Source organism: Streptomyces sp. NBC_00341 (assembly GCF_041435055.1).
Classification (GTDB): Bacteria; Actinomycetota; Actinomycetes; order Streptomycetales; family Streptomycetaceae; genus Streptomyces.
Map to the genome: position 1 here is coordinate 1655233 of NZ_CP108002.1, position 115343 is coordinate 1770575.

Annotated in this window: 101 protein-coding genes, 3 rRNA genes and 2 pseudogenes (2 of these 106 only partly in view); 29 read left to right on the forward strand and 77 right to left on the reverse strand. The window is 70.5% G+C overall.

Going from position 1 to position 115343, the window contains the following annotated elements:
* A protein-coding gene (locus OG892_RS07330) for an oxaloacetate decarboxylase (protein WP_073739322.1) crosses the window boundary here: on the reverse strand, window positions 1-731 show its 5' portion. It extends 136 nt beyond the left edge of the window; 731 of the gene's 867 nt are visible here — the first part of the coding sequence; the start codon lies at window positions 729-731; the stop codon falls past the left edge of the window.
* 592 nt (window positions 732-1323) lie between these two features.
* Window positions 1324-2316: an Lrp/AsnC family transcriptional regulator gene (locus OG892_RS07335; RefSeq protein ID WP_371628730.1), complete on the reverse strand. Its 993-nt coding sequence runs from the start codon at window positions 2314-2316 to the stop codon at window positions 1324-1326.
* Between the two features lie 165 nt (window positions 2317-2481).
* Here OG892_RS07335 and OG892_RS07340 point away from each other — a divergent pair, with 165 nt between their 5' ends.
* Together OG892_RS07340 and OG892_RS07345 are read left to right on the forward strand one after the other, a co-directional pair.
* On the forward strand, window positions 2482-3918 hold the full coding sequence (locus OG892_RS07340) for an MFS transporter (RefSeq protein ID WP_158072270.1): 1437 nt from the start codon (window positions 2482-2484) through the stop codon (window positions 3916-3918).
* Between the two features lie 40 nt (window positions 3919-3958).
* Entirely contained in the window at window positions 3959-5134 is a 1176-nt protein-coding gene (locus OG892_RS07345) for a M20 family metallopeptidase (RefSeq protein WP_328867584.1), read from the forward strand.
* Window positions 5135-5190: 56 nt separating this feature from the next.
* Here OG892_RS07345 and OG892_RS07350 read toward each other — a convergent pair whose 3' ends face one another.
* Window positions 5191-6276 (reverse strand): S1 family peptidase, encoded by a 1086-nt coding sequence (locus OG892_RS07350; RefSeq protein ID WP_328867583.1) that lies wholly within the window; start codon window positions 6274-6276, stop codon window positions 5191-5193.
* A 358-nt stretch (window positions 6277-6634) separates the two neighbouring features.
* Here OG892_RS07350 and OG892_RS07355 point away from each other — a divergent pair, with 358 nt between their 5' ends.
* Window positions 6635-7510: an alpha/beta fold hydrolase gene (locus tag OG892_RS07355; protein WP_073739317.1), complete on the forward strand. Its 876-nt coding sequence runs from the start codon at window positions 6635-6637 to the stop codon at window positions 7508-7510.
* 51 nt (window positions 7511-7561) lie between these two features.
* On the opposite strand, the gene fxsT is transcribed toward OG892_RS07355, so the two are convergent.
* The 4 genes from fxsT to fxsA all read right to left on the reverse strand — a co-directional run bounded on the left by fxsT (window position 7562) and on the right by fxsA (window position 15573).
* Window positions 7562-11497, reverse strand: coding sequence for an FxSxx-COOH system tetratricopeptide repeat protein (gene fxsT / locus OG892_RS07360; RefSeq protein ID WP_371628731.1), 3936 nt, complete (start codon window positions 11495-11497; stop codon window positions 7562-7564).
* Window positions 11481-12839 carry an FxsC protein gene (fsxC, locus tag OG892_RS07365; RefSeq protein WP_242436909.1) on the reverse strand — a complete coding sequence of 453 codons (1359 nt, stop codon included), beginning with the start codon at window positions 12837-12839 and terminating at the stop codon, window positions 11481-11483. The genes fxsT and fsxC overlap by 17 nt, the downstream gene beginning before the upstream one ends.
* Window positions 12840-13050: 211 nt before the next feature.
* Window positions 13051-15318 (reverse strand): radical SAM/SPASM protein FxsB, inactivated metallohydrolase extension form, encoded by a 2268-nt coding sequence (gene fxsB, locus OG892_RS07370; protein WP_371628732.1) that lies wholly within the window; start codon window positions 15316-15318, stop codon window positions 13051-13053.
* Window positions 15319-15405: 87 nt separating this feature from the next.
* The gene (gene fxsA, locus OG892_RS07375; protein WP_073739314.1) at window positions 15406-15573 is read right to left on the reverse strand and encodes an FxSxx-COOH cyclophane-containing RiPP peptide; all 168 of its coding nucleotides are present in this window, start codon (window positions 15571-15573) and stop codon (window positions 15406-15408) included.
* A gap of 256 nt (window positions 15574-15829) precedes the next feature.
* Between fxsA and OG892_RS07380 the strand changes: the two genes are divergently transcribed.
* Window positions 15830-16726: a DUF4231 domain-containing protein gene (locus tag OG892_RS07380; protein ID WP_073739376.1), complete on the forward strand. Its 897-nt coding sequence runs from the start codon at window positions 15830-15832 to the stop codon at window positions 16724-16726.
* 25 nt (window positions 16727-16751) lie between these two features.
* Here OG892_RS07380 and OG892_RS07385 read toward each other — a convergent pair whose 3' ends face one another.
* The 8 genes from OG892_RS07385 to OG892_RS07420 all read right to left on the reverse strand — a co-directional run bounded on the left by OG892_RS07385 (window position 16752) and on the right by OG892_RS07420 (window position 25635).
* Window positions 16752-17231 (reverse strand): hypothetical protein, encoded by a 480-nt coding sequence (locus OG892_RS07385; RefSeq protein ID WP_371628733.1) that lies wholly within the window; start codon window positions 17229-17231, stop codon window positions 16752-16754.
* 403 nt (window positions 17232-17634) lie between these two features.
* A complete protein-coding gene (locus tag OG892_RS07390; RefSeq protein ID WP_371628734.1) occupies window positions 17635-18534 on the reverse strand; it encodes a S1 family peptidase in 900 nt (299 codons plus the stop codon).
* 268 nt (window positions 18535-18802) lie between these two features.
* Entirely contained in the window at window positions 18803-19603 is an 801-nt protein-coding gene (locus OG892_RS07395; protein WP_371628735.1) for a DUF1684 domain-containing protein, read from the reverse strand.
* A gap of 4 nt (window positions 19604-19607) precedes the next feature.
* On the reverse strand, window positions 19608-20909 hold the full coding sequence (locus OG892_RS07400) for an NtaA/DmoA family FMN-dependent monooxygenase (protein ID WP_371628736.1): 1302 nt from the start codon (window positions 20907-20909) through the stop codon (window positions 19608-19610).
* Window positions 20906-21985 carry an LLM class flavin-dependent oxidoreductase gene (locus OG892_RS07405; RefSeq protein ID WP_073739309.1) on the reverse strand — a complete coding sequence of 360 codons (1080 nt, stop codon included), beginning with the start codon at window positions 21983-21985 and terminating at the stop codon, window positions 20906-20908. The genes OG892_RS07400 and OG892_RS07405 overlap by 4 nt, the downstream gene beginning before the upstream one ends.
* 71 nt (window positions 21986-22056) lie before the next feature.
* Window positions 22057-22809 carry an amino acid ABC transporter ATP-binding protein gene (locus tag OG892_RS07410; protein WP_073739375.1) on the reverse strand — a complete coding sequence of 251 codons (753 nt, stop codon included), beginning with the start codon at window positions 22807-22809 and terminating at the stop codon, window positions 22057-22059.
* A 121-nt stretch (window positions 22810-22930) separates the two neighbouring features.
* Window positions 22931-24772: an FAD/NAD(P)-binding protein gene (locus tag OG892_RS07415; RefSeq protein WP_371628737.1), complete on the reverse strand. Its 1842-nt coding sequence runs from the start codon at window positions 24770-24772 to the stop codon at window positions 22931-22933.
* The gene (locus OG892_RS07420; protein ID WP_073739307.1) at window positions 24769-25635 is read right to left on the reverse strand and encodes an amino acid ABC transporter permease; all 867 of its coding nucleotides are present in this window, start codon (window positions 25633-25635) and stop codon (window positions 24769-24771) included. The genes OG892_RS07415 and OG892_RS07420 overlap by 4 nt, the downstream gene beginning before the upstream one ends.
* A gap of 565 nt (window positions 25636-26200) precedes the next feature.
* Between OG892_RS07420 and OG892_RS07425 the strand changes: the two genes are divergently transcribed.
* Window positions 26201-27142: an ABC transporter substrate-binding protein gene (locus OG892_RS07425; protein ID WP_073739306.1), complete on the forward strand. Its 942-nt coding sequence runs from the start codon at window positions 26201-26203 to the stop codon at window positions 27140-27142.
* Window positions 27143-27202: 60 nt separating this feature from the next.
* Here the strand turns inward: OG892_RS07425 and OG892_RS07430 are convergent, their stop codons facing one another.
* A complete protein-coding gene (locus tag OG892_RS07430; RefSeq protein ID WP_371631592.1) occupies window positions 27203-28540 on the reverse strand; it encodes a DUF5685 family protein in 1338 nt (445 codons plus the stop codon).
* Window positions 28541-28787: 247 nt separating this feature from the next.
* Between OG892_RS07430 and OG892_RS07435 the strand changes: the two genes are divergently transcribed.
* Window positions 28788-29231 carry a cell division protein SepF gene (locus OG892_RS07435; RefSeq protein ID WP_073739305.1) on the forward strand — a complete coding sequence of 148 codons (444 nt, stop codon included), beginning with the start codon at window positions 28788-28790 and terminating at the stop codon, window positions 29229-29231.
* A 38-nt stretch (window positions 29232-29269) separates the two neighbouring features.
* Here the strand turns inward: OG892_RS07435 and OG892_RS07440 are convergent, their stop codons facing one another.
* Both OG892_RS07440 and OG892_RS07445 read right to left on the reverse strand, forming a co-directional pair.
* Window positions 29270-30481, reverse strand: a complete 1212-nt coding sequence (locus OG892_RS07440) for an acyl-CoA dehydrogenase family protein (RefSeq protein WP_328867577.1) — start codon at window positions 30479-30481, stop codon at window positions 29270-29272.
* 151 nt (window positions 30482-30632) lie between these two features.
* The gene (locus tag OG892_RS07445) at window positions 30633-32360 is read right to left on the reverse strand and encodes an MFS transporter (RefSeq protein ID WP_371628738.1); all 1728 of its coding nucleotides are present in this window, start codon (window positions 32358-32360) and stop codon (window positions 30633-30635) included.
* 556 nt (window positions 32361-32916) lie between these two features.
* Between OG892_RS07445 and OG892_RS07450 the strand changes: the two genes are divergently transcribed.
* On the forward strand, window positions 32917-33969 hold the full coding sequence (locus OG892_RS07450) for a phosphatase PAP2 family protein (protein ID WP_371628739.1): 1053 nt from the start codon (window positions 32917-32919) through the stop codon (window positions 33967-33969).
* A gap of 133 nt (window positions 33970-34102) precedes the next feature.
* On the opposite strand, the gene OG892_RS07455 is transcribed toward OG892_RS07450, so the two are convergent.
* Complete coding sequence (locus OG892_RS07455) at window positions 34103-34318, reverse strand: I78 family peptidase inhibitor (RefSeq protein WP_073739301.1); 216 nt, start codon at window positions 34316-34318, stop codon at window positions 34103-34105.
* 658 nt (window positions 34319-34976) lie between these two features.
* Here OG892_RS07455 and OG892_RS07460 point away from each other — a divergent pair.
* A complete protein-coding gene (locus tag OG892_RS07460; protein WP_371628740.1) occupies window positions 34977-35759 on the forward strand; it encodes a hypothetical protein in 783 nt (260 codons plus the stop codon).
* A gap of 137 nt (window positions 35760-35896) precedes the next feature.
* Window positions 35897-36244, forward strand: coding sequence for a hypothetical protein (locus OG892_RS07465; RefSeq protein ID WP_073739299.1), 348 nt, complete (start codon window positions 35897-35899; stop codon window positions 36242-36244).
* 119 nt (window positions 36245-36363) lie between these two features.
* Here OG892_RS07465 and der read toward each other — a convergent pair whose 3' ends face one another.
* From der to aroH, 5 genes are all read right to left on the reverse strand, one after another.
* Window positions 36364-37833: a ribosome biogenesis GTPase Der gene (gene der, locus OG892_RS07470; RefSeq protein WP_073739298.1), complete on the reverse strand. Its 1470-nt coding sequence runs from the start codon at window positions 37831-37833 to the stop codon at window positions 36364-36366.
* Window positions 37834-37897: 64 nt separating this feature from the next.
* Window positions 37898-38605 (reverse strand): 1-acyl-sn-glycerol-3-phosphate acyltransferase, encoded by a 708-nt coding sequence (locus OG892_RS07475; protein WP_073739297.1) that lies wholly within the window; start codon window positions 38603-38605, stop codon window positions 37898-37900.
* Complete coding sequence (cmk, locus tag OG892_RS07480; RefSeq protein WP_073739296.1) at window positions 38602-39318, reverse strand: (d)CMP kinase; 717 nt, start codon at window positions 39316-39318, stop codon at window positions 38602-38604. Before cmk ends, OG892_RS07475 begins: the two co-directional genes overlap by 4 nt.
* Before the next feature lie 115 nt (window positions 39319-39433).
* Entirely contained in the window at window positions 39434-40519 is a 1086-nt protein-coding gene (locus OG892_RS07485) for a prephenate dehydrogenase (RefSeq protein ID WP_073739295.1), read from the reverse strand.
* Window positions 40516-40878, reverse strand: a complete 363-nt coding sequence (gene aroH / locus OG892_RS07490) for a chorismate mutase (RefSeq protein WP_073739294.1) — start codon at window positions 40876-40878, stop codon at window positions 40516-40518. Before aroH ends, OG892_RS07485 begins: the two co-directional genes overlap by 4 nt.
* Window positions 40879-41111: 233 nt before the next feature.
* Between aroH and OG892_RS07495 the strand changes: the two are divergent.
* Window positions 41112-41657, forward strand: a pseudogene (locus tag OG892_RS07495) (DNA polymerase beta superfamily protein); the annotation flags it as partial.
* Here OG892_RS07495 and OG892_RS07500 read toward each other — a convergent pair.
* The 14 genes from OG892_RS07500 to OG892_RS07565 all read right to left on the reverse strand — a co-directional run bounded on the left by OG892_RS07500 (window position 41584) and on the right by OG892_RS07565 (window position 56447).
* Complete coding sequence (locus OG892_RS07500; RefSeq protein WP_371628741.1) at window positions 41584-42342, reverse strand: DNA polymerase beta superfamily protein; 759 nt, start codon at window positions 42340-42342, stop codon at window positions 41584-41586. The pseudogene OG892_RS07495 and the gene OG892_RS07500 sit on opposite strands and share 74 nt — an antisense overlap.
* A gap of 3 nt (window positions 42343-42345) precedes the next feature.
* Window positions 42346-43368: an ADP-ribosylglycohydrolase family protein gene (locus tag OG892_RS07505; RefSeq protein ID WP_327336198.1), complete on the reverse strand. Its 1023-nt coding sequence runs from the start codon at window positions 43366-43368 to the stop codon at window positions 42346-42348.
* Window positions 43365-44099, reverse strand: coding sequence for an NUDIX domain-containing protein (locus tag OG892_RS07510; protein WP_371628742.1), 735 nt, complete (start codon window positions 44097-44099; stop codon window positions 43365-43367). The genes OG892_RS07505 and OG892_RS07510 overlap by 4 nt, the downstream gene beginning before the upstream one ends.
* Window positions 44096-45175 (reverse strand): AAA family ATPase, encoded by a 1080-nt coding sequence (locus OG892_RS07515; RefSeq protein ID WP_073739291.1) that lies wholly within the window; start codon window positions 45173-45175, stop codon window positions 44096-44098. Before OG892_RS07515 ends, OG892_RS07510 begins: the two co-directional genes overlap by 4 nt.
* Window positions 45172-45303 carry a hypothetical protein gene (locus tag OG892_RS07520; protein WP_371628743.1) on the reverse strand — a complete coding sequence of 44 codons (132 nt, stop codon included), beginning with the start codon at window positions 45301-45303 and terminating at the stop codon, window positions 45172-45174. Before OG892_RS07520 ends, OG892_RS07515 begins: the two co-directional genes overlap by 4 nt.
* A 127-nt stretch (window positions 45304-45430) precedes the next feature.
* Window positions 45431-46693, reverse strand: a complete 1263-nt coding sequence (locus tag OG892_RS07525) for a pseudouridine synthase (protein WP_073739290.1) — start codon at window positions 46691-46693, stop codon at window positions 45431-45433.
* Window positions 46693-47340 (reverse strand): SMC-Scp complex subunit ScpB, encoded by a 648-nt coding sequence (gene scpB, locus OG892_RS07530; protein WP_073739289.1) that lies wholly within the window; start codon window positions 47338-47340, stop codon window positions 46693-46695. The genes OG892_RS07525 and scpB overlap by 1 nt, the downstream gene beginning before the upstream one ends.
* A complete protein-coding gene (locus tag OG892_RS07535; protein ID WP_371628744.1) occupies window positions 47337-48410 on the reverse strand; it encodes a ScpA family protein in 1074 nt (357 codons plus the stop codon). Before OG892_RS07535 ends, scpB begins: the two co-directional genes overlap by 4 nt.
* 78 nt (window positions 48411-48488) lie before the next feature.
* Window positions 48489-49085, reverse strand: coding sequence for a hypothetical protein (locus tag OG892_RS07540; RefSeq protein ID WP_073739287.1), 597 nt, complete (start codon window positions 49083-49085; stop codon window positions 48489-48491).
* On the reverse strand, window positions 49082-50200 hold the full coding sequence (locus OG892_RS07545; RefSeq protein WP_073739286.1) for a ParA family protein: 1119 nt from the start codon (window positions 50198-50200) through the stop codon (window positions 49082-49084). The genes OG892_RS07540 and OG892_RS07545 overlap by 4 nt, the downstream gene beginning before the upstream one ends.
* 367 nt (window positions 50201-50567) lie before the next feature.
* Window positions 50568-51683, reverse strand: a complete 1116-nt coding sequence (gene ald, locus OG892_RS07550) for an alanine dehydrogenase (RefSeq protein WP_073739372.1) — start codon at window positions 51681-51683, stop codon at window positions 50568-50570.
* Between the two features lie 144 nt (window positions 51684-51827).
* Entirely contained in the window at window positions 51828-53891 is a 2064-nt protein-coding gene (locus OG892_RS07555) for a tetratricopeptide repeat protein (RefSeq protein WP_371628745.1), read from the reverse strand.
* A gap of 167 nt (window positions 53892-54058) precedes the next feature.
* A complete protein-coding gene (locus tag OG892_RS07560; RefSeq protein WP_073739284.1) occupies window positions 54059-54685 on the reverse strand; it encodes an NUDIX hydrolase in 627 nt (208 codons plus the stop codon).
* A gap of 88 nt (window positions 54686-54773) precedes the next feature.
* The gene (locus tag OG892_RS07565) at window positions 54774-56447 is read right to left on the reverse strand and encodes a CTP synthase (RefSeq protein ID WP_073739283.1); all 1674 of its coding nucleotides are present in this window, start codon (window positions 56445-56447) and stop codon (window positions 54774-54776) included.
* A 407-nt stretch (window positions 56448-56854) separates the two neighbouring features.
* Between OG892_RS07565 and OG892_RS07570 the strand changes: the two genes are divergently transcribed.
* Window positions 56855-58654, forward strand: coding sequence for a glycoside hydrolase family 15 protein (locus tag OG892_RS07570; RefSeq protein ID WP_073739371.1), 1800 nt, complete (start codon window positions 56855-56857; stop codon window positions 58652-58654).
* A gap of 461 nt (window positions 58655-59115) precedes the next feature.
* On the forward strand, window positions 59116-59403 hold the full coding sequence (locus OG892_RS07575; RefSeq protein ID WP_371628746.1) for a hypothetical protein: 288 nt from the start codon (window positions 59116-59118) through the stop codon (window positions 59401-59403).
* A gap of 286 nt (window positions 59404-59689) precedes the next feature.
* Here the strand turns inward: OG892_RS07575 and OG892_RS07580 are convergent, their stop codons facing one another.
* Genes OG892_RS07580 through OG892_RS07590 form a run of 3 tightly spaced genes read right to left on the reverse strand, consistent with a single transcriptional unit; the run spans window position 59690 to window position 62030 of the window.
* On the reverse strand, window positions 59690-60604 hold the full coding sequence (locus OG892_RS07580; protein WP_242436906.1) for an NADP-dependent oxidoreductase: 915 nt from the start codon (window positions 60602-60604) through the stop codon (window positions 59690-59692).
* On the reverse strand, window positions 60601-61062 hold the full coding sequence (locus OG892_RS07585) for a cupin domain-containing protein (RefSeq protein ID WP_024494953.1): 462 nt from the start codon (window positions 61060-61062) through the stop codon (window positions 60601-60603). Before OG892_RS07585 ends, OG892_RS07580 begins: the two co-directional genes overlap by 4 nt.
* A 14-nt stretch (window positions 61063-61076) precedes the next feature.
* A complete protein-coding gene (locus tag OG892_RS07590) occupies window positions 61077-62030 on the reverse strand; it encodes a helix-turn-helix domain-containing protein (RefSeq protein ID WP_371628747.1) in 954 nt (317 codons plus the stop codon).
* Window positions 62031-62122: 92 nt separating this feature from the next.
* On the opposite strand from OG892_RS07590, the gene OG892_RS07595 reads away from it, so the two are divergent.
* On the forward strand, window positions 62123-62299 hold the full coding sequence (locus tag OG892_RS07595) for a hypothetical protein (protein ID WP_371628748.1): 177 nt from the start codon (window positions 62123-62125) through the stop codon (window positions 62297-62299).
* A 271-nt stretch (window positions 62300-62570) separates the two neighbouring features.
* Here OG892_RS07595 and OG892_RS07600 read toward each other — a convergent pair whose 3' ends face one another.
* Entirely contained in the window at window positions 62571-63428 is an 858-nt protein-coding gene (locus OG892_RS07600) for a sulfurtransferase (RefSeq protein ID WP_371628749.1), read from the reverse strand.
* Window positions 63429-63601: 173 nt separating this feature from the next.
* Between OG892_RS07600 and OG892_RS07605 the strand changes: the two genes are divergently transcribed.
* Entirely contained in the window at window positions 63602-65227 is a 1626-nt protein-coding gene (locus tag OG892_RS07605; protein WP_073739927.1) for a PucR family transcriptional regulator, read from the forward strand.
* Between the two features lie 88 nt (window positions 65228-65315).
* Here the strand turns inward: OG892_RS07605 and OG892_RS07610 are convergent, their stop codons facing one another.
* From OG892_RS07610 to OG892_RS07630, 5 genes are all read right to left on the reverse strand, one after another.
* Window positions 65316-66413 carry a glycosyltransferase family 4 protein gene (locus OG892_RS07610; RefSeq protein ID WP_328867561.1) on the reverse strand — a complete coding sequence of 366 codons (1098 nt, stop codon included), beginning with the start codon at window positions 66411-66413 and terminating at the stop codon, window positions 65316-65318.
* A gap of 196 nt (window positions 66414-66609) precedes the next feature.
* On the reverse strand, window positions 66610-68355 hold the full coding sequence (gene recN / locus OG892_RS07615; RefSeq protein WP_371628750.1) for a DNA repair protein RecN: 1746 nt from the start codon (window positions 68353-68355) through the stop codon (window positions 66610-66612).
* Between the two features lie 96 nt (window positions 68356-68451).
* On the reverse strand, window positions 68452-69357 hold the full coding sequence (locus OG892_RS07620) for an NAD kinase (RefSeq protein ID WP_073739934.1): 906 nt from the start codon (window positions 69355-69357) through the stop codon (window positions 68452-68454).
* Window positions 69354-70169 carry a TlyA family RNA methyltransferase gene (locus OG892_RS07625; protein ID WP_328867559.1) on the reverse strand — a complete coding sequence of 272 codons (816 nt, stop codon included), beginning with the start codon at window positions 70167-70169 and terminating at the stop codon, window positions 69354-69356. The genes OG892_RS07620 and OG892_RS07625 overlap by 4 nt, the downstream gene beginning before the upstream one ends.
* A 34-nt stretch (window positions 70170-70203) precedes the next feature.
* Window positions 70204-70530 carry a hypothetical protein gene (locus OG892_RS07630; protein ID WP_371628751.1) on the reverse strand — a complete coding sequence of 109 codons (327 nt, stop codon included), beginning with the start codon at window positions 70528-70530 and terminating at the stop codon, window positions 70204-70206.
* Between the two features lie 43 nt (window positions 70531-70573).
* On the opposite strand from OG892_RS07630, the gene OG892_RS07635 reads away from it, so the two are divergent.
* Window positions 70574-70921: an SCP2 sterol-binding domain-containing protein gene (locus tag OG892_RS07635; protein ID WP_024494660.1), complete on the forward strand. Its 348-nt coding sequence runs from the start codon at window positions 70574-70576 to the stop codon at window positions 70919-70921.
* Window positions 70922-71068: 147 nt separating this feature from the next.
* On the opposite strand, the gene OG892_RS07640 is transcribed toward OG892_RS07635, so the two are convergent.
* The 4 genes from OG892_RS07640 to OG892_RS07655 form a co-directional block, all read right to left on the reverse strand.
* A complete protein-coding gene (locus OG892_RS07640; RefSeq protein ID WP_073739938.1) occupies window positions 71069-71875 on the reverse strand; it encodes an ABC transporter ATP-binding protein in 807 nt (268 codons plus the stop codon).
* A gap of 92 nt (window positions 71876-71967) precedes the next feature.
* Window positions 71968-72957 carry a FecCD family ABC transporter permease gene (locus OG892_RS07645; protein ID WP_371631593.1) on the reverse strand — a complete coding sequence of 330 codons (990 nt, stop codon included), beginning with the start codon at window positions 72955-72957 and terminating at the stop codon, window positions 71968-71970.
* Between the two features lie 119 nt (window positions 72958-73076).
* A complete protein-coding gene (locus OG892_RS07650) occupies window positions 73077-74036 on the reverse strand; it encodes an iron ABC transporter permease (RefSeq protein WP_073739940.1) in 960 nt (319 codons plus the stop codon).
* Between the two features lie 117 nt (window positions 74037-74153).
* Window positions 74154-74945, reverse strand: coding sequence for an FMN-dependent NADH-azoreductase (locus tag OG892_RS07655; RefSeq protein WP_371628752.1), 792 nt, complete (start codon window positions 74943-74945; stop codon window positions 74154-74156).
* 76 nt (window positions 74946-75021) lie between these two features.
* On the opposite strand from OG892_RS07655, the gene OG892_RS07660 reads away from it, so the two are divergent.
* Window positions 75022-75903, forward strand: coding sequence for a sigma-70 family RNA polymerase sigma factor (locus tag OG892_RS07660; protein ID WP_328867556.1), 882 nt, complete (start codon window positions 75022-75024; stop codon window positions 75901-75903).
* Window positions 75904-76038: 135 nt separating this feature from the next.
* Here OG892_RS07660 and OG892_RS07665 read toward each other — a convergent pair whose 3' ends face one another.
* Complete coding sequence (locus tag OG892_RS07665; RefSeq protein ID WP_073739944.1) at window positions 76039-77067, reverse strand: HAD-IIA family hydrolase; 1029 nt, start codon at window positions 77065-77067, stop codon at window positions 76039-76041.
* A gap of 170 nt (window positions 77068-77237) precedes the next feature.
* Window positions 77238-77435 (reverse strand): annotated as a pseudogene (locus OG892_RS07670) (helix-turn-helix domain-containing protein); the annotation flags it as partial.
* A 148-nt stretch (window positions 77436-77583) separates the two neighbouring features.
* On the opposite strand from OG892_RS07670, the gene OG892_RS07675 reads away from it, so the two are divergent.
* Complete coding sequence (locus OG892_RS07675) at window positions 77584-78861, forward strand: DUF1015 family protein (protein ID WP_371628753.1); 1278 nt, start codon at window positions 77584-77586, stop codon at window positions 78859-78861.
* Between the two features lie 69 nt (window positions 78862-78930).
* Here the strand turns inward: OG892_RS07675 and OG892_RS07680 are convergent, their stop codons facing one another.
* The 6 genes from OG892_RS07680 to OG892_RS07705 form a co-directional block, all read right to left on the reverse strand.
* Window positions 78931-79674: a tetratricopeptide repeat protein gene (locus tag OG892_RS07680; protein ID WP_371628754.1), complete on the reverse strand. Its 744-nt coding sequence runs from the start codon at window positions 79672-79674 to the stop codon at window positions 78931-78933.
* Window positions 79674-80912 (reverse strand): hypothetical protein, encoded by a 1239-nt coding sequence (locus tag OG892_RS07685; protein WP_371628755.1) that lies wholly within the window; start codon window positions 80910-80912, stop codon window positions 79674-79676. Before OG892_RS07685 ends, OG892_RS07680 begins: the two co-directional genes overlap by 1 nt.
* Window positions 80913-81278: 366 nt before the next feature.
* Window positions 81279-81395, reverse strand: a 5S ribosomal RNA gene (gene rrf / locus OG892_RS07690).
* 111 nt (window positions 81396-81506) lie between these two features.
* Window positions 81507-84631 (reverse strand): 23S ribosomal RNA (locus OG892_RS07695).
* Between the two features lie 307 nt (window positions 84632-84938).
* Window positions 84939-86464, reverse strand: a 16S ribosomal RNA gene (locus OG892_RS07700).
* Together the 16S, 23S and 5S rRNA genes form the textbook arrangement of a ribosomal RNA operon.
* Before the next feature lie 585 nt (window positions 86465-87049).
* A complete protein-coding gene (locus OG892_RS07705; RefSeq protein WP_371628756.1) occupies window positions 87050-87691 on the reverse strand; it encodes a DNA-3-methyladenine glycosylase in 642 nt (213 codons plus the stop codon).
* 73 nt (window positions 87692-87764) lie between these two features.
* Here OG892_RS07705 and OG892_RS07710 point away from each other — a divergent pair, with 73 nt between their 5' ends.
* The 3 genes from OG892_RS07710 (at window position 87765) to OG892_RS07720 (ending at window position 89798) form a co-directional block, all read left to right on the forward strand.
* Window positions 87765-88547 (forward strand): sporulation protein, encoded by a 783-nt coding sequence (locus tag OG892_RS07710; protein ID WP_073739917.1) that lies wholly within the window; start codon window positions 87765-87767, stop codon window positions 88545-88547.
* Between the two features lie 58 nt (window positions 88548-88605).
* Window positions 88606-89136 (forward strand): YbhB/YbcL family Raf kinase inhibitor-like protein, encoded by a 531-nt coding sequence (locus OG892_RS07715; RefSeq protein ID WP_328867553.1) that lies wholly within the window; start codon window positions 88606-88608, stop codon window positions 89134-89136.
* A 155-nt stretch (window positions 89137-89291) separates the two neighbouring features.
* Window positions 89292-89798 (forward strand): HNH endonuclease, encoded by a 507-nt coding sequence (locus OG892_RS07720; RefSeq protein WP_024490345.1) that lies wholly within the window; start codon window positions 89292-89294, stop codon window positions 89796-89798.
* Window positions 89799-89859: 61 nt separating this feature from the next.
* Here the strand turns inward: OG892_RS07720 and OG892_RS07725 are convergent, their stop codons facing one another.
* The 4 genes from OG892_RS07725 to OG892_RS07740 form a co-directional block, all read right to left on the reverse strand.
* Window positions 89860-90627 carry a sulfite exporter TauE/SafE family protein gene (locus OG892_RS07725; RefSeq protein ID WP_073739913.1) on the reverse strand — a complete coding sequence of 256 codons (768 nt, stop codon included), beginning with the start codon at window positions 90625-90627 and terminating at the stop codon, window positions 89860-89862.
* 62 nt (window positions 90628-90689) lie between these two features.
* The gene (locus OG892_RS07730; RefSeq protein WP_073739911.1) at window positions 90690-91628 is read right to left on the reverse strand and encodes an SPFH domain-containing protein; all 939 of its coding nucleotides are present in this window, start codon (window positions 91626-91628) and stop codon (window positions 90690-90692) included.
* Window positions 91629-91784: 156 nt separating this feature from the next.
* On the reverse strand, window positions 91785-92216 hold the full coding sequence (locus tag OG892_RS07735; RefSeq protein WP_073739909.1) for an NfeD family protein: 432 nt from the start codon (window positions 92214-92216) through the stop codon (window positions 91785-91787).
* 98 nt (window positions 92217-92314) lie between these two features.
* A complete protein-coding gene (locus tag OG892_RS07740; RefSeq protein ID WP_073739907.1) occupies window positions 92315-93112 on the reverse strand; it encodes an ABC transporter ATP-binding protein in 798 nt (265 codons plus the stop codon).
* Between the two features lie 198 nt (window positions 93113-93310).
* Here OG892_RS07740 and OG892_RS07745 point away from each other — a divergent pair, with 198 nt between their 5' ends.
* On the forward strand, window positions 93311-94090 hold the full coding sequence (locus OG892_RS07745) for a hypothetical protein (RefSeq protein WP_073739905.1): 780 nt from the start codon (window positions 93311-93313) through the stop codon (window positions 94088-94090).
* Between the two features lie 93 nt (window positions 94091-94183).
* On the opposite strand, the gene OG892_RS07750 is transcribed toward OG892_RS07745, so the two are convergent.
* The 3 genes from OG892_RS07750 to OG892_RS07760 form a co-directional block, all read right to left on the reverse strand.
* Window positions 94184-94435 (reverse strand): chaplin, encoded by a 252-nt coding sequence (locus tag OG892_RS07750; protein WP_073739903.1) that lies wholly within the window; start codon window positions 94433-94435, stop codon window positions 94184-94186.
* Between the two features lie 149 nt (window positions 94436-94584).
* Window positions 94585-95229 (reverse strand): response regulator transcription factor, encoded by a 645-nt coding sequence (locus OG892_RS07755; RefSeq protein WP_123469011.1) that lies wholly within the window; start codon window positions 95227-95229, stop codon window positions 94585-94587.
* A complete protein-coding gene (locus OG892_RS07760; RefSeq protein ID WP_371628757.1) occupies window positions 95222-96373 on the reverse strand; it encodes a GAF domain-containing sensor histidine kinase in 1152 nt (383 codons plus the stop codon). The genes OG892_RS07755 and OG892_RS07760 overlap by 8 nt, the downstream gene beginning before the upstream one ends.
* Window positions 96374-96802: 429 nt before the next feature.
* Here OG892_RS07760 and OG892_RS07765 point away from each other — a divergent pair, with 429 nt between their 5' ends.
* A complete protein-coding gene (locus OG892_RS07765; RefSeq protein WP_073739898.1) occupies window positions 96803-97543 on the forward strand; it encodes a transglycosylase SLT domain-containing protein in 741 nt (246 codons plus the stop codon).
* Between the two features lie 96 nt (window positions 97544-97639).
* Here the strand turns inward: OG892_RS07765 and OG892_RS07770 are convergent, their stop codons facing one another.
* Complete coding sequence (locus OG892_RS07770) at window positions 97640-100300, reverse strand: FHA domain-containing protein (RefSeq protein ID WP_371628758.1); 2661 nt, start codon at window positions 100298-100300, stop codon at window positions 97640-97642.
* A 287-nt stretch (window positions 100301-100587) separates the two neighbouring features.
* On the opposite strand from OG892_RS07770, the gene serB reads away from it, so the two are divergent.
* Entirely contained in the window at window positions 100588-101844 is a 1257-nt protein-coding gene (serB, locus tag OG892_RS07775) for a phosphoserine phosphatase SerB (protein ID WP_073739894.1), read from the forward strand.
* A gap of 132 nt (window positions 101845-101976) precedes the next feature.
* Here the strand turns inward: serB and OG892_RS07780 are convergent, their stop codons facing one another.
* From OG892_RS07780 to OG892_RS07795, 4 genes are all read right to left on the reverse strand, one after another.
* Complete coding sequence (locus tag OG892_RS07780) at window positions 101977-102495, reverse strand: histidine phosphatase family protein (protein ID WP_073739893.1); 519 nt, start codon at window positions 102493-102495, stop codon at window positions 101977-101979.
* Between the two features lie 74 nt (window positions 102496-102569).
* Window positions 102570-102776, reverse strand: coding sequence for a hypothetical protein (locus OG892_RS07785; RefSeq protein WP_073739891.1), 207 nt, complete (start codon window positions 102774-102776; stop codon window positions 102570-102572).
* A 162-nt stretch (window positions 102777-102938) separates the two neighbouring features.
* The gene (locus tag OG892_RS07790; protein WP_260147507.1) at window positions 102939-103049 is read right to left on the reverse strand and encodes an SGM_5486 family transporter-associated protein; all 111 of its coding nucleotides are present in this window, start codon (window positions 103047-103049) and stop codon (window positions 102939-102941) included.
* 26 nt (window positions 103050-103075) lie between these two features.
* Complete coding sequence (locus OG892_RS07795; protein ID WP_328867550.1) at window positions 103076-104362, reverse strand: MFS transporter; 1287 nt, start codon at window positions 104360-104362, stop codon at window positions 103076-103078.
* 132 nt (window positions 104363-104494) lie between these two features.
* Between OG892_RS07795 and OG892_RS07800 the strand changes: the two genes are divergently transcribed.
* Window positions 104495-105169 carry an FCD domain-containing protein gene (locus OG892_RS07800; RefSeq protein ID WP_327336237.1) on the forward strand — a complete coding sequence of 225 codons (675 nt, stop codon included), beginning with the start codon at window positions 104495-104497 and terminating at the stop codon, window positions 105167-105169.
* 85 nt (window positions 105170-105254) lie between these two features.
* Here OG892_RS07800 and OG892_RS07805 read toward each other — a convergent pair whose 3' ends face one another.
* The 3 genes from OG892_RS07805 to fabG all read right to left on the reverse strand — a co-directional run bounded on the left by OG892_RS07805 (window position 105255) and on the right by fabG (window position 107297).
* On the reverse strand, window positions 105255-105641 hold the full coding sequence (locus OG892_RS07805) for a hypothetical protein (RefSeq protein WP_371628759.1): 387 nt from the start codon (window positions 105639-105641) through the stop codon (window positions 105255-105257).
* A gap of 163 nt (window positions 105642-105804) precedes the next feature.
* A complete protein-coding gene (fabI, locus tag OG892_RS07810; protein ID WP_371628760.1) occupies window positions 105805-106572 on the reverse strand; it encodes an enoyl-ACP reductase FabI in 768 nt (255 codons plus the stop codon).
* Window positions 106573-106577: 5 nt separating this feature from the next.
* Complete coding sequence (gene fabG / locus OG892_RS07815; protein WP_311306481.1) at window positions 106578-107297, reverse strand: 3-oxoacyl-[acyl-carrier-protein] reductase; 720 nt, start codon at window positions 107295-107297, stop codon at window positions 106578-106580.
* A gap of 246 nt (window positions 107298-107543) precedes the next feature.
* Here fabG and OG892_RS07820 point away from each other — a divergent pair, with 246 nt between their 5' ends.
* The 3 genes from OG892_RS07820 to tyrS all read left to right on the forward strand — a co-directional run bounded on the left by OG892_RS07820 (window position 107544) and on the right by tyrS (window position 111904).
* A complete protein-coding gene (locus OG892_RS07820) occupies window positions 107544-109067 on the forward strand; it encodes a TldD/PmbA family protein (protein WP_327336240.1) in 1524 nt (507 codons plus the stop codon).
* Window positions 109068-109149: 82 nt separating this feature from the next.
* On the forward strand, window positions 109150-110544 hold the full coding sequence (locus OG892_RS07825) for a metallopeptidase TldD-related protein (RefSeq protein ID WP_371628761.1): 1395 nt from the start codon (window positions 109150-109152) through the stop codon (window positions 110542-110544).
* Window positions 110545-110635: 91 nt separating this feature from the next.
* The gene (gene tyrS / locus OG892_RS07830) at window positions 110636-111904 is read left to right on the forward strand and encodes a tyrosine--tRNA ligase (RefSeq protein ID WP_371628762.1); all 1269 of its coding nucleotides are present in this window, start codon (window positions 110636-110638) and stop codon (window positions 111902-111904) included.
* 120 nt (window positions 111905-112024) lie between these two features.
* Here the strand turns inward: tyrS and OG892_RS07835 are convergent, their stop codons facing one another.
* Window positions 112025-112303 (reverse strand): GlsB/YeaQ/YmgE family stress response membrane protein, encoded by a 279-nt coding sequence (locus OG892_RS07835; protein WP_024490366.1) that lies wholly within the window; start codon window positions 112301-112303, stop codon window positions 112025-112027.
* 255 nt (window positions 112304-112558) lie between these two features.
* Between OG892_RS07835 and OG892_RS07840 the strand changes: the two genes are divergently transcribed.
* Together OG892_RS07840 and OG892_RS07845 are read left to right on the forward strand one after the other, a co-directional pair.
* A complete protein-coding gene (locus OG892_RS07840; RefSeq protein WP_371628763.1) occupies window positions 112559-112933 on the forward strand; it encodes a DUF3099 domain-containing protein in 375 nt (124 codons plus the stop codon).
* Window positions 112934-113199: 266 nt separating this feature from the next.
* The gene (locus tag OG892_RS07845; RefSeq protein WP_327336244.1) at window positions 113200-113439 is read left to right on the forward strand and encodes a hypothetical protein; all 240 of its coding nucleotides are present in this window, start codon (window positions 113200-113202) and stop codon (window positions 113437-113439) included.
* A 56-nt stretch (window positions 113440-113495) separates the two neighbouring features.
* Here the strand turns inward: OG892_RS07845 and moaA are convergent, their stop codons facing one another.
* Both moaA and OG892_RS07855 read right to left on the reverse strand, forming a co-directional pair.
* A complete protein-coding gene (gene moaA / locus OG892_RS07850) occupies window positions 113496-114485 on the reverse strand; it encodes a GTP 3',8-cyclase MoaA (RefSeq protein ID WP_371628764.1) in 990 nt (329 codons plus the stop codon).
* 186 nt (window positions 114486-114671) lie between these two features.
* Window positions 114672-115343, reverse strand: partial view of a cation acetate symporter gene (locus OG892_RS07855; protein WP_371628765.1) — the 3' end only. Its footprint extends 966 nt past the window's final position; the window shows 672 of its 1638 coding nt (coding positions 967-1638); its start codon lies off the right edge, out of view — the gene reads right to left on this strand; it ends in the stop codon at window positions 114672-114674.

Sequence of the window (115343 nt, forward strand, 5' to 3'; positions counted from 1 at the left end):
CTGAGCGCGGTGTCGATGGCGGTGTGCGCGGCGAACAGACACGGCGTGCTGTAGATGGCCACCTGGCATTCCAGGTCGGTGAGTTCGGAGAGCGAGAGCCTCGGCGACTTGCCGCCCGCGATCTGGTTGAAGAGCAGCGGCTTGTCGTTGATGACCTTCCGGATCCGGCGGATCCACTCGACGTCCCGCACCCCGTCGACCAGCACCACATCGGCGTCGGTCTCCGCGAGCGCCTGGGCGCGGCGCAGGATGTCCTCCTCCTCCGTGGCGTCCGTGCGGGCCACAACCACGAGGTCCCCCCGGTTCTCCAGGACGAGGTTCAGTTTCTCCAGGTACTCCTCCAGGGGCAGCACCGTCTTGCCGTCCGCGTGGCCGCATCGGCGCGGACGCTTCTGGTCCTCCAGAATCACTCCGGACGCACCGCTGCGCTCCAGTTGCCGCACCACATGGCACGCCACTTCCGGGTCCACGTATCCGTCGTCGATGTCGACCAGCAGGTGGTGGGACGGGAAGGCGTGCCGGAGCCGTTCGACGAACGCGACCATGTCCGGCCACGCGATGAAGCCGATGTCCGGCAGCCCGTAGTAGGAGGCTGCGAAGCCGAACCCTGACACGAAGAAGCCGTCGTAGTGGCGGGCGGCCACCGATGCCGAGTACATGTCGTAGATGCCGACGAGCGGAGTGGTTCCGGGCGTGTGGATCTGCTGGCGCAGCGCGCTTCCGTAGCGCATGTCTCTCTCCTTGCGTGCGGCCGTGAACCGGCCGATGACGGGGTGATCCCGCGCCCGACACGGAGTCGGGTCCGACGGGTCTGCCACAGAAACCAGTGACAGGAATCAGTGACAGGAATCAGTGGCGGGGATCGATGGCGGGGATCGGTGGCGGGGATCCGTAAGGCCTCGCACTCGGCCGACAGGAGCGGCGCACGGCGACGGCATGCACACACAGGACGTTCTCGACCGTTCTCGATCGCCTTTGCGCGTACCTGCATAGATGTACCGGGCTTTACCGACTCTTTTCCTTCCGACACGCTGCCCTATACCTGAGCGCTGAAGGGCCACCCGATTGGGAGAAGGCGATGGGATCATCCGGCACGCGGGTGGCCAATAACCCACGCCACAACAGCCGTTAAACACTGAACGAAGTGATCTCCACCCCGGACCGGGCACTCCGGAACCCATGAACCGGAAGCGCGGGACAGGCTCGGGCGCGGGTCCCCCGTCGACCCCGGCGGGCGAATCGTTCCCGCAAAACTATGCGCCCCGGACGGCCGCTCACCCGCCCGGGCCGCGTCCCGTCACCGTCTCCCCCGCACGTCCGTCCTCACATCCGTGCGGTGGCCCCGGCCCGCTTGTACGTGTGCAGGAGCAGGGACGTCTCCGCGGAGAGGACGCCGGAGAGCCCGGCGAGGACGCGCGGTTCGAAGGCCCTGAACCGGTCCATGGAGGCATGGCTCGTGTAGCCGAGGATGTTGTCGCGCCCGGTGGTCCGCACCAGGTGCCGCACCGAGGGCTCCCGCGCGAGGCTGCGCACGGCCTCGCCGATCGCCCCGGGCCGCACGGCGAGCCGGAAGCGGGCCTCGACCGGGTAGCCGAGCACCGCGGGCTCGGCGAGCAGGCGCAGGTGCAGGGCGTGGGACGCCATCAGCCGGGCCAGCCGCCGGCGGGCCGTGGTCTCCCCGACACTCAGCTCGCGGGCCAGCCGGGTCAGCGGCATACGCGCGTCCCGCTCCAACAGGGCGACGAGCGTGCGGTCCAGCGCGTCGAGCGCGGGCGCGGACGGCAGGGGATGGCCCTCGCTGACCGCGCGCCGTACCAAGGTGGGTTCGGGATCGTGCGGGGCCCAGTCGTTGGCGGTGAGGAACAGGTCGAGGACCACGGAGATGTGGACGCCGCGCACCCCGTCGAGGGCGCCGATCCCCTCGTCGACCGCGGCGAGCAGCCCGCCCTGGTCCTGGGCCTGGATCTCCGCGAAGACCTGCGGTTCCCCGGTGGCGACCTCGACGGCCCGGATGTCGGGGCGCCTCGCCAGCGCCGTGGCGAGGCTGCCCAGATGGCCGGGCGCGCAGCCGATGGCGAGTTCGGCCGTGATGCCTTCGCCCAGGTACTCCGGAACCAGGGCTGCGATGAACCGGACGAGGCCCGTGCCGGTCATCCGGTCGAGCCGGCGGGCGACCGTGCGCTCATGCACTCCGACGCGTTCGCCCACGTCGGACAGGGCCGCGCGGGGCTCGCGGCCCAGGACGCGCAGGATCGCCCGGTCCACGTCGTCGAAGGAGTACCGGGACCTGTGAGGGGTCCCTGCCGTATCCGCCATGTCGCCTCCGTCCGTGGCCGGATTTCGCCGTTCATGAGTCTGCCATGCCCGTATCAGCCGAGTGTTCGGCACCTTGTTGCCCCGAATTCGGGTCGTGGACGACATTGCAGTGCGCATTCCGCCGCTTCCGTCTGCTCCGCCGGTCATCAGAACGGATCACCACGTATGACTGATACTCGCGCCGCCGCGCCGTCCACGCCGGCCGCCGCGCTCCGCCCCACACCACCGGTGGCGGTGATCGCCTCGGTCGCCCTGGTCGAACTGTCCAGCGGCGTCACGCAGGGGTTCCTGTCGCCCCTGCTCCAGAGGCTGACGGGCACCCTGCATGTGACGGCGGCCGACCTCAACTGGCTCAGCATCTGCAATCTGCTGGCCAGCGTCGCCTTCACCCCGGTGCTCTCGCGCATGGGCGACCTCTACGGCCACCGGCGCATCCTGCGCTGGACCCTGGCGATCGTGCTGACCGGTTCGCTGATCGTCGGGATGAGCACCTCGTTCAGGATGCTGCTGGTCGGCCAGGTGCTCCAGGGCGCGTTCGCCGGCTTCTTCCCCCTCCTCGTCGGAATCCTGCGCAACCGCACCAGCGACGGTGAGAGCAGGCGGGGCATCAGCCTCATGGTCGCCGCCCTGGTCGGCGGCCTCGCGGTCGGTCTGCTGGCCAGTGGACTCATCGCCCAGTACGTGGCACAGCCGACCGCGGCCCTGTGGGTACCGGCCGTGGGCGTGGGTGTCGCGCTGATCGTGACCTGGCCGCTGCTGCCCGAGAGCGACCACCGCCCCGGCGGCTCGGTGGACTGGCTCGGCGGCGTCGTACTGTCCGCGGGACTGGTCGCGATCATGCTGGGACTCGGCAAGGGCGGCACGCCGGGATGGGCCTGGAACTCCGCCGCGACACTGGGCTGCCTGGCCGGCGGAGTCGTGCTCACAGCCCTGTTCGCCCGGATCGAGCTGCGGTCCGACGAGCCCATGATCGACGTGCGGCTCTTCGCGCACGGGGACGTCGTCGTGATCTCCCTGATCGCCCTCACGTTCTCCTTCTGCATGATCGGCCTTCAGGTGGCGAACCCCGTCTTCCTGAGCACCCCGGAATCGGCCCTCGGCTACGGCCTGGGGCTGACACCGCTGCGCACCGCCTTCGCGATGCTCCCGTACATGGGGGCGGTGGCGGCCGGTTCGCTCACCGCTCCGGCGCTGGCGGGCCGGTTCGGAGACCGGCTCACGCTGGTGGCGGGATCACTCCTGATGGCCGCCGGCTACGCCGGGGCGCTCCTCACCCACCAGTCGCTCTGGCCCTTCCTCGTGACGACGCTGGTCTCCGGGGCGGGCTGCGGATTCCTCCAGCAGTCGACCCGCACGCTCGCCGTCGAACTGGTCCCGCACGACCAGACATCGGTGGGATCCGGAATCAACGAGCTGCTGATCAACGTGGGCGGATCGCTGGGCGCGGCCGCCGTCCTGGCCATCTCCGCGAAGGCCACGCCCGCAGGCAGCCCGCTGCCGCGCCTCGGCGCGTACACCACCAGCTGGACCGTGTGCATCGGCGTCTCCCTGCTGGGCGCGGTGATCGCCCTCTTCCTGCGCCGGTCGCCCGCCAAGCACTGACCCGTACCCGTACCCGCCACGCCCCCTACTGGAGAACCGCATGAACACGTCCGCTCTGCGTGAGCGCAGCCGCACCGCCCTGTCCTCCTCCCGGGACCGGATGACCGCGCTGAGCCACAGCCTGCACGCCGAACCCGAACTCGCCTACGAGGAGCACAAGTCCGCCCGCAAGATCGCCGACGAACTGGAGCGAGGCGGCTTCGACGTGACCCGCGGCGTCGCGGACCTGCCGACGGCGTTCACGGCGACCGCCGGTTCCGGGGAGCTCGTGATCGGCATCTGCGCCGAGTACGACGCCCTGCCCGGCATCGGCCACGCCTGCGGCCACAACGTCAACGGCGCCTCCGCCACCGCCGCCGCGCTGGCCCTCGCGCCCCTCGCGGACGAGCTCGGCGTGACCGTGAAGCTCCTCGGCACCCCCGCGGAGGAGTACGGCGGCGGCAAGGCCGACATGCTGCGCGCCGGCCTGTTCGACGATGTCGCCGCCGCGATGATGGTCCACGCCGCGCCGCAGGACGCCGTGGGCATGGCGTCCCTGGCCATCAGCAGCTGGAAGGTCGCCTACACCGGGCGCACCGCACACGCCGCGGCCATGCCGCACCGCGGCGTCAACGCCGCCGACGCGATGATGATCGCCCAGGTCGCCATCAGCGCCTACCGCCAGCAGATGGCGCCCGGCGGCATCGTCCACGGCATCGTGACCTCGGGCGGCGAGGCCCCCAACGTCATTCCGGGCCGCACCACGGCCGACTACGACTGCCGGGCCGAGACGATCGAGGACCTCACCGCGCTCCAGGCCCGCATCCGGGCCTGCTTCGAGGCCGGGGCACTAGCCACCGGAGCCGAGCTGAGCCTTGAGTCGGTCGGCAACGACTACGCCGACCTGCGACAGGACCTGGCGATGGCGGGCATCTACCGGGACGTCGCCCGCGACCTCGGCCGCACCATCCAGGACAAGCCGGGGATGCGGTCCGGCTCGACCGACATGGGCAACGTCTCCCACCTGGTGCCGACCATCCACCCCATGATCGGGTACGACTGCGGCGACGCCATCATGCACAACCCCGACTTCACCGCGTACGGGACCGGCCCCGGCGCCGACCGGGCGGTCCTGGACGGCGGACTGGCCATGGCCTGGACCGCGATCGGTCTGGCCGCCGACGACAGTCACCGCGCGACGCTCCTCGAACGCCTGGCGGCACGGCGCGTGAAGTAGCGGAAACGGCCCCCGGCATCGCCGGGGGCCGTTCACCACTGTCGCGTGCGGGAGGGTCAGCCGATCTCCGCCCCGGTGGCCGCCAGCGCCTCCGGCACCGGCTGGAAGAACGTCTCGCCGCCCGAGGAGCAGTCGCCGCTGCCGCCCGAGGTCAGGCCGATCGCCGTGTCACCGGCGAAGAGCGAGCCGCCGCTGTCGCCGGGCTCGGCGCAGACCGTCGTCTGGATCAGCCCGTTGACGATGTCACCGTTGCCGTAGTTGACGGTGGCGTCCAGCCCCGTCACCTCGCCGTCGTGCACCTGGGTGGTGGAACCGCTGCGCGACACCGTCATCCCGACGGTCGCCTCGCCCGCCTTGGTGATCGGCTGGGTGGAGCCGTTGTACAGGTCGACCTCGCTCGGGTGCGCGGTGTCCGAGGTGTACTTCACCAGGCCGAAGTCGTTGTCCGGGAACTCCGACGCCGCGTTGGTGCCGATCTCCCCGCCGCCCTGCGAGTCCGACCAGCTGGAGATCGCCTCCGTGCAGTGCCCGGCGGTCAGGAAGTACGGTTCGCCGTCCTTGACCACGTTGAAGCCGAGCGAGCAGCGGGCGCCGTCGCCCCAGATCGCGTCGCCGCCCGCGATGAGGGGCTTGAACTCCCCGGCGGACTTCTTGAGCTGGGCCTTGCCGCCCAGCGACTCGACCACCGAGCTGAGCTTGTCCAGGGCCGCGCCCTTGACCGTACGGTCGGCTGTGACGACGACCTTGTTGCTGACCGGGTCGACGGCCCACGAGGTGCCGCGGATCGCCGCCTTGCCGGCCAGGGTCTGCCGGGCCGACTTCAGCTCCGCGAGCGAGTTCGGTACGACTCTGGCCCGGCCGCCCGCCTGCTCGACCTGGTCCGCGGCCGCCCGGTCGACCACGTTCATCACGAGGTTCTTCGACTTGGCGTCGTAGTACGAGCCGGCCGCGTCGCCGCCCAGATCCTTGCCAAGACCGGTCGCCAGCTTGCCTGCCGCGTCGGCCGTCAGCGTCCGTGCGGTGACCTCCGGCGTCCCTTCACTGGCGTTCGCGCTCTGGAACGTCGCTCCCGCTGCGACCAGGGCGACCACCGCCGAACCCGCCAGCACTGCCCGCTTCCTGGATATGCGTCGATGCTTCAACTTCGACCTCCTGTGGGGGCCGCGCACGGGTGATGTGGGGTCGCCCGTACGCGGAGGATGAGGCGCCCACTATTCCGACGGAGCGGATAGCACACAAGGCCGACCTCAGGACGCACACACGACAACACCCCTTCGGTCTCATCGTGTTCACGTACCGGCGGTCACCCCCTACTGTCCGGTACTCACCCCCGCGCGTCCGGATCTCGACGCGTCCGGCGGTCGCCCGGCCCGCGCGCCCCCTCCGCGCGCCCTGTATTCGTTCAACGCGCAGTCCCCATATGCGCCTTGATGGTCCATCATCGAATCAAAGCGGGGCAGTCGGGCACGTCGTGCCCGCACGGACACAAGGAGGCGCGGAGTGCGCAGTCGCGTGCGCGCAACCGACGGACGGCAACTGGTGGTGGAGCGTCTGGGGGATCCCCGTGGCAGACCGGTCTTCCTGCTGCACGGAATGCCCGGCAGCAGGCTCGGTCCGGCTCCGCGCGGCATGGTGCTGTACCAGCGCAAGACCCAGCTGATCACCTACGACCGGCCGGGGTACGGCGACTCCGACCGGCAGGCGGGCCGCTGCGTCGCCGACGCGGTGGAGGATGTCCGGGCCATCGCGGACCACATCGGGCTCGACCGGTTCGCCGTCGTCGGCCGGTCCGGCGGGGCCTCGCACGCCCTGGCCTGCGCCGCGCTGATGCCCGAGCGGGTCACGCGTACCGCGGCCCTGGTGGGCCTGGCCCCCTGGGACGCCGCCGGCCTCGACTGGTTCGAGGGGATGGCCGCCTCCAACGTGGCGGCGTACACCACGGCGGCCGACGATCCGGACGGGCTCGCGGAGTCCTTCATCTCACGGTCCGCGGTGATCAGACGCGACCCGGTCCGGCTCATCGACGATCTGCGCCGGGAGCTGACCGACTCCGACCGGATGGTGGTCAACGACGTCGGTGTGCGCACCATGCTGCTGCGCAACTACCGCGAGGGGCTGCGCACTTCGGCGTACGGCTGGATCGACGACGCGCTCGCGTTCAGCCGTCCCTGGGGGTTCGATCCGGCCGACATCACCGGTCCGGTGCTGCTGTGGCACGGCGAGAAGGACGTCTTCTCACCGGTCGGGCACACCCGCTGGCTGGCGAGCCGCATCCCGGGCGCCACCGTCGTGGTGGAACCGGCGGCAGCGCATTTCGACGCGCTGCACGCGCTCCCCCGGATCCTCACCTGGCTGCTGGACACGGCCGAGCGGTGAGCCGAGCGGCGGGGCGGGAGCGTCCGGCGACGGCCGGACGCTCCCGCTCCGTCATACCGCGAGCGGTTCCAGTTCGCGCTGGAACCGGCGCTCGTCCCGGGCGATCCGGGTGAGCGGATGTTCGTCGCCGAGCTGCCGGGACAGCTCCTCGACCGTCTCCGCCCTGACCTGGAGCGCTTCCTCATGGCGCCCCATGGCGTCCAGCGTCACCGCCATGTTCGACTTCATGCTCAGCGTCTCCGGGTGATGCGCCCCCAGAGCCAGCCGGAACTGCCCGGCCAGCCGCCGCTCGGTCGTCAGCACCAGGTCCAGATCACCCCGCTCCGCGGTGGTGTTGGCCAGGTTCATCACGCTGAACAGCGTGTTGGGGTGCTCGGGCCCGTACACCTCGCGCATCGAGGCGACCACCCGGGTCAGCACCTGCTCCGACTCCTCCGCGGCGCCGGACCCCAGCAGGTAGACGCCCAGGTTGTTCAGGGCGGCCAGGGTGTACGGATGCTTCTCGCCCGGCACCTTCATGTACTGGTCGACGACCTCCCGGGCGGTGTTCCTGGCCTCGTCCGCCTCTCCGGCCGCGTACAGGTCGGCCGCCATATTGAGGTCGCAGGCCAGCCACTCCGGGTTGGCGGAGGTGTACTTGGCCCGGTACCGGGCCCTGGTCGCCACCGTGAGCCGCCGGGCGTCGTCCAGCCGCCCGGCCCGCCGCAGCGACACGGCCAGTGCCTTCGCCGCGCTGAGCGTTCCGGGGAAGGACCGGCCGAGCGTCGCCTTGTAGCTGTCGTACGTACGGCTCAGCAGACCCACCGAGTCCTCGTACCGGCCGACGTCACGCAGGTCACGGGCCAGGCTCATGGCGGAGGAGAGGCTGTACGGGTGCTCCTCGCCGAGCACCTCGCGACGCCGGTCGAAGACGTCCTGGTCGATCTCGCGGGCCTTGGCGTACTGGCCGATGGACCGCAGGGTGAACGCCAGGTTGTTGGCCGCGGCCAGGGCCCTGGGGTGCGAGTCGTGGAAGATCTGGTTGAACCCCTCGGTCGCCTCGGTCGCCAGCTCGATCGCCCGGGTGTACTCCCCGAGCGTCCCGAGGTCGGTCGCCAGGCTGCTGGTGCTCATGTAGGTGTGCGGATGCTCCGGACCCAGCACCTCCCGCTGGGTCGCCAGGGTGATCTCGTCGAGCTCCCTGGCCTCCACGTAGCGGCCCCGCGAGCGGTAGATGTTGGACAGGTGGAAGCAGAGGTACAGGTACTGGATGTCCCGCTCCCCCAGCGTCTCGCGCCAGATGTCGCGCAGCTCCTCGCAGAGCGTGGTGGCCGTCCTGAAGTCACCGCGCTTCCAGAGGTAGCGCACCCGGTCGATCAGCAGCCTGCGGGCCTCGGGCTCCTGGCAGTTGCGCGCGTCGGACGGGCCGAGGTGCGGCCATATCGTCGAGAACTGGGGCCAGTTGGCCGGGTTGTCGATCGGCTCGTCGTCATCGGGCCGGGCGCCCGCCAGGATGCGGTGGACGGCGTGCCGGGCGTCCCGCTGCTCCTCCTCTGTGAGCTGCGCCCGGATGACGGCCTGGACAAGCCGGTGCACCTGGATGGAGTTGGAGACCTGGTCGACCTTGGCGAGGGCGAACCGGCCGATCTCCCGGATCACCCGGCCCAGCACCAGCTTCTCCTGGAGCGAGGCGTCGTACGGCTTCAGCGCCTCGATCATCTCCTTGCTGTACAGCAGGTTCCCCGAGATCGGCTCCGGGGCGAAGAAGGCGCAGAGCTGGAGCAGCCGCACCGCTGCGGGCGAGCGCTCCTTGAGCCGCTGGATGGAGATGTTCCAGGTCGCGGCGACCGGCTCGGGGTATCCGGCCGGCTGGTTGAGCGCCAGGACCTCCGGGGCCTGCTGGGCGAGCTGTTCAAGATAGGCGTCGATCGGGGTGGCGGTCTCCGCGATCCACGCCGCCGCCTGTTCGACGGCCAGCGGCAGGTCGCCCACGGCGGTGGCCACCTGGGCGGCGTCCTCGTCGCTCAGCCCCGGTGCCCGGCGCTGGAGGTGTTCGATGGACTCCTCGCGCAGGAAGACGTCGACGGGCAGTGCGTCACCGTGCTGGGACCAGGCCTGGTTGCGGGAGGTGACCAGGATGTGCCCGGAGCCGCCCTGCGGGAAGTAGCGCCGCAGCCGCTCGGGGTCGTCGGCGTTGTCGAAGACCAGCAGCCAGCGGTCCGAGGGCACCCCGCGCCGCAGCAGGTCGACCGCTTCCTGGGAGGCGGCCGCCATGTCGTCGCCGCCCTGGGCACCGAGCCGGACGGCGAGTTCGGCCAGACCGGCGACCACGTCGTCGGTCTGCTCCGACGATATCCACCAGACCAGGTCGTAGTCGGCCATGAACCGGTGGACGTACTCCAGGGCGACCTGGGTCTTGCCGACGCCGCCGAGACCGTACAGCGTCTGCGGCTGCGGCAGCACGACGGCCATCCCGCCGCCGAGCTGGTCGCGCATCCGCTCCAGGACCAGCGAGCGGCCGGTGAAGCCGGGGTTGCGCGGCGGTGCGTTCCAGATCCGCGGGACGGTGCCGGGGAAGCGCGGTCCGGGCGAGACCCCGTCGGTGATCTGCACGGGCCGGTCCAGGGCCCGTAACAGGGCGGCGGTGGCGTGCACCTCGTCGAGCCGGAAGAGGTCGACGGGGTTGCGGTCGATGTAGGGCGCGGACAGCCGTACGTCACCGACCCTGAGCGGCACCAGATGGCGCCGCCCGCCGCCCGGGTCCTCGGCGACGGCCCGGTCCCAGATGCCCACCGCGCGGCTCGACTTGAGGTAGGCGCTGGAGAGCAGCACCACAGTACGGGCCGCGGTCTCCGCGGTGACGGCCGCCGGTTCCTCCGGCCCCCGCTCCGCGGACACGTCGCGCGGCACGACCCGGAAGCCGGCCCGGGTGAGCGCGGACTCGATCCAGTCGGCCCACATCCGGTTCTCCGCCACGTAGCAGAGGAAGAGGTCGGCGGGCAGGGCCGGACGGCGCCGGGTGAACGCGTCGCGGATGCGCAGCCGCACCTCCTCGCCGACCGGGGGCATCGCGGTGACCTGCTGGTCGGTGATGACCGAGGTGAGCCGTTCGAAGGCGGAGAGCAGGGAGTTGCTGAGCCCCGACTCGTCCCCGAAGGTCGCCAGGGTCTCCTCGTACGCGTAGTAGGGGCGGTACGGAATCTCCACCGCGCCCCAGTAGGCGGTGAGTTCGTCGCCGGACAGATCGCGCGGCAGCCGGTCGAACTTCAGCCGGGCCAGGGCCCGTCCGGCGTCCGCCTTCTCCTTCTCGCCCTCGTCGATGCGCATCGGGACGGGAAAGATGGAGATGGGGCGGCCGGTGTACCGCTCGGAGATCTGCCGGGCGACGGAGGCCGCGCCGTCGATGGACTGGTCGCTGAGGGTGAAGCAGTCGACGAGCGCGTCGGGCAGGTGGACGGTGCAGATGTCCGCGATGTCACTGAGCCCGGTGCGGCTGTCGATGAGGACGTAGTCGTAGTTGGCCTTCATGTCGTCGCGCAGGGCGTCGAAGAAGTGCCCGCCGCCGAGGCGGTCGTAGAAGTTGTCCCAGTCGAAGGTGGAGACGGTCGCGGAGTACTCGCGGTTCTGCCGTCCGGCGGAGACGAAGTCGAGCGTTCCGCCCTGCGGGAACTCCCAGCCGAGCGCCTCCGGAGTGAGCGAGACGGCGTGCGGCTGGATCCGGGCGTAGTCCCGGTGCCAGTCGTCGGCGCGCGGCACCGGGCTGGTGGCGGCCCAGGCGTACTCGGTGATCAGGTCGATGACGCCGGTGGTGGCACCGAGGGTCGAGGGGTCGAGGAACGGGTGGAAGAACCGGTGGAGGCCAGGTGCCTCCAGGTCCCAGTCGACGGCCAGTACCCGTTTGCCGTTGGCGGCGAGAATCCAGGCGGTGTTGGCCAGGGCCATGGTGCGCCCGGTGCCGCCCTTGTACGAGTAGAAGGTGACGATGCGCCCGTCACGACTGGCCGTCATCCGTGTCCTCCGCATCCGTCGCAGCGTCATGTGTCTCGGGGATGTACTGGGTCTGCGCCATGGGTCCCATCAGCCGCGTGCGTTCGCTGTGCCCTCCGCCGCCGGTGGCGGGCAGGTAGACGGCCGCGTGTCTCAGGTACTGCTGGGCGGCCACCTCGACCACCTGCGGCAGGATCTGGCCGAAGGCCTCCATGCTCGGTACGCCCTTGGCCGCGGCGCGGCAGTAGGCCCGGCCCTGGCGCATCTTGGTCGGCATGGTCCGCTCCAGCTTCGCGGTCAGTTCGGCCTCCGCGGCCCTGCTCTGGTGGTCGTCGCGGTTCCACGGCACGACCATCGTCACCCAGGGGCGGTTCTCCGCGTCGAAGGCGGCGAGCCTGCGGCACCGGTCCTCGTCCTGGAGCGCCCAGCGGTCGACGAGCAGGATCTCGGGTGTGGTCGGGGGCTGTTTGCCGCCGGGGTGGCTGGGTTCCTCGTCGAAGGACGTGATGGTGGCCTGGTAGTTGAGGGAGCGCACCAGGTCCTCCGCCACATAGGCCAGCGGGCGGGCGGCGTCCGGGTGGTAGGGGTTCCAGTCCTGCGGGTTGTCGCCGTAGTAGTCGGCGTCGCGCCCCTCTGGCAGGTCGTGGCGGGTGGCGGCGGCGATGGTGACCTGCATCGGGCGGGGGCCGCCGGCTCCGCCGCCCGGCGCGCCGAAGGCGCTGGGGGCCAGCCGGTAGTCCACGGGGCGGCCGGTACCGATCCGTACCGTGTCGGCGACGCTGACGATGCGCTTGGCGAGTTCGTACACCGCGCGCTCGTACTCCTCGGCGAAGAGCCTGAGCTTGATCAGCCCGTACAGCCCGTCACTGACGTAACGGTCCCCGAAATCACGGTGGTTGAACTGTAATCGCTCGGCCGGCCCGGGGAGCTGGCTGGGCGGTACCGGGACCCAGAGCGCCGGGACGATCGCCTCCGCCGACTGGTTGGAGCGGGCCCGGTAGTGAATGGCGCGCTGGGCGAAGGCGTACCACTCCTTGCCGCACATCTCGCTGGCGAAGTAGCGCGGAGAGAACAGCGGGACGAAGACCCGGCAGCTGGCGAGCACCTCACCGAGCCGTTCCGACCAGCCCTCGCCGGAACGTATCTCACGGTCGATGAACCCGGCCGGCGCGCCGGCCGGCAGATCGGTCATGGCCATCACATGGCCGCAGAGATCCTGGAAAAGCCGTTCGACCCACATATCGGGGTCCGTTCCACCGCCGTACCCCGGTGTGTGGGCGTAGCTCAAGAAGAAGTACGGCCGATGGTCCGCCGCTCGCTGCTGCGTCGTCGCGTGCACACGACCCCCGTCCTGTGTGAGCACCCGCACCCGAGGAGTGAAGAGAATGCGAGCGAATTCATCATTCCGGAGCGGACCTTGCTCCACCCCCATGGCGTTCGGTCATTCAACGCCGCTTTTCAGTCATCTATGCCCAGGTCCTATCGATCACACTCTTGATCGAATTCGGTCTGCGGCCGTTCCTCCCAGTTGTCCGGACTCCGCGCATGATCCTCGTCGAACCGGAATTCGAGATTCAGAATTCTTTTCGCATCAGAGCGAGCAGTCGTTTCCCGCCGATGGTGAGTTCGGCCGCTCCCTCCAGCGTGTCGAGTGCCTGCGGTACGCCGTCCCGGTACCTGGGGTCGAATGCCGCGAGCGCCAGCCGTTCGTACGTGCCTGCCAGCAGCCGGGAAAACGGAACCAATTCTTCCCGCCAGGGCATTCGATGTTCCCAGGAGCCGTCCGCCGCGTAAAGATCCGTGACGTCCACAAGTGCCCGGAATCCGGCTCGCCTTACTCCGCGCACCAGCGCGAGCGCGAGCGTCCGCGCCCCGTCGTCCGCCCCGATGCCCAGCGCGCCGTACCCGTGCCGCCCGACGGACGGCTCGCCCGGCTCCGGGCCGGTCAGCGGCGTGAGCGTCAGCACGGCGGCGGCGGACCGCGCCCCGTACCCGGGGGCCCGCTCCTCGATCAGCGCCCAGGCCTCGGTGAGCGCGGCGGCCAGCCGGTCCGCCGCGGGGGCGTCGAGCGTGGCCGCGGCGGGCGCGTCGAAGCAGTCGCGGTACGGGTCGAGGTCGTCGATCAGGAAGCCCGGTCCGCCTCCGGGCAGGGCGTACCCGCGCACCGGAAGCCAGCCGGGGACCGCCGGTGCGGGCCAGCCGATCCGCCGCTCGCCCGATCCGTCGTCACGGGCGACCAGGAAGCCGTCCTCGATGCCGCGCACCCGGACCGTGCCGTGCTCCCCCGGGCCACCGAGGGCCAGCCGGCCCAGGGTCGGCAGGACCAGCCCGCCGTCCCGGAAGGGCACCGGCACCCAGGTGTCGAGCCCCGCCCGCACGACGGCGGCCGCGAGGCGGGCCGGCAGGCCGTCCGCCGCGTCCCGGACCGCTCCCGGCCGCTCCCCGTGCAGGGCGTCCAGCGCGTCGAGCAGCCAGGTGCGGGTGTACGGGTGGGCGAGCACGTGGTCCAGGCCGCCCGCGCCCCGCTCGGAGCCGTCCAGCGCGGCCGCCAGCTCCCAGGCCCCGGCCCACCGCTCGCCGCCCCGGCCGTCCAGGTCCCCGTGGAGGCGGGCCAGCAGGGTCCGGGTCAGGTCCTCCTGGGCCGCGAGCAGTTCGGCGGGGTCCGACACCGCGGGCGCCGCCGAGTCCGCGGGCGTACGGGCCTCGATGCCGTGCACCAGGGCGGCGAGATCCCGGCAGTACACGGACGGGTTGTCGAACCCCTCCGCCCGCGCCCCCACGCCCGGCTCCCCCTGGCCCGGCCCGGCGGAGCTGTAGCGGTGGGTGTACAGGCCGCCACCGCACGAACGTACGACGGGGCAACGGCGGCACGTCTCGCTGACGCCCTCCAGGCCGAGCTGTCTGGCCCGCACCCCGGGATGCGCCGCGACCTCGTCGAAGGCGTGCGTGAAGACGTCGAACCCGGTGGCCGCCGCGCCTTCGTAGGCGCTCTTGAGCGAGTCGACCTGTTCCAGGCTTCCGTCGGTCTCCACGACGACGAGATCCGTGGGGGCCAGGCCGAGGGACTCGGTGAGGCTGGGCCCGCCGTTCAGCGTGGACAGGACGGAGGAGAAGATCCGCACCGGCACCGGCCGCCCGAGCTCCTGCCAGCGGTCGAAGACCGCGAGGAGCCAGTCGGCGTAGGCGGTGGGCGATCCGTCCGGACGCGGCGGCGGGTCGTCCCAGGTGGCGTGGGGAAGCAGGAAGTCGATGTGCGGCGGTTCCAGCTCGGTGAGGGCGTCGAGGACCGCGCGCGGGTCGTTCTCGATGTCGATCGTGCACAGGAGACCGAGGTTGAGGTGGCGGTAGCGCTCCTCGCGGAGCAGCTCGACGGCCTTGAGCACCAGAGGGTGGCTGCTGCGGCCGTCGGCGAAGCGGCGGTGCCGGTCGTTGGCCGCGCGGTCGCCGTCGAGGGAGATGCCCACCTTGACGTCGTACTCGCTGAAGAGGTCGAGATAGCGCGGGCTGAGCTGGAGACCGTTGGTGTGGATCCGGAGATCGAGCGCGGCGATGCCGTCGAAGGCGGACGTCAGCTCTTCGCAGATGCGGCGCAGCCGTGCGGGGCCGGCGAGCAGAGGCTCCCCTCCGTGCAGGATTACTGACACGGAGGGCAGTGCGTGTGTCTTGGCATGCTCAGCCAGGCGCTGAGCAGTCCGGAAAATGACTTCATCAGAGATTGTCTTCGGACGGGTTCGCCAGCTCTGATCGGCATGTTCGTAGACATAGCAATGGTCACAGGCGAGATCACACCTGCTGTGAACCTTGAGGACTACTTCGCGGAAAGGGACCAGGGGTCCTGTCATTCCACCAGTCTAGCCAGCCCGGAAGGGTGATCCGGCAGTCCGGCCGCGCTTGTGGAGCGTTCCGTGTCAGCGGGTCGGAGGGATTGGTCAGAGGGAGGAGTTGAAGGTGGCTGCCTGGACGGTGCGACCGGCGGACGCGACATGCACCCGGCCGAGCTTCCTGGCAGCTTCGCCACCACGCGCGTCGATCGCGGTGAGCGGCACACGGCTCTTCTTCGCAACGGCGAAGGAGAGGGAGGATTCAGAGGTCTTCACGGCCGTCCTTGAGGGGATTCGTTCCAATGGAATGGTTCCGGACAGGAAACCAGCGTTGGTACCTGCACCATTGCAGTGTCCGGCGGCACGACTTTACTCTCATGGCCTCGGTTGGCAACCGAGGCAGGCTACTTGGCGGCAGACGGTCGCACGGGACCTGCCCCGATCGAGTGGAACTACAGATTCCGCCATCAGGGTGACAACATAACCGCAGACGGGAGTGAACATGACGGCGATTCCCGGACCACTGCAGAGCATGGTCTTCAGGAACGCTGATCTGCCCGAACTCTTTCACCACACGGACGCCATTGCGGTCGCGCGCCAGCGGGAGGCCGTGAATACCACCCGATGGCAGCTGATACTGCTGGTGGGGGGCACCGTACCGGCCGCACTGCCCTGGCACGCCGAGGTCGCCGGCACCCTCCAACTCTCGGACTGCGCGGCGGCGTTGGCGTACCTGGGTGTCCTGATCGCGACCTACCTCACCTCCCGGCGCAAAGCAAAGTCGCATTGGCAACTCAATCGCTCCGCGGCAGAGTTCATCAAGTCAATGTGCTGGCGTTACTCCGTGCACGGCTCACCTTTCGACACCGGTACCCAGCACCCGGAGGCGGTGTTCGCCAATCGGCTCGAAGAGGGGCTGCAGGAGCTCCGCAAGGTCGGCTGGTCGGATCCCCGGGACCGGACCGCCGATTCCGGCGGACTCATCACCGATTCCATGCACGCGTTACGGGACAAGGCATTCACCGTACGCAAGGAGACATATGTACGGGACCGGCTGATCGAACAGCGCAGTTGGTACCGCAGGCGTCAGGAGGTGTCGCGCCGGGCCACCGTGGTCTGGTCGACCACCATTGCCACGCTGACGGCGTTCGCTCTGGCCCTCGCCCTGTTCAGGGCGTTCTCCGTGGGCCAGTCCTTCGCGCTGACCGGGGTGCTGTCCGCCGCCGCGGCGGCCTGTCTGGCCTGGGCGGAGATGCGCCGCCATCACCCGCTGATCTCGGCCCACTCCCTGGTGGAGAAGGACCTCGAGTCGATGCAGATAGCGATGGAGACCACGCTGAACGAGCGGCAGTGGCCGAGGGCGGTGTTCGAGACCGAACGCATCGTCTCCCCGCAGCACACCGACTGGCTGGCCCGGCACCAGATGTGACGGTCCGGACGGCCGCCCGGCGCGGTCAGGCGCGTACGACCCCGTCGCGCCAGATCACCGTGACCGGGCGGCCGAGCCGGCGGGCGTAGGTGACGATGTCGCCCGTGCCGCCGAGCCCGCGGGCGGGCAGCCCGTCCCAGACGGCGAGCAGCCGGTCGCAGTGGTCCGCGATGTAGGCGCCGGCCGCGTAGTAGGCCTCGTCGGTGGAGTGCGGGTAGTCCAGCCGGACCTCCCGCGCGGCACGGGCCTTGAGGTGCCGGTAGCGGGCCAGTTCGGCACCGTCCGCGAAGCAGGCCTCGTAGTCGCCGCTGGGGATGACCGCGGTCAGTTCCGCGCCATGGGCGAGCGCGAGGTCGGCGAAGAGCTGGTCCGCCCCCACGGCCAGGCTGGACAGCGCCTCCACCGAGCCGTCGAACGCGCTGAGCGCCGCACCCATCGCGGCCAGCACGTGGGCGTGCACCTCCTGCGGAATGCTGCGGTGGCCGGTCACTCCGATGCGATTCACGGACCTGGATCCCCCTGAGGTCTGAGCCGGGGGTTCCCGGAGGGCATCCCTCCGGGAAGGCACAGCGTCCGCCCCCGTTGTTCCTGCGCGACCGTCCTGTGCCACATCCTCTCAAAAGCCGCGGGGTCAGCGGGAGCCCCCGCCCGGAATTCGGGCGGGGGCAGGGCGTGTCGTCGAACTGCCGTCTGCCGCGCGACGCCATGCACGCACTCTCGCCGTACCGGCCCCAGACCCCGGTACGTCCAGTACAGGGGCCTGGGGCCGGCACACCGAGAGCACCCACCTGACGCCGCCCGGCCGCCCTTCGGGCAACGACGGCAGTTCGACAACACGCCCTGGCGTGTTCGAGTTGCCCTTTCGAGGCGGCGGCCGGTTCCGGCGTACGGAACCGGCCGCCCGGCCGTCAGTAGACGCTGACGCCGTACGCGCTGAGCGCTTCGGTGACCGGCTGGAAGAAGGTCGTCCCGCCCGAGGAGCAGTTGCCGCTGCCGCCCGAGGTGAGGCCGATCGCCTTGGAGCCGGAGTAGAGCGGACCGCCCGAGTCGCCGGGCTCCGCGCACACGTTGGTCTGGATCATGCCGTACACGACGTCGCCGTTGCCGTAGTTGACCGTGGCGTTGAGCGCGGAGACGGTGCCGCTGTGGATGCCGGTGGTGGAGCCCCGACGGGTGACGGACATGCCGACCGTGGCATTGGCCGCGCTGGTGATGTCGACGCTGCCCACGGTGCCCTCGTGGGAGATCGAGGCGTTGTCGTAGCGCACCAGGCCGTAGTCGTTGTTCGGGAAGCTGGTTCCGACCGTGGGTCCGATGCTCGTCGAGTTCGACGAGTTGCTGTAGAACGGCGGGCTGCCTTCGGTGCAGTGGCCGGCCGTCAGGAAGTAGTAGGTGCTGCCGCTGCGGACGTTGAAGCCCAGGGAGCAGCGGAAGCCGGGCCCGTAGACGGCGTCACCGCCGGAGATCAGCTTGCGGATCTGTCCGGAGGTGCGTTCGATCTTGAGGGCGCCCGCGTTGCTGCCGGCAGAGTCCTTGATCTGCTGGATCTGCGCGGCGGAGACCGTGCTGTCCGCCGTGACCACGACCTTCTTGGTCGCGGGGTCGACGGTCCAGGCGGTGCCTGCCACGTCGGCGCCGAGGACGGCGTCGCTCGCGGCGGAGAGCTGGTTCGCGCTGTACGTTCCGGTGGAGCTGGCCTGTGCGCTGGGGGCGGCGAGCGCGGCGACCGCTACGAGTCCTGCGGCAATGGCGACGGCCCTGCTGCGTCTCGCGGTACCGCTGAGGGGGGTGGTGCGCTTGATCCTCACGTGTCATTCCTCCCGAGGGGGGTTGAGGGTCCGCCCGTGGGGTGGCCGGACCCGTGAGGCGCAGTCAGCCGCACGGCAGAGATGTCCGCATTCCGAACCTGCCGTGCTCCTGACAAGCGCTGCTCGGGAGTATTCAAGGCGTCAACTTCCGGCGCAAGAGGGCCTCTTGGCCTGAGCTTCGCGCCGGGGCCACCCGCCGCGCCCATGCGTCCGGCCCCGGCGGATGACGGATGCCGGGGCCGGACGCGGAGAAATCGGAGGCGGTGGTTCAGCCGTCGATCCGGTTGCGCTCCCCCGCCTCGACGGCGAACGGGAGGGTGTTGCCGGGCGGCGGGAAGGGGCAGATGAAGTGGTCCGCGAAGGCACAGGGCGGCAGCAGCGCACGGTTCAGGTCGACCGTCACGCTGCCGTCGGCGGCCGGGGCGGCGGGCCGCAGGAACCGGAAGCGGTAGCTGCTGTGCCCGCTGGTGGCGTCGGCGAAGACCGCCCAGAGCGAGCCGTCCTGCTCCACGGCGACCTGGAGCGTGTGCTCGGCACCGTCCAGCTCGAAGGCGATCTCCCCGCCGAGGCCGAGCCCGCGCTCGACCCCGTCGGCGTTCTCGACCCGGACGGTGCGGGAGGTGTCGTAGGGGCGGAAGGTGCCGGGCAGCGACCAGCGCGGGTCGTACGGCGTGGCCTCGATGGCGCGGAAGGCCCGCCGCGCCGCCGAGCCCGGGTCGAAGTCGCGCACGGCCCAGAGCCCTTCGCGGCTCAGCACGAACAGCCGCCGCTCCCCGTGCGCGACCCGTGACCCGTCGATCGGACCCCGGTCGGCGCCGAGCCCGACCTGTCCGGTGAACGGCTTGCCGTCCACGGTCAGCCCGTCCGCGGCCCCGGCGGTGAGCTCCAGCTCGTCACCGTCCTCCCGCCAGTGCCCGGGAATGGCCGGAATTCGGCCTTCCGGGTAGTCGGAGAGCCAGTGCGTGCCGGTGAGGGAGAGCGGTCCGTACGGTGCCGAGACCGTGCCGGTGCGCTCCTCGTGCCAGCGGTCCCAGTCCTGCGCTGCCTGCTGCTGTGCGTCCGTGCTCATGGGCTCAACCTTTCCATACGGGCTCCGCGAGCCCGAGGTGCGACCGGAGTGTGGAACCGGTGTACGCCGAGCGGAAGACCCCGCGTTCCTGGAGGAGCGGGACGACCCGGTCGACGAAGTCGTCGAGTCCGCCCGGGGTGAGATTCGGTACGAGGATGAAGCCGTCGGCCGCTCCGGCGGCGACGAATTCGGCCAGCTCCGCCGCGACGGTCCCGGGGCTGCCGACGAACGACTGCCGGGTGGTCGCCTCGATGACCGTCTGCCGGATGGAGAGCCCCTTCTGCCGGGACAGGGCGCGCCAGCGGGCCGCGACGGCGAGCGGGTCACCGAGGCGCACCCGGCCCTGGACCAGCTCCGAATCGGGGACCGGATCGGCCTCGGGGAGCGGCCCGTCCGGGTCGTAGGAGGAGAGGTCCCGGCCCCAGACCTGCTCCAGGGCGAGCATCGCGTTCTGCGGCGAGACCTGCTGGAGACGGAGTGCGGCGGCCTTCTCCCGCGCTTCGGCGTCGGTGTCCCCGAGCACGAAGCCGACGCCGGGCATGATCTTCAGCTCGTCGGGCTCCCGGCCGTACTTCGCCAGCCGTCCCTTGACGTCCACGTAGAAGGCGCGGCCCGCCTCCAGGGTGCCGTGCCGGGTGAAGATGACGTCGGCGGCGGAGGCGGCGAACTCGCGGCCCTCGGCGGAGTCACCGGCCTGGATGACCACAGGATGGCCCTGCGGGCAGCGCGGCAGGGTGAACTCGCCCTCGACGGAGAAGTGCTCGCCGTGGTGGGCGAAGGGGCGCGGGGTGCCGTCCGGGGTCCAGGAGTCCCACAGCTCGCGGGCGGTGGCGACGAACTCGGCGGCCCGGGTGTATCTCGCGGCCCGGTCCAGGTAGCCGCCCCGGCGGAAGTTCTCCCCGGTGAAGGCGTCGGACGAGGTGACGACGTTCCACCCGGCCCGGCCTTCGCTGAGGTGGTCGAGGGTGGCGAGCCTGCGGGCCAGCTCGAAGGGCTCGTTGAAGGTGGCGTTGACGGTGGCGGCGAGGCCGAGCCGGTCCGTGACGGCGGCCAGCGCGTTCAGCACGGTGAGGGACTCGGGGCGGCCGACCACGTCCAGGTCGTGGATCAGCCCGTTGTGCTCGCGCAGCCGCAGGCCCTCGGCGAGGAAGAAGAAGTCGAACAGGCCGCGTTCCGCCGTGCGCGCCAGATGTTCGAAGGAGGAGAAGTCGATCTGGCTGCCGGAGCGGGGGTCCGCCCAGACGGTGGTGTTGTTCACCCCCGGGAAGTGTGCGGCGAGGTGCAGCTGTTTCGGTGCGGTCGTCATGCCCGTTCTCCTCGAAGGACGTGGTCCCGGGCGTACCGGTTGGCCGGGCGGGCCAGGCCCAGGTGCTCGCGGAGGGTTCCGCCGGGGTGGAAGGTGCGGAAGAGGCTGCGGTGCTGGAGCAGGGCAACCGTGCCGTTGACGATCCGTTCGAGATCGCGGCCGGGCGTGATCGGGGTGAGGTGGAAGCCGTCCACCGCCCCGGCGCGGTGCCACCGGCCGATCAGATCGGCGAGGTCCACCGGGCCGCCCCGGTAGTACGTACCGTGCGCGGCGAGCGGCGGACCGCTCGCCAGCCCGGGTTCCGGGGCGGATTCGGCGTCCCCGAGGTCCACGGTGAGCGCGGCGAGCACCCGGAGGGTGTCGGGGTGGCGGCCGTGGGCCTCGGCGCGGCGGCGCACGTCGTCGCGGATCCTGGCGGTCCGCTCGGGCGTGGTGGCCCGGACGAGGACGACGTCGGCGTGGCGCGCCGCGGTCTGTCTGGCCGGTTCCGCCGTGCCGTCGATGACGACGACCGGGCGGCCCTGCGGGGGCCTCGGCACGATGGCCGGTCCGCGGACACGGAACGTGGCGCCCTCGAAGTCGACGTAGTGCAGCTTGTCCCGGTCGACGAACCGCCCGGTGGCGGTGTCCCTGATCTCGGCGTCGTCCTCCCAGCTGTCCCAGAGCCGCGCGCCCACGTCCGCCACCTCGCCGGCCTCGCGCCAGAGTTCGGCGGCGGGTGCGGCCGGGCGGCGGCCGAACAGCCGGGCCTCCGCGCCGGTCGTCGACACGTCCGCCTGCCAGCCCGCCCGGCCCCGGCTCACCCAGTCCAGGGTGGCCACGGCGGACGACACGTGGAACGGCTCGGTGTGGGTGGTGGTGACCGTCGGCACGAGCCCGATCCGGCGGGTGGCCGGCGCCACCCGGGACAGCACGGCGAGGGCGTCGGGTCCCGGCCGGGCGAACGAGTCGCCGAGGGTGACGAAGTCGAGGGCGCCCTGCTCCGCGAGCCGGGCCAGGGCGGTGTAGTGCTCCGGCTCGTAACGGGGTGGACCACCGATTTCGGCGGCGAGGTGGAGGGGGCGGATCGGAGGCATGTACGGGCCCTTTCGGCACGGTTCGGGTCAGGTTCCGGAGCCGGCCGACGCTCCACCGGCCGGATCCCGGGTCACAGGACCTTGGAGAGGAAGGCGCGGGTGCGCTCGTGCCGGGGGCGGTCGAGCACCTCGGCGGGCGGGCCCTGTTCGACGATGCGTCCCTCGTCCATGAAGACCACGGTGTCGGCGGCCTCGCGCGCGAACCCGATCTCGTGGGTGACGACGATCATCGTGGTGCCCCGGTCCGCCAGGTCCTTGATGACGTCGAGGACCTCACCGACCAGTTCGGGGTCGAGCGCGGAGGTGGGTTCGTCGAAGAGCAGCAGCTTCGGTTCCAGGGCGAGCGCGCGGGCGATGGCGACGCGCTGCTGCTGGCCGCCGGAGAGCTGCCGGGGGTAGGCGTGCGCCTTGTCGGCCAGGCCGACCCGGTCCAGGAGTTCGTGCGCGGTGGCGGCGGCCCGCTCCTTGGGGCGGCCGAGCGCGGCGACCGGGGCCTCCGTGATGTTCTCCAGGACCGTGAGGTGCGGGAAGAGGTGGAAGTTCTGGAAGACGAAGCCGATCCGGGTGCGGCGGCGCAGCACCTCGCGCTCGGGGAGTTCGTACAGCTTGTCGCCCTTGCGGCGGTAGCCGACGTAGTCGCCGTCCACGGTGATCGAGCCGCGGTCCGCCTTCTCCAGGTGGTTGACGGTGCGCAGCAGGGTGGACTTCCCGGAGCCGGAGGGGCCGAGGATCACGGTCACCTCGCCGGGGCGCACGGACAGGTCGATTCCGCGGAGCACGTGCAGGGCGCCGAAGCTCTTGTGTACGCCCCGGATCTCCACCATGGCCTCGGCCTGTCCCCGGTCGCGGTCGGCGGCCGGTTCGGTCTTCGGTGGGCGGCTGGTCGTCGTCATGGGTTCCTCTGGCGGTTCGTGGCGGAGGTGCGCGGGCCGGTCGGTCAACGGTTCAGCCGTCGCTGCCGGTGAGTTCGCGCAGGAGGGTGAGGGCGGCGCGCGCGGTGGCGTCGTTCTGCCGGAAGGCCGGGCCGCCGGTGCGCGGCCGGGTGAACGCGCCGCTGGTGCGGGCGGCGGTGTGCGGGCCGAGTGCGAAGCGGCGCGGGTGCGGGAGGCCTTCGCGGTCCAGGATCCGGCCGTCGTCGGGGTCGACGGCGAGCAGTCCGGTGGCGGTGGCGGCGGCCCCGTCCCGGTGCAGGGTGCGCAGCAGGGTGGAGCGGGTGCGTTCCGGCGCGGGGTCGGGCAGCCGGGCCTCGACGAGCGCGCGGGCCTCGATCCGTTCGCCGGGCACGGTGGCGCTGCCGGCCCGGAAGACGCCGTGCCGTTCGTCGGTCTCGACGGTGATCCCGGCGCCGAGGAAGCGGACGACGCCGGCCCGGGAGAGCGCCAGCAGCTGCCGCAGCCGGGGGCCGGGCGGACCGGAGGCGAGGTAGCTGAAGAAGCCGTGCCACCAGTCCCCGATGTCGCCGAACCGGATCAGCTGGCCGTAGGCGGAGAGCAGTCCGAGGAAGACCGCGAGGTCCTCGCTGTGCCCGGGGTCGTGCCGGCGGTCGAGGTCGGCGGCGATGTGGTCGCGGGTCGCCTCCTGGAGGGCGTCGTACGAGGGGTGCCGTACGCCGTCCAGCGGGCGGTCGAGTGCCTGGATGTCGAGCCGGTCGGCCGGGTCGGGGACGGCGGCGGCGATCAGGGCCCGCAGGTCGTCGCTGCCCGGCTCCGCGACCGCGTACTTCTCCTCGAAGGCGGTCCGGTCCGAGGTGGTGCGTTCGGCGTGGGCGGTGAAGAGCCGGTGGTAGTGGGCGAACCCGAGCTCTTTGTCGATATGTGGCCAGATATCGCGGTGGAAGTCGGGCGGCTCCGTCCGGCCGAGCAGCTCCTCGGTGCGCTCGGGGCCGAGGAACCGGGGCAGCGGTGGCCGTTCGCCCTGCCAGCCGTATCCGATCTTGGAGCGGTACGGGACGCCGCGCCGCGATCCGACGTACAGGACGGGCTCCCGGCCCGACGGCAGGTAGGCGCCGTTCTCGTACCGTCCGCCGCGGCCCTCCGTGAGCAGCACCATGAGGTCGATGAAGGCGAGTCCGAAGCCCCGGACGATGACGGGTTCGCCCGCGGGCAGAGCGGTGAGGTCGCTGTCGGCGGTGAAGTCGGGCGGCAGATGGACGAGGCCGTGCCGGCCGGCGAAGGCGGAGAGGGCCTGCTGTCCGGCGTCCGGTTCGGCGTCCAGGTGGCCGATGGTCAGGACCACCAGGTCCGCGAGCAGCGGTTCGGCGCGGCCCTCCAGCCGGACGCGCTGGGGTCCGTCGGGCGGACCGGTGACGTCCAGCGCCCGGTCCCGGTGTTCGTGGACGGTGACCGAGGGCGGGAGGGCCGCCACGGACTGCTCGTACACCCAGCGCAGATAGGCGCCCTGGAGCCGCCGGCTCGGGAAGTCCTGCCCCCGCAGCGCCTCGATCTCGGCGCGGAGTCCGGGCTCGGCCGCGTCGTCGGATGGCTGGATCCGGCCCTCGCGCACGTCCACCGCCCAGGCGTCCAGCGCCGGCCCCGGTCTTATGGGCCCGTCCTGGCGGACGGTCTCGTCGGTGAACATGGTGACGTCCTCGGCCATGGAGTTCATCCACAGCAGCGGCGACTGGTCGTGGCGCCAGATCCGCCCGGCGCCGGGCGGGTACGGGTCGACGAGGTGCAGGTCCAGCGGCCGGTGCCCGTACAGCTCCGGGGCGTTGGCTGCGAGGCGCTCGATCAGGCCGGTGCCGCGCGGTCCGGCGCCTATGACGACCAGCGAGGGGCGGCCGTTCACCGGGGGTCCGCCGAGCCGCGGGCGTAGTGCCGTTCGACGTAGTGCTGGCCGACGCTGAGCACCGAGGTCACCACGACGTACCAGAGGGTGGCGACCAGCAGCAGCGGGATGACCTGGTAGGTGCGGTGGTAGACGAGCTGGACGGAGTACAGCAGGTCCTGCACGGCGATGATGCTGACGATCGAGGTGCCCTTGAGCGTGCCGATCAGCATGTTCCCGGCGGGCGGCACGATGGAGCGCATCGCCTGGGGCAGCACGATCCGGCGCAGCCGCCGCCACGGACCGAGGCCCAGCGACTGGGCGGCCTCCAGCTGTCCGCGTTCCACCGAGAGGATGCCGCCGCGTACGACCTCCGCCGCGTAGGCGGCCTCGTGGAGCGTCAGTCCGATGACGGCGACGGTGACGGGGCCGAGGAGGTTCACCGTGCGGACGCCGAGGATCTCCGGGTAGAGGGCGCCGATGTTGAACCAGAACAGCAGCTGGACCAGGATCGGGGTGGACCTGAAGAGCCAGACGTATCCCCAGCCGACGGCCTGGAGAACGCGGTTGGCGGAGAGCCTCAGGACGGCGAGCAGGGTGCCGAGCGCGAAGCCGAGCACCATGACGAGCGCGGTGAGCCAGAGGGTGAGCCAGAGACCGCGCAGCACGGCGGTGGTCAGGAAGTAGTCGCCCACGACGTCCCACTGGAAGGCGTCGTTGCGGATGACCGAGTTCAGCGCGAGGGCCAGCAGGACGAGTACGGCGACGGCGGCGGTCCACTGACCGGTCCGGCGGGCCGGGACGATGCGCAGCCGGTCGGCGGCGTCGTCCTTGAGCGGTGGGGCCGGGCGGGCCGGCGGGAGGGTGTCTGTCTGTGCGGACATGCGAGGGCTCCGTGGATGCGGTGATCGAACACGGGGCGTGCCCTCGGCACGGAAACACGACAGCTGGAAACACAGCAGCCGGGAACGCGACAGCTCGCGCAACGATACGGACCGGGCCCCTCAGCGCGATCCGCCTCCGAGGTAAGCGCTGTTCACAACGGGATGTCAAGCCTGTCCACACTGTGAGCCGTACACACAGGGCCAGTTGACGGACTACCGGATGCCTGTTCCACTTGGGCCATGCATTCGCAGAAATGGCTGGTCAAGCGCTCCCACATCGACTTCGGTCGCGTGTGGTCCTGTTCCTGTTGAGCTGACCCCGCTGCGTTCCCGCCCTTCTCGCGCCGTGAGCGGCGCCTGAGCCTTTCCCTCTGTGTGCCCTCGTGCACGCGACAGCGCTCCACCCTCCCCTCGTCACCACACCGTGCCCCGCGACGCCGCGGCACGTCTTCCTCCGTCCCGGCCGCGGACTGCCTCGTGCTGCCCCGGTGCGGTGACCGGCAGAGCCTGCCGGTCACGACACCCGCATCCGTCCTCGGCCGCCGAAAACTGGAGACCTTCCCTGATGCCCCGTACCCGGCACACCGCTGCCTTCGCGCTGATCACCGCGGCCATGCTGGCTCTCACCGCGTGCGGTTCCGGCGATCCGGCGACCGCCCCCGCCGGCGCGGCCGGTCCGGCCGCGGAGCACGCGATCCCCACGGCCGACGTCGTGTCGGGGGTGAAGCGGAACAAGGCCGCGGCCGACCTGCTGCCGGCCGCCGTCCGCTCCTCCGGGACCCTGAACGTCGCCTCCAGCGTCGGAACCCCGCCCGGAGCCACCTATCTGGCCGACGGCAAGACCCTGGCCGGCACCGACATCGACTTCGCGGACGCCGTCGCCAGGGTGCTCGGCCTGAAGCCGAAGCGGGAGGTCGCCGCGTTCGAGGCGATCCTGCCCGCGCTCGGCAGCGGGAAGTACGACGTGGGCACCGGAAACTTCGGGGTCACCGACGAGCGCCGGAAGACGATCGACTTCGTCACCTACCTCAACGACGGCCAGGGCTTCGCGGTCCGCGACGACAGCAAGCTGGCCAAGGTCACCGATCTGACCCAGCTCTGCGGTCTGACGGTGGGCACCGCCGCGGGCACCACGTTCGAGGTGACGCTGGAGGAGAACAAGCACCGGTGCGCCGACGCCGGCAAGAAGCCGTACGACGTGAAGACGTACTCGGACCTGGCCGCGGTCTGGAGCTCGCTCCAGCAGGGGCGGACCGACATCGTGATGTCGACCATCAACGGGCTTCGGTACGCGGTGAAGCAGCAGGAGGGTGTCCGCTTCCTCAACGAGTTCGCGCGTCTCGACGTCGGCTTCGCGTTCAAGAAGGGCACTCCGCTGGCGCCCGCGTTCCAGGCCGCGGTCAGCGCCCTCAAGGCGGACGGCACCTACGACCGGATCCTGAAGAAGTGGGGCATCGACGAGTCGGCGATCGAGACCTCGCAGATCTCGCCGCCCGAGATCAGCTGACGCCGGGACTCCGCGTGACGCGGCGTCACGGACGTGACACAGATGGCGGGTGACGCCGCATCAGCAGCTGCAGTCACACCCGCAGTCGCAGCAGTCGCACCCGTCACAGCAGTCGCCGCAGTTGCTGCAGCAGTCGCAGCCGTCGCAGCAGTCACCGCAATCGCAGTCGTTGCACAGCCCCTCGCGGCGCTGCCGGGTCCACGGATCGTCGAAGGTGCCGCAGCACATCTGGCAGGTGCAGGCGAGCCCGGCCCACACCAGGCACCCCACGACGAGCCCACGGCGGTCGCGCGGCGGCTCCGGCGGCGGCTGCGGCGGGCCGAAGGGTGCGCCGGGGCCGGAGGGCGCGTACGGGTTGCCCGGCGGCGGTCCGAACGACGCCGTGTGAAGGGTTCCTGACGGGTGATCGGCTGACGGGCGGCCGGCTCCGTCCGGGCCGGCGGGTCCCGCGGTCAGCAGGCCGCCCGACCGATGGGAACAGACGTCCGTGGCGAAGGCCCGGTCCACCGAGCGCCGCAGTTCGTGCGCCAGCAGCACGTGGGCCAGCTTGCCGTCGGTGAACTCCGCGTCGCGCAGCGCCAGCCGTACGCCGCGCAGCGCGTCGTCGCACAGCCGGCGGGCCTCGGCGCGCGAGGTGCCGGTCGCGGTGAGCGGGTTCCAGGCACCCGACGCGGCGTCAGCTTCCTGGTCCTCCACGGCATCCAGCAGATGTGCGAGGCGCCCGAAGAGGCGCCCGGCCTCGGCCAGCGGCTCGGCGTTCCCCGGCTTGCCCGCGAGTACGGCGGTGTGCGCGAAGGCCGCCGCGGTGGCCGTCTCGGTGGGCTCCGTGACCGTCAGCAGCGGGGTGCCGGGGCCCGCGAGCAGCTCGATGCCGGTCTGCCGGTCGACGGCGTCGACGAGCAACGCCGTGTCGAAGCCGAGCTGTGCGCCGGTCCGCGCGCCGGCGCGGTCCCAGCCCGCCGCCACCCTGCGCGCCGCCGCCGCCACCGGGCGCCGCTTCAACAGCCCGTCCCGGTCCGCGACGTGGTCGCGCACCTTGGCCGACGCCAGCACCAGCGAGACGGCGGCCGCCAGCCTGGCCCCCTCGCCCCGCGCGACCGGGGCGGTCCGCATGGCGCGCAGCGGGCAGGGGCCCGCCGTGCGGCGCTGTGCGGGGGTGCGTTCGGTCTGAGCCTCCGTCAGGACCGAGACGATCAGGCCGTCATAGTTCGTGACGATCCGAGCGAACTGTCCGTGATCGGACCGAAGTGCCAGACAGAGCCCGCAGAGATGGGCCATCCACTCGGCCCTGAGCCCGTCCGACAGTCGGTGGACGCAGGGCCTGACTATTCCGAACACGACGATCCCCCGGGTGTCGTTCAGCTGTGCGCCGCGCTCGGGCGAGGGCGCGCCGTGCATCGTACCGAGCGCCCCGTTCACCCGTACGTCCCCCATGTCACCCGTACGGCCCGGAGCATCATATTTTCTTTCTTCAGGGCCCTTAAGCAGGAGGAACCTTGACGAATCGCCACATCCTCTGCACCAGTACCGTCACGAATGGCCTGCGCGCCGCCTATCCCCTTGGCGCACGATCCGCATCATGGACGACCATAGGGATACGAAAGAGATGCGGAACGCCAAGGAACCGCGGTGAGAGGAGGCGTCCATGGGATCGGTGCGCAAGGCGAGTGCCTGGCTGGGCCTCGTAGAGGACAACGACGAGCGGTACTACGACGACGACGAGTACTCCGAGGGTGCACGGACCGGGACCGGACAGGCCTGGGTGACCGATCCGCGGGTGCGGGTGGTGTCCGAGGCGGCCGAGGAGACGGGCCGCCGGATCGCCACCGTGACCCCGGACAGCTTCCGGGACGCCCGGAGCATCGGTGAGCTCTTCCGGGACGGCGTCCCGGTGATCATGAACCTCACCTCCATGGACTCCGCCGACGCCAAGCGCGTGGTGGATTTCGCCGCAGGGCTGATCTTCGGGCTGCGCGGGTCCATCGACCGCGTCGCCACCCGGGTCTTCCTGCTGACCCCCGCCGACACCCAGGTCGTCAACGGCGAAGCCGCCGGCCGGCCGGCCGACGGCTTCTTCAACCAGAGCTGACGAGGCGCTCACCGAATCGGCCGGGCCGTTGTTCCGGACTACCGGAACGCGTCCAGGCCGGTGAGCGCCTTGCCCAGCACCAGCTGGTGCATCTCCACGGTTCCCTCGTAGGTGAGCACCGATTCCAGATTGGTCGCGTGCCGCATCACCGGGTACTCCAGCGAGATCCCGTTGGCGCCGAGGATCGTGCGTGAGGTGCGGCAGATCTCGATGGCCTCCCGCACGTTGTTCAGCTTGCCGAAGCTGACCTGTTCCGGGCGGAGCCTGCCCGCGTCCATCCGGCGGCCCAGGTGGTGGGCGAGCAGGATGCCCTTGTGGAGCTCGACGGCCATGTCCGCGAGCTTGGCCTGGGTGAGCTGGAAGCCGCCGATCGGCTTGCCGAACTGCTCCCGGGTCCGGGCGTAGTCGACGGCCGCCTCGAAGCTGGCCCGTGCGGCACCCATGGCTCCCCAGACGATTCCGTAGCGGGCGTGGCTGAGGCAGCTGAGCGGCCCGCGCAGGCCGGTGGCTCCGGGCAGCACCGCGTCGGCGGGCAGCCGTACCTCGTCGAGGATCAGCTCGCTGGTGACCGAGGCGCGCAGGGACCACTTGTGCCTGATCTCGGGTGCGGAGAAGCCGGGCGCGTCGGTGGGCACGACGAATCCGCGGATGCCGGTGCCGGCGGAGCCGTCGTCGGTCTGCGCCCAGACGACGGCGACCCCGGCGACCGAGCCGTTGGTGATCCACATCTTGCGGCCGCTGAGCACCCAGTCCTCGCCGTCGCGCTTGGCGTACGTGCGCATGCCGGCCGGGTCCGAGCCGTGGTCCGGCTCGGTCAGGCCGAAGCAGCCGATGATCTCGCCTGCCGCCATGCCCGGCAGCCACCGCTGCTTCTGCTCCTCGGAGCCGAAGCGGTGGATCGCGTACATGGCGAGGGAGCCCTGTACGGAGACGAGTGAGCGGATGCCGGAGTCGGCCGCTTCGAGCTCCAGGCAGGCCAGCCCGTACTGCACGGCGGTGGCGCCCGCGCAGCCGTAGCCCTGCAGGGACATGCCGAGGGCGCCGAGCGAGCCGAGTTCGCGGGCCAGCTCGCGGATGCCGGGCAGTTCGCCGTCCTCGTACCACTGCGCGATGTGCGGCAGGACGCGGTCGGCGGCCCAGGCCCGGACGGTGTCGCGGATCGCGAGGTCCTCGGGGCTCAGGAGGTCGTCGATGCCGATGGGGTCGCGGGGGTCGAAGGGCGGGAGCTTCGAGGACGGAGCGGTGGACATGAGGATGCGCCTCCGGCGGCTCGCAACGGTACGGAGAGGTCGGTACGGGACGCCGGAAACCAGCAGAGTGGGATACGGCGTCGTGCCGACGTTACGGCCCGGCACCGGAAACTAGCAGTGTTAGTTACGGGCGTCGTGCCGACGTTACGGCTCAGCGTGCCGTGCGTCCAGAGCCGGTCGCCTCCGCTGCCCGCCGCGCGCCCGGCAGCGGGAGCAGGGCCCCCGGCCGGTCCGCCGCCGGCGCTTCGTGGCCCCGGTGACCGCGGGAATCCCCGGCCTCCGGCACCTCGGCGGCCCGGCGGCCGTCCGGGGAATCATCCGGCTCGCACAGCGGCGGCGGGCACTCCATCACCCGGGGCAGCCGGAGCGCGGCGAGCGCCCCGAGCAGCAGCAGGGCGGCGCTGACCAGGAGCGTGACGTGCAGCCCGTGGATGAAGGCGTGCCGGGCCGTGGACCGCAGCACCCCGCCGAGCGGTCCTCCCAGTCGCGCGGCCACCTGATAGGCCTCACCGAGCGAGTGGGAGGCGGCGGCACCGGCGGAGGCGGGGACGCCCGCTTCGGGGAGCCGCGCGAGGCCCGGGGTGTACGCGGCGTTCATGACGCTGCCGAGCAGCGCGATCCCCATGCCCGCGCCCAGCTGGTACGAGGTCTCACCGATCGCGGCCGCCCCGCCGGCGCGGTCCGCGGGGGCCTCGCTGAGCATCGACTCGTACGCGCCGAAGAGCGTGGACTGGAGGCCGAAGCCGAGCACGACGAAGGACACCGTGAGCAGGCCGGGCCGGTCGTGCTGCCCCATCACGGTCAGCATCAGCACCGCGACGGCGGTCAGTACGAAGCCAAGGCCGACCATCCGGCGGGGCCCGACCCGGCGCAGGGTGTACGAACCGGTGGCGCCCGCCGCCATCGCGGCGAAGGTGAGCGGCAGCAGCCGCAGGCCGGTCTCCAGCGGGCTGAGCCCCAGGACGAGCTGGAGGTACTGGACGGCGATCAGCTCCAGGCCGACCAGGGCCAGCATGGCGAGGACGATGCAGCCCACCGCGGTGGAGAAGGCCGGCCTGGCGAACATGCCCATGTCGATCAGCGGGTGCGTGCGCCGCTTCTGACGGCGGACGAACGCGACGAGCAGCGCGGCCCCGATCAGCAGGGGCGCCAGCGTCGCCGGTCCGAGGACACCCTCGCCGGTACCCGCCCGCTTGACGCCCAGCACCACTCCGAGCACGCCGGCCGCGGCCATCAGCGCGCCGAGTACGTCCCAGGGGCCGTCGTCGCTGCCCCTGGACTCCGGGAGCAGCAGTCGGCCGACCGGGAGGAGCAGCGCCATCAGCGGGATGTTGATCAGGAAGACCGATCCCCACCAGAAGTGCTCGACGAGGAAGCCGCCGATGACCGGTCCGGTGGCGGCGCCGACCGCGGCGACCGCGGACCACACTCCGATCGCCACGGCCCGTTCGCGCCGGTCGGGAAAGACCTGCCGGAGGATCGACAGGGTGGCCGGCATGATCATCGCGCCGCCGACGCCGAGCAGGGCCCGCGCCGCGATCAGCACACCCGCGCTGTCGGCCATCGCGGCGACGGCGGAGGCGACCCCGAAGAGGGCGTAGCCGAGCAGGAGGACGCGCCGCCGCCCGACCCGGTCACCGAGGGTGCCGAAGAGGATCAGCAGCGAGGCGCAGACCAGCGGATACGCGTCCACGATCCAGAGCAGGCCGACGGCGCTGGGCCGCAGGTCCTCGGTGACGGCCGGGACGGCGACATGCAGCACCGTCGCGTCGAGCGCCACGAGCAGCAGACTGAGGCAGAGGACGACCAGGACGACCCATCGGTTGGCACCGTCGGCGGCTGCGCGCAGGCGGGCTCGGGCTGTGGTCGTCCCGGACATGCATCTACCTCCCAGAAGGTCCCTCGCGCTCGGCAGGCCCCCTGGGGATTCAGCGTCCGCTGTCCCTCCGGGCCCGGCATCGACGGGCGAGTGATGCGTCAGCGTACGCGAGTTCGGGAGGGCTACACGTGGCCCATCTCATACCGCCAACGGCCTCCGACTGTGGTGTACGCCATTGCCCGCGGCCTCGTCGACCTGCCTGGAGACCCCTCCCGACCTGCGCGGACCGGCTGTCCGGCGGTGCGCGGGACGGGCCCCGGGAGCGGTGCGGAGCGCTTGCCGAACGGCGGATGAAGGCGTCGAGTAACCGGATCGATACCGTCCGTTCCACCCCTCCGGGGCTCCCGGTACATGCACTTCGATATCCCGTGCGCTTTTACGTCAATATCCAAAAACCTCTCCGGCGCGAGTACCGAAGTAATAGAACGGAAGGAATCCAGGATTCTCCGGAGGGTCAGAAAAAACGACCGCACTGAGACATAGTCCACATCACATCGTCATCACAAAGCAGCCGGATCGACCAGGTCACCCACTCACTCGCTGTAACGTCGATTGGGTGCGTACCGACATCTTTGCCCGCCTGGACCGGGAGCCGGAACCGCCGAAGATAGAGACACCGCGGATGAGCCGTCACCGCATCGCTCTCTTCGGCGGGACGTTGGCGTTCTATCTCGCCATCGTCATTGCCGTGCTCATGTCGTCCTGGCTGGTGACCCTGGACTGGAAGGTCATGCTCTTCCGGCCCTACCAGCAGTGGCCCCAGATCCATGCCTTCCTCGACTACTACGTCGTACTCGGTCAGCGTGGCCCCACCGCCGTCATGGTCGCCTGCTGGCTCGGGTGGCGCTCCTGGCGGCAGCACACCCTGCGCCCCCTGCTGACGCTGGGCGCCTCACTGCTGCTGCTCAACGTGACGGTGGGAGCGGTCAAGTACGGCCTCGGCCGGCTCGGCCCGCACTACGCGACCCAGATCGGATCGGCCGAGCTCTTCGCCGGCGGCGATATATTTCCGTCCGGGCACACCGCCAACGCGGTCGTGACCTGGGGCATCCTCGCCTATCTGGCCGCCACCCCGCGGGCCAGGCGCTATCTCTCCGCGATGTCCGCGGTCGTGTCGCTCGGGGTCGGCCTGACGACCGTCTACCTCGGTACGCACTGGCTCAGCGACGTGGTGCTCGGCTGGGCGGCGGGGCTGCTGATCCTGCTCGGCCTGCCGTGGTGCGAGCCGATGATCACCCGGGCGGAGGACTGGATCTTCGCGGCCCGGGAGCGGCTCAGCGCCCGCAGCAGGCTCGTACCGGCCCCGCCCGTCGCGGCGGGCGACCGCCAGCCGGTTCCGGCCGGACAGCCGGCGGCTGCGGCGGTGGAGGCGACACAGGGCCAGGTCCGCCCGCCCGTCGCCACGGGCAGCCATCCGGCGGCGGTGGCGGTGGTCACGACGGCCACCGGCAGCCGCCCGCGCGCCCACACCACGCCCCCCGCGCACCAGGGCCACCCGGCCCGCTCGGAACGCACCCCGGTCACCCCGGCGGGCAGCCGCCGCCCCCCGCACGCGGACCGCACACCGCGCGGCGGCACGGCCCCGGCCCGGCCGGTGGCGGGCGGCTGACCGGGACGCGCAGACGCACTCCCCGCATGGGTGAAGGCCCCGACTCCGGTCGGGGCCTTCACCCATGTGTGCGGCGGGTACGGCCCCGCACCGGGCCGCAGGGGGCTGTACGGGGAGCTCGATTACGGGGAGCTCAGCCCACCCAGCAGCGCTTCACGACGCCGCCGTCGACCTCGAAGTTGATGCGGCCGCCCAGGAACTCCATGGTGATGACGGTGCCCGGCGGCAGAGCTCTGACCGTGGTCCAGCCTCGCTCCCGGGCCCTGCGCTCCGCGGTCTCGGCGCCGAGACCGACATATGCGCCGGGTGTGTCGTCGGGCTGGGCGGAAGGGGTCGGTATGGGTGCCATACCTCCCACCGTAGGCGGCCCGGGACGGCGGCGGAAGCCGGGGCGCCACCGGTCGCACGGCATCCTCACGTCCCTCACCGGTCACGCTTGTGTCACAGGATCACCACACCCGTTCCCGCCTTGCTCCGTCACCCGATCGCGCGATTCGGAACCGGACGCACAGTAATCACACAGGCCGGAAAACGATCGGCGAAGAGGCCTGCGAAACGGGCTGGATTTCCTTCGCCGGACGCCGTTGATTTCCCTCCCGAATATCCTCCCGTAAGCGAGAGACCCATCAGGAATTCATCCTTCCTTATCGCACCCTTATCTCATGCTCACAATATCCACACCATCGCACCGGGTCCGGCCGCGTGGTTCCGGCCGTATAGCCGACGGCCCGAATCACCCCGCTTTCCGACGCCGGAGCACCCGCTCCGGGCACCGGTACGACGGGGCGGCACGGGCGGGGTTCCCGTGGGCGCCCGGCGCCGTCCGGTCCGGGGCAGGGCCACGATCGAGCGCCACGATTTCCCGACTTGTCGGCGTATCACCGACCGGTCGGCTCCCCGGTTCGATTCCGTTCGCATTCTCGCGTGACCCCGGCAGCGGCTCACCCGTTGTCTTCTTCATGAGCCGGGAACCGCCCGGCGCACGTACCGAGTTCGAGGAGCCACCCGTGCCGCGCATGCTCGACGTCAGCGAGGACGTACGCGCCGAGATCGGCGACGCCGAAGCCGACCGGCTGCTCGTCGGCGACAACGCCCCCGGCAGTTACGACTGCACCTCCTGCCGCACCCCCGGCGACTCCGAGCAGGAACGCACCAGCACGGTGCTGTTCGTCGGTGACGAGACCGCGGTCCTCGCCTTCGCCCACGCGACCTGCATCCCCTCCCAGGTCGTCCAGGTGGCCGAGGAACAGCTGCAGGGCGCCGTGCGCAGCATCACCGGGAGCGAGCAGGACGTCCAGGGCGGGCCGAACCCCGAGCAGGCCGTGCTGGGGATCACCAGCGGCCTCGTCCTGATCGACGACGAACTCCACCCGGCCCTGGTCGTCGAACCGACCGGGGCGATCGCCCGGCCCGGCACGGACGGCAGCGGCGGCGACGAGTTCCTGCAACTGCTGCTGGAGCAGGGATTCCACCCGGTCCAGCGGATGGATCAGGTCCCCGAGGTACTGCACGGCTGGTCGATCCTGCTCGCCATGGGTCAGCTGCACGCGGTGCTCCAGCCGGGCACCGGCGGTGGCTCACCGGTGGCCTGGTGGCAGGCGCACGCGCCGCTCCAGGTGACCGAGGGCTGGCGGACCGCGGCCAACAAGTCGCAGACCGTGCTCGTCTACGCGGCCCCGGCCGGCTCGATCGGCCAGCAGCCCCGCGAGGACCTGCTGCGCGACGCCCTGGAGAAGGCCTCGGCGGGCGGCGTCCTGGTCGCCGCGGCGATGCCGCTGGCCGGTACCTGACCGTGTCCGGGCACTCCGGGGCCCCCGGGCGAACAGCTATTTCTCCGGCGCGCCCGCATCTCACGGGCGGCGGGGTCGTTGGCACATACGTGCACTCATACGACCCCTCCCACCAGCGTCCGAGCCCGATCCCTGCCATGCGTCCCGCGCAGGACCCATCGGGTGGCCCGTCCCGCACCCCGATCTACGACGCGCTGTACTCCGAGTACCGCCGGTCGTTCAGGGCGTTGCCGGGTGACCGGACCGGGGAGGAGAGCATGGGGCTCCCGAGTTTCGGCAGCGGGTTCTTCGGCTCCCGCGCCCCGCTGAGCGGCCACTCGGGCCATGGCGGCGCGGGCGGCGCGTCCGGTGGCACGGGCTCGGCCGCCGGGCACGGCAGCGGCAGCCCCGGTACGCACACCGGGAGCCTGGGCTCCTGGCAGCGCGTGGGACGGCACGCGGGGCGGGTACAGGCCGCGCTGCCACCGGGCTCCCGGGGAGCCTGAGCGTACGACTGAGCCCCGTACCACTCGTTCTGCGAGTGGTACGGGGCTCAGTCGTGTCCGGGGGCTCAGCGGCGCGGCCGGGGCGCTCCCGCGCCGGGGCCGTGCCGCCCGTCCGTCGGCTACTTGTTGCGGCCGCGCTTCTCGCGGACCCGCACCGAGATGTGGATCGGGGTGCCCTCGAAGCCGAACTCCTCGCGCAGCCGGCGCTCGACGAAGCGCCGGTAGCCGTGCTCCAGGAAGCCCGAGGCGAAGAGCACGAAGCGCGGCGGCTTGGTGCCCGCCTGGGTGCCGAAGAGGATACGGGGCTGCTTGCCGCCGCGGATCGGGTGCGGGTGCGAGGCGACGATCTCGCCGAGGAACGCGTTCAGCCGGCCCGTCGGAACGCGGGTCTCCCAGCCGTCCAGCGCGGTCTCGATCGCCGGGACCAGCTTCTCCATGTGGCGGCCGGTGAGCGCCGAGACGTTGACCCGCGGGGCCCACGCGACCTGCGCGAGCTCCGTCTCGATCTCGCGCTCCAGGTAGTAGCGGCGCTCCTCGTCGAGGGTGTCCCACTTGTTGAAGGCCACGACGATCGCACGCCCGGCCTCGACGGCCATGGTCACGATGCGCTGGTCCTGGACGCTGATCGACTCGCTGGAGTCGATCAGGATCACTGCGACCTCGGCCTTCTCCACGGCGGCGGCGGTACGCAGCGAGGCGTAGTAGTCCGCGCCCTCCTGGAGGTGGACCCGGCGCCGGATACCGGCCGTGTCGATGAACTTCCAGGTGATGCCGCCGAGCGTGATCAGCTCGTCGACCGGGTCACGGGTGGTGCCGGCCAGCTCGTTGACGACGACCCGGTCCTCGTTGGCCACCTTGTTCAGCAGCGAGGACTTGCCGACGTTCGGGCGGCCGATCAGCGCGATGCGGCGCGGTCCGCCGACCGCGGTGCCGAACGACTGGGCCGGGGCCTCGGGGAGCGCGTCCAGGACGGCGTCCAGCATGTCGCCGGTGCCCCGGCCGTGCAGCGAGGAGACCGGGTGCGGCTGCCCGAGCCCGAGCGACCAGAGCGCGGTGGCGTCCGCTTCGCCGCTCTGCCCGTCGACCTTGTTGGCGCAGAGCACGACGGGCTTCTTGGCCCGGCGCAGCAGCTTGACGACGGCCTCGTCGGTGTCGGTGGCGCCGACGGTGGAGTCGACCACGAAGACGACCGCGTCGGCCGTCTCGATGGCGTACTCGGCCTGGGCGGCGACGGAGGCGTCGAGCCCCAGCACGTCCTGCTCCCAGCCGCCGGTGTCGACGACCTTGAAGCGGCGGCCCGCCCATTCGGCCTCGTAGCTGACGCGGTCACGGGTGACGCCGGGCTTGTCCTGGACGACGGCCTCACGGCGGCCGATGATCCGGTTCACCAGCGTCGACTTGCCGACGTTGGGGCGGCCGACGACGGCGAGCACGGGAAGCGGTCCGTGACCGGCCTCACCGATCGCGCCCTCGACGTCCTCCGGGTCGAACCCCTCCTGCGCGGCGAGCTCCATGAACTCCGCGTACTCGGCATCGCCAAGCGCTCCGTGCTCGTGGTCCGAGCCGCCGGAGTGAATCTGGTCGTTCATGAAGTCCGTTCCTCTTTGCATCATCATCGATGGACCACGCAGCACGCGGTCCACTACTCAAGTCTTACCCAGTGCGCCCGGTGAGGCGTCTGGCCTGCTCCAGGTGGCCGGTCAGCCGGCCCTGGATCCGCACGGTCGCCTCGTCGAGCGCCTTGCGCGTGCGCCGCCCGCTGCCGCCCACCCGTCGCCCACCGCCACCCGTATACGAGCTTCGCACGCCCTCTTGCGCGTCAAACGCCTCGCCGAAGACGACATCGACGCGGCTGCGCAGCGGCGGCAGTGCTGATATCAACCGTCCGCGGCGCTCCGTGCTTCCCAGTACGGCCACGGGCACGATCGGCGCCCCGCTGCGTACCGCGAAGTACGCGAGCCCGGCGCGCAGCGAGGCGAAGTCTCCCTCGCCCCGGGTGCCCTCGGGGAAGATCCCGAGCACCCCGCCGTCCCCCAGCACGCCGAGGGCGTGGGTGATGGCGGTGCGGTCGGCGGTCGTACGGTCCACCTTCAGCTGACCGATTCCGCGCAGGAACGGGTCCAGGGGGCCGACGAACGCCTCTTTCTTGATCAGGAAGTGGACGGGCCTGGGCGCGGTGCCCATCAGCATCGGACCGTCGACGTTGTGCGAATGGTTCACCGCGAGTATGACGGGTCCCGAGGCTGGCACCCGCCACGCGCCGAGCACACGGGGCCTGAACAGCCCGTACATCAGCCCGATCCCGATGGAGCGCCCGACCGCCGCTCCGCGCAGCGTGGGCGCGCCCGCGGCTGGGCTCACTTCGCCGCCTGCTTCTCCCCGACGAGGGTGACGACGCACTCGATGACCTGCTTGAGGGTCAGCTCGGTGGTGTCCACCTCCACGGCGTCGGCCGCCTTGGCGAGCGGAGACGTCTTGCGGCCGGAGTCGGCGGCGTCCCGCTTGATCAGCGCCTCCTTCGTGGCGGCCAGATCGGAGCCCTGCACCTCTCCACTGCGGCGGGCGGCGCGCGCCTCTGGCGAAGCGGTCAGGAAGATCTTGATGTCGGCGTCGGGCAGCACGGTCGTGCCGATGTCCCGGCCCTCGACCACGATGCCCTTCTCCGCGTCCCTGGCGATGGTGCGCTGCAGCTCGGTGATCAGGGTGCGCACCTCGGGGACGGCGCTGACGGCGCTGACCTTGGAGGTGACCTCCTGGGTGCGGATCGGGCCGGAGGCGTCCTCGCCGTCGACGGTGATCGTGGGGCCGGCGGGGTCGGTGCCGGAGACGATGACGGGCTTGGCGGCCGCGGTGGCCACCTCCAGCGCGTCGTGCACGTCGATGCCGTTGTTCAGCATCCACCAGGTGATCGCCCGGTACTGGGCACCGGTGTCCAGATAGCTCAGGCCGAGCTGGGCGGCGACGGCCTTGGACGTGCTGGACTTGCCGGTGCCGGAGGGCCCGTCGATGGCGACGATCACTGCGGCCGGGGCGGTCCGGGCGGCGGCGCTTACGGTTTCCACGGTGGTGGACACCTTCCTGGTACACGGGGTGGGCGGGACGGGACGCGCGAACCCGCCCCGCACAAGGTTACCGAGTGTCGGCGCGGGCCCGACCACCCCTGTGGACAACCGCCTCCCGGCCCTTGGGCTACTGGCGGATCGACCAGCCGCGCTCGCGCAGTGCCGCGCTGAGGCCGGGGGCGGCGCTCGGCTCGACCATGAGCTGCACGAGGCCCGCCTGCTGGCCGGTGGCGTGCTCGATGCGCACGTCCTCGACGTTGACCCCGGCCCGGCCCGCGTCCGCGAAGATCCCGGCCAGCTCGCCCGGCCGGTCGCTGATCAGGACGGCCACGACCTCGTACGAGGCGGGGGCCGCCCCGTGCTTGCCGGGCACCCTGACCCGGCCGGCGTTGCCCCGGCGCAGCACGTCCTGGATGCCCTCGGTGCCCGCGCGGCGTTTGTCCTCGTCGGCGGACTGCAGCCCGCGCAGTGCGGTGACGGTCTCGTCCAGGTCGGCGGCGACCCCGGCGAGGACGTCGGCGACCGGTCCGGGGTTGGCGGAGAGGATGTCCACCCACATCCGGGGATCGGACGCGGCGATCCTGGTGACGTCCCTGATGCCCTGCCCGCAGAGGCGTACCGCGGTCTCGTCGGCCTCCTCCAGCCGGGCGGCGACCATCGAGGAGATCAGCTGCGGGGTGTGGGAGACGAGCGCGACGGCCCGGTCGTGGGCGTCGGCGTCCATGACGACCGGCACGGCCCGGCAGAGCGCGACCAGCTCCAGGGCGAGGTTGAGGACCTCGGTGTCGGTGTCTCGGGTCGGTGTGAGGACCCAGGGGCGGCCCTCGAAGAGGTCCGCGGTGCCGGCGAGCGGACCGGAGCGCTCCTTGCCGGCCATCGGGTGCGTGCCGATGTACGGGGCGAGGTCGACGCCGAGTGCCTCCAGCTCGCGGCGCGGGCCGCCCTTGACGCTGGCCACGTCGAGGTAGCCGCGGGCGACGCCCTCGCGCATGGCGGTGGCGAGCACGGACGCGGTGTGGGCTGGCGGCACGGCGACGATCGCCAGGTCGACCGGGCCCTCGGGGGCCTCGTCGATGCCCGCGCCGAGCGCGGCCGCCGTCCGGGCCGACTCCGGGTCGTGGTCGACGAGGTACACCGTGATGCCCCGTCCGGCGAGGGCGAGGGCCGCGGAGGTGCCGACGAGGCCTGTTCCGATGACAACGGCGTTTCTCACTGGGCGATGTCCTTGCGCAGGGCGGCGGTGGCGCCGAGGTAGACGTGAGCGATCTCGGACTTGGGGAGATAGGTCTCGATGTGGGCGAGGATCCGGACCACCCGGGGCATCGACCCCTCGATGTCCAGCTCCTGGGCGCAGATCAGCGGTACGTCGACGATACCGATCCCGCGCGCGGCGGCGGCCGGAAAGTCGCTGTGCAGGTCGGTGGTGGCCGTGAACCAGATGCTGATCAGGTCGTCCGGGACGAGGCTGTTGCGCTCCAGGACGGCTGTCAGGAGAGCGCCGACCTGCTCGCCCATGTGCCCGGCCTCGTCCCGCTCCAGCTGGACGGCTCCCCGGACCGCTCGTACCGCCACGTCGTGCTCCTCGCTTGTCCGTACCGCTTCGTGCTCTGCGTGCGCCGCCTGTGTGTTCCGGCTGTTTCAGCGTAGAGGGCCGGTGGGGTCCCGCGCCGGGCCGCCCTGTCCGTGAGACGCGTCGGTGGCGCCGGGTCCCGGAGCGGCCGTCCCGGGCTCTCGCGTACCCTCCCCGCATGATCAGTCCGTCCGACGAGGCGCTGGTGCGCGACCACACCGTCTACTCCTGTGTGATGGGCTCACGCGCCTTCGGACTGGCCACGGACGGCAGCGACACCGACCTGCGGGGGGTCTTCCTCGCACCGACCCCGTTGTTCTGGCGGTTCGAGAAGCCGCCGGCCCATGTCGAGGGGCCGGCCGACGAACAGTTCTCCTGGGAGCTGGAACGCTTCTGCGAACTGGCGCTGCGGGCCAACCCCAACGTGCTGGAGTGCCTGCACTCACCGCTGGTCGAACACGCCGACGCGACCGGCCGGGAGCTCCTCTCGCTGCGCGGCGCGTTTCTCTCCCGGCGGGCGCACGGAACCTTCGTCCGATACGCGATGGGCCAGCGCAGGAAGCTGGAAGCGGACGTACGCCAGCACGGGGAGCCGCGCTGGAAGCACGCCATGCACCTGCTGCGGCTGCTGACGAGCGGCCGGGACCTGCTGCGTACGGGCGAACTCACGATCGACGTGGGCGCGGCCCGCGACGGACTGCTCGCGGTCAGGCGGGGCGAGGTGCCGTGGCCGGAGGTGGAGCGGCGCATGAACAGGCTGGCCGAGGAGAACGACGCGGCGGCCGCCGACTCCCCGCTGCCGGCCGAGCCGGACCGGGCGCGGATCGAGGACTTCCTGATCCGCACCCGGCGGGCGTCGGCACTGGCCGGGGACGGTTCAGCCGGCTGACGCCGCGTCGAACCGCGCCCGCACCACCAGTCAGATGGGCCAGCACCTCGGCGCTGCGCATCAGATGGATGCCGGTGAGCAGCGCCCGGAAGGTGTAGAGCAGCGGTTTGAGCTCACCGGTCTTCTCGAAGAGCCGCCACTGGGTGTTGGCGAATCCGCGGTAGTGGTGCGCGTGGTTACGGGTGAGGACGGCCGGGGCGAGAGCCACCAGCTCCGCGTGCGCCGCGCTGGTGTGCGCGACCAGCGGGGAGAGCAGCTGCTCCAGTACGTAGCCGTTCGGCTTCAGCATCAGCCGGACGAACTTCCGCAGGTCGTGGGTGACCAGATCCATCTCCACGCCGTCCTGGTCCCACATCCTCGATCGGGTCTCCTCGGGCTCGCGCAGGCCGAGGAGATCGGCCGCGGGCAGGAGGTGGACCCCCCGCAGGTCCACATCCGAGTCCTTGGAGGGGAACCCGTACAGATGCGCCCCGGAGACCGTCGCGAACAGCAGCGGGTGGCGTTCCCCTGCGACGACCGGGCCGAGGTCTGTGACCGGCAGCCCGGCTTCCTTGAGACGCGTCATGTCCGTAGCCATGGCTCAGGAGTCCCAGAGCGCCCCCAGGGACAGCAGGTCGCTCCGGTACTCGATCCGCTCCGACCACTCCTTGGGCCAGGCTCCCGAGCCCAGGTGCGCCCCGGCGAGCGCGCCGGTCAGGCAGCCGAGCGAGTCCGAGTCGCCCCGGGTGCAGGCGGCGCGGCGCAGGGCGGTGACCGGTTCGCCGGGGAAGAGCAGGAAGCAGTGCAGGGCCGTGGCCAGGGCTTCCTCGGCGATCCAGCCGTCGCCGGTCGCCTCACAGGGATCGGTCTCCGGGGACGGGTCGCGCAGGGCGTCCTGGACGCGCTCCAGTGCGGTGAGGCACTCCTCCCAGCCCCGCTGGATGTAGAGCTCGGGCGAGGAGTCCCCGGCGTAGCGCCAGAGGTCCCCGAGCCAGCGGGTGAGGTAGGTCCCGCTGTTCTCGTACGCGTAGCTGCGCAGCTGCCCGATCAGTCCGACCGGCTCCGCGCCCTGCGCCAGCAGGTACACCGCGCGGGCCATCAGGTCGGAGGCGGCGAGTGCGGTGGGGTGTCCGTGGGTGAGGGCCGCCTGCAGCTGGGCGGCTCCGGCGCGCTGTTCGTCGCTGAGTCCGGGGACGAGTCCGATGGGGGCGACCCGCATGTTGGCACCGCAGCCCTTGGAGCCGGTCTGGCTGGCCTCCTGCCAGACGCGGTCGCTGTCGAGCATCCGGCAGGCGGTCATGCAGGTGCGGCCGGGGGCGCGGTTGTTGTCGGGCGAGTGGTACCAGTCGACGAACTCCTCGCGCACCGGGCGCACCAGCCGCATCGGGGTGAGCAGTCCCCGGTCCATGGCGGACCGGATGCCGCGCCCCAGGGCGAGGGTCATCTGGGTGTCGTCGCTGACGACCGCGGGCTTCGGCAGCCGCATCTGGCGCCACGGCCCGCACTTGGCGAGGATCGAGGGAACGTTGTTGAACTCGGTCGGGAAGCCCAGCGCGTCGCCGAGCGCGAGCCCGGTCAGCGCGCCGGTGGCGGCCTGTTTGGTGATGGTCCTGGTCACGATCACGTGCTTCTTCCTTCCGGTCGCAGCAGTGGGGGGTGCAGGGCGGTCGCGGCACCCGCCCGGTAGAGGGCGGCCGGTTTTCCCCGTCCGCCGGTACGGCGCGGTGACCCCTGTGCCGCCTGGACGAAGCCGGGCGTGGTGAGGACCTTGCGCCTGAAGTTGGGCCGGTCCAGCTCGACGCCCCAGACCGTCTCGTACACCTGCTGGAGCTCTCCCAGGGTGAATTCGGGCGGGCAGAACGCGGTGGCCAGGCAGGTGTATTCGAGTTTGGCGCCGATCCTGATCTGTGCGTCGGCGAGGATGCGGTCGTGGTCGAAGGCGAGCGCGCCGAGCTCTCCGGCGTCCCACCATCCGGCGCTGGCCGCGTCGCCGCCGCCGTGCGGTTCCGGCAGATCCGGTACGAGCGCGGCGTAGGCGACGGAGACCACGCGCATCCTCGGATCGCGGTCCGGGTCGCTGTACGTCGCGAGCTGTTCCAGGTGGAGGGCCGAGACGGTGTCCTCGCTCAGCCCGGTCTCCTCGGCCAGCTCCCGGCGGGCCGCGTCCTCGGCGGACTCGCGGGGCAGGACGAAGCCGCCGGGCAGCGCCCACCGGCCCTTGTACGGGTCCTCGCCCCGCTCGACGAGCAGGACGTGCAGCTGGGTGTCGCGGACCGTGAAGACGGCCAGGTCCACGGTGACGGCGAACGGTTCGAAGGCGTGCGGGTCGTAGCCCTCTGGCGCGGCGCCGCTCATCGCCGCTCCGGAAGGGGGTCGGCGAAGTGCCAGCCCCTGGCCAGCAGGGCGTCGACCGCCTCGACAGCCGTGGCCAGGCGCTGTTGGCGGCTTCCGGTGACTTCGATGAAGTTCCTTCCTGTTCGGGTGAGTTCGGCTCGGAGACGGTCGGTCATCAAGGGCCGCGGCTCCTCGCTGTGGCGCAGTCCGTCGTCCTCGAAGGCGACGCCCTCGTGGTCGGTCAGCAGCCACAGGTGAGGGGCCGGCCGGTCGGCCGCGCGCTCGACGAGCGGGTTGCGGCCACCGGCGTACCGCTCGTGCCGGACGGTGGCGGCGAAGGAGTCGGTGTCGCAGACGAGCACCGGGGATCCGGTGCGGGCGGCCGCCTCCTCCCGGGCGTTCCGGGCCTCTGCCATCAGCGGTAAGTCGTCGGTGGTGAAGGCGACGTCCTCCCGCTGGGCGCGGGGCCACCGGGCGCGCGGCGCGGCCGGCTTCTGTTCGCGGAACTCGCGCCCGTACCCGGCGACGTACCCGGTGAGCGCCCAGACACCACCGCGCCTGCGGTACTGGGCGGCCAGCGCGCGGGCCAGGGTGGTGGTGCCGGTGGACTCGGCGCCCAGGACGACGACCCGGCGGGCCAGCGCGGCCCGGACCGGCGGTTCGAGGAAGTCCCAGTAGCCCGCCGGGTCCGCGCGCACCGCGGTGCCGGAGACCGGGAAGACCGTGCGGTCCGGGTCGACGGCGACGGGTTCGGCGCCCAAGCGGCGGGCCAGCTCGTCCCCGTACGGCTCCGAGGTGAAGACGGCGTCCACGGGCTCGGGCACGGCCGCGGTGAAGAGCGCCGTGCGGGCGTCCCGGACCGCCGGGTCGCGGAGATCCGTCCGGGTGTCGTCGACGGCGCCGGCCACCGTCACGTCCGGGTGCACCTCGCGCATCCAGGCGACCCGGTCGGCGAGCGGGACGGATTCCGCCGAGGCGGCGCGGACCAGCACGGTCAGCCGCTCGCAGCGGTCCTGCGCGGTGCGGACGAGATGGTGGTGACCGGCGTGCGGCGGGTAGAACCTGCCGAGCACCAGGCCGTGCGCGAAGCGTTTCATGCCGCGTCCTCCGTGGACTCCCCCGGCCGGACGGCGCGACCGTGCCGCCGCTCGCGCAGGCCGGCCGGGGTTCCCGGGACCGTCACCAGGGGCTGCCGCAGGGGATCGAGGACGTTCGCGAGACTCACACCGCCTCCTTAATAGTCATTCTGACTATAAAGGTCGAACGCAGGTAGCAAAAGGCCCGCGGCCGGTTCCTGTCCGAAATTCGGAATCCAGGAACCGGCCGCGGGCCGTGAGCGGTGGAACGGAGGTCTACAGACCGACCTCGCGCATCAGCATGCCCACTTCGGTGTTGGTGAGCCGGCGCAGCCAGCCCGACTTCTGGTCGCCCAGCGGGATCGGGCCGAACGACGTCCGCACGAGCCGCTCGACCGGGAAGCCGGCCTCGGCCAGCATCCGGCGGACGATGTGCTTGCGGCCCTCGTGGAGGGTCACCTCGACCAGGTAGTTCTTGCCGGTGTTCTCGACGACTCGGAAGTGGTCGGCGCGGGCGTACCCGTCCTCCAGCTGGATGCCGTCCTTGAGCCGCTTGCCCAGGTCGCGCGGGAGCGGGCCCTGGATGGCGGCCAGGTAGGTCTTCTTCACGCCGTACTTGGGGTGGGTGAGACGGTGGGCCAGCTCACCGTGGTTGGTGAGCATGATGATGCCCTCGGTCTCGGTGTCCAGCCGGCCGACGTGGAAGAGCCGCGTCTCACGGTTGGTGACGTAGTCGCCGAGGCACTGGCGCCCGTCCGGGTCCTCCATGGAGGAGACGACACCGGCCGGCTTGTTCAGCGCGAAGAACAGGTGCGACTGGGTGGCGACGGTCAGACCGTCGACCTTGATCTCGTCGTGGTTCACGTCGACGCGCATGCCCTGCTCGACGACGATCTCACCGTTGACCTCGACGCGGGACTGCTCGATGAGCTCCTCGCAGGCGCGGCGTGAGCCCATGCCGGCCCTGGCGAGGATCTTCTGCAGCCGCTCGCCCTCCTGCTCGGCGCCCGGGTGGGTCTTCGGCGTCGAGATCTCGGGCTTGTTCGCGTACCGGTCGCGGTTGCGCTGCTCGATCTTGGCGTCGAGCTCGCGCGGGCGGGCGGGGGCGCCGTACGGGGCACGCCGGCCGCTGCTCTTCGAGCCGCCGGAGGCCGCCTTCGGGCCGCCCTTGGCGCCGCCGCGGGCCGCCGCGCCGCGGCCCTTGCGGGTGCCGCCGTCGCCGCCCGGCTTGTCGTTGCCCACGTCGTAGCGGCGCTCCTCCGGGCGGGGCCGGCGGGGACGCTGCTCCTGCTTGTCCTCGCGCTCGGAGCCGGAGACCCGGGGGTTCGGGTTGGTGTTCCGGCCGGTGCCGATGTTGTTCCGGCCGCCGCTGCCACCGCTCCTGGCTCCGCCGCTGCTCCTGCCGCCGCTGCTCCTGCCGCCGGCTCCGCCGCCACTCCTGCCGCCGCCGCTGCTGGCTCCGCCGCTCCTGCCGCCGGCTCCGCCGCCGCTCCTGCCGCCGCCGCTGCCGCTTCCGCTGTTCCTGCCACTGCTTCGCATCAAAATTCCGTCTTGTCGTCTGCGTGAGTATCCGGGGTGTCCGGTGCGTCCGGATCGAACGACGGCACACCCTCTAGCGTCTCAGCCTCGATCGCGTCCGCCTCCGGTAGGAAGGGCGCGAGCTCCGGGAGCTCGTCCAGGCCACGCAGGCCCATTCGCTCCAGAAAGTAGTTCGTCGTCCTGTACAGGATCGCACCTGTTTCGGGTTCCGCGCCCGCTTCCTCGACCAGGCCCCTCTGGAGCAGGGTCCGCATGACCCCGTCGCAGTTCACGCCGCGCACCGCGGAGACCCTGGAACGGCTCACCGGCTGCCGGTACGCGACGACCGCGAGGGTCTCCAGCGCCGCCTGGGTGAGACGGGCGTGCTGGCCGTCCAGGACGAAGCCCTCGACCGCCGCCGCGTACTGCGGCCGGGTGTAGAACCGCCAGCCTCCCGCGACCAGCCTCAGGTCGAAGCCGCGGCGCTGCTCGGTGTACTCGTCGGCCAGCTCCCGCAGCGCGTCCGCGACGGCCCGCCGGGGCCGCTCCAGCACCTTGGCCAGGTGCTCCTCGGTGGCGGGCTCGTCGACGACCATCAGCACGGCCTCCAACGCGGGCTTCAGGTCGAGGCCCGCGACGGCCGGTCCGGTGACGTCCTGCTCACTCATGCCTTCACGTCCTGCCGCTCGTCCCGCATGTCCGGTGCCTCCTGGTCGAACTCGTCCGTGACGACCGGCTCGGCCCCTTGCTCGCCGGCCCAGCGCACCATCAGCTCCCCCAGCGCCTCGTCCTGGTCCAGGACGACGGCCTTCTCCCGGTAGAGCTCCAGCAACGCGAGGAACCGGGCGACGACGGTGAGGGTGTCCTGGGCGTCCCCGGCCAGCTCCCGGAAGCTCATCTCCCCCGCCTCCCGGAGCCGGGCCATCACGATCCCGGCCTGCTCCCGCACGCTGACCAGCGGGGCGTGGATGTGGTCGACGTAGACCTGCGGCCGGGGCTTGGGCTGCATCGCCTTCACGGCCAGCTTCGCGAAGCCCTCGGCCCCGATGCTGATCACCACGTCGGGCAGCAGCTCCGCGTGGTGCGGCTCCAGCCCGACGGTACGGGGGAAGCGGCGGCCCTCCGATTCGAGCCGCTCGCTGAAGATCTCCGCGATGCGCTTGTACGCGCGGTACTGCAGCAGCCTCGCGAAGAGCAGGTCCCTGGCCTCCAGCAGCGCCAGGTCCCCCTCGTCCTCCACCTCCGCGGTGGGCAGCAGCCGGGCCGCCTTGAGGTCCAGGAGGGTCGCCGCGACGACGAGGAACTCGGTGGTCTGGTCCAGGTCCCAGTCCGGCCCCATGGCCCGGATGTGGACCATGAACTCGTCGGTGACCTTGGACAGGGCCACCTCGGTCACGTCCAGCTTGTGCTTGGAGATGAGCTGCAGCAGCAGGTCGAACGGCCCCTCGAAGTTCGCCAGCCGCACGGTGAACCGACCGTCGTCGGCCTCCGGGGCGGGAGCGGGGACGGGGACGGGGACGGGGACGGGGACGGCCGCAGGGTCCGGTACGGGAACGGGCGCGGGTTCGGGCTCCGGTACGGGGACAGGCATCGGATCGGGCGCAGGGACCGGATCGGGTTCAAGCACCGGATCGGCTTCAAGCACCGGATCGGGGACAGGCACCGGCACGGGCCCGCCGCCCGGCCCGCGGCCCAGTGGGCGGCGGGAGGTGCGGGCGGGCTCGTCGGGTGAGGGCATGGGGATCCAGGGTGCGGCGGGACACGGGCGGGCGGACGGCGGCCCGCCCTCCGGGGCAGGCTACCGGCGCCGGGCCCGTCAGCGGCCGCGCAGCCGCCGTACGAGGATGCTCGCGTCGCCCCGGGACTCCAGGTCGGCCAGGACGACGGCGACCGCCTCACGGACGATCCTGCCCCGGTCGATGGCGAGCCCGTGCTCGCCGCGCAGCACCAGCCGCGCGTGTTCGAGGTCCATCAGCTCCTCGGCGGAGACGTAGACCGTGATCTTCTCGTCGTGGCGCTCCCGGCCGCTGGGCCGCCGGTTCGCGCCGCGCCCGCCACCGCGTCTGCGCTGCTGCTGGACCACGGGCGCCGGAACCGGCTCCTGCGAGGACGGCGGCTGCGGACGGCGCCCGGCCTGTGCGGCCACCGCCATCCGGTCGTTCTCACCGCCGCGGCTGCGCGAATCGCCGGCGTCGGCCCTGGCCGCCGAGTGCTCCTCCTGCGCGGAGGGGGCGGCCGGGGCCTCTGAGCCTGGCGCCGGGGCGTCGGCCCCGGAGTCGTTCTCGCCGCCGGCCGGTGCGGGCACCCGGGCGGCCTCGCCGTTCGCCTTGCGCCGCCGTTCCGCGGGGGACGAGGACTGCAGCCCCATCCCCCCGGTGGTACGGAACAGTTCGTCGGCCCCCGGCAGACTCACTCGGCGTGACACCGGGCGAGCACCTCCCTGGCGAGCTGGCGATAGGCGGCGGCACCGACCGAGTTGGAGGCGTACGTGGTGATGGGCTCGCCGGCGACCGTGGTCTCCGGGAAGCGGACCGTGCGCCCGATGACCGTGTGGTACACGTGATCGTCGAAGGCCTCGACGACACGCGCGAGGACCTCGCGGCTGTGCACCGTACGGGAGTCGTACATGGTGGCGAGGATGCCGTCGAGCTCCAGTTCCGGGTTGAGCCGCTCCTGGACCTTCTCGATGGTCTCGGTGAGCAGGGCCACACCTCGCAGCGCGAAGAACTCGCATTCGAGCGGCACTATCACCTTGTGCGCGGCGGTCAGCGCGTTCACGGTGAGCAGGCCCAGCGAGGGCTGGCAGTCGATCACGATGTAGTCGTAGTCGGCCATCAGCGGCTTCAGGGCGCGCTGCAGGGTGGATTCCCGGGCCACCTCGCTGACCAGCTGGACCTCGGCGGCCGACAGGTCGATGTTGCTCGGCAGCAGGTCCATGTTGGGCACGGCGGTCTTCAGGAGGACCTCGTCGGCCGCCATGCCCCGCTCCATGAGCAGGTTGTAGACGGTGAGGTCGAGCTCCATCGGGTTCACGCCGAGACCGACCGACAGGGCTCCCTGCGGGTCGAAGTCGACGAGCAGGACCCGCCGCCCGTACTCCGCGAGCGCGGCACCCAGGTTGATGGTCGACGTGGTCTTGCCGACGCCGCCCTTCTGGTTGCACATCGCGATGATCTTGGCGGGGCCGTGATCGGTCAGCGGGCCCGGGATCGGGAAGTACGGCAGGGGCCGGCCGGTCGGGCCGACTCGCTCGCGGCGCTGCCGGGCGGCGTCGGGCGCGAGCGTGGCCGCGTACTCCGGATCGGGCTCGTACTCGGCGTCGGGGTCGTAGAAGCGCCCCTGGGGCGCCTCGTCGAAGTCGGCGAAGTGGGCGGTGTCCCGGCCACTCTCGTTGCCGGCCATGGCGTTCACGTGTAGGCCGTCCATCATCTGGGGGGCTGTCGTCATGTGCTGGTGGGTGGCGAAGGTGCGGACAGCGACGGAGCCGACAGCCTCCAGCCCGTTCGGGCCCTGGCCCCGTGCAGGCATCCCTGGTTGAACACCCCCGGGAGTAAATGTCGACTCATTCACAAGTCGTCTTACCTCCTTGGACGTGACCAGGAAACTTATCGATAGGTCAGCGTGGCACCATGCCGACGATTGGCGACTCTATGGCGTGTCACCGGTTCGCAGCAACACAATCCGCCGGACCCGGCCCGATGTGTCGGCAATCGAACACCCCGCTGTCAAGGGCGCGCAGCCCTCCGGGCGTACTTTTCGCGGGTGCACGAATCGGTTAAAGGGTTACGTTCGAGGCGAGTTGCGCGGGGTCCGACAGGGGCCCGGCATGCGTCCGGCCGGACCTTGCTCGGCAAGGTCCGGCCGGATGCGCGAGGTTGACGGGAGGGGTTGACCCTCAGCCGAGAAGCGTGCTCAGTTCGACGTGGTCGAGGCCGTGCGCCTCCGCCACCTCACGGTAAACGACCTGCCCGTCATGGGTGTTGAGCCCCTTGGCGAGTGCGGCGTCACGGCGCAGCGCCTCGGCCCAGCCCCGGTTCGCGAGCTCCACGATGTAGGGAAGCGTCGCGTTGGTGAGGGCGTACGTGGAGGTGTTCGGCACCGCGCCGGGCATGTTGGCGACGCAGTAGAAGACCGAGTCGTGAACCATGAAGGTCGGCTCGGCGTGCGTCGTCGGGTGGGAGTCCTCGAAGCAGCCACCCTGATCAATTGCAATGTCGACAAGTACACTTCCGGGCTTCATCTTGGCGACGAGCTCGTTGGTGACCAGCTTCGGGGCCTTCGCGCCGGGGATGAGTACGGCGCCGACGACGAGGTCCGCCTCGACGACGGCCTTCTCCAGCTCGAAGGCGTTGGAGACGACCGTCTGCACCTTGGTGCCGAAGATCCGGTCGGCCTCGCGGAGCTTGTTGATGTCCTTGTCGAGCAGCGTGACGTGGAAGCCGAGACCGACGGCGATCTGGGTGGCGTTCCAGCCGGAGACGCCGCCGCCGATGATGACGGCCCGCCCGGCCGCCGTACCCGGGACGCCGCCGGGCAGCACACCGCGGCCGCCGACCGAGCGCATCAGGTGGTACGCGCCGACCTGCGGGGCCAGCCGGCCCGCGACCTCGGACATCGGGGCGAGCAGCGGCAGCGCGCGGTTCGCGGTCTCGACGGTCTCGTACGCGATGGCGGTGGTGCCGGACTCCAGCAGCGCGTCCGTGCAGGCGCGGGAGGCGGCGAGGTGGAGATAGGTGAAGAGGGTCTGACCCTTGCGAAGGCGGTGGTACTCCTCCGCGACCGGCTCCTTGACCTTCAGCAGCAGGTCGGCGGTGGCCCAGACCTCGTCGGCGGTGGGCAGGATCCGCGCCCCGGCCGCGACGTACTCCTCGTCCGTGATGGACGAGCCGGCGCCGGCGCTCTCCTCGACGACGACCTGGTGGCCGTGGCGGACGAGCTCGTGCACACCGGCAGGCGTGATCGCCACGCGGAACTCGTTGTTCTTGACTTCGCGGGGGATGCCGACCTTCACGTCGATCACGGTCCTTGACTCAGAGGGGTCACCCGGGCATAGCAATACATACCCGGATAGACGCAGCATAAATGGAGACACCGCGAACACCCGCGGCAGAGCCAGTCTAATGAAGGGCTTCCCGCTGTCTAGCCTTACAAAGCATTAATTTTCCGTCGCCGGACTACGGATTTCGTAGGCTGCGCTCCCCTCACCCAGCAATCTGTCGGCTGTACCCCGGTGCAGCCCCGCGGCTGCGGGGTCACCGAGCCGGTCCAGCGTGTCGGCCAGCCGCAGCTCAAGGGCGGCCTGCAGCCGTACGTCCTTGGCCTGCCGCGCCCACTGCACGGCCTCCCGGCAGGTCTGCAGCGACTCCTGCGGACGGCCCGCGTACTCCTGGACCCGGGCGACCTCGCTGAGCGCCCGCGCCTGGGCGGGCAGGTCACCGAGCCTGCGGTAGCCGGCCGCCGCGGCGCGCCAGTTCCGCAGCGCCTCGCCGTACCGCCCGGCGTAGGTGTGGACCGTGCCCAGGCGCCCGTAGAGCCGTGCCTCGTCGGCCTTCTCCCCCGCGGTGAGCCGCTGCGCGAGCGCCCGGCCGTACCAGTCGGAGGCCCGGTGGAAGTCGCCCAGCTCCGCGTAGGCGCCGCCCACGGATTCCATCGCCCGCCCGGTGGCGTACGGGTCCTTCGCGGCCCGTCCGGCATCCAGCGCGGCCCGGTAGCGGGCCAGCGCCTCCCGGGTCCGGCCGGTCCCGGCGTCCAGGTCCGCGAGGTTGAGCAGGGCGGCGGCCCGCTCGCGCGGCAGCTCGCGCCGCTCCGCGACGGCCAGTACCAGACCGTGCAGTCCGTACAGCTCGGGCGCGGCCGCCTCCGTACCCTCGTGCACCGCCAGCGCCCGCACCAGTGCGGCCACCAACCGCCTTGCGAGCGTGTCGAGTTCGCCGTCCTGCACGGCGATCCGGGCGGAGGCGAGCAGGGCCGGGCGGCGGATCCGCAGCCATTCGGCGGCGGCCTCGGGGCCGGGGAAGCGCAGGGAGCGCGGCAGCCCGGCGAGCCTGCGCCGGGCCGGGGAGCCCTCGGGTTCGGTGACCGCGCGGCAGGACTGGAGCAGGCGCACGGTCCGCTCCAGCATCCTCGCCTGCGCGAGCTGGATCTCGGCCGGGCGGTCCCGGTCCTCCAGCAGCGCCCGCAGCAGCGGGGCAAGGCAGCCGGGCACCTCGTACAGCGGCCGGCCCGCCCCGTTGCTCCGCAGCACGCCGAGGCGCACGAAGTCGTCGAGCGTGGTCTGGGCGGCCGAGACGGAGCAGCCGGCCAGCGCGGACGCGGTGTGGGCGTCGGCGAGTCCGGCGGGGGCCAGCGAGAGCAGTCGCAGTATCCGGGCGGCGGTCGGCGGCAGCGAGTCGTGGATCAGCCGGAAGGCGCGGGCCAGCGGACGGGCGCCGGTGGACTGTTCGGCGTCGTCCGGCAGTTCCCGCAGCTGCTTGGTGACGTCGGCCACCGAGGCCGTGGGGTGCGCGGCCAGCCAGCCCCCGACCATCACGAGTGCGGCGGGCTGGCCGCCGCACTCCTCGGCCAGGGTCTCGGCGGTCCGCGGGTCGACGGTGATGCGGACCTGCCCGATGGTGCGGGCGAGCAGCTGGACCGCGGGGCCCGCCTCCAATCCGCCGATGGTGCAGGGCCGGACGCCGGGGATGCCGGTCAGCGGGCCCTGTGCGGTGGCGACGACCAGGCAGTCCGGGTTGTCCGGGAGCAGCGGGTCGACCTGTTCGGCGTCCGGCACGTCGTCGATCAGCAACAGGACCCGGCGTACGGCGAGGGCCTCGCGCACCATCTCGGACAGCTCGTCCTCGTCCGCGCCGGGCGGCCCCGCCACGTCGAGCTGGCCGAGGAGGTCCCGGGCGGCGCGCTCGGTGGGGACCGGGGCACCGCCGGGTTCGGTGAGCCGGACGCGGAGCAGGCCGTCGGGATAGTCGCCGGTGCCGAGCAGTCGCCGGGTGAGCTCGCCGGCCAGCGCGGTGCGGCCGGAGCCGGGGCGGCCGGCGATCAGCAGGACCCGGGCCCGGCCGCTCTTGCGACCGGCCATGGTGTCCAGTCCGGCCCGTTCGATGTCGGCCCGGAGTTCCTTCAACTCGCGCTCGCGCCCGAAGAATTGGGATGGCTCGACGGTGGCCGGCTCCTCGGTCCCCGCAGCCTCGGCCGGGTCGCTGGTGTCCACCGCCTGATCCGTCACGGGCCACGCTCCACTTCGCTGCACGCGTCGCCCGCCGGGACTCCGGTCAGGGCATTCCGAGCGTAGTTCAGGCGGGTGGGCGAATCCGGTGGAGCGCGGCGGACAGGTCCCCCGATCGGATCAGCGTTTTTTCCGACCGGGGGCCATTCCGGTTCCCCGACGTGCCGTCAGGCCTCGAACGGCCGGGCGGGCCAGGGCGCCTCTGCGGGCCGCAGCGATTCGACGCCGTCGCCCGCGAGCGCCGCGGCGAGCGAGAGCACTCCCACCACCAGGCAGCTGTTGTGCAGATCCCCGGCGAGCACACCGCGTACGAGGTCCTGGAGCGGCACCCGGGCCAGCTCCATGTCCGCCTCCTCCTCCGCGACCTCGAAACGCTCGCCGTCCGCCTCGGAGATGTTCCGGGCGAGGAAGATCCGTACGGCTTCGTCGCAGCCGCCGGGCGTGGTGTAGACGTCGGTCAGCACCCGCCAGTCCTCGGCCTTGACGTACGCCTCCTCGTACAGCTCGCGCTGCGCGGCGTGCAGCGGGTTCTCACCGGGGACGTCGAGCAGTCCGGCCGGGATCTCCCACAGCTTCTGGCGCACCGGGTGGCGGTACTGGCGCAGCACCAGGACGCGGCCCGCGTCGTCGAGTGCGAGCACGGCGACCGAGCCGGGGTGCACCTGGTAGTCGCGGCCGTGGACGGATCCGTCGGGCATCACCACCTGGTCGGTGCGGACGCTGGTCTTGTTGCCCCGGAACGGCGTCTCGGTCGCGGTGACCGGCCATTCCTCGGGCGTGTCCTGGAAACCCATCTACGTCCTCCCACAAAAAACAGTGACCGGGGTACCCGTCCTCGAAGGACGCGTACCCCGGTCAACCGTAACGCCTGCGGAGGTGCCGTTACTTGCTCGGCGCGGCTTCCGTGGTGCTGCCCGTCTTGCGCGCGACGGCCGCCTTCACCAGGCCCGCGAACAGGGGGTGCGGGCGGGTCGGGCGGGAGCGCAGCTCCGGGTGCGCCTGGGTGGCGACCAGGTAGGGGTGGACCTCGCGCGGGTACTCGACGTACTCGACGAGCTTGTTGTCCGGGGAGGTGCCGGAGAAGACCAGACCGGCCTTCTTCTCCAGCTCGGCGCGGTAGGTGTTGTTGACCTCGTAGCGGTGGCGGTGGCGCTCCTCCACGTACGGCTGGCCGTCGTACGCCTCACGGACCAGCGAGCCCTCGGCGAGCTTCGCCGGGTAGAGGCCGAGCCGCATGGTGCCGCCGAGGTCGCCCGCGCCCTCGACGAACGCCAGCTGCTCCTCCATCGTGGAGATGACGGGGTGGCCGGTGGCGGCGTCGAACTCGGTGGAGTTGGCGTCGGGGATCTCCGCGAGGTTGCGCGCGGCCTCGATCACGATGCACTGGAGGCCGAGGCAGAGGCCGAGCAGCGGCACCTTGTTCTCACGGGCGTACTGGATGGCGCCGACCTTGCCGATCACACCGCGCTCGCCGAAGCCGCCGGGGATGCAGATGGCGTCGACGTCACCGAGCTGCGTCCTGGCGCCCGCCGGGGTCTTGCAGTCGTCGGAGGCGACCCACTTGACCTTGACGCGGGCCTTGTTGGCGAAGCCGCCGGCCCGGATGGCCTCGGTGACCGAGAGGTAGGCGTCGGGGAGGTCGATGTACTTGCCGACCAGGGCGACGGTGACCTCGTGGTCGGGGTTGTGGACGCGGTCCAGCAGATCCCCCCAGGTCGTCCAGTCGACGTCCCGGAACGGCAGGTCGAGCTTGCGCACGACATAGGCGTCCAGGCCCTCGGAGTGCAGCACCTTGGGGATGTCGTAGATCGACTTGGCGTCGGGGCAGGCCACCACGGCGGCCTCGTCGACGTCGCACATCAGTGAGATCTTGCGCTTGATCGCGGTCGGCACCTCGCGGTCGGCCCGCAGCACGATCGCGTCCGGCTGGATACCGATGTTGCGCAGCGCCGCCACCGAGTGCTGGGTCGGCTTGGTCTTCAGCTCGCCGGACGGGCCGATGTAGGGCAGCAGCGAGATGTGCACGACGAAGACGTTGTCCCGGCCCACCTCGTGGCGGACCTGGCGGACGGTCTCCAGGAACGGCAGCGACTCGATGTCGCCGACCGTGCCGCCGACCTCGGTGATGACGACGTCCACGTCGTCGGTGGCCATGCGGCGGATGCGGTGCTTGATCTCGTTGGTGATGTGCGGGATGACCTGCACGGTGTCACCGAGGTATTCGCCTCGCCGCTCCTTGGCGATGACCTGCGAGTACACCTGGCCTGTAGTGACGTTGGCGGAGCCGTCCAAGTCAACGTCGAGGAAGCGCTCGTAGTGTCCGATGTCCAGGTCGGTCTCGGCGCCGTCGTTGGTGACGAACACCTCACCGTGCTGGAAGGGGTTCATCGTGCCCGGGTCGACGTTCAGGTACGGGTCGAGCTTCTGCATGGTGACCCGAAGGCCGCGCGCCTTGAGCAGGGCACCGAGGCTGGAGGCAGTCAGACCCTTGCCGAGGGAAGAGGCGACACCCCCGGTGACGAAGATGTGCTTGGTCGTCGTGGATGTGGGCTGCATAGCCAAAGGGGGCTCCCGTGGTCGCGATCGTGAGGTGCGTACCGGCTTTGCCGTCCGGAGATTCCGGAGGCGCCGTCGCTGCGGTTCGGGGGCCTCGTCTGCTGTTGCCAGACGACCACCGGTCCACGGGCTACCAGGGTATCAGCGACCAGGGGAGCCTGCTTCCGGCCACTCCGGGCACAGTCACCACACATGTTCCCCGCATGTCTCTCACGCCCCACCCGTTCGGCTCATCTCTCTTGCCGGGACCGTCGCGCGGATCACCCAGGTGCGTCGTATCCTGCTCGGACACTCGCTCCGGGCGAGGTATGAACGCGCAGATTCCCCCACCTCAACCCCTAGCAACGACCTCTTGACCCGCAGTAAGGGCCCTACGGGGCGACATGGCCGTTCGACTGGAGATGCACGTGGCCGGGCGCATCGAGGATTACGCACTCATCGGAGACATGCAGACCGCTGCCCTGGTCTGCCGGGACGGTACAGCCGACTGGCTGTGCCTGCCCCGCTTCGATTCACACGCCGTGTTCGCCGGCCTTCTGGGCACCGAGGAGCACGGCTTCTGGCGCCTCGGGCCCCGCGCCGAGGGCGAACAGCCGCTCCCGGCCGACCGGCGCCGATACCGCGGGGACTCACTGATCCTCGAATCGGAGTGGGACACGCCGCGCGGCACGGTCCGGGTGACCGACTTCATGCCGCCGCGTGACGGTGCCCCGCAGCTGATCAGGATCGTGGAGGGCGTCAGCGGCCGGGTGCCGATGCGCTCGGAGCTGCGCATGCGGTTCAGCTACGGGCGGGTCACCCCGTGGGTGCACAAGGTGGACGGCCGCACGGTCGCCGTCGCGGGCCCCGACTCGGTCTGGCTGGACACCACGGCCGAGACGTTCGGCGAGAACCTCACGACGTACTCGGACTTCACCGTCGCCCCGGGTGACCGGATCGCGTTCACGATCAGCTGGCAGCCCTCGCACCGCGAACCGCCCGCGCTCCCGGACCCGGAGGGTTCGCTGGAGGCGACCGCGGACTTCTGGCGCGAGTGGGTCGAGCAGTGTACGTACCACGGCCCCTACCGCGAGGCCGTGGTCCGCTCGCTGATCACGCTCAAGGCCCTGACCTACGCCCCGACCGGCGGCATCGTCGCCGCGCCCACCACCTCGCTGCCCGAGGACATCGGCGGCTCCCGCAACTGGGACTACCGGTACACCTGGCTGCGCGACGCCGCGATCACGCTGTCCTCGCTGCTGCGCACCGGCTACCGCGAGGAGGCCCGTGCCTGGCGCGAGTGGCTCCTCAGGGCGGTCGCGGGCGACCCCGAGAACCTGCAGATCATGTACGGGATCGCGGGCGAACGGGAGCTGGGCGAGGCCGAGCTGGAGTGGCTGCCGGGTTACGAGCAGTCGGGCCCGGTCCGGGTCGGCAACGGCGCCGCGGGCCAGCTCCAGCTGGACGTGTACGGCGAGGTCACCGAGGCCCTGCACCTCGCGCACATGACCGGCCTGACCCGCAACGACTACGCCACCGGGCTCCAGCTCAAGCTGATCGAGTACCTGGAGAAGCACTGGGAGGAGCCGGACGAGGGCATCTGGGAGGTGCGCGGGCCGCGTCGGCACTTCGTGCACTCCAAGGTGATGGCCTGGGTGGCGGTCGACCGGACGATCAAACTGATCGAGGCCGGGGACGCGGAAGGGCCGCTGGAGAAGTGGCGCGATCTGCGCGACGACATCCACCGCGACGTCTGCGAACGCGGGTACGACAAGGAGCGCAACACCTTCACCCAGTCGTACGGGTCGAAGGAGCTGGACGCCTCCCTCCTGCTGATCCCCCAGATGGGATTCCTGCCGCCCGACGACAAGCGGGTCATCGGCACGATCGAGGCGATCCAGCGGGAGCTGTCCACGGAGGACGGCTTCGTGCTCCGCTACCCCACGACCGGCGGGGACGCCGGTGTGGACGGTCTGGAGGGCGACGAGGGCGCGTTCCTGGCGTGCTCGTTCTGGCTGGCCGACGACCTGGCGATGATCGGCCGGGTCGACGAGGCCCGCCAGCTCTTCGAACGGCTGCTGTCCCTGCGCAACGACCTGGGCCTGCTGGCCGAGGAGTGGGACTCCCGGCTGCAGCGCCAGGTGGGGAACTTCCCGCAGGCCTTCAGCCACGTGCCGCTGATCGACACGGCACTGCGGCTGACGGCGAGCGGGGCGTACGTGGGCTGACGGTCCTGTGGGATCCCAGATCCCGTGTCCTCGTCCCAGCGGTGGTGTCCACCGCGTGGCCAATAGGACAGGGGGCTGGGATTCATGCTCCGTGAGCCCCTCTTTGTGTACAGGACCGCCCCGGTCGGCGTCTGCGTACGCGGCCGGGGCAGGACCTCGGCGTCCGGCGGCCAGTGGGGCCGCCTCGGAACGCGCGGGGTTGATGGTCCGATGGGTACAGCGGTGGCCACGCCGGTACGGCTGAGTGTCCGGCGTGGTGACGAGTCCGTGGTGGAGGACCTGGAGTGGCCATCGGTGCCGCTCGGGCTGCTGCGGCAGGCCCGGCCGTGGCGGACGTTCCGCTGGTTCAAGGGGCAGCAGCACTATTCGGGCACGTATTGGTCGGCGACCGTGGGCGATCATCTGATCTACGAGTCGCGGCTGGAGCTGGGGCGGCTGTTGTCGCCGGCTTCGCTCCCGAGGTGCGGCAAATCGTCGCCCAGCCGTTCCTGCTCAAGGCCGGCGTTGATGGCAAGGTCCGCAAGCACATCCCGGACTATCTGCTGCTGACGGATGACGGTCCGGTGGTCGTGGACGTCAAGCCGCGGCACCGACTTGAGAAGCCGGAAGTCGCTTTCACCTTCGCCGGGACGCAGGAGGCCGTGACTTCGCGCGGATGGCAGTACGAGGTGTGGAGCGAGCCGGATCCGCACGTGCTGGAAAACGTGGATCAGCTCGGCGCGATCGCAAGTCAGCAGCTCGCGCAGTGACATCCTGGCCAGCCGGTCGCGCCCGTCCTTGAGGACGACCTCACGATAGGTCGGGCCCGTCTGCCGCCGATGACGAGGACCTCGCGGCCCGCACGGCCCTGATCACGAGAGTTGGAAGACTGCGTCGCGAGATCGGACACCCACTTCTCACTCGTACAACCACGGCATCACCGATGAAACTGACCCAGATCGGTGAAGCCGTAGTCGCTGCGATCCACGCCACGGGGCCACGGAACCAAGGATGGCTGCGTGCCGACCTACGGGACAGCCCTTAGCTCGGCCCGGCTCAGCTTCCGGCCATGGCGATGACCAGTTTGCCGCCCTTCGGGCGCTGCTCGCGCTCCAGCTCCGTCAGGGCGGGAATCGCCTCGGCCAACGGGACCGTACGGGCGATGGGCAGGCGCAGGGTCCGGGCCACCTCCTCCAGGTCGGCGGTCACCGGCCGGCCCATCATCGCCCGGAACGGGCCGGGCAGTGCGCTTCTGATCATTTTGGCCGGGGTCGGGACGATGTCGACGATGGTTCCGCCGGGCTTCAGCAGCGTTCGGGCCGCAGCGAAGGGAAGCATGCCGGGCGTGTCGAGGACGAGATCGAACCGTTCCGCGAGGGCGGCCGGGTCGAAGCCGAAACCCACGACCGGCTCGACGCCGAGCTCGTGGGCCTCGTCGGCCGCAGGGTTGCGGCAACTGCCGGCGACCGAGGCTCCCCGCGCCCGGGCGAACTGGACGGCGGCCCGGCCCACCCCGCCCAGGCACCCGTTGACGAAGACCGCCTGCCCGGGACGGACCTCCGCCGTGGCCTGGTAGGCGGTCACGCCCACGGTCGGCAGCGCGGCGGCCTGCTCGTACGAAAGGTCCACCGGTTTGAGCACGACCGCCTTCTCCGGGACCGTCACCATCTCGGCGAACGCCCCCGCCTGCCGGAAACGAGCCCCGCCGAGTACCGCGTCGCCGGCCTTCAAGCGGGTGACGCCGGCGCCGACCGCCTCGACGACTCCGGCGAAGTCGTGCCCCATCGCCCGGGGAAAGGAGCGACCGGTCATCAACTTCATCTCGCCGTTGCGCATCTTCCAGTCCAGCGCGTTGGAAGCCGCCGCTCGGACGCGGACGAGAACCTCATCCGGACCCGGGCGTGGTGGCTCGAACTCAGCGAGCCGCATCACCTCCGGGCCGCCGTAGCAGTCGTATTGAAGGCGCTTCACGAGGCGTATTCGTTCGAGATCTCGGTGGCGTAATTCTTCCAGAGCGGTTGCATGGTCTCGGCGTTGACCGGCTGCCCGGAATCGATCATGGCCTTGAAGTCGCGGAAGTACTGCACATACAGGTCCGGCGTGAAGGTGTTCAGCATGACCGCGTTCTCGTCGCCGACGTTGGCGAACGTGTGCGGCGCCCCGGTCGGCACGATGACCCAGGTGCCCGGCCCTGCGTCGTATTGGTCCTCGCCGACGGTGAACCGGAAAGTTCCCGCCAGCACGTAGAAGCCCTCGTCATGCTGGGCGTGGCGATGCTGCAACGGGCTCGGGGTGCCCGGCGGAATGGTGACCTCGGCGAACCCCAGCCGGTGGTCGGTGTGCTCGCCGTTCTCCAGGATGCGGATCTGCTGCGCCCCGCTGCCGAGGATCTCGCCCTCACCGGGGCGGACGATGTTTACCTTCGCCACGACTTCTCCTATTGCTATTGCCTGCCTTGGTCACCACCATCCTTGTCCGGGCCGGCTGTGCGCGTCTTGGTCGTCTGTGCACGGTTGCTGGTTACCAGTGCACGGGCGTTGTAGCCGTACGTCGCCTTGAAGAGCTTGCTGAAATGGGTGGGATCGGGGAATCCCCACCGGGCGGCCACGGCGGTGACCGTACGTCCGCTTCCGGTCAGCTCGGCCCGGCAGCGCTCCAGGCGGCGACGGCGGATCAGGGCCGCGACGGTGAGCGGCTGGTCCTCGAACAGCTTGTGCAGCCGGCGTACGGATATGTTGTGGGTGGCGGCGATGCCAGGCGGGGACAGATCGGGATCGGCCAGCCGGGTCTCGATGTAGCCGGCGATCCGGCTCCGCAGCCACTCGTCCGCGGCCGGTTGTTCGTCGCCGAGCCGGGCCTCCAGTGCGACCGCGATCAGCTCGACGACGGCCGCCGCCGACCGCAGCGCCTCCGCCTCGCGGAACTCGGTCGCCGACCACGCCGACTGCCGGGCCAGCACGGAGACGAGAGCGCCCGGGCCGTGGCTGCCGTCGATGCGTACGCCGATGAGCCGGTCGATCTGCGCGGGCCGGATCCGAAGCTCCCGGCGCGGAACCAGGATGGTGACGTGCGCCGAGGCGGTGCTCTCGAACCGGAGCGTACGCGTGGGATCGAGCAGTACCAGGTCGGTCGGCCCGAGTTCGGCGTCGCCGCGCCCTTGCTCGATCCGCGTCCGGCCCCGGGTCATCACCTTGACCGCCAGGTTCTCGCCGTCGGAGGCGTCGCGCTCCCGCCCGATGCAGGCGCTCTCGGGCGTGTCGAGGGAGACCAGCCGCAGCGGCCCGAGGTCACGGGTGGCGATCCTGCCCCGGAAGCCGGCCCCAGCCAGCTTGTTGATCAGCGGCGGAAACCCGCTGGCGGCCAGTTCGTCCTGGAACGACTCAAGGTTGCCGGTCACCGGTCAATGATAACGGCGACGCTTCTGCTCAGGCACGGTGTTCGGCGGGGGGTTACAGCGGCGCCGGCCCGCATCTGCTCTACCAGGCTCTGGTGCGCGCGGTGGACCGCTACACCGGCCGCAACGTCGTCGAGCGCTGCTTCAATCGACTCAAACAGTTCCGCGCGATCGCCACCCGCCACTCCAAACGCGTCACCTGCTACCGCTCAGAAATCATCATCGCCGCCATCGTGTTATGGCTGCGTGCCGACCTACAGGACACGCCCTAAGGGCTGGCCTCATCTAGAGGTTCAAGGTCAATGACCAGCGGCTGCGGCGTCACGGGCCGAGGCCCGCCGACTGGAGCCGCCATCAGTGAGCGGCCGTTGGCTCTTCCGTTCGCTGAGGAAAATGACACGAAAGCGGGACTGTGTCACTGACACGACCGCAGAATCCGGCCTGAAAGTGCAAGTCACTGCAGTTCCAGAGGACACGGCTCACCGGAACCTACAGGTCCGGACCGCGGCGCGCCCCGTCGGGGGCTCGCCGCACCGGTGCCGTTCAGCCGCCCGTGACGACCGGGCGGTTCTCCGAGGGCAGTCCCCATTCGCTCCAGGAGCCGTCGTAGACCGCGGACTCCCCGCGGCCGGCCAGGGTGGCGGCCAGCGCGGGCACACAGGCGGTGACGCCCGATCCGCAGCTGAACAGCAGTCGGCCCCGGCCCGGGGCGAGTGCCTCGAACAGGGCCCGCAGCTCGGCCGCCGGGCGCATCCGGCCCTCCTGCTGGACCTCGGTGAAGGGCAGGTTCACCGCCCCGGGCATATGGCCGCCGCGCAGCCCCTGGCGTGGTTCGGGCGCCGTGCCGCCGAAGCGCTCCCGGGACCGGGCGTCGAACACGACGGCCGCCGGATCGGTGAGCGCGGCCGCCACCTCGTCGGCGTCCACGAACATCCCGGGGCGCGGCGTCGCCGTGAAGTCCCCGCGCGCGGGGAGGCCGTCGGGGGCGCCCTCCCGGGTCGGCAGTCCGGCCGCCGTCCAGCCGGGCAGCCCGCCGTCGAGCACCGCCACCCGGTCGAGGCCCATCGCCCGGAGCATCCACCAGGCCCGTGCGGCGGAGTAGAGGCCCACCGCGTCGTAGACCACGACCGTGTCGCCGTCGTGGAGGCCGAGCGCGCGCATCTCCTCGGTGAACCGGGCCGCGTCGGGCATGGTGTGCGGCAGCGGTCCGCCGGGCTCGGACAGTGCGCCGTCTAGGTCGAAGGGGCGGGCCCCGGGGATCCGTACGGGGGCTTCCCGGTGGGCGCCGACCGAGGCGTCGAAGACCCGCAGTCCGGGCCGGCCGAGCCGGGCGGCGAGCCAGTCCGGGCCCACGAGCGGGCCCGGCGGGCCGTCCTCGCGGGCAGGTGCCGCGTCGTCCATGGGTCCTCCCCCGTGCCGGTGCCGAAGGGTCAAGATCGCAGCGGGGCCCCAGCCTGTCAACGGCCCGCCGCCCCGGCGGTGCCTCCGGCGCTCCGGGCCGGTACCTTCCTGACCAGGGCGTCGGCAAGTGTGCGCGCCCGGTCCGAACGAAGCGAAGCGCGAGGCCCTAGTCCATGGAGACCCAAGGCGGCATCACCGTGCAGCGTGCCCTGGAGCTGCCAGGACTGCGCGGCGGGCTCCCCGAGGTGGTGTCCGGCGCCGACCGGCTCAGCCGTACGGTGCGCTGGGTGCACGCGGGCGAGGTCCCCAACATCGCCTCGCTGCTCAAGGGCGGCGAGCTGCTCCTGACCACCGGTCTGGGGCTCGGTACCCGCCCGGCCGAGCAGCGCGCGTTCGTCCGCAGGCTCGCCGACCGGGGCATCGCCGCCCTGGTGGTCGAGCTCGGTCCGCGATTCAGCAGGCTGCCCGCCTCGATAGTGGACGCCGCCCGCGCCGCCGGGCTGCCGCTGGTCCAGCTGCACCGCGAGGTGCCGTTCGTGACGGTGACCGAGGAGGTCCACACCGAGATCGTCAACGGTCACTACGCGCTGCTCCAGCAGGCCGAGGAGGTCCACCGGCGCTGCACCCAGGCGCTGCTCGGCGGCGGCGGAGTGCCCCAGGTGCTGGGCATCCTGGCGGACTTCACCGCGAACCCGGTGTTCCTGGAGACGGCCGACGGCCAGCTCCTGTACGCGGCCGGTACCGAGTCCGGGCCGGTCTCCGCCGATCCGCTCCAGGTCTGGGACGGGATGCGCGGCGGCCGGGCTGCCCGCGAGTCGCCGCCCGTCGGCGCGGTGCTGGCGGATGTGCCGGGCGGCGGTCCGGGAACCGGTTCGGTACGGGCCAGGCTGGTGCTGCTGGCCGTGGACGGTCCGCTGGTGACGGTGCACCGGATGGCGGCGGAACGCGCGGCGGGCCTGCTCGCCGTGGTGCTGATGCAGGCCCGGCAGGAGGAGGAGCTCGCGGCGCGCGGCCGAGGCGACTTCCTCACCGATCTGGCGGAGGGCCGGATCGCCCCGGAGGACGCCCCGGCCCAGGCCCGGGTGCTGGGCTTCAAGCCGGGCGAGATGCCGGTGCTGCCCGTGGTGATGCGGCTGGCCCCCGAGCTGTCCCCGTCCGGCAACTGGGCGCTGCTGGCCCGCGCGGTCCTGGAGGAGCTGTCCTCCGTGGGGGTGCCGGTCCTGCTCGGGGTGCGGCCGGTGGAGGGCCGGGTGCCGCTGCTGCTGGCGCTGCGGACCGAGACGGAGCGTACGGCGGTGGCCGACCGGGTCGCCGCGGCGCTGCGGGCCGGAGTGGAGCGGGCCGGGCTCGAACGGGCGGGTTCCCATCCCCCGGTCGTGGTCGTCGGGGTGGCGGGCAGCTGGGCGACCGTCGGCGCGGGGCTCCGGCACGCGGCGGAGACGGCCACGGCCGCACAGGGGCTCGGCGACCGGCCCTGGTACGACGCCCGGCGCCTCGATATCGATCTGCTGCTCTGGCGGCTGCGGGACCACCCGGATCTGGCGGCGTTCGTCGAGCGGGCGATCGGCCCGCTGCGCGATCACGACCGCACCTCGCGCCCGCCGCTGCTGCCCACCCTTGAGACCTACCTCGCGCACGCGGGCCGCAAGGCGGAGACGGCGCGCGAGCTGCATCTGAACCGGCAGACGCTCTACAACCGGCTCGCTCGTATCGGTGAACTTCTCGGCACCGATCTGGACGACCCGCAGGCGGTCCTGGCCCTGAGCCTGGCCCTGCGCGCCCGCCGCCACACGGTCTGAGATCCGGACCGCCCACGCCCGCCGCCACACGGCCCGAGCACCGGACCACACGCCACCGGCTCAACGGTCCGAACCGCAAGCCACCGGCTCAGCGGTTCCGGGCCACCGCCAGCGGCTGCGCCAACTCGTCGTACACGCTCAGCACTTGGGCGATCGTGTCGTCCTCGGTCGGCCAGCTCGCAGCCTGCGCGATCCCCGCGGCGGCCAGCCGGTCCCGTTCCGCCGGGTCCCCGAGCAGCCGGGCCACCGCGCGGGCGAGCGCCTCCGCGTTCCCGTACGGCACGAGTTCCGCGGCCTCACCCACGAGTTCGGGCACTCCGCCGACCGAGGTGGCCACCAGCGGCACGCCGATCCGCAGCGCGTCCTGGGCCAGCAGCGAGCGGGCCTCCCAGCGGCTGGGCAGCACGGCCAGGTCGGCGGCGGCCAGCAGCTCGGCGACATCGGTCCTGCTGCCGATCAGCGCGACGGGCAGGTCCTCGGCCTTGATCCGCCGCTGCAGAGCCGCCCGCTCGCGCCCCTCGCCCGCGATGACCAGCAGGGGTACGGTGTCGAGCCGCCGCCACGCGCGCGCCGCGTCGAGCAGCGTGCCGAACCCGTGATGCGGCACCAGGCTGCCGACCGCCACGATCAACGGCCGTTCCACGGCGCCGAGTTCGGCCCGCACCTTGTCGTCGGACAGTGTGGCGGGGATCAGCGGCGGCGGAGTGGCGACGGGCGCGAGCCGGGCGTCGCGCGCACCGCGCCGACGGGCCCGGTCGACCAGGTCGGAGGAGGCGCCGAGCACAACGGCCGCCGCGCGGGCGGCCCTTCGCTCCAGCAGGTGCAGCAGCCGGCGGCGGGCGCCCTCGGCGTGGGACCGGGTGTGCCAGGTGACGACCAGCGGGACGCGGCGGCCGCCGAGCGCCAGGGCGGCCCGTACGGCGGCGTGCAGTCCGTGCGCGTGGACCACGTCCGCACCCGCGCAGGCACCCCGCAGCGCGGCGACGGCGGCGGGATCACTGCGCCTGGGTACGGGCGCGAAGTGCGCCCCGGTCGCGGAGAAGTCGTAGGTGCGGTCCAGCCCCGCGGGCGCGCAGACCGTGACCTGCACGCCTCGCGCGACGAGTCCGGCGGCCAGCGAGCCGACATGGGCGCTGCTTCCCGCACTGCCTCCGCCCAGCACTTGGACCGTACGCAGCTGTGACACGTTGAATGGCTCCCGGGGCTGCCGAGTCGGCGGTGTGTACACCGCCAAGGATGCCAGTCCGTACGCACGTTCCGGCACGACGGGACCGTAACTCCGGTGCGCACCGGAACAAACCGGGCGTGGCGTACCACTCGCACGGGTGAAGATCGCGGGGCTGCGACGCCGGGATCGGCGCCCAGGACCCCGCGACCCGCCGCTATCCGTCCGTCCGTGCCGTGGCGAGGAGCTCCTCCGCGTGGGCGCGGGCCGTCTCGGAGTCCTCCTGGCCCGCGAGCATCCGGGACAGCTCCCGTACCCGCTCCTCGCCCTCCAGGACGGTGACGCCGCTCCGGGTCACCGAGCCGTCCACGGTCTTCTCGACCAGCAGCTGCCGGTCGGCGAACGCGGCGACCTGGGGCAGGTGGGTCACGACGACCACCTGGGCGGACCTGGCGAGCTTCGCCAGCCGCCGCCCGACCTCGACGGCCGCCTTGCCGCCGACGCCCGCGTCGACCTCGTCGAAGAGGTAGGTGGGTACCGGGTCGGAACCGGCGAAGACCACCTCGACGGCGAGCATCACCCGGGACAGCTCACCGCCGGAGGCGCCCTTGGCGATCGGGCGTGGCTGGGCGCCGGGGTGCGGGGCCAGCAGCAGTTCGACCTCGTCGGCGCCGGACGGCCCGTAGCCCACGCTGCGTCCGCCGATGTCGATGCCTGACGCCTCGTCGGGCGCCTCGGTCTGCCGGATGTCGAAGGAGACCCGGGCGTGCGGCATCGCGAGGGAGGCGAGCTCCGCGGTGACCGCCTCCGCGAAGAGCGCCGCCGCCGCCGTCCGGGCGTCGGTCAGCGCCTGGCCGAGTCCGGAGAGCTCGCCGCGCAGCGCGTCCCGCTCCGCGGTCAGTTCACCGATCCGGTCGTCGTCGCTCTCCAGCTCCATGAGGCGCGCGGCCCCGTCCTCGGCCCAGGCCAGCACGGCGGTGATGTCGTCGCCGTACTTGCGGGTGAGTCCGGTGAGCGCGGCGCGCCGCTCCTCGACCGCGGCGAGCCGGAGCGGGTCGGAGTCCAGCTGGTCGGCGTAGCCCGCGAGTTCGCCCGCGACGTCGGAGAGCAGGATGGAGATCTCGCCGACCCGGTCCGCGAGTGCGGCGAGCGCCGGGTCGTGGGCCCGTACCCCTTCCAGCGCCTGACCGGCCGCCGCGACGACGGTCGTCGCGTCGACCGCCTCCTGGTCCTCCGGGTTTCCTGCCAGCGCGGTGTGCGCGAGGGCGGCGGCGGAGGCGAGGGCGTCCGCGTGGCCGAGCCGCTGGGCCTCCGCGGCGAGCTCGGTGTCCTCACCGGGCAGCGGTTCGACAGCGGCGATCTCGTTCAGCCCGAAGCGCAGCAGGTCGGCTTCCTGGGCCCGTTCGCGGGCGCGCGTGGTCAGCTCGTCGAGTTCTCCGGCGACCTCGCGCAGCCGCCGGTAGGCCGCCGCGTAGGTGGCGTGCGGTACGGCGACACCGTCGCCCGCGTACCGGTCCAGGGCCTGCCGCTGCCTGGCCGGCTTGAGCAGCCCCTGCTGGTCGGTCTGGCCGTGCACGGCGACGAGTTCGTCGGCCAGCTCGGCCAGCACGCCCACCGGCACGGATCTGCCGCCCAGATGCGCGCGGGAGCGCCCCTCCGCGGAAACGGTACGGCTGATCAGCAGCGCACCGTCCTCGATCTCCGCACCGGCCTCCTCGGCCCGCAGCGCCGCCGCGTCGCCCTCGGACACCGTGATCCGGCCCTCGACGACCGCCGCCTTGGCGCCGATCCGTACGAGGGCGGGGTCGGCACGTCCGCCGAGCAGCAGCCCGAGGCTGGTGACGACCATGGTCTTGCCCGCGCCGGTCTCACCGGTCACGGCGGTGAAACCGGGTGACAGCTCCACCACCGCGTCGTCGATGACTCCGAGCGACCGTATCCGCATCTCCTCCAACACGGTCATGACCATACGAGGTTTCGTGGCCGCCGCGCACACGGGCCGCTGCCGGGGCACCGGATCGGGTGGGTACGGCGGACTCCCCGGGTGCCCGGTCCGGCGTCAGTGCGGCGCGCCCCGCCACCCCGACACCGGCAGCGCGAACTTGGCCACCAGCCGGTCCGTGAAGGAGGCCTGGTGCAGCCGGGCCAGCCGGACGGGAACCGTGCCGCGCCGCACCTCGACCCGGGCGCCGGGGGGCAGCTCGACCGTCCTGCGCCCGTCGCACCACAGCACCCCCTGCGGGGTGTGCGGCTGGACCTCCACGGCCAGCACCGACGTGGGCGAGGTCACCAGCGGCTTGGCGAACAGCGCGTGGGCGCCGATCGGGACCATCAGCAGGGCCTCCACCTCGGGCCACACGACGGGCCCCCCGGCCGAGAAGGCGTACGCGGTCGAGCCGGTGGGCGTCGCGCAGACGATGCCGTCGCAGCCGAACCCGGTCACCGGACGGCCGTCGATCTCCAGTACGACCTCCAGCATCCGCTCGGGCGACACCTTCTGCACGGCCGCCTCGTTGAGCGCCCAGTCGGTGTGGACGACGGTGCCGTTGCTGTGCACGACGACGTCGATCGTCATGCGTTCCTCAACGGTGTACGCCCGGGTGACGACCCGGTCGACGACGTTGTCCAGGTCGTCGCGCTCCGCCTCCGCGAGGAAGCCGACCCTGCCCAGGTTGACGCCGAGCATCGGCACCCCGGAGGCGCGCGAGAGCTCCGCGCCGCGCAGCAGCGTCCCGTCCCCGCCGAGCACGATGAGCAGCTCGCAGCCGTTCACCGGCTCCGGGGTGGCGTCGGTGACCGTCTCGACGGACGGCGGCAGCGGCAGGTCGGCCGCCTCCGTCGCCAGCACCCGTACGCCCAGACCGCTGCGCAGCAGGCCCTGGACCACCAGCTCGGCGCTGCGGATCGCGGCCGGCCGGCCGGTGTGCGCCAGAAGAAAGACTGTTCGTGCCGTATTCGTCGTCAACGAGGCCCCTCCGCCACTGCACGGTCGACATCCGCGGGATCCAGCTCAGGTGCACCGGCCCGCAGCCACAGAAAGTACTCGACATTCCCAGACGGTCCGGGCAGCGGGCTCGCCGTCACACCCCGGACCCCCAGTCCGAGCGCCCGGGCCCGGCGCGCCACCTCACGTACGGCTTCGGCCCGCAGCTCGGGGCTGCGCACCACCCCGCCGCTGCCGAGCCGCTCCTTTCCCACCTCGAACTGCGGTTTGACCATGAGGACCAGATCCGCGTCCGGGGCGGCGCAGCGCGCCAGGGCGGGCATGACGAGTCCCAGCGGGATGAACGACAGATCGCCCACCACCAGGTCGACGGCCGCGCCGTCGATCGCCTCCAGCGTCAGCTCCCGTACGTTAGTGCGGTCCTTGACGGTGACGCGCTCGTCGGACTGGAGCGACCAGGCGAGCTGCCCGTAGCCGACGTCCACGGCGACGACGTGTGCCGCTCCGGCCCGCAGCAGGACATCGGTGAACCCGCCGGTGGACGCCCCGGCGTCCAGCGCCCGGCGCCCCTCCACCGTCAGCCCCAGGGGCGTGAAGGCGGCGAGGGCGCCGGCCAGCTTGTGGCCGCCCCGCGACACGTACTCGGGGTCGCTGTCGTCCTTGGTGACGACGACTGCGGCGCTCGTCTCGACCTGGGTGGCCGGTTTGGCGGCGGTGTTGCCGCCGACGGTCACCCGTCCTGCGGCGATCAGCTGGCTGGCATGCTCGCGTGAACGGGCGAGCTTTCGGCGTACCAGCTCGGCGTCGAGGCGGCGACGGGCCACTCCTGCCACGTTCGGTTCAGCTCCTGTTGTTGTACGAGTCGTTCTACGAGTTGTTGTACGGCTTGTCGTCCGCGGGCCCCGGGACGGGCGCGGGCCCCGCGTCCAGTGCGGTCAGCGCGTCGCGCAGGCCACGGTGTACATCCTCGTACACCTCGATGTGGCCGCTCGCCGGGAGGCGGTCGGCGTCGGCCAGCCGTTCCAGTCGCGCGTCCACCCCCGCGTTGCCGGTGGGGGTGCGGACGACGCCGAGGGGCGCGGGGGCCGCCGGGTCGGGCCGGTCCGCCCGGGGCGGCTCCTGCGGTGCGTCCTGCGGGATCTCCCCGGGCGCGGTTCCGGCGGCCGTCCCCGGCCCCGGCGTCGAGTCGCTCATGCGGGAAACGCTACCCCGAGGCGCTGCGGTACCGTCGATCACGATGGCGACCATGGCGGAGTGCCGCAGCGCACTCGACAGACTTTCGGACAACCTCGCGGGGGCCGACGGCGACGTGCGCAGCGCGGCGTCCCTGGACCGTTCGCTGAGCTGCCACATCAAGGACCTCGACGTCACGTTCACCGGCCGGCTGGCCGGCGGCCGGATCCAGGTCCTGGACACCGTCGAGGGGCCGCCTGCGGAAAAGGCGGAGATACGTCTCGCGATGACCGGGGACGATCTGGTGGCCCTGGTCAACGGCGAGCTGAACTTCGCGAAGGCCTGGGGCTCCGGCCGGGTACGCCTGGAAGCCGGCTTCCGCGACCTCCTGAAACTCAGATCCCTGCTGTAACCAGCCCAGACCAAGCCCTGCCCGGCCAATCAATGCCGCCCGGCCAAACCAAGCCCGTCCGGCGATTGAGGACAAGGCGTGGCCGAAGGTCACGCGCCCCACCCACCGCGCCCCACCCACCGCACCGCACCCACCGCACCGCACCCCCTAAACCGGCGCGCCCCGCGCCCCCCGCACCCGCGCGGCCGGCACCACCAGCGGGGTCCCCGTCTCCGGATCGGAGATCACCTGGCACCGCAGCCCGAACACCCGCTCCACCAGCTCCGCGGTGACGATCTCCCCGGGCGCGCCCTCCGCGACGATCTCGCCCTCCCGCATCGCGATGAGGTGCGTGGCGTACCGTGCGGCGTGGTTCAGGTCGTGCAGGACGGCGACCAGCGTGCGCCCCCGCGTCTCGTGCAGTTCCGCGCACAGGTCGAGCACATCGATCTGGTGCTGGATGTCGAGGTACGTCGTCGGCTCGTCCAGCAGCAGCAGCGGCGTCTGCTGCGCGAGCGCCATCGCGATCCAGACCCGCTGACGCTGACCGCCGGACAATTCATCGACATAGCGATCACCGAGTTCACCGACGCCGGTCGACGCCATCGATTCCTCGACAATGCGTTCGTCCTCCGGCGACCACTGCCGCAGCAGCCCCTGGTGCGGGTAGCGCCCTCTGGCCACCAGATCCGCCACGGTGATGCCGTCCGGGGCGATCGAGGACTGGGGCAGCAGCCCCAGTGTCCTGGCGACCTTCTTCGCGGGCATCCGGTGAATGGCCTGCCCGTCCAGCAGCACCTGGCCCCTGCTCGGCCTGAGCATCCGGGACAGCGCACGCAGCAATGTCGACTTGCCGCAGGCGTTCGGGCCGACGATCACGGTGAACGAGTGGTCGGGTATCTCGACCGAGAGGTTCTCCGCGATGACCCGCTGGTCGTAGCCGAGGGTCACCGAGTCCGCGGTGAGGCGCTGCATGGTCGTACTCCGTGGGTCGGTCGGGGCGCTGGAGGAAGGCGGAGCGGGGGAAGGCGGGGCGGGTGAGGGCTTCGGGTGCCCGGTGCCGGATGTCATATGCGGCCCGCCTTGCGCTCGGACACCAGGAGCCACAGCAGGTAGCAGCCGCCGAGCACGCCGGTCACCACGCCCACGGGCAGCTGCCGGTCACCGAAGGCGTCGAGCGCGACCCAGTCCGCGACGAGCAGCAGGGCGGCGCCCATGAAGGTCGCGGCCACCAGGTTGGGGCCGGTCGAGCGGGTCAGCCGGCGGGCCACCTGCGGGGCGCTGAGCGAGACGAACGCGATCGGCCCGGCGGCGGCCGTGGCGACGGCGACGAGCAGCACGGCGACGCCCAACAGGACGAGCCGGGTGCGCTCGACCCGTACCCCGAGGGCGTACGCGGCGTCGTCGCCCATCTCCATCACCCGCAGGGCCCGGCCGTGCCCGAAGACCAACGGCAGCAGCACCGCGCAGACCGCCAGCAGGGGCCAGACCTGGGCCCAGTCCCGCCCGTCGAGCGAGCCGGTCATCCAGACGACGGCCCGGGTGGCGTCCACCAGGTCGGCCTTGGTGATCAGGTACTGGGTCACGGCGGTCAGCATGGCGGCGGCGCCGATCCCGACCAGCACGAGCCGGAAGCCGTGCACCCCGCGCTTCCACGCCAGCAGATAGACGGCGACCCCGGTCAGCAGACCGCCGGCCACCGCACCACCCGCGACCGCCGTCGCCCCGCCCTGGAACACCACGATCACGGTCAGCGCGCCGACCGTCGCGCCCTGGCCGAAGCCCAGCACGTCGGGGCTGCCGAGGGGGTTGCGCGAGATGGTCTGGAAGACGGCGCCGCCGGCCCCCAGCGCCGCGCCCACCAGGAGCCCCACCAGCACCCTCGGCAGCCGCAGGTCCGTGACGATGAACTCCTGCTGGAACGTGCCGTGCCCGAACAGCGTCGTGACGACCTCGCCCGGGGTCATGGAGAAGTCTCCGCTGCCGATGAGGACGACCCCGGCCGCCGCCACCACGGCGGCGAGCAGTACCACCACCAGGGAGGCCCGGACGTTCATCCGGAACGAGTACCCGCCGGCCGTCCGCACGGCCTTCACAGAGCGGGCCGTCCCCGCCGTCCCCGCCTGCCGTGCCGCTCCCGCCGCTCCCGTCGCTTCCGTCGTCTCCTTCGTGGCCTTCACAGCTGGGACATCCTCTTGCGTCGTACGAGATGGATGAAGACCGGCCCGCCGATCAGCGCGGTGACGATGCCGACCTGGAGTTCGGACGGCCGGGCGACGATCCGGCCCACCACGTCCGCGCCGAGCAGCAGCACCGGGGAGAGCACGGCCGCGTACGGCAGGATCCACCGCATGTCGGGCCCGGTGATCGTGCGCACCAGGTGCGGGATCATCAGCCCGATGAAGACGATCGGCCCGCACGCGGCGGTCGCCGCCCCGCACAGCAGGGTGACGGCGAGCATGGCCAGCACCCGGGTCCTGGTCAGATGGGCGCCGAGCGCCCGCGCGGTGTCGTCGCCCATCTCCAGGGCGTTGAGCGGACGGGCGATGAGCAGGGTCAGCAGGACGCCGATCGCGATGAACGGCCACACCTTGCCGACGGTCTCCGTATTCGCGGAGGCCAGCGACCCGACGGTCCAGAACCGCAGCCGGTCCAGCGCCGCCGAGTCCAGCAGCTGTACGGCGTTGACGTACCCGTACAGGGCCGCGGTGACCGCCGTACCGGCGAGCGCGAGCCGTACCGGGGTGGCGGACCGGCTGCCCCCGAGCAGGTACACGGCCACCGAGACGATCGCGGCGCCGGCGAAGGCGAACCAGACGTACCCGGTCAGCGAGGTGACACCGAAGAAGCTGATCGCGGAGACGACCGCCGCGGACGCCCCCGCGTTGACACCCAGCAGTCCGGGCTCGGCCAGCGGGTTACGGGTGAGGGCCTGCATCACCGCCCCGGCGAGGCCGAGCGCGCTGCCGACGATCAACCCGAGCACGGTCCGGGGAATCCGCACCTTCCGTACCAGGACGTCGTCGCTGCTCCCGGCGTAGTGGAACAGGCCGTGCCAGACGTCGGCGAGGGGCAGCGCCTTGGCGCCGATCCCGATACTCGCCAGGCACACCAGCACCAGGAGCGCCAACGCCACCAGGAGCCCTGCAGCGCGAACCGCATGGCGCCTGGGGGGCGCGGGATGGGCCGGTGCGGCTGTCGGGCCTGCACTCGGTTCCGGGGGACTCTCAACGAACACGCCGGTTAGGTTAGCCTACCCTCCTGTGACCTCGATCCGGGCTCCCGCCGACCCCGGCCGGGACGCCTGGCCGGGCCCGGACGCCTGGCCGGGCCCGGACGCCTGCTCCTGTTCGGACTCGCGCCCCGGCCGGGACGCCGCCGCGATCACCTCCGCCCGCGCCTCGGCCAGCGAGCTCGCCGCCGCCGAACGGAAAGGGGCCAGTCCGGGCACCAGCCCTGCCATGGTCAGCTCGGCGCTGACGAAACACAGGTCCTCCGGCGCCACCCCCTTCTCACCGAAGTACGCCCGCAGGTAGGGCGTCTGGAAGTCCCAGCCCTCCCGAGGGGTTCCGGGGCCATAGGCACCGCCCCGCGCGCTGATCACCACGACGCGCTTCCCCCGGAGGAGGCCCTCACCCGTGTCCGGCTCTGTGAGCGCGCCGGGGAATCCGACCCGGTCGATCCATGCCTTCAGCGAGGCGGAGACCGCGTAGTTGTACATCGGGGCGCCGACCAGCACGGTGTCGGCCGCCAGCAGTTCAGTGATCAGCGGGCGGGTCAGCGACCACTCCCGCCGCTCGGCCTCGCTCCCGATCAGCGCGTCCACGCCGTCCGGCGGGACGAGGCCGGTCCGCTCCGCCCTCCGGCCGAGCGTGCAGTAAGCGGTGTCCAGCGGGGGCACCGGGTCTGCGGCCAGGTCCCGGTACCGGTATCCGGCCGGGCCGTGCACGGTCCGCCAGGTATGGGCAAACAGTGCGGTCAGCTGCCTGCTGACCGACTCCTCCGAGCGGTTGGCGCTGGAATCCAGATGCAGCAAGGACGTCATCGACTGCTCTCCTGTCACTTCGGTTACGTTGCGTTCGTCAGGAGGGGTGACGGAACAGCACGGCGAAAGGTGACCGGTGGACGAGCGCGAGGCACTGGCGGAACGCTTCGAGGCGCAGCGCGCTCTGCTGCGCGCGGTGGCCCACCGCATGCTCGGTTCGCTGGACGAGGCGGAGGACGCGGTCCAGGAGACCTGGCTGCGCCTGTGCCGGGTCGACGCCGGCGAACTGGACAACCTGACCGGCTGGCTGCGGACGGTGGTGACCCGCATCTGCCTCGACATGCTGCGTACCCGAAGGTCGCGCAGGGAGGACCTGGCCGAGCAGGAGGTTCTCGACCAGGTCGCCGGGTCCGCCCAGGGCAGTCCGCCGGAGGACGAGGCGCTGCTGGCCGACTCGGTGAGCCGGGCGCTGCTCGTGGTGCTGGACACGCTGGACCCCGTCGAGCGGATCGCGTTCGTGCTGCACGACATGTTCGCCGTACCGTTCAGCGAGATCGCGACCGTCGTGGAGCGCACACCGGGCGCCACGAAGAAGATCGCCAGCCGTGCGCGTCACAAGGTGCGGGGCACTCCCGTGGTCCCGGCGGCCGAACTCGCCCGGCAGCATCAGGTCGTCTCGGCGTTCCTGGCCGCCGCGCGGGCCGGTGACCTCACCGCGGTCCTCGCGGTACTGGCCCCCGATGTGGTGCGGCGCGCCGACCCCGTCGCGGTGCCGCCGGGCGGCGCGGCCGAGGCCCGCGGCGCGCGAGCCGTCGCGGAGGGCACGGCGGCCCTGGCCCACCGGTCACGACTGGCCGAGCCTGCCCTGGTCAACGGCAGGGTGGGGGTCGTCGTGGCCCCGCGCGGCCGCCTGCTGTTCGCGCTCACCTTCACCATCGAGGACGACCTGATCACCGAGTACGACGTGATCGCGGACCCGGCACGCCTGCGCCGCCTCGACCTCGCCGTCCTCGGCTGACGCGGAGGCGGACGCGGAGGCTGACGCCGATGCTGACGTGGCCGCGGGCCCGGGAACGCCGGTCCGCCCGGTCACGGGCGGCGCCGGCAGCCGGCCCGTCCGCTGGGTGCGGGGCCACCGGCCGAACCGCCGCCGCTACAGCCCGAGCCTGGCCACGGCCTTCCCCGCGTCCAGCCCGCACGAACCCGCTCCGGCGTGCGACCACGCCGCCCCGCACAGCGCCCGCAGACCGTCGAGCGCCTCCCCGTCACCCTCCAGCACGAGCTGCTCGTCCCGGACGGACGCCGTCCAGCCGCCGCAGCCGAAGCCCTCGCCCACCGGCGTCACCTCGGGCTGTCCGGTCAGCAGCCCCCGCAGATCGGCGGCCACGTAGGTCGGCCGGTGCTCCGGCTTCGCGGCCAGCAGCTGCGCCGCGTCCGCCACCCCGGTCAGCACCAGCAGCGAGTCGACACCGCCGTTGAACGCCCCCTCGATGTCCGTGTCCAGGCGGTCCCCGACCACCAACGGCCGTTCGGCACCGGTCCGCAGCACCGTCTCCCGGTGCATCGGCGGCAGCGGCTTCCCGGCCACCTGCGGCTCGGCACCGGTCGCGATCCGTACGACCTCCACGGCCGCCCCGTTGCCGGGCGCGATGCCCCGGGCGCTCGGAATGGTCAGATCCGTGTTGGACGCGAACCACGGCAAACCGCGATTGACCGCATGGGCGGCCTCGGCGAACCGGCCCCACGTCATATCGGGCCCGCCGTACCCCTGCGCGACCGCCACCGGCTCGTCATCCGCCGACTCCACCGGCCGCAGCCCGCGTTCCCGCAGCGCCACCCGCAGCCCCTCGCCCCCGATCACCAGCACCCGGGCCCCGGCAGGCAGCTGATCGGCGATCAGCCGGGCCACGGCCTGCGCCGAAGTGATCACGTCGGCGGGTTCGGCCGGCACTCCCAGCTCGGTCAGATGCTCCGCCACCGCGTCCGGTGTCCGCAGCGCGTTGTTGGTGACGTACGCCAGGTGCATCCCGCCGTCCCGCGCCGTGCCGAGCGCCTCGACCGCGTGGTCGATCGCCTGCCCGCCCGCGTACACCACCCCGTCGAGATCGAGCAGAGCCGTGTCGTACGCCTCACTCAACGCGGTGCCGGTCCCGCTCGGCCTGGTCCTGCTCGCCTGACTCATATCCTGCGCTCCTCAATGCCTGGGTCTCCCCCGATCATCGCGCATCCACGAACCGCACATACGATGCAGAATTGGTTCCAGACCATGTTGCGTACGGTCAGGTCCTCAATCACGATCGTTTGGTTTTCACGAACGGCCCGCTTCTGCCAGAAGCTCGCGAACGCGCTCTACAGATGCCGCCGCGTCTGCTGCAACGGCACCGACGACACCTCGGACAGGAAGGCCAGTTCCTCGGACCGTGCGGCGAGCGCCAGGTCGTAGACCTTGCGAACGCACCCGAACGTGCGCGACAGCTCCGCCGCCTGCGAATCAGTCGGGTAGAAGCGGTACTTGAAGGCCCGCTTCACCTGCTTCGTGGCCACGCTCACAAACCGGCGAGCCCGCGATTTACGATCAAACCTGCGGGTCACATCACTGTGAACCGCCCTGGCGGCGAATCCCAGCTCGTTGCCCTGCTCCGCAGGAGCTGTGTTTCCGCTCCGAGCCAACGCACGGGGCATCCAAACAGGAGGAAAGATGAACTCACGAGGCCCTGCGGACCAGGGACTGCGGCTGATTCCGTTCCGTGGACTGCGCTACGTCCCCGAGCTGGTCGGCAGTCTCTCCGCGGTGACCTCGCCCCCGTACGACGTCGTCGTACGGCCCGACGGACTGCTCCATCTGGAATCGGCGGACCCGCACAACATCGTGCGCCTGATCCTCCCGCAGGCCGACACCGCTGCCGCCCGCCACGAACAGGCCGCCGCGACCCTGAACCGCTGGCTGGCCGAGGGAATCCTCGCCCCCGACGCCGAGCCCGCGCTCTACGTGTACGAGCAGCGCAACGGCGACATGCTCCAGCGCGGCGTCATCGGCGCGCTGGCCCTCTCCGACCCTGCCGACGGCATCGTGCTCCCGCACGAGGACGTGATGGCCGATGTCGTCGAGGACCGCGCCGACCTGATGCGGACCGCGGAGGCCCATCTCGAACCCCTGCTCCTGACCTACCGCAGCGATGGCCACGCCACCGGGGCGGCCGGCGTCATCGAGCGGACGATCCACCGCCCGCCGCTGCTCGCCACCACCACGGAGGACGGCTTCAGCCACCGGCTCTGGGCACTCACCGACGCGGCAGAACGGTCGGTGGTGGAGGCGGATCTGGCCCATCGCCAGGCCCTGATCGCCGACGGCCACCACCGCTGGGCCACCTATCTCAGACTCCAGCGGGAACACACAGAGCCCGGCCCGTGGGACTTCGGCCTGGTCCTCCTGGTCGACACGGCCAGGTACCCGCTCCGGGTACGGTCCATCCACCGGCTGCTGCACGGACTGCCCGTCACCGACGCGCTCGCCGCGCTGGCCGGCCTCTTCCGCGTCCGCCAGGTCGAAGGTCCGCTCCCCCGGGCCCTGGACGCCCTGGCCGGGGCGGCGGCCGAGGGCAATGCCTTCCTGCTCGCGGGCGACGGCGGATTCCACCTGGTCGACCGCCCCGACGATGCCCTGCTGGCCCGCACCGTCCCGGCCGACCGGCCGGATGCCTGGCGCACCCTCGACGCGACAGTCCTGCATTCGGCGCTGCTCGACCATGTCTGGCGGATCCCGGACGACCCGGCGCACATCGCGTACATCCACGACACCGCAGCCGCCGTCGAACAGGCCGAACGCCACAACGCCACAGCGGTGCTGATGCATCCGGTACGCGAGGAAGTCGTCCGGGACCTGGCCCGCCAGGGCGTCACCATGCCCCGCAAGTCGACCTCCTTCGGCCCCAAGCCGGCCACGGGGCTGGTCCTGCGCAGCCTCCCCCTCGGCTGACCCCGGCCCCGGCCCCGGCACGCAGAAGAGGGCGGCACCCCGCATGGGGTGCCGCCCTCTTCTCAAGCGTTACGCCTTGACCGGACCGTCCTCGTCATCCTCGTCGTCCTCGTCGTCTTCGTCATCCTCTTCATCGAGGTCGCCCGAGACGGCGGGTGCGGCTGCGGACGGAGTGGCGGCGTCCTCGTCATCGTCGCCGAGGGCATCGACGAACTCGACACCGTCCAGCTCGGCAAGGCGGTCCGACGCGTCGGTCGAGCCGTCCTTGTCGGCCTCCAGGGCTTTCCCGAACCACTCGCGCGCCTCGTCCTCGCGACCGGCGGCCAGCAGCGCGTCCGCGTACGCGTAGCGCAGTCGCGGCGTCCACGGGTGGACGGCGCTGGAGGCCAGCTCGGAGCTCTGCAGGGTCACGATGGCGGCATCGATCTGCCCCATGTCGCGACGGGCCCCGGCAGCGACCAGCCGCATCTCGACCTGTCCGGCCTTGTCCAGCTTCTGCACCTCGGGCTCACCGGCCATGGCCATCGCCCGCTCCGGCCGCCCGAGTCCGCGCTCGCAGTCGGCCATGACCGGCCACAGCTCCACGGATCCGGTCATCCGACGGGACGCCCGGAACTCCGCGAGCGCCTCGGCGTACTTCTGCGTCGCGTAGGCGGCGAAGCCCGCCGCCTCACGAACGGCGGCGACCCGCGAGGCCAGTCGCAGGGCGATGCGCGAGTACGCGTACGCCTGCTCGGGGTCCTCGTCGAGCAGCCGGGCCACCATGACCAGGTTCCGGGCGACATCCTCGGCCAGGGTCTTGGGCAGGCTCATCAGCTCCTGCCGGACATCCTTGTCGATCTCGTGGCCGGTGACCTCGTCGGGGATGGGAAGCCGCTTGATCGGCTCGCGCTCACGCTCGTCCCGCCGCTCGTACCCACCACGGTCGTCGCGGCCGCGGTAGCCACCCCGGTCGCCCTCATCGCGCCGACCACGGAAACCGCCGGAAGCGCCTCCCCGGCTGTCGTCACGCCGAGGCGCACGATCCCGGTCACCACGGTTGTCGTCGCGGCGGAAGTTGCCGCCACCACTGCTGGGCCGGCTGTCGTCCCGACGGAACCCACCACCGGAAGAGCCACCACGGCTGTCGTCCCGACGGAACCCACCACCGGAGGAGCCACCACGACTGTCGTCCCGACGGAACCCACCACCGGAGGAGCCACCACGACTGTCGTCCCGACGGAACCCACCACCGCTGGAACCACCACGACTGTCGTCCCGACGGAAGCTGCCGCCGGTGGAACCGCCACGGTTGTCGTCGTCGCGACGCGGCCCACGGGGGCGGTCGTCACGACGCTCGAACCCACCGCCCGAACGCCCACCACGGTCATCATCCCGACGCGGAGCCCGATCATCACGACGGAACCCACCACCGGACGAACCACCACGGCTGTCGTCCCGACGGAACCCACCACCAGTGGAACCGCCACGGTTGTCGTCGTCGCGACGCGGCCCACGGGGGCGGTCGTCACGACGCTCGAACCCACCGCCCGAACGCCCACCACGGTCATCATCCCGACGCGGAGCCCGATCATCACGACGGAACCCACCACCGGACGAACCACCACGGCTGTCATCGCGACGGAACCCACCACCAGTGGAACCACCACGATTGTCGTCGCGGCGGAAGTTGCCGCCACCACTGCTGGGCCGGCTGTCGTCCCGACGGAACCCACCACCGGAGGAGCCACCACGGCTGTCGTCGCGCCGGGGGCCACCACCGCTGGAACCGCCACGATTGTCGTCCCGACGGAAGCCACCGCCGGTGCTGCTGCCGCCACGGGGGCGGTCGTCACGACGCTCGAACCCACCGCCCGAACGCCCACCACGGTCATCATCCCGACGCGGAGCCCGATCATCACGGCGGAACCCACCACCAGAGGAACCACCACGGCTGTCATCGCGACGGAACCCGCCACCAGCGGAACCGCCACGGCTGTCGTCCCGGCGGAAGCCACCACCGGACGAACCACCACGGCTGTCGTCACGCCGAGGCGCACGATCCCGGTCACCGCGGTTGTCGTCGCGACGGAAGTTGCCGCCACCGCTGCTGGGCCGGCTGTCGTCGCGGCGGAAGCCGCCGCCGCTGTTGGTGGGCCGGCGGTCGTCACGCCGGTCCGCCCCGCGGTCGTTGTCCCGACGCTGGCCGCCTGACCGGTCGTCACGACCACCGCTGAAGCCGCCCCGGTCACCGCCGTCGCGGCGACGCGGCTCGCGCTCCGAACGATCGTCGGGAGAGTTGGTGGACATCGGTGGTGCTCCTGTCATCGGGTACTACAGACATTCTTGCGCAGCCGGACACCCGACGCGCTTCGACAAAACAAAAAGGACCCTTGGTCCCAGCGTTGAACGCTGGGACCAAGGGTCCTTCAAAGATTGTTCGGCGGCGTCCTACTCTCCCACAGGGTCCCCCCTGCAGTACCATCGGCGCTGAAAGGCTTAGCTTCCGGGTTCGGAATGTAACCGGGCGTTTCCCTAACGCAATGACCACCGAAACCCTATCGGGTTCTAGCGAACAAGCACACTTTTCAATTAAGTAGTGAAGCTGTTCAACCGGTGCGATAACTGTTCGCAACCCGGGAACAACACAGTGGACGCGAGCAACTGAGGACAAGCCCTCGGCCTATTAGTACCAGTCAGCTCCACCCGTTACCGGGCTTCCACATCTGGCCTATCAACCCAGTCGTCTACTGGGAGCCTTAACCAATCAAGTTGGTGGGAATACTCATCTCGAAGCAGGCTTCCCGCTTAGATGCTTTCAGCGGTTATCCTTTCCGAACGTAGCCAACCAGCCATGCCCTTGGCAGGACAACTGGCACACCAGAGGTTCGTCCGTCCCGGTCCTCTCGTACTAGGGACAGCCCTTCTCAATATTCCTACGCGCACAGCGGATAGGGACCGAACTGTCTCACGACGTTCTAAACCCAGCTCGCGTACCGCTTTAATGGGCGAACAGCCCAACCCTTGGGACCGACTCCAGCCCCAGGATGCGACGAGCCGACATCGAGGTGCCAAACCATCCCGTCGATATGGACTCTTGGGGAAGATCAGCCTGTTATCCCCGGGGTACCTTTTATCCGTTGAGCGACAGCGCTTCCACAAGCCACTGCCGGATCACTAGTCCCGACTTTCGTCCCTGCTCGACCCGTCGGTCTCACAGTCAAGCTCCCTTGTGCACTTACACTCAACACCTGATTGCCAACCAGGCTGAGGGAACCTTTGGGCGCCTCCGTTACTCTTTAGGAGGCAACCGCCCCAGTTAAACTACCCATCAGACACTGTCCCTGATCCGGATCACGGACCCAGGTTAGACATCCAGCACGACCAGAGTGGTATTTCAACGACGACTCCACAACCACTGGCGTGGCCGCTTCAAAGTCTCCCACCTATCCTACACAAGCCGAACCGAACACCAATATCAAACTATAGTAAAGGTCCCGGGGTCTTTCCGTCCTGCTGCGCGAAACGAGCATCTTTACTCGTAGTGCAATTTCACCGGGCCTATGGTTGAGACAGTCGAGAAGTCGTTACGCCATTCGTGCAGGTCGGAACTTACCCGACAAGGAATTTCGCTACCTTAGGATGGTTATAGTTACCACCGCCGTTTACTGGCGCTTAAGTTCTCAGCTTCGCCGACCCGAAAGTCAGCTAACCGGTCCCCTTAACGTTCCAGCACCGGGCAGGCGTCAGTCCGTATACATCGCCTTACGGCTTCGCACGGACCTGTGTTTTTAGTAAACAGTCGCTTCTCGCTGGTCTCTGCGGCCACCCCCAGCTCACCGAGTAAATCGGATCACCAGTGATGGCCCCCCTTCTCCCGAAGTTACGGGGGCATTTTGCCGAGTTCCTTAACCATAGTTCACCCGAACGCCTCGGTATTCTCTACCTGACCACCTGAGTCGGTTTAGGGTACGGGCCGCCATGAAACTCGCTAGAGGCTTTTCTCGACAGCATAGGATCATCCACTTCACCACAATCGGCTCGGCATCAGGTCTCAGCCTTAATGTGTGACGGATTTACCTACCACACGGCCTACACCCTTACCCCGGGACTACCACCGCCCGGGCTGGACTACCTTCCTGCGTCACCCCATCGCTTACCTAATACAAGTCTGGTTCGTCGGCTCCACCACTACCCTCAACTCCGAAGAGATCGGGCCGGCTTCACGGACTTAGCATCGCCTGATTCAGTACTGGGCGTTTCAAAGCGGGTACCGGAATATCAACCGGTTGTCCATCGACTACGCCTGTCGGCCTCGCCTTAGGTCCCGACTTACCCTGGGCAGATCAGCTTGACCCAGGAACCCTTAGTCAATCGGCGCACACGTTTCTCACGTGTGTATCGCTACTCATGCCTGCATTCTCACTCGTGAACCGTCCACAACTCGCTTCCGCGGCTGCTTCACCCGGCACACGACGCTCCCCTACCCATCCCAGCCCCCGTTGGGGGTATGTGCTGGAATGACACGACTTCGGCGGTACGCTTGAGCCCCGCTACATTGTCGGCGCGGAATCACTTGACCAGTGAGCTATTACGCACTCTTTCAAGGGTGGCTGCTTCTAAGCCAACCTCCTGGTTGTCTCTGCGACTCCACATCCTTTCCCACTTAGCGTACGCTTAGGGGCCTTAGTCGATGCTCTGGGCTGTTTCCCTCTCGACCATGGAGCTTATCCCCCACAGTCTCACTGCCGTGCTCTCACTTACCGGCATTCGGAGTTTGGCTAAGGTCAGTAACCCGGTAGGGCCCATCGCCTATCCAGTGCTCTACCTCCGGCAAGAAACACACGACGCTGCACCTAAATGCATTTCGGGGAGAACCAGCTATCACGGAGTTTGATTGGCCTTTCACCCCTAACCACAGGTCATCCCCCAGGTTTTCAACCCTGGTGGGTTCGGTCCTCCACGAAGTCTTACCTCCGCTTCAACCTGCCCATGGCTAGATCACTCCGCTTCGGGTCTTGAGCGCGCTACTAAATCGCCCTATTCGGACTCGCTTTCGCTACGGCTTCCCCACACGGGTTAACCTCGCAACACACCGCAAACTCGCAGGCTCATTCTTCAAAAGGCACGCAGTCACGACTGCATGTGCAAGCACATACAGCGACGCTCCCACGGCTTGTAGGCACACGGTTTCAGGTACTATTTCACTCCGCTCCCGCGGTACTTTTCACCATTCCCTCACGGTACTATCCGCTATCGGTCACCAGGGAATATTTAGGCTTAACGGGTGGTCCCGCCAGATTCACACGGGATTTCTCGGGCCCCGTGCTACTTGGGTGTCTCTTAAACGAGCCGTTAATGTTTCAGCTACGGGGGTCTTACCCTCTACGCCGGACCTTTCGCATGTCCTTCGCCTACATCAACGGTTTCTGACTCGTCTCACAGCCGGCAGACTGTGAAAAAGAGATCCCACAACCCCGCATGCGCAACCCCTGCCGGGTATCACACGCATACGGTTTGGCCTGATCCAGTTTCGCTCGCCACTACTCCCGGAATCACGGTTGTTTTCTCTTCCTGAGGGTACTGAGATGTTTCACTTCCCCTCGTTCCCTCCACACTGCCTATGTGTTCAGCAGCGGGTGACAGCCCATGACGACTGCCGGGTTTCCCCATTCGGACACCCCCGGATCAAAGCTTGGTTGACAGCTCCCCGGGGCCTATCGTGGCCTCCCACGTCCTTCATCGGTTCCTGGTGCCAAGGCATCCACCGTGCGCCCTTAAAAACTTGGCCACAGATGCTCGCGTCCACTGTGCAGTTCTCAAGCAACGACCAGCCACCCATCACCCCATCCTTACCGGATGAGTTCACTGGGGCCGGTGTTTGAAGGCGACCTTGCGGCCATACCTTCAGACACCCAACAGCGTGCCCAGTACCTGCAATTCAGTCGGTTCGTTTTCCACGCTCCGAGGAGCAGTACTTACGAACCGGTTGAACCACCGGTACTGAATAGTCAACGTTCCACCCATGAGCTAACCACCGCCGAACATTTGCCGGCGTAGTGGCTCTGGATTCCTTACGGAATCTAGATGCTCCTTAGAAAGGAGGTGATCCAGCCGCACCTTCCGGTACGGCTACCTTGTTACGACTTCGTCCCAATCGCCAGTCCCACCTTCGACAGCTCCCTCCCACAAGGGGTTGGGCCACCGGCTTCGGGTGTTACCGACTTTCGTGACGTGACGGGCGGTGTGTACAAGGCCCGGGAACGTATTCACCGCAGCAATGCTGATCTGCGATTACTAGCAACTCCGACTTCATGGGGTCGAGTTGCAGACCCCAATCCGAACTGAGACCGGCTTTTTGAGATTCGCTCCGCCTCGCGGCATCGCAGCTCATTGTACCGGCCATTGTAGCACGTGTGCAGCCCAAGACATAAGGGGCATGATGACTTGACGTCGTCCCCACCTTCCTCCGAGTTGACCCCGGCAGTCTCCTGTGAGTCCCCATCACCCCGAAGGGCATGCTGGCAACACAGAACAAGGGTTGCGCTCGTTGCGGGACTTAACCCAACATCTCACGACACGAGCTGACGACAGCCATGCACCACCTGTACACCGACCACAAGGGGGGCACCATCTCTGATGCTTTCCGGTGTATGTCAAGCCTTGGTAAGGTTCTTCGCGTTGCGTCGAATTAAGCCACATGCTCCGCTGCTTGTGCGGGCCCCCGTCAATTCCTTTGAGTTTTAGCCTTGCGGCCGTACTCCCCAGGCGGGGAACTTAATGCGTTAGCTGCGGCACCGACGACGTGGAATGTCGCCAACACCTAGTTCCCAACGTTTACGGCGTGGACTACCAGGGTATCTAATCCTGTTCGCTCCCCACGCTTTCGCTCCTCAGCGTCAGTAATGGCCCAGAGATCCGCCTTCGCCACCGGTGTTCCTCCTGATATCTGCGCATTTCACCGCTACACCAGGAATTCCGATCTCCCCTACCACACTCTAGCCTGCCCGTATCGACTGCAGACCCGGGGTTAAGCCCCGGGCTTTCACAACCGACGCAACAAGCCGCCTACGAGCTCTTTACGCCCAATAATTCCGGACAACGCTTGCGCCCTACGTATTACCGCGGCTGCTGGCACGTAGTTAGCCGGCGCTTCTTCTGCAGGTACCGTCACTTTCGCTTCTTCCCTGCTGAAAGAGGTTTACAACCCGAAGGCCGTCATCCCTCACGCGGCGTCGCTGCATCAGGCTTTCGCCCATTGTGCAATATTCCCCACTGCTGCCTCCCGTAGGAGTCTGGGCCGTGTCTCAGTCCCAGTGTGGCCGGTCGCCCTCTCAGGCCGGCTACCCGTCGTCGCCTTGGTAGGCCATTACCCCACCAACTAGCTGATAGGCCGCGGGCTCATCCTTCACCGCCGGAGCTTTTAACCTTCCCCCATGAGAGGGAAAGTGTTATCCGGTATTAGACCCCGTTTCCAGGGCTTGTCCCAGAGTGAAGGGCAGATTGCCCACGTGTTACTCACCCGTTCGCCACTAATCCACCCCGAAGGGCTTCATCGTTCGACTTGCATGTGTTAAGCACGCCGCCAGCGTTCGTCCTGAGCCAGGATCAAACTCTCCGTGAATGTTTTCCCGTAATCGGGATCACAACACGAGAGCGGAACAGCCGAGTCGGAATAAGACCGACTGTTCACTGTGTCCTCGCTATGTGCATTGCCTGGTAGAACCCATAACTGGGTCTGCCAGGACTTTCAAAGGAACCTCGAACCTGCCGAAGCAGGTCGGGGTATCAACGTATCTGGCGTTGACTTTTGGCACGCTGTTGAGTTCTCAAGGAACGGACGCTTCCTTTGTACTCACCCGCAGAACATTTTCTGGGGCTTTCCTCCGGGCGCTTCCCTTCGGTCTTGCGTTTCCGACTCTATCAGACTCTTTCGTGTCCGATTCCCGGTCGAAGCGGGATTGCTTTCCAGGAATTCGCTTTCGCGCTTTCCCTTTCGGCGTGTTCACTACTTTAGCCGATTCCCCCGGTGACTCATAATCGAGTCAATGGACGGGATTTCGGCATGCCGAAATCCGCACCCGCTGGGGTGAGTCGTAGGTAGTGGTTGGCCGCTTCGAGTTGCCCGGCATCAGGTCCGATGGACCAAACCGTTCGCTGTACCCGTGTCAAGCGGCTCGGACTACATTAGGTGCCCCGGATGGGCGAGTCAAGTTGACCTTCGGCGTGGTGCGTGCGCCCGGTACGGGCTCACGGTGGGGTCGCCGTCGACCCAGAAACGCCACGGGTGGGTGGCTCCGTCACCGCCCACTCCGGTGCGCGGACCGTTGCGTACCTGGTCGCGCGGGGGCGGGGTGCCGCGCAGTACCGAGAGGACGGCGCCCGGGTGGGCGATGGCGTCGGCGCCGTCGAGCGCGCGGTCGATGTCCAGAGCCGTCGCGAGTCGGGCCGGCCCTTTGGCCAGTTCCCGGTCATTGCGGGCCGAGAGTCGACGTTTACGGGTGAGCTCTGCGCCCGTACGGATGTCGCCCGCCCTCAGCAGCACACCGCTCGCCATGCCCTCCGGTCCGCACACCAGGTTGAGGCAGTGCCACATGCCGTAGGTGAAGTAGACGTACGCGTGGCCGGGCGGCCCGTACATCACGCCGTTGCGCGCGGTCCGGCCCCGGAAGGCGTGCGAACCGGGGTCGATCTCCCCCGCGTACGCCTCCACCTCGGTGAGACGCAGCTCGATGGGGCCCTCCGGTGTGCTGCGGACCAGCGTCCGGCCCAGCAGATCCGGCGCCACGTCCAGCACGGGGCGGTCGAAGAATTCCCGCGTCAGCGGCGTACGTTCCTGGCCCTCGATCATGGAGTCCGAGGCTACCGGGAACCGACTACGGTCATGGCGCGTATGTAGGGGTCAGGACCTAGGAGGAGAAAACATGGGCTTCAAGCGGCTGCTCGCGAGCATGGGTGCCGGTGGCGCCTCGGTGGAGACGGAGCTGACCGAGCTCAACGTCGTACCGGGTGGGGTCGTCCAGGGCGAGGTACGGGTCCAGGGCGGTTCTGTGGACCAGCAGATCGAGGGGCTCTCCGTCGGGCTGCAGGCCCGGGTCGAGGTCGAGGGCCAGGACCAGGAGACCAAGCAGGACATCGAGTTCACCAAGCTGCGGCTCGGCGGCGCGTTCGAGGTCAGGGCGGGCGCGGTGCACGTCGTGCCGTTCGGGCTCGAGATCCCCTGGGAGACGCCGATCACGATGTTCGCGGGCCAGCACCTGCACGGGATGAACATCGGGGTGACCACGGAGCTGGAGATCGCACGGGCGCTGGACTCCGGGGACCTGGACCCCGTCAACGTGCACCCGCTGCCGGCGCAGCAGGCCATCCTGGACGCCTTCGGGCAGCTGGGCTTCGGCTTCCGCAGCGCCGACATGGAGCGCGGGAACATCCGCGGTACGCGTCAGCGGCTGCCCTTCTACCAGGAGATCGAGTTCTTCCCGCCGTCGCAGTACCGGGGGCTGAACCAGGTCGAGCTGACGTTCGTCGCGGACGACCGTGAGATGGACGTCGTGCTGGAGATGGACAAGAAGCCGGGTCTCTTCAGCGAGGGCAGCGACTCCTACCGGGCCTTCAAGGTGGGTCTGAACGACTACCAGGGGACCGACTGGGCGGCTTATCTGAACCAGTGGCTCGCCCAGGTCGGCGGTCAGCGCAACTGGCTCTAGGGTCGGTGGGGAGACCTGCCGATACCGGAACCGGAACCGCTACAGGAGAGGTGCTGACGTGACCCAGCCGAAGAGGGCGCCGCTGCCGCACGACTTCCATCCCGAGGTCCCCTCGTTCACCGTGGTGAGCGAGGACCTCGCACCGGGGGCCGTGCTTGCGGACGCACAGGTGCAAGCGGCGGGGAACACCTCGCCGCAGCTGCGGTGGGAGGGGTTCCCGGCGGGGACGAAGAGTTTCGCCGTGACGTGCTTCGACCCGGACGCTCCGACCGGCAGCGGGTTCTGGCACTGGGTGCTCTTCGACATCCCCGCGTCCGTCACTGAGCTGCCGGCCGGTGCGGGCGGCGGGAAGTTCGACGGGCTGCCCGCGGGCGCCGTGCACGTCCGCAACGACTACGGGTCGAAGGACTTCGGCGGTGCGGCGCCGCCGCCCGGCGAGGACCACCGGTACGTGTTCACCGTGTACGCGGTGGACAGCGAGAAGCTCGGACCGGACAGCGACGCGTCGCCCGCTGTGGTCGGTTTCAATCTGCGCTTCCACACGCTGGGCCGCGCCCAGCTGGTCGGTGAGTACGCCGGGCCTGCCTGAAGCCCGGAAAGTCGATAGATCCCCCCTGTTTGCCCTGCCCTGGTCGTGGAGAGATCAGGGCAGGGCACTTTTTATTGCGTTGTCCATTGCGGCCTGCCCGGCCAGAGTTGATCCGGGCCTGCCAGCTGGTGGGCGGCACACGGGAGGTGGGCGGGATGCGGGACACGCTGGTGCTGAATGCGAGCTTCGAGCCGCTGTCGACGGTGACGCTGAATCGCGCGGTGGTGCTGATTCTGCAGGACAAGGCCGTCGTCGAGCAGTCCCATCCCGGCCTCCGCATGCGTGGTGCCGCCGTGGATATTCCGGTGCCCAGGGTGATCAGGCTCTGCCGGTACGTGAGGGTGCCGTTCCGAAGACACGCCCCGTGGTCCAGAAGGGGTGTGCTCATCCGGGACCAGCACCGGTGCGCGTACTGCGGGCGGCGGGCGAGCACCGTCGACCACGTGGTGCCGCGTGCCCAGGGGGGTCAGGACACCTGGCTGAACACGGTGGCCTCCTGCGCCGAGGACAACCACCGCAAGGCGGCCCGTACGCCTGAGCAGGCGGGGATGCCGCTGTTGCGGCAGCCGTTCGTGCCGTCCCCGGCCGATGCGATGCTGCTGGCGCTGGGGGCCGGTGACCGGTCGGCGCTGCCGGAGTGGCTGGCGCAGTCGGCGGCGTAGTGGGTCTACGCCGGATGCGGTAGCCAGGGCCCGTCTCCGTGCCGAGACGGGCTGCCGCGGGTCAGCGGAGCAGCAGTTGGACGATGGCGGCCGTTCCGACCGTGACGATGAGGGCGCGCAGGAAGGCGGGGCTCAGCCGGCGGCCGACCTTGGCGCCGATCTGGCCGCCGAGCGCGGAGCCGATCGCGATCAGTACGACGGCGGTCCAGTTGAAGTCCGCCACGAAGAGGAAGAACAGCGCGGCGATGCTGTTGACGACGGCGGCCAGGACGTTCTTCACGGCGTTGAGGCGCTGCATGGTGTCGTCGAGCAGCATGCCCATCAGGGAGAGGTAGATGATCCCCTGGGCCGCGGTGAAGTAGCCGCCGTAGACGCTGGCGAGCATCAGGCCGATGAAGAGCAGCGGGCCGCCGTCGGGGCGGGCCGGCACGCCGGTGTGTTCGCGGCGGCGCTGGACGGCTTTGCTGATGCGTGGTTGCAGGATGACCAGGACGAGGGCCATGGCCACCAGGATCGGGACGATGGTCTCGAAGGCCGTGGACGGCAGCGCGAGCAGCAGGGTGGCGCCGGTCAGTCCGCCGATGAGCGCGCCCACGGCGAGCTTCAGAACGCGTGGGCGCTGCCCTTCGAGCTCCTTGCGGTAGCCGATCGCGCCGCTGATGGAGCCGGGGATCAGGCCGAGTGCGTTGGAGACCGTGGCGGTGACCGGGGGCAGACCGGTGGCGAGGAGCACCGGGAAGGTGATCAGCGTTCCCGAACCGACGATCGTGTTGATCGTGCCCGCGCTGATGCCCGCGGCGAAGACCGCGAGCATCTCCCAGATGGACATCCCGAATCCCCCGTGACTGGTCGGTGCTTGGTGCACTGATCATGCCCGAGGGGGTGTACACGTCAGTCGACGGGGGGCTGCTCCCGGCGCTCCTTGCTGGAGTCACCGGTGTTGAAGCCGGGCATGCCGGTGCCGAGGTTGCCGAAGGCGCCGCTGAGGCCCTTGAGGGCGTCGCCGATCTCGCTGGGCACGATCCAGAGCTTGTTGGCGTCGCCCTCGGCGATCTTCGGCAGCATCTGGAGGTACTGGTACGAGAGGAGCTTCTGGTCCGGGTCACCGGCGTGGATCGCCTCGAAGACCGTACGGACAGCCTGCGCCTCGCCCTCCGCGCGCAGGGCGGCGGCCTTGGCCTCACCTTCGGCGCGCAGGATCGCGGACTGCTTCTCGCCCTCCGCGGTGAGGATCGCGGACTGCCGCGTTCCCTCGGCCTGGAGGATCGCGGCGCGCTTGTCACGGTCGGCGCGCATCTGCTTCTCCATCGAGTCCTGGATGGAGGTGGGCGGCTCGATCGCCTTCAGCTCGACGCGGTTGACGCGGATGCCCCACTTGCCGGTGGCCTCGTCGAGGACTCCGCGCAGGGCGGCGTTGATCTCCTCGCGGGAGGTGAGCGTCCGCTCCAGGTCCATGCCGCCGATGATGTTGCGGAGCGTGGTGACGGTGAGCTGCTCGATGGCCTGGATGTAGCTGGCCACCTCGTACGTCGCGGCCCTGGCGTCGGTGACCTGGTAGTAGATGACCGTGTCGATGTTGACGACCAGGTTGTCCTGGGTGATCACCGGCTGCGGCGGGAAGGGCACGACCTGTTCGCGGAGGTCGATCCGGTTGCGGATCGAGTCGATGAACGGGACGACGATGTTCAGGCCCGCGTTGAGGGTGCGGGTGTAGCGGCCGAAGCGCTCCACGATGGCGGCGCTGGCCTGTGGGATGACCTGGATCGTCTTGATCAGAGCGATGAAGACGAGCACCACCAGAATGATCAGGACGATGATGATCGGTTGCATCGTTTCCTCGTGCCCTTCGGTTGCCGACGGATCGCGATGATCGAGGTCGAGATCGTGTGAGGGGCCGTGGGTCAGGTCGGTTGTCCTGCCGGTCCGGTTCTCATGATGATCGACATCGAGTCTGACAGAACGGGCTCTGCCGTGTGGGCTGTTCGGTCACATGACGACGGCTGTGGCCCCGTCGATGTCGACGACATCGACCTGTTGGCCCGGTTCGTAGCTCAGTTCCGCGTCCAGGGCGCGGGCCGACCAGATCTCCCCGGCCAGCTTGATCCGCCCGTCCTCGCCGGTGACCCGTTCCAGGACGACTGCCTGGCGGCCTTTCAACGCGTCGATGCCGGTGGCCAGATGGGGCCGGTCGGACCGGTGCCGGTTGGCGATCGGCCGGACCACGGCGATCAGCGCCACCGAGACCAGGACGAAGACCAGTACCTGGGCCACGATTCCGCCGCCGAGGGCCGCGACCACCGCCGCGGCGACCGCTCCAACGGCGAACATGCCGAACTCGGGCATCGCGGTCAGGACGAGTGGGATGCCCAGTCCCACCGCGCCGATCAGCCACCACACCCATGCGTCGATGATGTCCACCCGGCCATCGTATGACCGGGAGCACCTCCGCCGACAGGGCGCAAGCGGGCGGGTACGCCCCCGGAGTGCCCGTCAAGTGCCGGGCGGTGGCCCGGATCTCAGCCGAGCGGGAGGCCGCGGGCGGTGTAGCGGTCGCCCTGGTGCTCGACTACGAGCGGCAGGCCGAAGCAGAGAGAGAGGTTACGCGAGCTGAGCTCGGTCTCCATGGGGCCGGCGGCGAGCACCTTGCCCTGGCGGATCATCAGGACGTGGGTGAAGCCGGGGGCGATCTCCTCGACATGGTGGGTGACCATGATCATGGAGGGGGCGTACGGGTCGCGGGCCAGTCGGCCGAGGCGGCGGACCAGGTCCTCGCGTCCGCCGAGGTCGAGACCGGCGGCGGGCTCGTCGAGGAGCAGCAGTTCGGGGTCGGTCATCATGGCGCGGGCGATCAGGGTGCGCTTGCGCTCGCCCTCGGAGAGGGTGCCGAACTTCCGGTCCAGGTAGTCGGTCATGCCGAGCCGGTCGAGGAAGGCGCGGGCGCGGTCCTCGTCGACCTTGTCGTAGTTCTCGTTCCAGGTGGCGGTCATGCCGTAGGCGGCGGTGAGCACCGTCTGCAGGACCGTCTGCCGCTTGGGCAGCTTCTCCGCCATGGCGACGCCCGCGATCCCGATGCGGGGGCGCAGGTCGAAGACGTCGGTTCCGACGCCGCCGAGCCGCTCGCCGAGGACCGTGGCGCTGCCCTTGCTGGGGAAGAGGTAGCTGGACGCGACGTTGAGGAGGGTGGTCTTGCCGGCGCCGTTGGGGCCGAGGATGACCCAGCGCTCCCCCTCCTTGACCGACCAGGAGACGTCTTCCACCAGAGCGCGTCCGTCGCGGACCACGGATACGTCCACCAGCTCCAGTACATCGCTCATGAGCGCGTTGTCTCCCCATGCAGTTTCGTGATCGTCGCGTGCCTGTGGGCACAGCTCCCAGGGAAAACCTACGCCACCGCGGGAGAGCTTCGGGCGCTGGGCCCGTCGTCGCACGGTTGTCGTGCGGTCCCCGGCCCGTCCCGGACCGGGTCCGGCCGGGGTGAGACAGGGGCCGGGTCCGTTCCTTAGGGTGTTGCCATGCTTTCGGAACCACGCTCAGGGCTGTTGGCCGCTTGGGGAAACGCGCTGCTGGCCGGACTCGTCTCGCCGGACGACGCGGCCCTCGCCATCGTCGGGGAGGACGCGGTGCACCGCGTCGAGGGGCTGCCGGGGGAGGCGGGGCCGGTCGGCCTCACGCTCGCCCTGGGGCGGCTGCGGGGGCTCGGGGTGACCGGTTTCCGGGTCGCTCTGCCGGTTCCCGGGCATCCGCTGGGGCTCAGCGGTCCCCCGGATTTCAACGCGAGGGCGCTGGAGGCCGAGGAGGCGGTGGTGACCTACGGCGCGCCGTACGGGCTGGTGCCCGAGGTGCGCGAGTCGGGGCCCGCCGGGGATCTCCACGTCGCCGTGGCGTGGCACTGCCTGGCCGTGCGGGAGGCGCCGCCGGCCGATGTGCCCTCACTGGGCGAGGCGGAGCGGGAGCTCGCGGAGGCGTTGCGGGACGCGACGACGGCGCTGTCACGGCTCGACGTGGCGGGCTCGGGGCCGGTGGCCGAGGCGGCGCTGGACGCGTACCGGGCGCGGGCGGAGCAGGGGCGCGAGGTGCTCGCCCCGGGGTATCCGCCACGGGCGGTGCGGGTGCTGGAGCTGGCGCAGCGGGTCGGGCTGCTGGTCGCGCTGGCGTACGAGAACGGGCCCGGCGGGGCGGTGAGCGCCTCGGAGATGGCGGCGCGGGGGGAGGCGCTGCGGCCGGTGGAACGGGTGGCCCGGCGGGCGCAGGTGGCCGCGTACAACGCGTATGTGGAGGAGCGGGCGCGGTAGCGGGGCGGGGCCCGGGAGTGCGGCCTGTTGCACCTCGGTCGCCGGGCGGGCCTTCGTGAAGGCCCGCCCGGTGGTGACGCGGTGTGCGTGGCGTCAGCCGTTCAGGCCGAAGTTGCCGAAGGCCGGGTTGAGCAGGCCGATCACGTTGACCGTGTTGCCGACCACGTTCACCGGCACGTGGACCGGGACCTGCGCGAGGTTGCCGCTGGCCACGCCCGGGGAGTGGGTCGCGACACCGTGGGCGTCCGCACCGCTGTGACCGGTGGCGGAGGCCGCGCCGGCACCGGCGGCGATGATGCCGCCGGCGATCATGGTGACGGCAGCGGCCTTCTTCAGGTTCTTCACTTCAGGATCCTCCTAGCGTCGCTGCGGCCGGCCGCCGCAGCACGCCTTGGAGAACGCCCCGGCGCCGGAGGAGATGCGCCGTTCGAGTGACATACACCCGACAGTATGAATCTCAGCCCGGTCGCGGGCGGCCCGCTCGGCCCGCCCCGTCAGCCCGCCGCCCCGTGCCGGACCGCCCAGAGCGCGGCCTGGGTGCGGTCGGAGAGGTCCAGCTTCATCAGAATGTTCGAGACGTGCGTCTTGACGGTCTTCTCCGAGAGGACGAGCGCCCGCGCGATCTCCCGGTTGGAGCGGCCGTCGGCGATGAGGCCCAGCACTTCCCGCTCCCGTTCGGTGAGGGTGCTTCCCCGGCCCGTACCGCTGCCCGGGTCGTCCTGGGCGAGGAGCGCTCCCGCCACTTCCGGCTGGAGCAGGACATGGCCCGCGTACACCGAGCGGATGGCGCCCGCCAGCGCGTCCGGGTCGACGTCCTTGTAGACGTACCCCGAGGCTCCGGCGCGCAGGGCGGGGACGACGGTGCGCTGTTCGGTGAAGCTGGTGACGATCAGCACCTTGGCAGGGTTCTCCAGCTCCCGGAGCCTGCGCAGCGCCTCTATGCCGTCGGTGCCGGGCATCTTGATGTCCATGAGCACCACATCGGGGCGCAGCTCCTCGGTCCTGGCCACTCCCTCGGCACCGTCGGAGGCCTCGCCGACGACCTCTATGTCGTCCTGGATCTCCAGGAACGTACGCAGACCGCGGCGGACCACCTGGTGGTCGTCGACCAGCAGCACCCTGATGATCCTGTCAGCCACCGGGTACCTCCATCTCGATCGTGGTGCCCTTGCCGGGCGCCGATTCAACGGTGAGCTTCCCGCCGACACCGCTCGCGCGGTCCCGCATCGAGACCAGGCCCAGATGCCGCCCCGCCCGACGGGTGGCCGCCGGCTCGAAGCCGCAGCCGTCGTCGGCGATCCGGAGCACCGTGCCGCCGTCGCCGCCGCGTACGAGGGTGACGCCGACGTGGTCGGCCCCCGAGTGACGCAGAGCGTTGTGCAGGGCCTCCTGGGCGACCCTGAGCAGCGCTTCCTCCTGTGCGGCGGGCAGCGCCCGCACGCCCAGGCTCTCGAAGGTGACCCGGGCCGTGTGGGCGCGGTCCAGGACCTGGATCTGGGTGCGGAGGGTGGCGATCAGGCCGTCCTCGTCGAGCGCGGCGGGGCGCAGCTCGACGACGGCCGCCCGCAGCTCGTCCACCGCCTCCGCCGCGAGGGCGGCGACCTGCTGGAGCTCGCCCTTGGCGCGGGCCGGGTCGCGGTCGACCAGGGTGGCGGCGGCCTGGGCGGTGAGCCGCAGGGAGAACAGCTTCTGGCTGACCGCGTCGTGCAGCTCGTGGGCGAGGCGGGAGCGCTCCTCCGCGATGGTGAGCTCGCGGCTGCGCTCGTAGAGCCGTGCGTTGGTGAGGGCGATCGCCGCGTGCTGGGCGAGGATGCCCAGCAGCTCCTCGTCGTCGGCGGTGAATCCGCAGCTGCCCTCGGGCTTCGGACAGCGCTTGTTGGCGAGGAAGAGGGCGCCGATGGTCTCGTCGCCGTCCCTGATGGGCAGGCCCAGGAAGTCGGACATGTCGGGGTGGGCGGACGGCCAGCCCTCGAAGCGGGGGTCCTTGCGGACGTCGGCGAGCCGCTCGGGCTTCGCCTCGTGCAGCATCGCGGCGAGGATGCCGTGCTGCCGGGGAAGCGGGCCGATCGCCTTCCACTGTTCGTCGCTGACACCGTCGACGACGAACTGGGCGAAGCCGCCGTGGTCGTCGGGGACGCCGAGCGCCGCGTACTCGGCGTCGAGCAGCTCGCGGGCCGAGGCGACGATCGTCTTGAGGACGTCCCGCATTTCCAGGTGCCGGCTCATGGCGAGCAGTGCGGCGCTCACCGCCGCAAGGCCACCCGCCGGTGGGCGATGGGTCATGGCCTCACCGTACCGGCGGGTCACAGGCCCCGTATCGGCCTGTGGACGGCCACCGATTAGGACGCAGGGACTAGGACCTCCCGGCCGAAGTGGCGCGCCGGGCCCGGAGCGGCAGGGAAACGGAAGCTCACACTCCGGATTGCTTCAGCAACAGTTGGTGAGATTGATACCCGGCCGATGTGAGGCCTCGCATAGGACCTGGGTCACTTACGAAGTCACCTAGTGGACAAATAAGGGCGATATGGGCGAGTGGAAGTCCGGTTTGCACCGTTCGAACCGGGGTCGGGCCCACTACCCGGCTTCGTACGTCACACCTTTGCCACACCATTTTGCGGTCGCTAAGAATTGCAATCGTCCCCGACGGAGATGCGATGCCGCTTCCCGTCTTCGTCCTCCGTGAGGACTTCCGCGATTCGAAGAGGTACCTGCATGTCCGCGTCCAGCATTTCCGGCCGTCTCCGTCGTATGAACAAGACCCAGAAGCTCTCCGCCGCCGGTATATCCGCCGTCGCCGCCGCTGCGCTCTCGTTGTCGCTGGTGCCCGGTAACGCCGATGCCGAGACCGAGCCGCAGGCCATCTCCGGCGCCCCCGTCGTCTTCGCGTCCGCCGCCGGCGCCTCGCAGGCCAAGACGATCCAGTCCAGCGTCATCGAGCAGCACTCCACCGCCGAGCAGCTGATCAAGGCGTCCGACGCCGCGAAGGCGAAGAAGGCCAAGTCCGTCTCGAAGGAGAAGGCCAAGAAGGCCAAGGCGAAGGCTCACGCCAAGGAGAAGGCCAAGGCGAAGAAGGCCGCGTCCAAGCGCGGTAAGCAGGGAGCCAGCCGTTCCGAGTCCCGTACCCCGGTCTTCTCGAACAACCTGGACGGCTGGATCAAGGAATCCCTGTCCATCATGAAGGCCAAGGGCATCCCGGGCACCTACGACGGTCTGCACCGCAACATCATCCGCGAGTCCAGCGGCAACCCGAAGGCCATCAACGACTGGGACGTCAACGCGGTCAACGGTGTCCCGTCGAAGGGTCTGCTCCAGATCATCAAGCCGACCTTCGACGCCTACCACGTCGGCGGTACGCCCCACGACCAGTACGACCCGATCGCCAACATCACCGCGTCGGCCAACTACGCCGCCGACAAGTACGGCTCGATCGACAACGTCAACAGCGCGTACTGAGTCCACTCCGGTACGCCGTGACACACGCCGAAGGGCGGCACCCCGCGCGGGGTGCCGCCCTTCGGCGTCGTACGGTGCGCGACCGCGAGGCGGCGGCTACTTGCGCATCACCTCGGGCTCGTGGCGGCGCAGCAGCCGCGCGACCGCGAACCCGCAGATGACACCGAGGAAGACCAGCACCCCGATGTTGATCCCCCACTGGCTCACCGAGTGCTCCCACAGCGGGTCCAGGTCGGTGGGGTTCTTCTGGTCCCACGGCGGCATGAGGTGGGCGAGGTCGAGGGTCGAGCCCGCGGCCGCGATCGCCCAGCGGGACGGCATCAGCCAGGCGAACTGCTCCAGGCCCAGCGATCCGTAGACCTGGAAGAGGATGCCGGTGAAGACCACCTGGACGATCGCGAACATGACCAGCAGCGGCATGGTCTTCTCGGAGGTCTTCACCAGCGAGGAGATCACCAGGCCGAACATCATCGAGGTGAAGCCGAGCGCGATGATCGTCACGCAGAGCTCGACGGCCGGCGGCATGATCAGGCCCTCCGCCGGCAGATCGCGGGTGGCGAAGCCGATGCCGCAGATGATGACGCCCTGGAGGGCCGTGATCATGCCGAGCACGATCACCTTGGACATCAGGTAGGCGGAGCGGGAGAGGCCGGTGGCCCGTTCCCGTTCGTAGATCACCCGTTCCTTGATCAGCTCTCGTACGGAGTTGGCCGCCCCGGAGAAGGTCATGCCGATCACCAGGATCAGCATGATCGTTCCGGCGTCGCTGTTGAACCGGGACGGCGCCTTGGGCGGGCCCAGGCCGAAGTCCGACGGAATGACCACGCTGACCACACCGAGCACCGCGGGCAGGATCACCATCAGGCCCATGAAGCCCTTGTCGGACGCGATCACCGACAGATAGCGGCGCATCAGCGTCCACAGCTGCGTCACCCAGCCCTGCGGCTTCGGCGGGCGCATCTGCTGGTGCGGGGGCATGTGTACGGACTGCGCGGCGACGGAGTCGATGTCCGCGGCGTACATCTGGTAGTGCTGCGAACCGCGCCAGCGGCCCGCCCAGTCGTAGTCGCGGTAGTTCTCGAACGCGGAGAAGACGTCGGCCCAGGAGCTGTAGCCGAAGAAGTTGAGCGCTTCCTCCGGCGGACCGAAGTAGGCCACGGCGCCACCGGGCGCCATCACCAGGAGCTTGTCGCAGATGGCCAGCTCGGCGACCGAGTGCGTGACGACGAGGACGGTACGGCCGTCGTCGGCCAGACCGCGCAGCAGCTGCATGACATCGCGGTCCATGCCCGGGTCGAGGCCGGAGGTCGGCTCGTCCAGGAATATCAGCGAGGGCTTGGTGAGCAGCTCCAGGGCCACCGAGACGCGCTTGCGCTGGCCGCCGGAGAGCGAGGTGACCTTCTTGTCCTTGTGGATGTCGAGCTTGAGCTCGGCGAGGACTTCCAGGATCCGGGACTGCCGCTCGGCCTCTGTGGTGTCGGCGGGGAAGCGGAGCTTGGCCGCGTACTTGAGGGCCTTGGTGACCGTGAGTTCCTTGTGCAGGATGTCGTCCTGCGGAACCAGGCCGATGCGCTGGCGCAGCTCGGCGAACTGCTTGTAGAGGTTCCGGTTGTCGTAGAGGACTTCGCCCTGGTCGGCGGGCCGGTAGCCGGTGAGCGCCTTGAGCAGGGTGGACTTTCCGGAGCCGGACGGGCCGATGACGCCGATCAGCGACTTCTCCGGGACGCCGAACGAGACGTCCTTCAGGATCTGCTTGCCGCCGTCGACCGTCACGGTGAGGTGGCGGGCGGCGAAGGAGACCTCGCCCGTGTCGACGAATTCCTCGAGCCGGTCACCGACCAGCCGGAACGTCGAGTGACCGACACCGACGATGTCGTTCGCGCCGATGAGCGCGGAGCCGGACTTGGAGAGCGGCTGGCCGTTGACGTACGTGCCGTTGTGGGATCCGAGGTCACGGATCTCGAAGCGGCCGTCGGGCGTCGCGTGGAACTCGGCGTGGTTGCGCGAGACCTGGAGGTCGGAGACGACCAGTTCGTTCTCCAGCGCACGGCCGATGCGCATCACCCGGCCGAGAGCCACCTGGTGGAAGGTGGTCGGGCTGCGGTCGCCGTAGACCGGTGACGCCCCCGCCGCGCCGCCGGCCCCGCCACTCCCGGGGTTGTTCGCCATGCCCTGCTGCGGTCCGTGGGACTGCTGCGGCGCCTGGGGCGCCTGGGGCGCCTGGGGCGCCTGGGGCGCCTGCTGCCAGGCCTGCGGCTGCTGTCCCTGGCCCTGTCCCGGAATCTGCTGCTGGCCCGGAGTCTGCTGCTGCCCCGGAATCTGCTGTCCGGGATTCTGCTGTCCCGGCCAGCCGGGTCCGCCCTGCTGCGGCTGCTGCGGTTGCGGCTGCTGCGGCGGGGTCTGCTGCGACTGCTGGGCCTGGCCCCCGGCGGCGGCCTGCCCGCTGTACACACCGGCAGCGGTGAGGCTCAGCCGGGGCCCGTCGGTGGCATTGCCCAGGTGCACCGTGGAGCCGGGGCCGATCTCCAGCTGGTGGATTCGCTGGCCCTGTACATAGGTGCCGTTGGTGCTGCCGTGGTCCTCGATGGACCAACCCCGGCCGTTCCAGCTGATCGTGGCGTGCCGCCACGACACCCTGGCGTCATCGATCGTCATGTCGCCCTGCGGATCACGTCCGAGGGTGTACGACCTGGACGGATCGAGCGTCCAGGTCCTGCCATTCAATTCCAGTACGAGTTCCGGCACTCCGCGCCCCACTAGTTGTCCCCCGATTACCCCCGTTGCAGGGAGTCTAGGGATGCTGAACATCGTGGGGAACTATTCCAGGAGCAGTCCCCGATACGAAAGCCGGGCGGGGGTTTGACCCTGCCGAGACCTGCACTGTTATGGCTTTGACGCCAACAAAACGGTCATCTACCGACACAACTGGCCATGAACGATTGCGGATCGTGCTGAATTATCTGGTTGGGGGTATCGGGACGGACTGTCCGGCACTCGGGACGGACCGTCGGGGGCGCGTCGTGGACCGATACGGTGGGCACACCATGAGCGCATCTCAGCCACCTCAGTCCTCGCCGTCTCCTGAGTCCCCTGAGTCACGTCAGGGCATCGACGCACCGACCCTTCTCGTGAAGATCTTCGGGAAGGACCGTCCCGGTATCACCGCCGGGCTGTTCGACACCCTCGCCGCCTACTCGGTCGATGTCGTCGACATCGAGCAGGTCGTCACCCGTGGCCGCATCGTCCTGTGCGCGCTGGTCACCGCCCCGGTCGCGGGCGGCACCACGGAGGGCGACCTGCGGGCCACCGTGCACAGCTGGGCCGAGTCGCTGAAACTGCAGGCCGAGATCATCTCCGGTACGGGCGACAACCGTCCCCGTGGCGACGGCCGCTCCCATGTGACGGTGCTCGGGCACCCGCTGACCGCGGAGTCGACCGCCGCCATAGCGGCCAGCATCACCTCGACCGGCGGGAACATCGACCGGATCTTCCGGCTGGCGAAATACCCGGTCACAGCCGTCGAGTTCGCGGTGTCCGGCACCGGAACGGAGGAGCTGCGGACCGCGCTGGCCACCGAGGCCGCCGAGATCGGCGTCGACGTGGCCGTGGTCTCCGCCGGGCTGAGCCGCCGCGCGCAGCGGCTCGTCGTGATGGACGTCGACTCGACCCTCATCCAGGACGAGGTCATCGAGCTCTTCGCGGCGCACGCCGGCTGTGAGGCGGAGGTCGCCTCGGTCACCGAGCAGGCGATGCGCGGGGAACTCGACTTCGAGCAGTCGCTGCACGCCCGGGTGGCGCTGCTGGCGGGACTCGACGTGTCCGTGGTGGAGAAGGTCCGCGCCGAGGTACGGCTGACGCCGGGCGCCCGGACCCTGATCCGTACGCTGAAGCGGCTCGGCTACCAAGTAGGCGTCGTCTCCGGCGGGTTCACGCAGGTGACGGACGATCTCAAGGAACGACTGGGGCTCGACTTCGCCTCTGCCAACACTCTGGAGATCGTCGGCGGCAAGCTCACCGGCCGGGTGACCGGGCCCATCGTCGACCGGGCCGGCAAGGCCCGGCTGCTGCGCAGCTTCGCCGCGGAGGCCGGGGTGCCGCTGGCGCAGACCGTGGCGATCGGCGACGGGGCCAACGACCTGGACATGCTGAACACCGCGGGGCTCGGCGTGGCGTTCAACGCGAAGCCGGTGGTCCGCAGGGCCGCGCACACGGCGGTGAACGTGCCGTTCCTGGACACCGTGCTCTACCTGCTCGGCATCACCCGCGAGGAGGTCGAGGCCGCCGACGGTCTCGTCGAATAGGAAGCCGGGGGCGGTGCGCCCCGGACAGCATGGAGGGCCCCGGTGCGCGAGCGGAAGCTCGTGCGCCGGGGCCCTCCTCACGATCAGCCGGGACCCTCTTCACGATCCGGTGAGACGGACAGCCGTCAGCTGTCAGTCGTTCGGGGTCCAGTACTCGGTGAGCTTGCCGATTCCGTGCTCGACGCCCTTCCAGGTACCGGAGAACTCGACCACGGCGAACGCGGCGGTCGGGAAGCCGCCGCGGGTCATCCGGGCCAGGGCGTCGCCCTCCGAAGCGCCCGAAAGGGCATCGGCGAGCGCGTGCATACCCGGGTTGTGCCCGATCACCAGCAGGTTGCGGACCTCGTCGGGCGTCTCGTTGACCAGGGCGATCAGCTCGCCGAGCGAGGCCTCGTACAGCCGCTCCTCGTACACGGTCCTGGGGCGCTCCGGCATCTCGTGCACGGCCAGCTTCCACGTCTCGCGCGTCCTGGTGGCGGTGGAGCAGAGGGCCAGATCGAAGGCGATCCCCGAATCGACGAGTCTGCGGCCTGCCACGGGTGCGTCCTTGCGGCCGCGTTCCGCGAGCGGGCGCTCATGGTCGGAGTCCTGCGACCATTCCGCCTTCGCGTGCCTGAGAAGGACAATCCTGCGAGGTGTATCGACGCTCATACACCTCAGCTTCGCACGAATCGTGCCAGCTGGCGCAGGGTGTTGGAGGGCCCGCCCGGGAACGGCCGGTGGCATCAGCGGGTCAGCAGGTCCACGATTCGCTCCAGCAACTGGCCCACCGCCGAATCGTCCGCCGCCGCGTGCGCCTGCCCCGGTGCGACGACCAGCAACAGCAGCGCGCCGAAGGCCACGGCGGGCAGCGCGACGGCCCACCAGGGCAGCCTGATCTCGACACCGCCCGCATCCGGGCGGGTGGACCGGGTGTGTGTACGGGCCGGCATGTCCGCCTCCGGGGGTCATCGGGTCTGATACCTGAGAACCTACGGATCCGGCGGCGTCCGGCCCATCCGGTGACCCACCCACTTCACCCTGACCCTGACCCCCTAGGGGATGGTGGGGGTAGCACCACCATCGTCCCGCCGGAGCCGGGCGGGCGCGAACCGTCAGGGAGAGGCGAGGGTGGCGATGACGGCGATGACGATCGAGATCAGCACCATCGCCCCGAAGACGAGCAGGAGCTTCTTCTGACCGTTCTGGGGATTCGGGTCGAGCACAGGAGACATGGCCCCAGTCTCGCATCTCAGCATTCGTCCTCGATCGTCCGGTCCCGGCCCGCCAGCGTGCCGACCACCATCTGCGGCACCATCAGGGCCGCCATCAGGCCGATCGGCAGCCCCCAGCCGCCGCTGTGCTGGTAGAGCACGCCGACGAGGAGCGGGCCGGGGATCGAGATGAGATAGCCGCAGGACTGGGCGAAAGCGGACAGCCGCACCACTCCGGCGCCGCTGCGCGAACGCATGCTGATCATCGTGAGGGCGAGCGGGAAGGCGCAGTTCGAGACGCCCAGGAGCACCGCCCAGGCCCAGGACCCGCCGGACGGGGCGAAGAAGAGACCCGCGTAGCCGAGGAGGCCGCACGAGCCGAGGAAGACGACGATCGGGCCCTGGTTGCGCATCCGGGCCGCGACCCGGGGGATGACGAAGGCGAGCGGGACGCCCATCGCCATGGTGACGGCGAGCAGGACGCCCGCGGTACCGGCCGAGACCCCGGCGTCGCGGAAGATCTGCGGCATCCAGCCCATGGTGATGTAGGCGGCGGTGGCCTGGAGGCCGAAGAAGCAGGCGAGGGCCCAGGCGGTGCGGCTGCGGGTGATCCTGAGCTCCGGTGCCCGCTCCTGCTGGGCGGAGGGCTGCCCGGAGGCGGCGCGCCGGTCCCGTACCAGCGGGATCCAGGGCAGGATCGCGACGGCGGCGAGCGCGGCCCAGATACCGAGCCCCGCCTTCCAACTGCCGCCCATCGCCTCGGTCATGGGGACGGTCACGGCGGCGGCCAGCGAGGTGCCCAGGGCCAGGGCCATGGAGTAGAGGCCGGTCATGGAGCCGACCCGGTCCGGGAACCAGCGCTTGACGATCACCGGCATCAGTACGTTGCTCACGGCGATGCCCATCAGGGCGAGGGCGCTCGCGGCGAGGAATCCGGCCGTGCCGCCGACGAGGGGCCGGATCACCAACCCCGCGGTGATGGCGGTCATGCCCGCGCAGACGACCGCGCCGGGGCCGAAGCGGCGGGCCAGGCGCGGCGCCATGATGCCGAAGACCGCGAAGCAGAGGGGCGGTACGGAGGTGAGGACCCCCGCGACGCTCCCGCTCATGTGCAGCCCGTCGCGCACCTCTTCGAGGAGGGCGCCGAGGCTGGTGATGGCGGGGCGGAGGTTGAGCGCGGTGAGGACGAGCCCGACGGCGACCAGGCGGAGCACCCACGCCGCGGGACCGGCCGGGGTGACGGGGGCGTCGGTTCCGGGGGCCGTCGGAGTGGCGGGACTCAGCGTCCCGGTCGGGGTCTGGGGAGGGGTTTCGTCGTCACGCATGAGGTCATCATAGAATCATGGGATGATTGATTGTCCAATCCTCGTCAATCCTCTGAGAGCATGCGGACACCCGGGAGCGGCGCGACCGCCGAGAACACAGCCCCGGCCCCGGACACCCGAGCAAGGAGCACCATGGCGCTGACGTCCCCGCGGCGTTCGGCACTCGCCGACCAGGTGATTGACCAGCTGAGGAACCAGATCACCTCGGGCGAGTGGCCCGTGGGCTCGCGCATCCCCACCGAACCCGAGCTGGTCGAACAGCTGGGGGTGGCCCGTAACACCGTGCGCGAGGCGGTGCGCGCGCTCGCGCACAACGGCCTGCTCGACATCCGGCAGGGCTCGGGCACCTATGTGGCCGCCACCAGCGAGCTGGCCGGGGTGATGCACCGCCGGTTCGCGTCCGCCGATCCGCGCCATGTCGCCGAGCTGCGCTCGACGCTGGAGTCGTCGGCCGCGCGGCTGGCCGCCGCCCGGCGCACAGACCGGGACCTGAAGCAGCTGGACGCGCTCATGCGGCGCCGGGAGGAGACCTGGGCCGCCGGGGACGCGGAGGCCTTCGTGGCGGCGGACGCGACCCTGCATCTGGCCGTCGTGGCCGCCTCCCACAACGACGTGCTGACCGGGCTATACGCCGACCTGGGTGACCTCCTGCGGGAACACGTCCGGGACGACGTCGGTCATGAGCTGCGGCCGGAGAACCACATGGACCACGGGCGGCTGGTCGAGGCGATCCGCGCCGGTGACGCGGAGACGGCCGCGGAGGAGGCCGCGAGCCACGCGCTCACCTGCCTGGCGGACCGGGTCTGAGACATGGGGCCGGGTCCGCACCGGGTCCGAGATAGCAGGACGACTCCGCACGGGGTCCGAGACATGGGGCCGGGTCCGCACCGGGTCAGGTCGCCGGGCGGGTCTCGTTCGAGTGGGTGACCCAGGCGGAGCGGACCTCCTTCCAGCAGCGGTCGTCCAGTCGCACCGTCCGCCCCGGTCCGACGGCGACCGGCCTGGAGTCCGCGTCGATGTCCCACCAGCGGGCGCAGTCGGTGTGCAGCTGCACCCGGTCGGTGGACGGGTACGGGTTGTGGCAGTAGGCGATGACCCGGGAGCCGTGGACCGACGTACGGCATTCGGCGCCGGAGGGTTCGGGCTCGGGCGCGGGTGGTGCGGCCGCTCCGGCGGCTCCGACGTGCCCGGCGGCGTACAGGGCGCCAGGGACGAGCAGTCCGGCGACGACCGCGGAGGCCGCCAGCAGGGACCGGGTTCGGTGACGTGTGCCGCGCACAGCGATCTCCTCCCCTGGGGCCTGACCAGAAGTCCGGTTCCTCCACATTCTGCGGTGGATCGACCAGGTTTTCGACCTGAGTGCCGAGAGGCCGGGCGGGGCAAGGGAAACGGCCGCGCACCGCCTCGGGGGAGGCGGTGCGCGGCCGTGGTGCGCGAGAGGGTCAGGCGCCGATCATGTGCACGCCACTGTCGACGTGGACGATCTCGCCCGTGGTCTTCGGGAAGAAGTCCGACAGCAGCGCGACGATGGCGCGGCCGGCCGGCTCCGGGTCCGACATGTCCCAGGCCAGCGGCGCACGGGTGTTCCACACCTCGGCCAGCTCGCCGAAGCCCGGGATGGACTTGGCCGCCATGGAGCCGAGCGGTCCGGCCGAGACCAGGTTGCAGCGGATGTTGTCCTTGCCCAGGTCGCGGGCGAGGTAGCGGGAGGTGGCCTCCAGCGCGGCCTTCGTCGGGCCCATCCAGTCGTACTGCGGCCAGGCGAACTGTGCGTCGAAGGTGAGGCCGACGATCGAACCGCCCTCGGCCATCAGCGGCTTGCACGCCATGGCGAGGGACTTCAGCGAGAACGCCGAGACGTGCATCGCCGTGGAGACCGACTCGAAGGGGGTGTTGAGGAAGTTGCCGCCGAGCGCGTCCTGCGGCGCGAAGCCGATGGAGTGGACGACACCGTCGAGCGAACCGAGCTCGTCGCGCACCAGACCGGCCAGCCGGTCGAGGTGCTCGGCGTTGGTCACGTCCAGCTCGATGACCTTGGCCGGCTTGGGCAGCTTCTTGGCGATGCGCTCGGTGAGCGTCGGCCGGGGGAAGGCGGTAAGGATGATCTCCGCGCCCTGCTCCTGGGCCACCTTCGCGGCGTGGAACGCGATGGACGACTCCATCAGCACCCCGGAGATGAGGATGCGCTTGCCGTCGAGAATTCCGCTCATGGTGATCAGTGACCCATGCCCAATCCGCCGTCAACAGGGATGACGGCTCCAGTGATGTACGACGCGTCGTCGGAGGCGAGGAAGCGCACCGCGGCGGCGATCTCCGCGGGCTGCGCGTACCGCGCGAGCGGCACCTGGGCGACGATGCCCTTGCGCTGCTCCTCGGTGAGCGCCTGCGTCATGTCGGTGTCTACGAAGCCGGGTGCGACGACGTTGAAGGTGATGTTCCGCGAGCCCAGCTCACGGGCGAGCGACCGGGCGAAGCCGACCAGGCCGGCCTTGGACGCGGCGTAGTTCGCCTGCCCCGCCGAGCCGAGGAGGCCGACGACGGAGGAGATGAGGACGACCCGGCCCTTCTTGGCCCGCAGCATGCCCCGGTTGGCGCGCTTGACGACTCGGAAGGTACCGGTGAGGTTGGTGTCGAGTACGGACGTGAAGTCCTCCTCGGTCATCCGCATCAGCAACTGGTCCTTGGTGACACCGGCGTTGGCGACCAGCACCTCCACGTTGCCGTGCTTCTCCTCGATCACCTTGTAGGCCTGCTCCACCTGCTCGGCGTCGGTGATGTCGCAACGAACCGCGAGGACACCGGCCTCGGTGAGGGCCCGGGGCGGCTCGCCGGAGCGGAAGGTGATCGCGACCTTGTCGCCGTTGTCGACGAAAGCGCGGGCGATGGCGAGGCCAATGCCCCGGTTTCCTCCGGTGACGAGAACCGAGCGGCTCAACGGATCACCCTTTCCATAGCTGTCTGGTACCTCGAAAAACCTATCGGTACCGCCCGCTTCCCGAGCAATCGGCCTCTGACAGCGCCTTCCCCCGGGCGCTGTCGGGTTCCTACAGTGTCGTTCCGGCCCCGCTCCGGCCCTGCCCGGCCGGGGACCCGGCCGCAATTCGGCTGTGCCGCCCCTGCGGCCGTGCTTCACTGCCCCGTAAACGAACCGAGGGTATGTGAAGCAGAGGAGAGGCCGCTCGTGCCCCATGAGGTAGATCAGTCGTTCCTGGCCCTGCCGCTGAGGCCGCTGGCCGACGCGGCGCTCGCCCGCGCGCGGGCGCTCGGGGCCGTGCACGCGGACTTCCGCTTCGAGCGGGTGCGCAGCGCCACCTGGCGGCTGCGGGACGCCCGCCCGGCCGGGGCGTCGGACAGCACGGAGCTCGGGTACGCGGTGCGGGTGGTGCACGGCGGGGCGTGGGGGTTCGCCTCCGGGGTGGACCTGACGATGGACGCGGCGGCGAGGGTGGCCTCGCAGGCCGTCGCGATGGCGAAGCTCTCGGCGAAGGTGATCGCGGCGGCGGGCTCCGACGAGAGGGTGGAGCTGGCGGACGAGCCGGTGCACGGGGAGCGGAGCTGGGTCTCCTCGTACGAGATCGACCCGTTCGACGTACCGGCGCAGGAGAAGGCGGGGCTGCTCGCCGAGTGGAGCGGCCGGCTGCTGGGGGCGGCGGGCGTCGCGCATGTGGACGCCTCACTGATGACCGTCCACGAGAACAAGTTCTACGCGGACACGGCGGGCACGGTCACCACGCAGCAGCGGGTCCGGCTGCATCCGCAGTTCACCGCGGTGGCGGTGGACGCGACGAGCGGCGAGTTCGACTCGATGCGCACGATCGCGCCGCCGGTCGGGCGCGGCTGGGAGTACCTGACAGGGACCGGCTGGGACTGGGACGCGGAGCTGGAGCGGATTCCGGGGCTGCTGGCCGAGAAGATGCGGGCGCCGAGCGTCGAGGCGGGGACGTACGACCTGGTCGTCGACCCGTCGAACCTGTGGCTGACCATCCACGAGTCGATCGGGCACGCCACGGAGCTGGACCGGGCGCTGGGCTACGAGGCGGCGTACGCCGGGACCTCGTTCGCCACCTTCGACAAGCTGGGCAAGCTGGCGTACGGCTCGCCCGTGATGAACGTGACGGGCGACCGCACGGCCGAGCACGGGCTCGCGACGATCGGTTACGACGACGAGGGCGTCGAGGCCCAGTCGTGGGACCTGGTGAAGGACGGCACACTGGTCGGCTACCAGCTGGACCGCCGGATCGCGAAGCTGACGGATCTGGGCCGGTCCAACGGGTGCGCCTACGCGGACTCGCCGGGCCATGTCCCCGTGCAGCGGATGGCGAACGTGTCGCTGGCGCCGGATCCCGGCGGGCTGTCCACCGACGATCTGATCGGCGGGGTGGAGCGCGGGATCTACGTGGTCGGTGACCGGTCGTGGTCCATCGACATGCAAAGGTACAACTTTCAATTTACCGGGCAGCGGTTCTTCCGGATCGAGAACGGCAAGCTCGCCGGGCAGCTGCGCGATGTCGCGTACCAGGCGACGACGACGGACTTCTGGGGCTCGATGGAGAAGGTCGGCGGCCCCCAGACCTACGTCCTGGGCGGCGCCTTCAACTGCGGCAAGGCCCAGCCCGGCCAGGTCGCGGCCGTCTCGCACGGCTGCCCCTCCGCCCTCTTCCGAGGCGTGAACATCCTCAACACGACGCAGGAGGCCGGACGATGAACGGCGCGCACCGAACCGGCTGGGGGTCCGGGGGTCGTCCCCCGGGGCAGCACAGTCTCAACACGACGCAGGAGGCCGGACGATGAGCCGCGTCAGCAAGCCCTACGAGATCGTCGAGCGCGCTCTCGAACTGTCCACCGCCGACGGCTGTGTGGTCATCGCCGACGAGGAGTCGTCGGCCAACCTTCGCTGGGCGGGCAACGCGCTCACCACGAACGGGGTGACCCGGGGCCGCACCCTGACCGTCATCGCCACGGTCGACGGGGCCGAGGGAACCGCGTCCGGGGTCGTGTCCCGGGCCGCGGTCACCCCGGCCGACCTGGAGCCGCTGGTGCGGGCCGCCGAGGCGGCCGCGCGCGGGGCCGGTCCGGCCGAGGACGCGCAGCCGCTGATCACCGGGGTGCCGTCGTCCCCCGACTTCACCGACGCCCCGGCGGAGACGGACTCCGACGTGTTCGCGGCGTTCGCCCCCGCGCTCGGGGACGCCTTCGCGCGGGCCAGGGCCGGTGGCCGGGAGCTCTACGGCTTCGCGAACCACGAGATGACCTCGACCTACCTCGGTACGTCGACCGGGCTGCGGCTGCGCCACGACCAGCCGAACGGCACGCTGGAGCTGAACGCCAAGTCGCCCGACCGCTCGCGCTCGGCCTGGGCGGGGCGTGCGACCCGCGACTTCAAGGACGTCGACCCGGCGGAGCTGGATGCCGAGCTGGCCCGGCGGCTCGGCTGGGCGGAGCGCCGTATCGAACTGCCGGCCGGACGGTACGAGACGCTGCTGCCGCCGACCTCCGTGGCCGATCTGCTGATCTACCAGCTGTGGTCCGCGACCGCCCGGGACGCCGCCGAGGGCCGGACGGTGTTCTCCAAGCCGGGCGGCGGCACCCGGCTCGGGGACACGCTGTCCCCGCTGCCGTTGTCGCTGCGCAGCGACCCGCACGCCGCGGGGATCGAGTCCGCGCCGTTCGTCATCGCGCACTCCTCCGGTGACGGCGCCTCGGTCTTCGACAACGGGCTGCCGCTGACCCGCACCGACTGGATCAAGGACGGGCGGCTGGAGCAGCTGACGACGACCCGGCACACCGCGGGCCTGACGGGGCTGCCGCTCGCCCCGGCGATCGACAACCTGGTCCTGGAGGGCGGCGGTGAACGGTCGCTGGAGGAGATGGTGGCCGCGACGACAGGGCCCGCGCTGCTGCTGACCTGCATGTGGTACATCCGCGAGGTCGATCCGGCGACGCTGCTGCTGACCGGGCTGACCCGGGACGGGGTGTATCTCGTGGAGGGCGGCGAGGTGGTCGGTGAGGTGAACAACTTCCGCTTCAACGAGTCCCCGGTGGAGCTGCTGTCCCGGGCCACGGAGGCCGGGCGCACCGAGAAGACGCTGCCGCGCGAGTGGGGCGACTGGTTCACCCGGGCCGCGATGCCCGCGCTGCGCATCCCGGACTTCAACATGAGCTCGGTGAGCCGGGGCGTGTGACCGGCCTAGACTGGCCGATGCCTTTCGATCCACGTATCGACAGACCTTTCGACAGACCTTTCGATACACGTAGCTGAGGAGACACGGAACCGTGACGGACATCGTCGACGAGCTGAAGTGGCGCGGGCTGTTCGCCCAGTCCACTGACGAGGACGCCCTGCGCAAGGCTCTCGCGGACGGTCCCGTCACGTTCTATTGCGGCTACGACCCCACCGCGGCGAGTCTGCACGTCGGCCATCTGGTGCAGGTGCTCACCATGCGCCGGCTCCAGCAGGCCGGGCTGCGGCCGCTCGCCCTGGTGGGCGGGGCCACCGGCCAGATCGGTGACCCCCGGCCGACCGCGGAGCGCACGCTGAACGACCCGGAGACCATCGCCGCCTGGGTGTCGCGGCTGCGGTCCCAGATCGAGCCGTTCCTGTCCTTCGAGGGCGAGAACGCCGCGGTCATGGTGAACAACCTGGACTGGACCGCGGGCATGTCCGCGATCGAGTTCCTGCGGGACATCGGCAAGCACTTCCGGGTCAACAAGATGCTCACGAAGGAGTCCATCGCCCGCCGGCTGGAGTCCGACGAGGGCATCAGCTACACCGAGTTCAGCTACCAGCTGCTCCAGAGCATGGACTTCCTGGAGCTGTACCGGCGGCACGGCTGCACCCTCCAGCAGGGCGGCAGCGACCAGTGGGGCAACCTCACCGCGGGGCTGGACCTGATCCACCGCCTGGAGCCGGGCGCCGAGGTGCACGCGCTGGCGACGCCGCTGATGACGAAGGCGGACGGGACCAAGTTCGGCAAGTCCGAGAGCGGTGCCGTCTGGCTCGACCCGGAGATGACGACGCCGTACGCGTTCTACCAGTTCTGGCTGAACGTGGACGACCGCGACATCTCGCGCTACATGCGCATCCTCAGCTTCCTGAGCCCCGCCGAGCTGGAGGAGCTGGAGAAGGTCACGGAGGAGCGGCCTCAGGCCCGCTCCGCGCAGCGCGCGCTGGCCGAGGAGCTGACGACGCTGGTGCACGGCGCGGACCAGTGCGCCGCGGTCATCGCCGCGTCGAAGGCCCTGTTCGGCCAGGGTGAGCTGGGCGGGCTGGACGAGGCGACGCTGGGCGCGGCGCTCTCCGAGGTGCCGCACGCCCGGGTCACCGAGCTGGGTCCGCTGGTGGACCTGCTGGTGGAGGTCGGTCTGGCGCCGAGCAAGTCGGGTGCGCGCCGCACGGTCAAGGAGGGTGGCGCGTACGTGAACAACGTCAAGGTCACCGACGGCGAGGCGGCACCGGCCCGCGAGGAGCTGCTGCACGGGCGCTGGCTGGTGCTGCGCAGGGGCAAGAAGAACCTCGCGGCCATCGAGGTCACGGCCGGCTGAACCGGGCCGGGGAGCACAGCGGCCGGTCACGCGTCACGCGTGACCGGCCGCAGCCGTTCGGTGTCCAGGTGCTCAGGCGCCGAAGCGCTCAGTTCCTCAGGCGCTCAGCCACTGAGGCGTTCAGGTCTTCTGTCGTCTGCTGCCTCGGATCGATGCCCACAGCATGTCCCCGACACCGACCACCACCACGGCGCCGATCAGCTGGAGCACATGGCGCGTCCAGTCGATGCCCTTGGTGTCGTTGACACCGATCCAGGTGGCGACGGCATTGCCGAGGATGCTGCCGATCATGCCGAAGATGACCGTCAGCCAGAGTGGGATCTCCTGCTTCCCCGGCAGGATCGCCTTCGCGATCAGGCCGAGCACCAGGCCCACGATGATTGCCCACAACCAGCTCATACCGCCTCCTCGTGCGACGCGGTGTCGCGATGTGCGATCAGTCTCGGCCCCAGGCGGGTGCACCGCATGCCGGAGGGGTCCGTACGTGCGGTGAGCGGGATTCGTGGCGCGCCCCGGTCTCGAACACGCCGGATGCCGGGCGTACCGTGGGAGCGGTCCGGATCCGGGGAGCGTCCGGCGTGGGAACGGGGTCTCCCCCGGTTCGTGTGCGGGCGAGGCGAAGACGCGGGCGCGGGGAAGTCGGGTGGAGGCGGGATGGGCAAGCAGAGCGGTTCCGAGGTCTTCCGGATCACGGGGGCCCGACAGGGGCTCGCGGAGGATGTGCGCGGCAGGCAGCGGCGCTACGTGATCTCGATGTCCGTGCGCACGGTCTCCGTGATCGCCGCGGCGGCCCTGTGGAACGTGGAGCGCTATGTGGCGATCGTGGGGCTGGCGCTGGGCGTTCTGCTCCCGTACGTCGCGGTCGTCATCGCCAACGCGGGCCGGGAGAACTCCCCCGCGCTGCCCTCGACCTTCGTCCCGGCCCCGACCCGGCTCGCGCTCGGCGCCGCACCGGTGGCGGGTCACGCCGAACCCGGCCCGGAGGCGGAGCAGCCCTTCCGTACCCCTGATCCGCAGGGTCACAGCTGAACCGGTACGCCCCGGTATTGATCGGTTTCGCGACGGGTCCAAGCTCAAGAAAAGCTCAGATCAATCATGAAGTTCCAGTGCCCCGCACCCCTGTCTGCGTGACATACTTCAAAAGCGCTCCGCATCCCCCGTCGGAGCGACGGACCGACGCCGGGCAGCTCCCCCCGTGGCTGCCCGGCGTCGCCTTTTCTCCGGCGGGGGATGCTTCGGGCCGGCCGCCTCCGCGGTCGGCCTAGGGCCTCGCGGGAGGCCCTAGGGTTGAGTCCGTGAACTCCCCTGAATCCGCGGCCGAGAGCGCTGCCGAAGCCCCCGTCTGTTCCGCCAAGGGCTGTCGTGCCGACGCCGTGTGGGTGCTTGCCTGGAACAACCCGAAGCTGCACACCCCGGACCGCCGCAAGACCTGGCTGGCCTGCGACGAGCACCGGGAGCACCTGTCCTCGTTCCTGGATCTGCGGGGCTTCCTGAAGGACGTGGTGACACTGAAGGAGTGGGAGTCGCCCGCCTGACGGCCCCGCCTGACGGCCCTGCCTGGCACCCCGCCTGAAGGCCCCGCCCCGGCGCGCTACCCGCCGATCGCCGACATCGGGCGGTCCGGCTGCAGGAAGGACGGGTCGTCCAGGCCGGATCCGGCCTTCTTGCCCCACATCGCGAGCTTCCAGATCCGGGCGATCTCCTCGTCCGGCGCGTCCGACCGCAGTGCGCCGCGCAGGTCGGTCTCCTCGCGGGCGAACAGACAGGTGCGCACCTGTCCGTCGGCGGTGAGCCGGGTGCGGTCGCAGGCCCGGCAGAACGGCCGGGTGACCGAGGCGATGACGCCGACCCGGTGCGGTCCGCCGTCGACCAGCCAGCGCTCCGCGGGGGCGGAGCCGCGCTCGTCCCGGCCCTCGGGGGTCAGCTCGAAGCGGGTGCGCAGCGACTGGAGGATGTCACCCGCTGTGATCATTCCGTCGCGCTTCCAGCCGTGCTGTGCGTCGAGCGGCATCTGCTCGATGAAGCGGAGCTGGTAGGCGTTGTCCACGGCCCAGGCGAGCAGGTCCGGGGCCTCGTCGTCGTTAAGTCCCGGCATCAGGACGGTGTTGACCTTGACCGGGGTGAGCCCGGCCTCCCGGGCGGCTTCGAGGCCGGCCAGGACGTCGTGGTGCCGGTCGCGGCGGGTGAGGGTCTTGAACACGTCGGGGCGCAGGGTGTCCAGCGAGACGTTGACCCGGTCCAGTCCTGCGGCCATGAGCGCCGCGGCGGTCCGCTTCAGCCCGATCCCGTTGGTGGTGATCGACATCTTCGGGCGGGGCTCCAGGGCCGCGCACTGTTCGACGATGGAGACGAGTCCGGGGCGCAGCAGCGGCTCGCCGCCGGTGAAGCGGACTTCGGTGATGCCGAGCTGCGTGACGGCGATGCGGACGAGGCGGACGATCTCGTCGTCACTCAGCAGGTCCGGCTTGGCCAGCCACTGCAGGCCTTCCTCCGGCATGCAGTACGTACAGCGCAGGTTGCACCGGTCGGTGAGTGACACGCGCAGGTCGGTGGCGACCCGGTCGTAGGTGTCGATGAGCATGGTGGGCCCCCTCCTCCGGCTGAATTCCCGGTTGCGGTTACTGGCTCTTTCGAGACTACGCGAGGCGTGTGACATCGCAGGGGCCCGTTTGACACGAGGTACGCCGCGGCCGCGTCGTAGGACTCTACGACGCGGCCGCGGCGGGGGATCGGTGCGAAAGACGAACTCCTGGGTGAACTTCTGCTCTCAGTGGGCTCCGATGCCGGTGAGGGACTTGACCTCCAGCTCGGCGTACTTGCCCTTGTCCGGCTCCTCCTTCGACAGGAGGGAGCCGAGCCAGCCGAGCAGGAAGCCCAGTGGGATCGAGATCAGGCCGGGGTTCTCCAGCGGGAACCAGGCGAAGTCGACGCCCTTGAACATCGAGGTCTTCGCGTTTCCGGAGACGACCGGCGAGAACAGCACCAGGATCACCGAGCTGGCCAGACCGCCGTAGATCGACCACAGCGCGCCCTGCGTGGTGAAGCGCTTCCAGAAGAGGCTGTAGAGGAGCGTGGGCAGGTTGGCGGAGGCGGCGACGGCGAAGGCGAGCGCCACCAGACCGGCGACGTTCATGTCGCGGGCGAAGGCGCCCAGCAGGATCGCGGCGGCGCCGATGAAGACGGTGGCCCAGCGGGCGGCCCGCATCTCCTCCTTCTCGGTGGCCTTCCCCTTGCGGATGACGTTGGCGTAGATGTCGTGGGCGAAGGAGGACGAGGAGGCGAGGGTGAGGCCCGCGACGACGGCGAGGATGGTGGCGAAGGCGACGGCGGAGATGACGGCGAGCATGACGGCGCCGCCGGTGGAGCCGACCCCGCCGAGGTACTCGGCGAGCTGCGGGGCCGCCGCGTTGCCCGCCGGGTTCTTCGCGATGATCTCCTT

Bases quoted from the DNA above. Each gene is read 5' to 3' on its own strand.
- OG892_RS07795 (WP_328867550.1), bottom strand. From the start codon at position 104,362: ATGCGTGACGACGAAACCCCTCCCCAGACCCCGACCGGGACGCTGAGT.
- moaA (WP_371628764.1), bottom strand. From the start codon at position 114,485: ATGCTCATCGACACCTACGACCGGGTCGCCACCGACCTGCGCGTGTCA.
- OG892_RS07640 (WP_073739938.1), bottom strand. From the start codon at position 71,875: ATGCAGCGCCTCACCGCGGACTCGGTGACCCTCGGCTACGACCAGCGG.
- OG892_RS07705 (WP_371628756.1), bottom strand. From the start codon at position 87,691: ATGATCGAGGGCCAGGAACGTACGCCGCTGACGCGGGAATTCTTCGAC.
- OG892_RS07680 (WP_371628754.1), bottom strand. From the start codon at position 79,674: ATGAGCCTGCCCAAGACCCTGGCCGAGGATGTCGCCCGGAACCTGGTC.
- OG892_RS07645 (WP_371631593.1), bottom strand. From the start codon at position 72,957: ATGAACGTCCGGGCCTCCCTGGTGGTGGTACTGCTCGCCGCCGTGGTG.
- serB (WP_073739894.1), top strand. From the start codon at position 100,588: ATGAGCGCATCTCAGCCACCTCAGTCCTCGCCGTCTCCTGAGTCCCCT.
- scpB (WP_073739289.1), bottom strand. From the start codon at position 47,340: ATGAGTGAGCAGGACGTCACCGGACCGGCCGTCGCGGGCCTCGACCTG.
- OG892_RS07425 (WP_073739306.1), top strand. From the start codon at position 26,201: ATGCCCCGTACCCGGCACACCGCTGCCTTCGCGCTGATCACCGCGGCC.
- recN (WP_371628750.1), bottom strand. From the start codon at position 68,355: ATGACCGTGTTGGAGGAGATGCGGATACGGTCGCTCGGAGTCATCGAC.
- OG892_RS07420 (WP_073739307.1), bottom strand. From the start codon at position 25,635: ATGTCCGCACAGACAGACACCCTCCCGCCGGCCCGCCCGGCCCCACCG.
- OG892_RS07825 (WP_371628761.1), top strand. From the start codon at position 109,150: ATGAGCCGCGTCAGCAAGCCCTACGAGATCGTCGAGCGCGCTCTCGAA.
- OG892_RS07560 (WP_073739284.1), bottom strand. From the start codon at position 54,685: ATGGGTTTCCAGGACACGCCCGAGGAATGGCCGGTCACCGCGACCGAG.
- OG892_RS07440 (WP_328867577.1), bottom strand. From the start codon at position 30,481: ATGTCCACCGCTCCGTCCTCGAAGCTCCCGCCCTTCGACCCCCGCGAC.
- OG892_RS07780 (WP_073739893.1), bottom strand. From the start codon at position 102,495: ATGAGCGTCGATACACCTCGCAGGATTGTCCTTCTCAGGCACGCGAAG.
- der (WP_073739298.1), bottom strand. From the start codon at position 37,833: ATGAACGACCAGATTCACTCCGGCGGCTCGGACCACGAGCACGGAGCG.
- OG892_RS07675 (WP_371628753.1), top strand. From the start codon at position 77,584: ATGAACTCACGAGGCCCTGCGGACCAGGGACTGCGGCTGATTCCGTTC.
- OG892_RS07835 (WP_024490366.1), bottom strand. From the start codon at position 112,303: ATGAGCTGGTTGTGGGCAATCATCGTGGGCCTGGTGCTCGGCCTGATC.
- OG892_RS07405 (WP_073739309.1), bottom strand. From the start codon at position 21,985: ATGCCTCCGATCCGCCCCCTCCACCTCGCCGCCGAAATCGGTGGTCCA.
- OG892_RS07630 (WP_371628751.1), bottom strand. From the start codon at position 70,530: ATGAGCGACTCGACGCCGGGGCCGGGGACGGCCGCCGGAACCGCGCCC.
- OG892_RS07340 (WP_158072270.1), top strand. From the start codon at position 2,482: ATGACTGATACTCGCGCCGCCGCGCCGTCCACGCCGGCCGCCGCGCTC.
- OG892_RS07710 (WP_073739917.1), top strand. From the start codon at position 87,765: ATGGGCTTCAAGCGGCTGCTCGCGAGCATGGGTGCCGGTGGCGCCTCG.
- OG892_RS07665 (WP_073739944.1), bottom strand. From the start codon at position 77,067: ATGAGTCAGGCGAGCAGGACCAGGCCGAGCGGGACCGGCACCGCGTTG.
- OG892_RS07435 (WP_073739305.1), top strand. From the start codon at position 28,788: ATGGGATCGGTGCGCAAGGCGAGTGCCTGGCTGGGCCTCGTAGAGGAC.
- OG892_RS07445 (WP_371628738.1), bottom strand. From the start codon at position 32,360: ATGTCCGGGACGACCACAGCCCGAGCCCGCCTGCGCGCAGCCGCCGAC.
- OG892_RS07535 (WP_371628744.1), bottom strand. From the start codon at position 48,410: ATGCCCTCACCCGACGAGCCCGCCCGCACCTCCCGCCGCCCACTGGGC.
- OG892_RS07765 (WP_073739898.1), top strand. From the start codon at position 96,803: ATGTCCGCGTCCAGCATTTCCGGCCGTCTCCGTCGTATGAACAAGACC.
- OG892_RS07400 (WP_371628736.1), bottom strand. From the start codon at position 20,909: ATGACGACCGCACCGAAACAGCTGCACCTCGCCGCACACTTCCCGGGG.
- OG892_RS07380 (WP_073739376.1), top strand. From the start codon at position 15,830: ATGGTCTTCAGGAACGCTGATCTGCCCGAACTCTTTCACCACACGGAC.
- OG892_RS07600 (WP_371628749.1), bottom strand. From the start codon at position 63,428: ATGGACGACGCGGCACCTGCCCGCGAGGACGGCCCGCCGGGCCCGCTC.
- OG892_RS07730 (WP_073739911.1), bottom strand. From the start codon at position 91,628: ATGCAACCGATCATCATCGTCCTGATCATTCTGGTGGTGCTCGTCTTC.
- OG892_RS07605 (WP_073739927.1), top strand. From the start codon at position 63,602: ATGGAGACCCAAGGCGGCATCACCGTGCAGCGTGCCCTGGAGCTGCCA.
- OG892_RS07740 (WP_073739907.1), bottom strand. From the start codon at position 93,112: ATGAGCGATGTACTGGAGCTGGTGGACGTATCCGTGGTCCGCGACGGA.
- OG892_RS07515 (WP_073739291.1), bottom strand. From the start codon at position 45,175: ATGAAACGCTTCGCGCACGGCCTGGTGCTCGGCAGGTTCTACCCGCCG.
- fabI (WP_371628760.1), bottom strand. From the start codon at position 106,572: ATGAGCGGAATTCTCGACGGCAAGCGCATCCTCATCTCCGGGGTGCTG.
- OG892_RS07410 (WP_073739375.1), bottom strand. From the start codon at position 22,809: ATGGTGGAGATCCGGGGCGTACACAAGAGCTTCGGCGCCCTGCACGTG.
- OG892_RS07545 (WP_073739286.1), bottom strand. From the start codon at position 50,200: ATGCCTGCACGGGGCCAGGGCCCGAACGGGCTGGAGGCTGTCGGCTCC.
- OG892_RS07745 (WP_073739905.1), top strand. From the start codon at position 93,311: ATGCTTTCGGAACCACGCTCAGGGCTGTTGGCCGCTTGGGGAAACGCG.
- OG892_RS07465 (WP_073739299.1), top strand. From the start codon at position 35,897: ATGCGTCCCGCGCAGGACCCATCGGGTGGCCCGTCCCGCACCCCGATC.
- OG892_RS07510 (WP_371628742.1), bottom strand. From the start codon at position 44,099: ATGAGCGGCGCCGCGCCAGAGGGCTACGACCCGCACGCCTTCGAACCG.
- OG892_RS07500 (WP_371628741.1), bottom strand. From the start codon at position 42,342: ATGGCTACGGACATGACGCGTCTCAAGGAAGCCGGGCTGCCGGTCACA.
- OG892_RS07430 (WP_371631592.1), bottom strand. From the start codon at position 28,540: ATGCACGGCGCGCCCTCGCCCGAGCGCGGCGCACAGCTGAACGACACC.
- fxsB (WP_371628732.1), bottom strand. From the start codon at position 15,318: ATGACAGGACCCCTGGTCCCTTTCCGCGAAGTAGTCCTCAAGGTTCAC.
- fxsT (WP_371628731.1), bottom strand. From the start codon at position 11,497: ATGACGGCCAGTCGTGACGGGCGCATCGTCACCTTCTACTCGTACAAG.
- OG892_RS07565 (WP_073739283.1), bottom strand. From the start codon at position 56,447: ATGCAGCCCACATCCACGACGACCAAGCACATCTTCGTCACCGGGGGT.
- OG892_RS07725 (WP_073739913.1), bottom strand. From the start codon at position 90,627: ATGTCCATCTGGGAGATGCTCGCGGTCTTCGCCGCGGGCATCAGCGCG.
- OG892_RS07395 (WP_371628735.1), bottom strand. From the start codon at position 19,603: ATGAGCACGGACGCACAGCAGCAGGCAGCGCAGGACTGGGACCGCTGG.
- OG892_RS07655 (WP_371628752.1), bottom strand. From the start codon at position 74,945: ATGACGTCCTTGCTGCATCTGGATTCCAGCGCCAACCGCTCGGAGGAG.
- OG892_RS07840 (WP_371628763.1), top strand. From the start codon at position 112,559: ATGGGCAAGCAGAGCGGTTCCGAGGTCTTCCGGATCACGGGGGCCCGA.
- OG892_RS07800 (WP_327336237.1), top strand. From the start codon at position 104,495: ATGGCGCTGACGTCCCCGCGGCGTTCGGCACTCGCCGACCAGGTGATT.
- OG892_RS07720 (WP_024490345.1), top strand. From the start codon at position 89,292: ATGCGGGACACGCTGGTGCTGAATGCGAGCTTCGAGCCGCTGTCGACG.
- OG892_RS07345 (WP_328867584.1), top strand. From the start codon at position 3,959: ATGAACACGTCCGCTCTGCGTGAGCGCAGCCGCACCGCCCTGTCCTCC.
- OG892_RS07455 (WP_073739301.1), bottom strand. From the start codon at position 34,318: ATGGCACCCATACCGACCCCTTCCGCCCAGCCCGACGACACACCCGGC.
- OG892_RS07335 (WP_371628730.1), bottom strand. From the start codon at position 2,316: ATGGCGGATACGGCAGGGACCCCTCACAGGTCCCGGTACTCCTTCGAC.
- OG892_RS07525 (WP_073739290.1), bottom strand. From the start codon at position 46,693: ATGCGAAGCAGTGGCAGGAACAGCGGAAGCGGCAGCGGCGGCGGCAGG.
- OG892_RS07635 (WP_024494660.1), top strand. From the start codon at position 70,574: ATGGCGACCATGGCGGAGTGCCGCAGCGCACTCGACAGACTTTCGGAC.
- OG892_RS07760 (WP_371628757.1), bottom strand. From the start codon at position 96,373: ATGACCCATCGCCCACCGGCGGGTGGCCTTGCGGCGGTGAGCGCCGCA.
- OG892_RS07785 (WP_073739891.1), bottom strand. From the start codon at position 102,776: ATGCCGGCCCGTACACACACCCGGTCCACCCGCCCGGATGCGGGCGGT.